Origin of the sequence: Burkholderia orbicola (genome assembly GCF_900100915.1) — a bacterium.
Classification (GTDB): Bacteria; Pseudomonadota; Gammaproteobacteria; order Burkholderiales; family Burkholderiaceae; genus Burkholderia; species Burkholderia orbicola.
The window spans coordinates 1-114,351 of record NZ_FNKW01000002.1 but is presented as its reverse complement, the minus strand read 5'-3'; the positions used below and the strand labels follow the sequence as shown (position 1 = coordinate 114,351).

At 67.1% G+C, this 114,351-nt stretch carries 107 protein-coding genes and 1 pseudogene (1 of these 108 only partly in view); 46 read left to right on the top strand and 62 right to left on the bottom strand.

What is annotated here, in order from left to right:
- Positions 1-184, top strand: partial view of an efflux RND transporter periplasmic adaptor subunit gene (locus tag BLS50_RS17410; RefSeq protein ID WP_074802966.1) — the 3' end only. The gene continues 1,022 nt to the left of window position 1, outside the view; the window shows 184 of its 1,206 coding nt (coding positions 1,023-1,206); its start codon lies beyond the left edge, outside the window; its stop codon occupies positions 182-184.
- Positions 177-1,643 (top strand): efflux transporter outer membrane subunit, encoded by a 1,467-nt coding sequence (locus BLS50_RS17405; protein WP_074802963.1) that lies wholly within the window; start codon positions 177-179, stop codon positions 1,641-1,643. Before BLS50_RS17410 ends, BLS50_RS17405 begins: the two co-directional genes overlap by 8 nt.
- 84 nt (positions 1,644-1,727) lie before the next feature.
- Here BLS50_RS17405 and BLS50_RS17400 read toward each other — a convergent pair whose 3' ends face one another.
- Positions 1,728-2,903 carry a porin gene (locus BLS50_RS17400; RefSeq protein WP_074802960.1) on the bottom strand — a complete coding sequence of 392 codons (1,176 nt, stop codon included), beginning with the start codon at positions 2,901-2,903 and terminating at the stop codon, positions 1,728-1,730.
- Positions 2,904-3,233: 330 nt separating this feature from the next.
- Here BLS50_RS17400 and BLS50_RS17395 point away from each other — a divergent pair, with 330 nt between their 5' ends.
- Entirely contained in the window at positions 3,234-3,506 is a 273-nt protein-coding gene (locus BLS50_RS17395; RefSeq protein ID WP_074802957.1) for a DUF4148 domain-containing protein, read from the top strand.
- Between the two features lie 81 nt (positions 3,507-3,587).
- Complete coding sequence (locus BLS50_RS35960; protein WP_012339833.1) at positions 3,588-3,743, top strand: hypothetical protein; 156 nt, start codon at positions 3,588-3,590, stop codon at positions 3,741-3,743.
- Between the two features lie 68 nt (positions 3,744-3,811).
- On the opposite strand, the gene BLS50_RS17390 is transcribed toward BLS50_RS35960, so the two are convergent.
- From BLS50_RS17390 to BLS50_RS17375, 4 genes are all read right to left on the bottom strand, one after another.
- Positions 3,812-4,495 (bottom strand): response regulator transcription factor, encoded by a 684-nt coding sequence (locus BLS50_RS17390; protein WP_074802955.1) that lies wholly within the window; start codon positions 4,493-4,495, stop codon positions 3,812-3,814.
- A gap of 58 nt (positions 4,496-4,553) precedes the next feature.
- Entirely contained in the window at positions 4,554-5,972 is a 1,419-nt protein-coding gene (locus BLS50_RS17385) for a sensor histidine kinase (RefSeq protein ID WP_074802952.1), read from the bottom strand.
- Positions 5,965-6,711 carry a response regulator transcription factor gene (locus tag BLS50_RS17380; protein ID WP_012339830.1) on the bottom strand — a complete coding sequence of 249 codons (747 nt, stop codon included), beginning with the start codon at positions 6,709-6,711 and terminating at the stop codon, positions 5,965-5,967. Before BLS50_RS17380 ends, BLS50_RS17385 begins: the two co-directional genes overlap by 8 nt.
- 292 nt (positions 6,712-7,003) lie before the next feature.
- Positions 7,004-7,213: a hypothetical protein gene (locus BLS50_RS17375; protein ID WP_074802949.1), complete on the bottom strand. Its 210-nt coding sequence runs from the start codon at positions 7,211-7,213 to the stop codon at positions 7,004-7,006.
- Positions 7,214-7,490: 277 nt separating this feature from the next.
- On the opposite strand from BLS50_RS17375, the gene BLS50_RS17370 reads away from it, so the two are divergent.
- The gene (locus BLS50_RS17370) at positions 7,491-7,796 is read left to right on the top strand and encodes a DUF4148 domain-containing protein (protein ID WP_074802946.1); all 306 of its coding nucleotides are present in this window, start codon (positions 7,491-7,493) and stop codon (positions 7,794-7,796) included.
- Between the two features lie 377 nt (positions 7,797-8,173).
- Positions 8,174-9,343, top strand: coding sequence for a porin (locus BLS50_RS17365; protein WP_074802943.1), 1,170 nt, complete (start codon positions 8,174-8,176; stop codon positions 9,341-9,343).
- 121 nt (positions 9,344-9,464) lie between these two features.
- Here the strand turns inward: BLS50_RS17365 and BLS50_RS17360 are convergent, their stop codons facing one another.
- The 8 genes from BLS50_RS17360 to urtA form a co-directional block, all read right to left on the bottom strand.
- Positions 9,465-10,490: an aliphatic amidase gene (locus tag BLS50_RS17360; protein ID WP_074802940.1), complete on the bottom strand. Its 1,026-nt coding sequence runs from the start codon at positions 10,488-10,490 to the stop codon at positions 9,465-9,467.
- Positions 10,491-10,574: 84 nt separating this feature from the next.
- A complete protein-coding gene (locus tag BLS50_RS17355; protein ID WP_069231277.1) occupies positions 10,575-10,910 on the bottom strand; it encodes an FmdB family zinc ribbon protein in 336 nt (111 codons plus the stop codon).
- Positions 10,911-10,947: 37 nt separating this feature from the next.
- Positions 10,948-12,186 (bottom strand): formamidase, encoded by a 1,239-nt coding sequence (gene fmdA / locus BLS50_RS17350; RefSeq protein ID WP_074802937.1) that lies wholly within the window; start codon positions 12,184-12,186, stop codon positions 10,948-10,950.
- Between the two features lie 61 nt (positions 12,187-12,247).
- The gene (gene urtE / locus BLS50_RS17345) at positions 12,248-12,937 is read right to left on the bottom strand and encodes an urea ABC transporter ATP-binding subunit UrtE (RefSeq protein ID WP_012339826.1); all 690 of its coding nucleotides are present in this window, start codon (positions 12,935-12,937) and stop codon (positions 12,248-12,250) included.
- Between the two features lie 34 nt (positions 12,938-12,971).
- A complete protein-coding gene (urtD, locus tag BLS50_RS17340; protein WP_069231279.1) occupies positions 12,972-13,715 on the bottom strand; it encodes an urea ABC transporter ATP-binding protein UrtD in 744 nt (247 codons plus the stop codon).
- A gap of 3 nt (positions 13,716-13,718) precedes the next feature.
- Positions 13,719-14,888 (bottom strand): urea ABC transporter permease subunit UrtC, encoded by a 1,170-nt coding sequence (urtC, locus tag BLS50_RS17335; RefSeq protein ID WP_069231280.1) that lies wholly within the window; start codon positions 14,886-14,888, stop codon positions 13,719-13,721.
- Positions 14,889-14,943: 55 nt separating this feature from the next.
- Positions 14,944-15,861 carry an urea ABC transporter permease subunit UrtB gene (gene urtB, locus BLS50_RS17330; protein ID WP_011875582.1) on the bottom strand — a complete coding sequence of 306 codons (918 nt, stop codon included), beginning with the start codon at positions 15,859-15,861 and terminating at the stop codon, positions 14,944-14,946.
- Between the two features lie 55 nt (positions 15,862-15,916).
- Entirely contained in the window at positions 15,917-17,191 is a 1,275-nt protein-coding gene (urtA, locus tag BLS50_RS17325) for an urea ABC transporter substrate-binding protein (RefSeq protein WP_011875581.1), read from the bottom strand.
- 224 nt (positions 17,192-17,415) lie between these two features.
- Here urtA and BLS50_RS17320 point away from each other — a divergent pair, with 224 nt between their 5' ends.
- From BLS50_RS17320 to BLS50_RS17300, 5 genes are all read left to right on the top strand, one after another.
- Entirely contained in the window at positions 17,416-20,838 is a 3,423-nt protein-coding gene (locus BLS50_RS17320; RefSeq protein ID WP_074802934.1) for a hybrid sensor histidine kinase/response regulator, read from the top strand.
- Between the two features lie 67 nt (positions 20,839-20,905).
- Positions 20,906-21,844, top strand: coding sequence for a response regulator transcription factor (locus BLS50_RS17315; RefSeq protein ID WP_074806466.1), 939 nt, complete (start codon positions 20,906-20,908; stop codon positions 21,842-21,844).
- A 461-nt stretch (positions 21,845-22,305) separates the two neighbouring features.
- Positions 22,306-23,916 carry a sugar porter family MFS transporter gene (locus tag BLS50_RS17310; protein WP_249191688.1) on the top strand — a complete coding sequence of 537 codons (1,611 nt, stop codon included), beginning with the start codon at positions 22,306-22,308 and terminating at the stop codon, positions 23,914-23,916.
- Between the two features lie 55 nt (positions 23,917-23,971).
- The gene (locus BLS50_RS17305) at positions 23,972-24,700 is read left to right on the top strand and encodes an HAD family hydrolase (protein WP_074802929.1); all 729 of its coding nucleotides are present in this window, start codon (positions 23,972-23,974) and stop codon (positions 24,698-24,700) included.
- A gap of 30 nt (positions 24,701-24,730) precedes the next feature.
- Positions 24,731-26,260, top strand: coding sequence for a mannitol dehydrogenase family protein (locus BLS50_RS17300; protein WP_074802926.1), 1,530 nt, complete (start codon positions 24,731-24,733; stop codon positions 26,258-26,260).
- Here the strand turns inward: BLS50_RS17300 and BLS50_RS17295 are convergent.
- Together BLS50_RS17295 and BLS50_RS17290 are read right to left on the bottom strand one after the other, a co-directional pair.
- Positions 26,249-28,201, bottom strand: coding sequence for an FUSC family protein (locus BLS50_RS17295; protein WP_256334222.1), 1,953 nt, complete (start codon positions 28,199-28,201; stop codon positions 26,249-26,251). The genes BLS50_RS17300 and BLS50_RS17295 overlap by 12 nt on opposite strands.
- Before the next feature lie 101 nt (positions 28,202-28,302).
- On the bottom strand, positions 28,303-29,400 hold the full coding sequence (locus tag BLS50_RS17290; protein WP_011547482.1) for a branched-chain amino acid aminotransferase: 1,098 nt from the start codon (positions 29,398-29,400) through the stop codon (positions 28,303-28,305).
- A 182-nt stretch (positions 29,401-29,582) separates the two neighbouring features.
- Here BLS50_RS17290 and BLS50_RS17285 point away from each other — a divergent pair, with 182 nt between their 5' ends.
- A complete protein-coding gene (locus BLS50_RS17285; RefSeq protein WP_027813017.1) occupies positions 29,583-30,041 on the top strand; it encodes an Lrp/AsnC family transcriptional regulator in 459 nt (152 codons plus the stop codon).
- A 129-nt stretch (positions 30,042-30,170) separates the two neighbouring features.
- Here BLS50_RS17285 and BLS50_RS17280 read toward each other — a convergent pair whose 3' ends face one another.
- Both BLS50_RS17280 and BLS50_RS17275 read right to left on the bottom strand, forming a co-directional pair.
- Positions 30,171-31,160 (bottom strand): quinone oxidoreductase family protein, encoded by a 990-nt coding sequence (locus tag BLS50_RS17280; protein ID WP_074806463.1) that lies wholly within the window; start codon positions 31,158-31,160, stop codon positions 30,171-30,173.
- 132 nt (positions 31,161-31,292) lie between these two features.
- A complete protein-coding gene (locus tag BLS50_RS17275) occupies positions 31,293-32,252 on the bottom strand; it encodes an aldo/keto reductase (RefSeq protein ID WP_074802921.1) in 960 nt (319 codons plus the stop codon).
- A 218-nt stretch (positions 32,253-32,470) separates the two neighbouring features.
- Here BLS50_RS17275 and BLS50_RS17270 point away from each other — a divergent pair, with 218 nt between their 5' ends.
- Entirely contained in the window at positions 32,471-33,322 is an 852-nt protein-coding gene (locus BLS50_RS17270; RefSeq protein ID WP_256334061.1) for an AraC family transcriptional regulator, read from the top strand.
- Between the two features lie 171 nt (positions 33,323-33,493).
- Complete coding sequence (locus BLS50_RS17265; protein WP_074806460.1) at positions 33,494-34,411, top strand: LysR family transcriptional regulator; 918 nt, start codon at positions 33,494-33,496, stop codon at positions 34,409-34,411.
- Here BLS50_RS17265 and BLS50_RS35955 read toward each other — a convergent pair.
- Positions 34,408-34,548 (bottom strand): hypothetical protein, encoded by a 141-nt coding sequence (locus BLS50_RS35955; RefSeq protein ID WP_176934239.1) that lies wholly within the window; start codon positions 34,546-34,548, stop codon positions 34,408-34,410. The two genes, BLS50_RS17265 and BLS50_RS35955, sit on opposite strands and share 4 nt — an antisense overlap.
- 77 nt (positions 34,549-34,625) lie before the next feature.
- Between BLS50_RS35955 and BLS50_RS17260 the strand changes: the two genes are divergently transcribed.
- The 3 genes from BLS50_RS17260 (at position 34,626) to BLS50_RS17250 (ending at position 37,871) form a co-directional block, all read left to right on the top strand.
- On the top strand, positions 34,626-35,675 hold the full coding sequence (locus BLS50_RS17260) for an Ldh family oxidoreductase (protein ID WP_074802914.1): 1,050 nt from the start codon (positions 34,626-34,628) through the stop codon (positions 35,673-35,675).
- A 140-nt stretch (positions 35,676-35,815) separates the two neighbouring features.
- Positions 35,816-37,096, top strand: coding sequence for an MFS transporter (locus BLS50_RS17255; protein WP_074802911.1), 1,281 nt, complete (start codon positions 35,816-35,818; stop codon positions 37,094-37,096).
- Between the two features lie 43 nt (positions 37,097-37,139).
- Positions 37,140-37,871, top strand: a complete 732-nt coding sequence (locus BLS50_RS17250) for an ABC transporter substrate-binding protein (protein ID WP_027813015.1) — start codon at positions 37,140-37,142, stop codon at positions 37,869-37,871.
- Between the two features lie 42 nt (positions 37,872-37,913).
- On the opposite strand, the gene BLS50_RS17245 is transcribed toward BLS50_RS17250, so the two are convergent.
- The 5 genes from BLS50_RS17245 to BLS50_RS17225 form a co-directional block, all read right to left on the bottom strand.
- On the bottom strand, positions 37,914-39,116 hold the full coding sequence (locus BLS50_RS17245; protein ID WP_074802907.1) for an MFS transporter: 1,203 nt from the start codon (positions 39,114-39,116) through the stop codon (positions 37,914-37,916).
- A gap of 59 nt (positions 39,117-39,175) precedes the next feature.
- Positions 39,176-40,366, bottom strand: coding sequence for a M20 aminoacylase family protein (locus BLS50_RS17240; protein WP_074802905.1), 1,191 nt, complete (start codon positions 40,364-40,366; stop codon positions 39,176-39,178).
- Between the two features lie 83 nt (positions 40,367-40,449).
- Entirely contained in the window at positions 40,450-41,784 is a 1,335-nt protein-coding gene (locus tag BLS50_RS17235) for a DUF3100 domain-containing protein (protein WP_011547471.1), read from the bottom strand.
- A 48-nt stretch (positions 41,785-41,832) separates the two neighbouring features.
- A complete protein-coding gene (locus BLS50_RS17230) occupies positions 41,833-43,350 on the bottom strand; it encodes an aldehyde dehydrogenase family protein (protein WP_074802903.1) in 1,518 nt (505 codons plus the stop codon).
- Positions 43,351-43,405: 55 nt separating this feature from the next.
- Complete coding sequence (locus tag BLS50_RS17225; RefSeq protein WP_256334220.1) at positions 43,406-44,293, bottom strand: NAD(P)-dependent oxidoreductase; 888 nt, start codon at positions 44,291-44,293, stop codon at positions 43,406-43,408.
- 128 nt (positions 44,294-44,421) lie between these two features.
- Here BLS50_RS17225 and BLS50_RS17220 point away from each other — a divergent pair, with 128 nt between their 5' ends.
- From BLS50_RS17220 to asnB, 3 genes are all read left to right on the top strand, one after another.
- On the top strand, positions 44,422-45,330 hold the full coding sequence (locus BLS50_RS17220) for a LysR family transcriptional regulator (protein WP_011547469.1): 909 nt from the start codon (positions 44,422-44,424) through the stop codon (positions 45,328-45,330).
- Positions 45,331-45,503: 173 nt separating this feature from the next.
- Positions 45,504-46,691 carry a GGDEF domain-containing protein gene (locus BLS50_RS17215; protein WP_074802898.1) on the top strand — a complete coding sequence of 396 codons (1,188 nt, stop codon included), beginning with the start codon at positions 45,504-45,506 and terminating at the stop codon, positions 46,689-46,691.
- A 420-nt stretch (positions 46,692-47,111) separates the two neighbouring features.
- Entirely contained in the window at positions 47,112-48,884 is a 1,773-nt protein-coding gene (gene asnB, locus BLS50_RS17210) for an asparagine synthase (glutamine-hydrolyzing) (RefSeq protein ID WP_074802895.1), read from the top strand.
- Between the two features lie 257 nt (positions 48,885-49,141).
- Here the strand turns inward: asnB and BLS50_RS35950 are convergent, their stop codons facing one another.
- Positions 49,142-49,318, bottom strand: coding sequence for a hypothetical protein (locus BLS50_RS35950; protein WP_164728252.1), 177 nt, complete (start codon positions 49,316-49,318; stop codon positions 49,142-49,144).
- A gap of 49 nt (positions 49,319-49,367) precedes the next feature.
- On the opposite strand from BLS50_RS35950, the gene BLS50_RS17205 reads away from it, so the two are divergent.
- The gene (locus tag BLS50_RS17205; protein WP_074802893.1) at positions 49,368-49,751 is read left to right on the top strand and encodes a helix-turn-helix domain-containing protein; all 384 of its coding nucleotides are present in this window, start codon (positions 49,368-49,370) and stop codon (positions 49,749-49,751) included.
- Between the two features lie 110 nt (positions 49,752-49,861).
- Here BLS50_RS17205 and BLS50_RS17200 read toward each other — a convergent pair whose 3' ends face one another.
- The 5 genes from BLS50_RS17200 to BLS50_RS17180 all read right to left on the bottom strand — a co-directional run bounded on the left by BLS50_RS17200 (position 49,862) and on the right by BLS50_RS17180 (position 53,296).
- Positions 49,862-50,956, bottom strand: coding sequence for a potassium channel family protein (locus tag BLS50_RS17200; protein WP_012339802.1), 1,095 nt, complete (start codon positions 50,954-50,956; stop codon positions 49,862-49,864).
- A gap of 60 nt (positions 50,957-51,016) precedes the next feature.
- On the bottom strand, positions 51,017-52,351 hold the full coding sequence (locus BLS50_RS17195; RefSeq protein ID WP_074802888.1) for an NAD(P)/FAD-dependent oxidoreductase: 1,335 nt from the start codon (positions 52,349-52,351) through the stop codon (positions 51,017-51,019).
- Positions 52,348-52,584, bottom strand: a complete 237-nt coding sequence (locus BLS50_RS17190) for a hypothetical protein (RefSeq protein ID WP_124620157.1) — start codon at positions 52,582-52,584, stop codon at positions 52,348-52,350. The genes BLS50_RS17195 and BLS50_RS17190 overlap by 4 nt, the downstream gene beginning before the upstream one ends.
- Positions 52,585-52,634: 50 nt before the next feature.
- Positions 52,635-52,910, bottom strand: coding sequence for a hypothetical protein (locus BLS50_RS17185; RefSeq protein ID WP_006478768.1), 276 nt, complete (start codon positions 52,908-52,910; stop codon positions 52,635-52,637).
- A gap of 176 nt (positions 52,911-53,086) precedes the next feature.
- Positions 53,087-53,296, bottom strand: a complete 210-nt coding sequence (locus BLS50_RS17180) for a hypothetical protein (RefSeq protein ID WP_074802882.1) — start codon at positions 53,294-53,296, stop codon at positions 53,087-53,089.
- 475 nt (positions 53,297-53,771) lie between these two features.
- Here BLS50_RS17180 and BLS50_RS17175 point away from each other — a divergent pair, with 475 nt between their 5' ends.
- Positions 53,772-54,626 carry a helix-turn-helix domain-containing protein gene (locus BLS50_RS17175; protein ID WP_011547464.1) on the top strand — a complete coding sequence of 285 codons (855 nt, stop codon included), beginning with the start codon at positions 53,772-53,774 and terminating at the stop codon, positions 54,624-54,626.
- Between the two features lie 127 nt (positions 54,627-54,753).
- Positions 54,754-56,427, top strand: coding sequence for an ATP-binding domain-containing protein (locus BLS50_RS17170; protein ID WP_027806099.1), 1,674 nt, complete (start codon positions 54,754-54,756; stop codon positions 56,425-56,427).
- A gap of 64 nt (positions 56,428-56,491) precedes the next feature.
- Here the strand turns inward: BLS50_RS17170 and BLS50_RS17165 are convergent, their stop codons facing one another.
- Positions 56,492-58,051 (bottom strand): methyl-accepting chemotaxis protein, encoded by a 1,560-nt coding sequence (locus BLS50_RS17165; RefSeq protein WP_012339798.1) that lies wholly within the window; start codon positions 58,049-58,051, stop codon positions 56,492-56,494.
- A gap of 230 nt (positions 58,052-58,281) precedes the next feature.
- Here BLS50_RS17165 and BLS50_RS17160 point away from each other — a divergent pair, with 230 nt between their 5' ends.
- The gene (locus BLS50_RS17160) at positions 58,282-59,796 is read left to right on the top strand and encodes an MDR family MFS transporter (protein WP_074806457.1); all 1,515 of its coding nucleotides are present in this window, start codon (positions 58,282-58,284) and stop codon (positions 59,794-59,796) included.
- A 66-nt stretch (positions 59,797-59,862) separates the two neighbouring features.
- On the opposite strand, the gene BLS50_RS17155 is transcribed toward BLS50_RS17160, so the two are convergent.
- Positions 59,863-60,861 carry a quinone oxidoreductase family protein gene (locus tag BLS50_RS17155; protein WP_074802879.1) on the bottom strand — a complete coding sequence of 333 codons (999 nt, stop codon included), beginning with the start codon at positions 60,859-60,861 and terminating at the stop codon, positions 59,863-59,865.
- A 131-nt stretch (positions 60,862-60,992) separates the two neighbouring features.
- On the opposite strand from BLS50_RS17155, the gene BLS50_RS17150 reads away from it, so the two are divergent.
- From BLS50_RS17150 to BLS50_RS17135, 4 genes are all read left to right on the top strand, one after another.
- Entirely contained in the window at positions 60,993-61,865 is an 873-nt protein-coding gene (locus tag BLS50_RS17150; protein ID WP_074806454.1) for a LysR family transcriptional regulator, read from the top strand.
- Between the two features lie 88 nt (positions 61,866-61,953).
- Positions 61,954-62,514, top strand: coding sequence for a GNAT family N-acetyltransferase (locus tag BLS50_RS17145; protein WP_012339794.1), 561 nt, complete (start codon positions 61,954-61,956; stop codon positions 62,512-62,514).
- Between the two features lie 9 nt (positions 62,515-62,523).
- Positions 62,524-63,372 (top strand): MerR family transcriptional regulator, encoded by an 849-nt coding sequence (locus BLS50_RS17140; RefSeq protein WP_006478759.1) that lies wholly within the window; start codon positions 62,524-62,526, stop codon positions 63,370-63,372.
- Between the two features lie 123 nt (positions 63,373-63,495).
- Entirely contained in the window at positions 63,496-64,476 is a 981-nt protein-coding gene (locus BLS50_RS17135; RefSeq protein ID WP_012339792.1) for a sulfonate ABC transporter substrate-binding protein, read from the top strand.
- A 79-nt stretch (positions 64,477-64,555) separates the two neighbouring features.
- Here BLS50_RS17135 and speB read toward each other — a convergent pair whose 3' ends face one another.
- Positions 64,556-65,524, bottom strand: coding sequence for an agmatinase (speB, locus tag BLS50_RS17130; RefSeq protein ID WP_074802876.1), 969 nt, complete (start codon positions 65,522-65,524; stop codon positions 64,556-64,558).
- 351 nt (positions 65,525-65,875) lie between these two features.
- Between speB and BLS50_RS17125 the strand changes: the two genes are divergently transcribed.
- From BLS50_RS17125 to BLS50_RS17105, 5 genes are all read left to right on the top strand, one after another.
- Positions 65,876-66,547 carry a lysoplasmalogenase gene (locus BLS50_RS17125; protein WP_074806451.1) on the top strand — a complete coding sequence of 224 codons (672 nt, stop codon included), beginning with the start codon at positions 65,876-65,878 and terminating at the stop codon, positions 66,545-66,547.
- A 246-nt stretch (positions 66,548-66,793) separates the two neighbouring features.
- Positions 66,794-68,377 carry a flavin-containing monooxygenase gene (locus BLS50_RS17120; protein WP_074802874.1) on the top strand — a complete coding sequence of 528 codons (1,584 nt, stop codon included), beginning with the start codon at positions 66,794-66,796 and terminating at the stop codon, positions 68,375-68,377.
- Positions 68,378-68,397: 20 nt separating this feature from the next.
- Positions 68,398-69,327: an SDR family NAD(P)-dependent oxidoreductase gene (locus tag BLS50_RS17115; protein ID WP_074802871.1), complete on the top strand. Its 930-nt coding sequence runs from the start codon at positions 68,398-68,400 to the stop codon at positions 69,325-69,327.
- Positions 69,324-70,229, top strand: coding sequence for a metal-dependent hydrolase (locus BLS50_RS17110; RefSeq protein ID WP_006478753.1), 906 nt, complete (start codon positions 69,324-69,326; stop codon positions 70,227-70,229). Before BLS50_RS17115 ends, BLS50_RS17110 begins: the two co-directional genes overlap by 4 nt.
- 4 nt (positions 70,230-70,233) lie before the next feature.
- Complete coding sequence (locus tag BLS50_RS17105; RefSeq protein ID WP_074802868.1) at positions 70,234-71,172, top strand: alpha/beta fold hydrolase; 939 nt, start codon at positions 70,234-70,236, stop codon at positions 71,170-71,172.
- On the opposite strand, the gene BLS50_RS17100 is transcribed toward BLS50_RS17105, so the two are convergent.
- Entirely contained in the window at positions 71,133-71,687 is a 555-nt protein-coding gene (locus BLS50_RS17100) for a putative glycolipid-binding domain-containing protein (RefSeq protein ID WP_074802865.1), read from the bottom strand. The genes BLS50_RS17105 and BLS50_RS17100 overlap by 40 nt on opposite strands.
- Before the next feature lie 362 nt (positions 71,688-72,049).
- Here BLS50_RS17100 and BLS50_RS17095 point away from each other — a divergent pair, with 362 nt between their 5' ends.
- The 4 genes from BLS50_RS17095 to BLS50_RS17080 all read left to right on the top strand — a co-directional run bounded on the left by BLS50_RS17095 (position 72,050) and on the right by BLS50_RS17080 (position 78,981).
- Complete coding sequence (locus tag BLS50_RS17095; protein WP_074802861.1) at positions 72,050-72,940, top strand: urea transporter; 891 nt, start codon at positions 72,050-72,052, stop codon at positions 72,938-72,940.
- Positions 72,918-73,691: a class II aldolase/adducin family protein gene (locus tag BLS50_RS17090; protein WP_074802858.1), complete on the top strand. Its 774-nt coding sequence runs from the start codon at positions 72,918-72,920 to the stop codon at positions 73,689-73,691. The genes BLS50_RS17095 and BLS50_RS17090 overlap by 23 nt, the downstream gene beginning before the upstream one ends.
- 70 nt (positions 73,692-73,761) lie before the next feature.
- Complete coding sequence (locus BLS50_RS17085) at positions 73,762-73,950, top strand: 4-oxalocrotonate tautomerase (protein ID WP_011547447.1); 189 nt, start codon at positions 73,762-73,764, stop codon at positions 73,948-73,950.
- A 189-nt stretch (positions 73,951-74,139) separates the two neighbouring features.
- Positions 74,140-78,981 (top strand): NAD-glutamate dehydrogenase, encoded by a 4,842-nt coding sequence (locus tag BLS50_RS17080; RefSeq protein ID WP_074802855.1) that lies wholly within the window; start codon positions 74,140-74,142, stop codon positions 78,979-78,981.
- Positions 78,982-79,003: 22 nt separating this feature from the next.
- On the opposite strand, the gene BLS50_RS17075 is transcribed toward BLS50_RS17080, so the two are convergent.
- From BLS50_RS17075 to BLS50_RS17050, 6 genes are all read right to left on the bottom strand, one after another.
- Positions 79,004-79,867, bottom strand: a complete 864-nt coding sequence (locus BLS50_RS17075; RefSeq protein ID WP_069231311.1) for a class I SAM-dependent methyltransferase — start codon at positions 79,865-79,867, stop codon at positions 79,004-79,006.
- Positions 79,857-80,225: a VOC family protein gene (locus BLS50_RS17070; RefSeq protein ID WP_069231312.1), complete on the bottom strand. Its 369-nt coding sequence runs from the start codon at positions 80,223-80,225 to the stop codon at positions 79,857-79,859. Before BLS50_RS17070 ends, BLS50_RS17075 begins: the two co-directional genes overlap by 11 nt.
- A 2-nt stretch (positions 80,226-80,227) precedes the next feature.
- A complete protein-coding gene (locus BLS50_RS17065) occupies positions 80,228-80,404 on the bottom strand; it encodes a ribbon-helix-helix domain-containing protein (RefSeq protein WP_006478745.1) in 177 nt (58 codons plus the stop codon).
- A 91-nt stretch (positions 80,405-80,495) separates the two neighbouring features.
- Positions 80,496-81,326 (bottom strand): arylamine N-acetyltransferase family protein, encoded by an 831-nt coding sequence (locus BLS50_RS17060; RefSeq protein ID WP_027805895.1) that lies wholly within the window; start codon positions 81,324-81,326, stop codon positions 80,496-80,498.
- Positions 81,327-81,481: 155 nt separating this feature from the next.
- On the bottom strand, positions 81,482-82,168 hold the full coding sequence (locus tag BLS50_RS17055; protein ID WP_074802852.1) for a hypothetical protein: 687 nt from the start codon (positions 82,166-82,168) through the stop codon (positions 81,482-81,484).
- 332 nt (positions 82,169-82,500) lie between these two features.
- A complete protein-coding gene (locus BLS50_RS17050) occupies positions 82,501-83,985 on the bottom strand; it encodes an amidase (RefSeq protein WP_074802850.1) in 1,485 nt (494 codons plus the stop codon).
- A gap of 364 nt (positions 83,986-84,349) precedes the next feature.
- Here BLS50_RS17050 and BLS50_RS17045 point away from each other — a divergent pair, with 364 nt between their 5' ends.
- Positions 84,350-84,784, top strand: coding sequence for a universal stress protein (locus tag BLS50_RS17045; protein ID WP_074802849.1), 435 nt, complete (start codon positions 84,350-84,352; stop codon positions 84,782-84,784).
- 318 nt (positions 84,785-85,102) lie between these two features.
- Here BLS50_RS17045 and BLS50_RS35945 read toward each other — a convergent pair whose 3' ends face one another.
- Positions 85,103-85,261: a hypothetical protein gene (locus tag BLS50_RS35945; RefSeq protein ID WP_176934237.1), complete on the bottom strand. Its 159-nt coding sequence runs from the start codon at positions 85,259-85,261 to the stop codon at positions 85,103-85,105.
- Here BLS50_RS35945 and BLS50_RS17040 point away from each other — a divergent pair.
- Positions 85,260-85,508, top strand: coding sequence for an adhesin (locus BLS50_RS17040; RefSeq protein WP_074802847.1), 249 nt, complete (start codon positions 85,260-85,262; stop codon positions 85,506-85,508). The two genes, BLS50_RS35945 and BLS50_RS17040, sit on opposite strands and share 2 nt — an antisense overlap.
- A 151-nt stretch (positions 85,509-85,659) precedes the next feature.
- On the top strand, positions 85,660-86,133 hold the full coding sequence (locus BLS50_RS17035) for a nuclear transport factor 2 family protein (protein ID WP_074802845.1): 474 nt from the start codon (positions 85,660-85,662) through the stop codon (positions 86,131-86,133).
- 22 nt (positions 86,134-86,155) lie between these two features.
- Here the strand turns inward: BLS50_RS17035 and BLS50_RS17030 are convergent, their stop codons facing one another.
- Positions 86,156-87,115, bottom strand: a complete 960-nt coding sequence (locus BLS50_RS17030; protein ID WP_256334060.1) for a BPL-N domain-containing protein — start codon at positions 87,113-87,115, stop codon at positions 86,156-86,158.
- Positions 87,116-87,326: 211 nt separating this feature from the next.
- Between BLS50_RS17030 and acnB the strand changes: the two genes are divergently transcribed.
- A complete protein-coding gene (acnB, locus tag BLS50_RS17025) occupies positions 87,327-89,912 on the top strand; it encodes a bifunctional aconitate hydratase 2/2-methylisocitrate dehydratase (protein WP_011547436.1) in 2,586 nt (861 codons plus the stop codon).
- Between the two features lie 148 nt (positions 89,913-90,060).
- Here the strand turns inward: acnB and BLS50_RS17020 are convergent, their stop codons facing one another.
- The 16 genes from BLS50_RS17020 to BLS50_RS16945 all read right to left on the bottom strand — a co-directional run bounded on the left by BLS50_RS17020 (position 90,061) and on the right by BLS50_RS16945 (position 104,628).
- Positions 90,061-90,462, bottom strand: a complete 402-nt coding sequence (locus tag BLS50_RS17020; RefSeq protein ID WP_074802843.1) for a PPC domain-containing DNA-binding protein — start codon at positions 90,460-90,462, stop codon at positions 90,061-90,063.
- Between the two features lie 74 nt (positions 90,463-90,536).
- Entirely contained in the window at positions 90,537-91,088 is a 552-nt protein-coding gene (locus tag BLS50_RS17015) for a GNAT family N-acetyltransferase (protein WP_074802842.1), read from the bottom strand.
- Positions 91,089-91,259: 171 nt separating this feature from the next.
- Positions 91,260-92,660, bottom strand: a complete 1,401-nt coding sequence (locus BLS50_RS17010; protein WP_074802841.1) for an MFS transporter — start codon at positions 92,658-92,660, stop codon at positions 91,260-91,262.
- A 38-nt stretch (positions 92,661-92,698) separates the two neighbouring features.
- The gene (locus BLS50_RS17005; protein ID WP_074802840.1) at positions 92,699-93,943 is read right to left on the bottom strand and encodes an NAD(P)/FAD-dependent oxidoreductase; all 1,245 of its coding nucleotides are present in this window, start codon (positions 93,941-93,943) and stop codon (positions 92,699-92,701) included.
- Positions 93,940-94,902 (bottom strand): VOC family protein, encoded by a 963-nt coding sequence (locus BLS50_RS17000; RefSeq protein WP_074802839.1) that lies wholly within the window; start codon positions 94,900-94,902, stop codon positions 93,940-93,942. The genes BLS50_RS17005 and BLS50_RS17000 overlap by 4 nt, the downstream gene beginning before the upstream one ends.
- Positions 94,903-94,920: 18 nt before the next feature.
- Positions 94,921-96,411 (bottom strand): aldehyde dehydrogenase, encoded by a 1,491-nt coding sequence (locus BLS50_RS16995; protein WP_027805903.1) that lies wholly within the window; start codon positions 96,409-96,411, stop codon positions 94,921-94,923.
- 72 nt (positions 96,412-96,483) lie between these two features.
- Positions 96,484-97,311: an aspartate dehydrogenase gene (locus BLS50_RS16990; RefSeq protein WP_011547429.1), complete on the bottom strand. Its 828-nt coding sequence runs from the start codon at positions 97,309-97,311 to the stop codon at positions 96,484-96,486.
- Positions 97,304-98,971, bottom strand: a complete 1,668-nt coding sequence (locus tag BLS50_RS16985; RefSeq protein WP_069231322.1) for a thiamine pyrophosphate-binding protein — start codon at positions 98,969-98,971, stop codon at positions 97,304-97,306. The genes BLS50_RS16990 and BLS50_RS16985 overlap by 8 nt, the downstream gene beginning before the upstream one ends.
- The gene (locus tag BLS50_RS16980) at positions 98,964-99,761 is read right to left on the bottom strand and encodes an SDR family oxidoreductase (RefSeq protein WP_074802838.1); all 798 of its coding nucleotides are present in this window, start codon (positions 99,759-99,761) and stop codon (positions 98,964-98,966) included. Before BLS50_RS16980 ends, BLS50_RS16985 begins: the two co-directional genes overlap by 8 nt.
- Positions 99,758-100,615 (bottom strand): IclR family transcriptional regulator, encoded by an 858-nt coding sequence (locus BLS50_RS16975; RefSeq protein ID WP_011547426.1) that lies wholly within the window; start codon positions 100,613-100,615, stop codon positions 99,758-99,760. The genes BLS50_RS16980 and BLS50_RS16975 overlap by 4 nt, the downstream gene beginning before the upstream one ends.
- On the bottom strand, positions 100,612-101,523 hold the full coding sequence (locus tag BLS50_RS16970; protein ID WP_074802837.1) for an alpha/beta fold hydrolase: 912 nt from the start codon (positions 101,521-101,523) through the stop codon (positions 100,612-100,614). Before BLS50_RS16970 ends, BLS50_RS16975 begins: the two co-directional genes overlap by 4 nt.
- A gap of 18 nt (positions 101,524-101,541) precedes the next feature.
- Positions 101,542-102,069, bottom strand: coding sequence for a cupin domain-containing protein (locus tag BLS50_RS16965; RefSeq protein ID WP_006489904.1), 528 nt, complete (start codon positions 102,067-102,069; stop codon positions 101,542-101,544).
- A 34-nt stretch (positions 102,070-102,103) separates the two neighbouring features.
- On the bottom strand, positions 102,104-102,874 hold the full coding sequence (locus BLS50_RS16960) for an SDR family oxidoreductase (RefSeq protein ID WP_074802836.1): 771 nt from the start codon (positions 102,872-102,874) through the stop codon (positions 102,104-102,106).
- Positions 102,867-103,937 (bottom strand): aromatic ring-hydroxylating dioxygenase subunit alpha, encoded by a 1,071-nt coding sequence (locus tag BLS50_RS16955; protein ID WP_074802835.1) that lies wholly within the window; start codon positions 103,935-103,937, stop codon positions 102,867-102,869. The genes BLS50_RS16960 and BLS50_RS16955 overlap by 8 nt, the downstream gene beginning before the upstream one ends.
- 60 nt (positions 103,938-103,997) lie before the next feature.
- A complete protein-coding gene (locus BLS50_RS16950; RefSeq protein ID WP_006478722.1) occupies positions 103,998-104,309 on the bottom strand; it encodes a recombinase-like helix-turn-helix domain-containing protein in 312 nt (103 codons plus the stop codon).
- Between the two features lies 1 nt (position 104,310).
- Positions 104,311-104,628, bottom strand: coding sequence for a non-heme iron oxygenase ferredoxin subunit (locus BLS50_RS16945; protein ID WP_006478721.1), 318 nt, complete (start codon positions 104,626-104,628; stop codon positions 104,311-104,313).
- Positions 104,629-105,072: 444 nt separating this feature from the next.
- Here BLS50_RS16945 and BLS50_RS16940 point away from each other — a divergent pair, with 444 nt between their 5' ends.
- Entirely contained in the window at positions 105,073-106,152 is a 1,080-nt protein-coding gene (locus tag BLS50_RS16940) for a porin (protein ID WP_027805911.1), read from the top strand.
- A gap of 107 nt (positions 106,153-106,259) precedes the next feature.
- Here the strand turns inward: BLS50_RS16940 and BLS50_RS16935 are convergent, their stop codons facing one another.
- The 5 genes from BLS50_RS16935 to BLS50_RS16915 form a co-directional block, all read right to left on the bottom strand.
- Complete coding sequence (locus tag BLS50_RS16935) at positions 106,260-107,156, bottom strand: IclR family transcriptional regulator (protein WP_074802834.1); 897 nt, start codon at positions 107,154-107,156, stop codon at positions 106,260-106,262.
- 289 nt (positions 107,157-107,445) lie between these two features.
- Positions 107,446-107,925 carry a type 6 secretion system effector deamidase TecA gene (gene tecA, locus BLS50_RS16930; RefSeq protein ID WP_011547418.1) on the bottom strand — a complete coding sequence of 160 codons (480 nt, stop codon included), beginning with the start codon at positions 107,923-107,925 and terminating at the stop codon, positions 107,446-107,448.
- Between the two features lie 323 nt (positions 107,926-108,248).
- Positions 108,249-108,455, bottom strand: a complete 207-nt coding sequence (locus BLS50_RS16925) for a hypothetical protein (protein WP_006478718.1) — start codon at positions 108,453-108,455, stop codon at positions 108,249-108,251.
- Between the two features lie 305 nt (positions 108,456-108,760).
- Positions 108,761-109,360, bottom strand: coding sequence for an alpha-ketoglutarate-dependent dioxygenase AlkB family protein (locus BLS50_RS16920; protein ID WP_175680734.1), 600 nt, complete (start codon positions 109,358-109,360; stop codon positions 108,761-108,763).
- 171 nt (positions 109,361-109,531) lie between these two features.
- A complete protein-coding gene (locus BLS50_RS16915; RefSeq protein WP_074806448.1) occupies positions 109,532-110,677 on the bottom strand; it encodes a metallophosphoesterase in 1,146 nt (381 codons plus the stop codon).
- A gap of 188 nt (positions 110,678-110,865) precedes the next feature.
- Here BLS50_RS16915 and BLS50_RS16910 point away from each other — a divergent pair, with 188 nt between their 5' ends.
- The 4 genes and pseudogenes from BLS50_RS16910 to BLS50_RS16895 all read left to right on the top strand — a co-directional run.
- On the top strand, positions 110,866-111,768 hold the full coding sequence (locus tag BLS50_RS16910) for a LysR substrate-binding domain-containing protein (protein WP_074802832.1): 903 nt from the start codon (positions 110,866-110,868) through the stop codon (positions 111,766-111,768).
- Between the two features lie 371 nt (positions 111,769-112,139).
- The gene (locus tag BLS50_RS16905; protein WP_011547413.1) at positions 112,140-112,433 is read left to right on the top strand and encodes a hypothetical protein; all 294 of its coding nucleotides are present in this window, start codon (positions 112,140-112,142) and stop codon (positions 112,431-112,433) included.
- Positions 112,430-113,479, top strand: a complete 1,050-nt coding sequence (gene mdtN, locus BLS50_RS16900) for a multidrug transporter subunit MdtN (protein ID WP_074802831.1) — start codon at positions 112,430-112,432, stop codon at positions 113,477-113,479. The genes BLS50_RS16905 and mdtN overlap by 4 nt, the downstream gene beginning before the upstream one ends.
- Positions 113,460-114,351, top strand: a pseudogene (locus tag BLS50_RS16895) (FUSC family protein); the annotation flags it as partial. The gene mdtN and the pseudogene BLS50_RS16895, both read left to right, overlap by 20 nt.

Here is a 114,351-nt window from a genome sequence, read left to right as displayed (position 1 = left end):
CAAGCCCGTGACGATCGCGACCGATCTCGGCACGCACGTGCAGATCGCGACCGGCCTCGCGCCGGACGACCGCGTGATCGACAATCCGCCCGACTCGCTCGCCGACGGCGACCCGGTCAGGCTCGCGGCGCCGGCCCGCACCGTCGCGTCGGTCGCGCGCGATACGGAGCGTGCGCATGGCTAACCGGCTTCGGCTCTGCGCGATGCTCGCCGGCGTCGCGTTCCTGTCCGCGTGCTCGTTCGCGCCCGCCTATCACGCGCCGCAAACGGCGCTACCCGCCAGCTTCAAGGAAGCCGGCGGCTGGCAGGCCGCGAAGCCGGCCGACCGCATCGCGCGCGACGGCTGGTGGAAGGCGTTCCGCGACCCCGTGCTCGACCGGCTCGAAGCACGGGTAGCCGCGGCCAACCCCGACGTGGCCGCGGCCGTCGCCCGCCACGACGAAGCGGCCGCGCTGTTCGACCAGGCGCGCTCGGGCCTCTTCCCGACCATCAGTCTCGGCGCGCAGATCTCGAGCAACCGCCAATCGGCCACGCGGCCGCTGCGCGGCTCGAACCAACCGAACGTCTATGGCGACAACACGCTCGACGCGGGCTTCGACTACGACCTCGATCTGTGGGGGAAAGTGCGGAACGAAGTCGCGGCCGGGCGCGCCGACGCGCAGGCCAGCGCCGACGATCTCGCGTCGGTGCGGCTGAGCCTGCAGGCCAGCCTCGCCAGCGCGTACTTCAGCCTGCGCGGGCTCGACCAGCAGCAACAGCTGTTGGCCGATACGATCGACACGTATCAGCGCGCGCTGCGCCTGACGATGAGCCGGCACGCGGGCGGCATCGCGTCCGATCTCGACGTGTCGCGCGCGCGGACGCAGCTCGATTCAGCCCGCGCATCGGCCGAGGACGTACGGGCGCGGCGCGCGCTCTACGAGCACTCGATCGCGACGCTCACGGGCGTACCGGCGTCGTCGTTCTCGCTGACGCCGGACCTGAACGCGGCGTATCTGCCGACGATCCCGGCCGGCATTCCCGCGACGCTGCTGCAGCGGCGCCCCGACGTCGCGGCCGCCGAGCGGCGCATGGCCGCCGCCAACGCAAAGATCGGCGTGGTGCGCGCGGCATTCTTCCCCGACGTCACGCTCGGGCTGGTCGGCGGCTACCAGAGCTCGGGCCTCGGCCACTGGCTCCGCGCGCCGAACGAGATCTGGTCGATCGGGCCCAGTCTCGCGCTGACGCTGTTCGACGGCGGCCGGCGCCAGGCGCTCACCGACCAGGCGCGCGCGCAGCTCGCCGAGAACGGCGCGAAATACCGCGCGGTGGTGCTCGACGCGTGCCAGCAGGTAGAAGACAACCTCGCGCTCACGCATCACCTCGGCGACGAAGCCGATCGCGAACAGGAAGCGCTCGACGCGGCCGAACGCACGTTGCAGTTGTCGATGTCGCGCTATCGGGACGGCGTCGTCAGCTATCTCGACGTCGTGACGGCGCAGACCACCGAGCTCGATACGAAGATCGCGATGCTGGAGCTGGACACGCGTCGACAACTCGCGGCGGTGGGCTTGATCGCCGCGCTGGGCGGCGGGTGGTCGACCGATGAAGCCCCACCCGGTACGCAGGCACCGGCCGCGACGATGGCTAGTTCAGCGAACTGAATCCCTTGCGACATGACGAGGCGTGTCGCATTTCAAGGCACCCGTCGCGATGACGGGTGCCGTTTTTTACATCAGCCCGGCCGCTCAGAACTTGTGACGGATACCGGCCGCGACGACGGCCTGATGATCGTTGCCTGACGCGGCCAGGTTGAAGATCCCCGCGTGGCCGAGCACCGCGACGCCGTCCGCGCCCGTCACGCGCTGATACACGCCTTCCAGATAGAGGTCGGTGCGACGCGACAGCGCATAGTCGGCCTGCAGCATGAACTGGTTCCACTTCGGCGCGATGCCGCGGCCCGCATCGTCGAAGCGCCCCTGCGTGAACGTATAGGCGCCGCCCAGCGAGAGGGCCGGCGTCAGGAAATAACGCGCATTCAGCTCGTAGTTGCTGAAGGTCAGCAGCTGGCCGTTCACGCGGCCGTATGCGCCGCCCTGCGACAGCTCGCGCGGGTCGTTCAGGATCGTTCTGGTGTAGACGAAGCCAATCGCGGCATGGTTGAACGCATAGTGCGCGCCGGCACCGAACGTGCGCCAGCGGCCGCCCGCGAGCATTGCATCGCCATCCGAACTGCTCAGCGACCCGCCGGTGTTCTGCGGCGCGTCGACACCGCCCGGCTGGTTCGACTGCAGGTACGCGACGGCGAGGTCGACCGGGCCGTTCACGTACTGCGCACCGACGCTGTACGCGTTGTCGTTGCTGAATCCGCCGCCTTGATTGCTGAAGCCGTACGCACCGCCGAACGTGAAGCCGCCGTAGTCGGCACTGCGGAACTTCACCGCGTTGTTCATCCGCGTGTCGTTGGCGAGGTTGTCGTTGTCGTACGGATGATCGGCGAGGTTGCCGCCGAATCCGGACCCCGTCGCCGACAGCGGCGCGACGAAGTCGACCAGGAAGTCGTACTGGCGGCCGAGCGTCACCGTGCCCCACTGGCGGCTCGCGAGGCCGACCCACGCCTGACGGCCGAACTCGTCGCCGCCGTTGCCGAGCTTGCCGTTCGCGACGTTGAAGCCGTTCTCGAGGGTGAACACGGCGGCCAGCCCGCCGCCGAGATCCTCGTTGCCGCGCAGCCCCCAGCGCGACGTGCTGACGTTGCCGCTCTGGACACCGTAGACGGGCCCCGCGCCCGCGGCCGATTTCTGGTTGCTGATGTAGTCCAGGCCCGCGTCGATCGTGCCGTACAGCGTCACGCTGCTCTGCGCATGCGCCGCGCTCGCCAGCAGGCAGGCGACCGCCGCCGGAATTGCCAGATATTTCTTCATGATGGTTTCGTTGGAGTGGATCGGTCTGCTCGCATCGCCAGCCCGGGTGACATGGCCGCTCGTGCGCGATGCGATGGCGCACAATTTAGGCAGCGGGCGTGACAGCGCCGTTATCGAAACGGCCCGAAACATGAAACCTGCTTCATCCTGGCGACATACCGGTTTCACGTCCGCCGCGAATGCGCGGCAGTGCATGAATTTCTTTTCACGTTGCGTATGCCGATCCGCTAACGCCCCTCCTCTATGCTTGTCCTCAACCCATGTGCGACGCCGATATCGACACGCCGCGCCCGGGGAAATGCCCATTCAATCATCATGAGGACTCCAGACATGAAAACCGCCCACATCGTCGCCGCCGCCATGCTTGCCGCAATCGGCACGCTGTCCGTTCCCGCGTTTGCGCTGACCGGCAGTCAGCCGATGCGGATGTCGCCGGCCGCCACCAAGGCCGGCGCGCCCGGCACCCAGGCCGCCGGCCAGTGGGTGCCGCCCTATGGCCAGCCGATCCACGAGAAGACGCGCGCCGAGGTCCACGCCGAACTCGTGCAAGCCGAACAGGACGGGCAGCTCAAGTACCTGAACTCCACGCTCTATTCGCATTGATGGAGGCGACCGTGCGGCCGGGCGCGATGCCCGGCTCGCGCCGCCAGCGGCGCCGCCTGTCCCCCGAATTGCTCGCCATCCATGAAGCTGCTTCCGTTGCTCGCCCGTTCCGCCCGTCTCGCGCTCGTCGCGATTGCCGCCGGCGTCATGTTGTCCGCCTGTGCCGCCGCGCAGCCCGATGGCCCCGGCGATTGTGTCGGCCCGCCCGACTTCTGCGTGCCGTTCTTCGGGTCGTAAACGCATGACGGGCGCGCTGCCATCGGCAGTGCGCCCGTCATGTTCGTTGCGCGGCCGAAACCGCGCGTTCATGCGTCCGGCAGCGTCACCTGGTAGCCATAGCGGCTCACCGTATCGATCCGGACGTCGGGCAGATGCCGCGCGAGCTTGCGGCGTAGCCGCGACACCACGAGATTGACGCTCGACGGATCGACATCCTCCTTGTCCTGCCAGACGTACCGGATCAATTGGTCGCGCGGCACCGGCGCGTTCGGATGGCGCATCAGGCATTCGAGCAACAGGAATTCCCGGCGCGTCACGGCGAGGCGCAGCTTGCCGTCCGCGAGTTCGCGCGCCAGGGTCTCGACCGCGGACACACCCGCGATCGAACGGCCCGCCTCGCGCGGCCCGGCCAGCCGCTGCAACGCCTGCAGGCGTTCGTGCAGCTCGATGAACGAATACGGCGCGCAGAAACACGCATCGGCGCCCGCGCGCAGCATATGGATGCGTTCGCGCGCCGACGCGTCGCCCATCAGCACCACGAGCGCGGCGCCGCCGCCGTCGGCCACGAAACGCGGCAGCATCGCCCTCAGCGCGACATCGCCGCCGGGCTCGAACGCGGTCGCGACGATCGCGTCGAAAGCCTCCTGTGACGCAAGGAACAAGCCGTCGCGCAGATCGTCGGCGCGCGGCACGCTGTGCCCGCTTTCCTGCAGCGCCTTGTGCAGCCACGACGCTTCCGGATGCGGCGAAGTCACGAGCAGGATGCGCATCGTCAACCGGCCTCGCGGCCGACATACGCCGACACGCGCCGCATCGTCCGGACGGCCATCATGCCAGCGACCTCGGCCAGCATTCGATCGTCACGCGCGTGCCGGGCTCGGCATGGCCGATCCGCAGCGTGAAATCGTGCACGTTGACGACCGTCGACACGATGCTCAGGCCGAGCCCGGCCCCAGCGAGATGCCCGGTACGGCGACTGCGGTACCGGGACCGCAGCACCGCCTCACGCTCGTCGGCTGCGATGCCCGGGCCGTTGTCGATCACGTCGATGCGCGGGCCGAACGGCGTGTCATGCAGTTCCAGGCGCACCGTATCGCCCGACGTCGTGTACTTGAGCGCATTGTCGAGCAGATTGCTCAGCGCCTCGAACAAGAGTGCGCGATCGCCGTGAATCCGCGCCACCGGCTCGACGGACTGCACGAAGTGAATCGCGCGGCTGTCCGCGAGCGGTTCGAACAACTGCCCGACGTCGATGACCAGATCCTCCAGCGACAGCTCCGCAAATCCGCCGCGCCGCTGCAAGGAACCGATTTCGGCGATACGCAGCATCGCCCGGAAACGATCGAGCAGCACGTCGGTCTCGTGGCGTGCCCGCGAGACGAGACGCTCCAGCACGGCATCGTCGAGCCGCTCCGCCCGCTGTGCCGCCTGCGCGAGCAGCGTGTGCACATGGGCGAGCGGTGTCCGCAAGTCATGCGCGATGCCGTCGCAGACACCCTTTACCTCGTTCATCAGCCGCTCGATCTCCTCGAGCATATGGTTGACGAGATGGGACAGCAGATCGATCTCGTCGTGTCCGCCGACCGGCAGCCGCTGGCCGAGGTCGCCCTGCGCAATACACTGCGTGATGCGCCGGACCTCCTTCAGACGCCGCATTTGCCGCACGCTGAGCATCAGGCCGCCCACGACGCCCGTGCCAAGACAGAGCAGCCCGCCGCCCACCAGCGCCTGGATGATCGCCGCGCGGATGCGCAGGATGTGCGTGAGGTCGCGCCCGAGCACCAGCACGTCGCCGTTCGCACGCCGCTCCGCCATCGTGCGGACGACCGGCGGCACCTGGTCTCCCGCGATCGGCATCGTGTGATCGAGCGTCACGCCGCTGCGGTTCGGCTGCAGACCGGCCGGCAACGCCAGCACATCGCCGGCGATATGCGTGCCGTCCGCGGTAAAGAGCCCGTAGTAGTTGGTATGCATCCGCTCGTGCTCGATCCGGTGCAGGATCGCGGCGGCAAGCTGGTCGTCCTGGATCGAATCGAAGTAGATCATCTGCCAATCGATCACCGTGTCGGTTTCCCGCTCCATGTCGTGCGTGATCACCGATGCGATGAAGCCGAGCAGCAGCATCACCGACACGGAGAACGTCACGGCATAGACCGACACCAGCCGAAACGTACTCGAGTACCAGCGTCGCGCGGGTGCCGGCGGGACGTGATGCGCGGCCGACGCCGCGGTAGCCGGCTCAGCCAAGGCGATACCCCGCGCCGCGTACGGTCTGGATCATCTGCTTCGCATCGGACGGATCGATCTTCCTGCGCAACCGGCCCATGTGCACTTCGATCAGGTTCGTGCCGGGATCGAAGTGATAGCCCCATACGGCCTCGAACAACATCGTCCGCGTAATGGTTTGCCCGGCATTGCGCATCATGTATTCGAGCACGCGGTACTCGGTCGGCAACAACACGATTTCCTCGCCGTCGCGAAACGCCTTGCGCGAGATCAGGTCGAGCTTGAGCGGGCCGACGACCAGCGTCGTGTCGAACGTGGCCGGCGCGGCCTGGCTCCGGCGCAGCAGCACCTCCAGGCGCGCGGCCATTTCCTCGGGATCGAACGGCTTGGTCAGGTAGTCGTCGCCCCCCGCACGCAGCCCGCGGACCCGTTCGTCGACATCACCGAGCGCGCTCAGCATCAGCACGGGAGTGCGCACGCCGACGCTGCGCATCGTGGTCAGGATCGTGAGGCCGTCGACCACCGGCAGCATCCGGTCGAGCGTGATCACGTCGAATTCGTTGCCGAGCGCGCGGGCCATGCCATCGCGCCCGTTCGCCACCCATTCGACCGTAAAGCCGCGCCCCTCCAGCTCCGTGACTATTTCGTTCGCGGTGATTTCGTCGTCTTCGATCGTGAGGACGTGCGCGACGGCCGTGCCGTCCACGGCCGGCTTGTCAGGCGGGGCCGGCTCGTTGACCGGGGAAGCGGATGATGCCATGTACGATTCTCGTCTTCGTCGAAGGGACGTATGCGCTTCGATACCCGACGGCCGAACGCGCTCGTGCAGAGCTTATGCGTGCACGCGTAAAAGACGCGCGTCGGCTTCGTGAAGAAAGTTTCATATCCGGCAACATAACGTCAAGATCGGCTTCGATCCTGACTTATTTGCCATTGCAACGGAGGCTGAAAACGACCCGGCATGCTCGCCTTTGCGACACGATGTCGTACCACGGCTCGCGACGCACGCGAGCCGCCGCGACCGGCTGCGAATGGTGCGCCGCAACGCGCGGTCAGCGTGGGTGCGATCGTGTGCCGGCCGCGCCCGCACGATGCGACGCGAGATCACGTGCGGCATCGATCGCACGATCCCGCTGTTCGGCTTTCGCGTTCGCGAGCGTCACATCGGCGATCGCGAGCCCGGTTCCCTGCACCTTCGCGAACGCCGGCAGCGACGCACCCATCAGCGCGACCAGCCCAGCCATGACGACCTTTGATTTCATTGCCTTACCCCCGTGTCCACCGCGCGGCGCGCGGCATCGATCGATCCATCGCTCGACGATACGCCGCGGCGCCTAACCATCCGGAAGCACGCGCATGAACGATTCTTTAACCTTCGATGCCTGCGGCAATCGGTGCATGCTCCGAGCCGGGCTTGCCTAAAACATGTTTCATCATCGCGCTGTCGTTTAGCTAGTCCGCCGTGCCTAATCTTCGCCTCGCGGCCGACGCAGGCATCCTGCCGTACGGCCTCTACTCAACGCTATCCAGGAGCCGAAGATGAATCATCCCGTCCGTTATCTCGTGTGCGCCGCCATGCTCGCATTGAGCGTCTCCGTGCATGCCGGGACGAAGCTCACGTCCGCGCAATGTCATGACTATCCGTTCGTGCATGCGAACGGCCCGGTCTCCCACCGGCAACTCGTCAACGAACTGAACGAACTGGAGTCCGTCGGCTACAACCCGTCGTCCGGGGACGAGAGCAGCTATCCCGACGATATCGATTCGGCACAGGCGCGCCTGATGCAGAAGTACCAGCACGATTGTGCCGGGGCGGCCAATACCGTCGCGTCGAGCGGCAACTGAACGCTCCCTGCAACCGTTCTCCGAGTTTGCGCGCGAGCCCTCGTGGCCGCGCGCTTTTTTTTGGGTTGCTCCGATGTTCCGTGCCGATATGTCGGCACTTCACGCGAATAAATCCTCATGTCAATCGGCGAAAGATAGAAAACAACACATCGCAAAGCGTTCGATCACCATGCGACTCCAGAGCATCCCACCTTTCCGCGTGAGATCCATCGGCGCATGACACTTTCGAATACTGAAAAATAGTCTTTCCGTGCACGTTGCGGCGACCGCTTTTCCTCTGCCTACACTGCCTCGTCCGCCGAGATCGCATTCCGGGACGACATCGAAGTCAGCGCGATCCAGCGCCGACTGCCCCACCACACCGTCAGAGGAACTAAATGAAACGTCGATCGAAGAAACTGCCCTGGTACGTATTCGCGCCGGCACTCCTGCTCGCAGGCACGGCGCACGCCCAGCAGAGCATCACGCTATACGGGCTGATAGACGAAGGCCTCAACTTCACGAGCAATGCAGGCGGTCATCGCGCCTGGCAGATGTCTAGCGGAGACACATTCGGCAGCCGCTGGGGCTTGAAAGGCAGTGAGGACCTTGGCGGCGGCGACAAGGCCATCTTCCAGCTCGAAAACGGCTTCAACGTGAACAGCGGCAAGCTCGGTCAGGATTCGAGCATGTTCGGCCGTCAAGCGTTCGTGGGCCTGTCGTCGTCACGGTATGGCACGCTCACGCTCGGACGCCAGTACGATACCAGCGTCGACGCACTCGGCTTCGGCGGTATCACGGCGGCCGGCAACTGGGCCGGCGACATCGCGACCCACCCGTTCGACAACGACAATACGGACTGGGATTTCCGCGTCAACAATGCCGTCAAGTATGTGACCCCGACATACCGCGGACTCACCGCGGAAGCGATGTACGGCTTCAGCAACCAGCCCGGCGGATTCTCGAACAATCGCGTCTGGGGCGCCACGCTGAACTACCAGAGCGGCAACCTGACTGCGGCGGCGTCTTACCTGAAGCTCAACAATCCCGGGCTCGCGGCGGGCGGCGCGGTCAACAGTGGCGATCTCTTCAACGGCTCGTCGCAGCAGGACATCGGCGTAGCGGCTTCCTACCAGTTCACCCACGTACTCGTCGGCGCCGCGTGGTCCCATGTCGATGTCTACAACCCCGCCGGCAATGCATGGATCGACAATACCGCCCTGCAAAACGGCGCGACGTGGAATGCGTGGAAATTCGACAACTTCGAACTCAATGCTCAGTACTACTTTACTCATGCCCTCTGGCTGGGAGCGTCCTACACGTTCACCATGGCGCATCTGTACACGTCCGACACGAAATATGTCCCCAAGTGGCACCAGATCGGCATGATGCTCGACTATGACCTGAGCAAGCGCACTTCGCTGTATCTGCAAGGCGCTTGGCAGCATGTCGTCAGCGCCCGTACCGGGACCAGCTTTGACGATGCCCAGATCGTGGACGCGTCGGCTGGCGCGTCGTCAGGGCCGAACCAGATGGTCTATCGCATGGGCATGGTGCATCGCTTCTAACCCGTCAGAGGCCCGCACCGGAACCCGCTCGGCGCGGCTTTGGTGCGGGCGCCGGCATGTCGATCGAAACCGCTGCGAATCGCCTTCATGAATTCGCCCGATTACACCCGGGCGCACGCACTCAGCCTTCGTGTGGAATACCTTCGATCGGACACTCCGGCGTACCAGGCGTTGCGCGCGTGAGCGCTTCGACACGGCGACGCGTGGCGTCCGGATCCGCAATCCAGTCGCGATAGAACCCGAACGGGCACTCCGCGACGCCATTCACGCCGTCGCCGGAGTTGATCGTGCCGGTGTACCCGCGATGGAGCAGCTTGTATAGATGATTCTGCGACTGCATGTTGCGCCGCGCGTCGCGAATCATGCCGAGCGACAGCTCCGCATACTGCACGCCCATTTCCTCCTCGCCGCATTCGCCGAGCGTGCGCCCGTCGAACCCGACGATCGCCGAATGGCCGAAATACGAATACACGCCGTCCCAGCCGGTCGCGTTGGCCACTGCGACGTAGGTGTTGTTCATCCACGCCATCGCCTTCGCGACCATCACCTGCTGCTCTTTCGCCGGGTACATATAGCCCTGGCAGCGCACGATCAACTCGGCGCCATTCATCGCGCAGTCGCGCCAGATCTCCGGATAATTGCCGTCGTCGCAGATGATCAGGCTGATCTTGAGGCCCTTCGGCCCGTCCGTCACATAGGTGCGGTCGCCCGGATACCAGCCTTCGATCGGTGTCCACGGCATGATCTTGCGATACTTCTGCACGATCTCGCCGCGATTGTCGATCAGCACGAGCGTGTTGTACGGGACCTTGTGCGGATGCGCTTCGTGGCGCTCGCCCGTGATCGAGAACACACCCCACACGTTGGCCTTGCGGCATGCCGCCGCGAAGATGTCCGTCTCTTCGCCGGGGATCGTCGACGCCGTATCGAACATCTCCTGGCGGTCGTACATGATGCCGTGGGTCGAATACTCGGGGAACACCACCAGATCCATGCCCGGCAAACCCTGCTTCATGCCGACCACCATGTCGGCGATACGGCGCGCGTTGTCGAGCACCTCCGCCTTCGTGTGCAGACGCGGCATCTTGTAGTTGACCACCGCGACACCCACACAATCGCGGCTGCTGGAAATATCACCATGTCGCATGACGCTTTCCTCCTCTAACACGTACACGTTGACGCCGCACGCGACGGCCGCTGCTTCCCCGCATCGGCTCGCGCGCGGCACACCTTAGTGGCTGATCATCCACGGCCGTCCCGCCGGCCGCTTGAGGCCGTCCGACGCCGTACCGGCGAGCTTCGCCGCACCGCCCGAGCAGCAACTGCAACCGGCGCGATGGCGCAGTGGCGGCCCGTCGCCGGACTGACGCGGCGCGTGCGCGGCACGCTCGTTGGTTGCGTGTGCCGCACGGCGTGCCCCGCCCATCAGCGCGAGCGAGGGTGCGCTGACGACACGGTCGCCTTGCGCGCCGCAATCGGGACAGCAGCACGGTTGTTCGCGATCCGCGATGCGGCGCATCACGGAGAACGGCCCGCAGCTTGCGCACTCGAAGTCGTAGATTGGCATGACGGCCTCCTGTTCCTGCGTGATTTCAGTGTGTCGCTCACGCCTTCGCGAGATCCGGCGAACACGGCAGATCCACCCCGCCCTGGATGTACTGGATAGGGCCGTCGGCATTCGGGCGAATGTCGAAATCGAAGATCTGCGTGGGCAGCCACAAGGTCGCGCATGCGTTCGGAATGTCCACCACGCCGCTGATATGCCCCTGCACCGGCGCGCAGCCCAGCAGCGAATACGCTTGCGCGCCCGAATAACCGAATTTCTTCAAATACTCGATGGCGTTCAGACACGCCTGGCGATACGCGGTGGTGACGTCGAGATAATGCTGGCCCCCCTGCTCGTCGACGGAAATGCCCTCGAAAATCAGGTAGTCGTTGTAGGTCGGCGTGATCGGGCTGGGCTGAAAGACGGGGTTGCGGATACCGTATTTCGCCATGCCGCTCTTGATGAGATTCACGCGCATATGCACCCAGCCGGCCATTTCGATCGCGCCGCAGAACGTGATCTCGCCGTCGCCCTGGCTGAAGTGCAGGTCGCCGACCGACAGGCCGGCGCCATCCACGTACACCGGGAAAAACACCTTCGAGCCGCGCGACAGATCCTTGATGTCGCAATTGCCGCCATGCTCGCGCGGCGGCACCGTGCGCGCGCCTTGCGCGGCGGCCTGGTCGCGCGCGTCGCCCGCGAGCTTGCCCATGTGCGCGGTAGCCGCGAACGGCGGATTCGCGAGCGGCGGCACGCGCTCCGGTGCGGTGGCGATCAGGCCGGTTTCGCGCGCGTTCCAGGTTTCCAGCAGAGTCGGATCGGGCAGGCAGCCGATCAGGCCGGGGTGAATCAGGCCCGCGAAATTCACGCCCGGAATATGGCGCGAGCTCGTGTAGACACCGTGAAAATCCCAGATCGATTTCTGCGCGCTGGGGAAATGATCGGTGAGAAAGCCGCCGCCGTTCGTCTTCGAAAAGAAGCCGTTGAAGCCCCATTGGCTGTCGGCCTTCGCGCCGATGTCGAGCAGGTCGACCACCAGCAGGTCGCCGGGCTCCGCGCCGTGCACGCCCACCGGGCCGGACAGGAAGTGCACGATCGACAGGTCGATGTCGCGCACGTCGTCGGCGCTGTCGTCGTTCTTGATGAAGCCGCCGGTCCAGTCGTAGGTTTCGAGGATGAAATCGTCGCCGGGCTTGACCCAGCAGGCCATCGGAATGTCGGGGTGCCAGCGGTTGTGCACCTGTTCGTTTTCGTAGGCCGACTGGTTCAGATCGACCTTGATGAGAGTCTCGGGCATGACGTTCGCTCCTGGGTTCGCGGATTGACAGACGGCACGGCGCGCGAACGCCGCGCCGCGCTCAGACGGAAAGGTATTCGCGGATGCGGTCGGTGTCGCCCGCATCGCGCGTGCTTTGGTGCACGAAGCGCCCGCCCTCGATCACGAACAGGCGGTCGGCCACGTCGAGCGCGAAGCTCAGCACCTGCTCCGATACGACGATGGCGATATTGCGGCTCGTGCGAATCTGGTTGAGCGCCTTGGCGATGTCCTTGATGACGGACGGCTGGATGCCTTCGGTCGGCTCGTCGAGCAGCAGCACCTTCGGGTCGGTCGCGAGCGCTCGGGCGATCGCGAGTTGCTGTTGCTGGCCGCCCGACAGATTGCCGCCCTTGCGCTTTCTCATGTCGAACAACACCGGAAACAACGCGTAGAGCTCGTCGGGCACACGCTGGCTCTGCGCGTTTTCGAGGCCTGTCTGGATGTTTTCCTCGACGGTCAGCGACGCGAAAATCTGCCGGCCTTGCGGCACGTAGCCGATGCCCTTCGACACGCGGCGGTAGCTCTCGTCCTTCGAGACGTCGGCGCCGGCCACGCGCACCGTGCCGCGATTGGCGGGCAGCATGCCGATCAGCGCCTTGAACAGCGTCGTCTTGCCCATGCCGTTGCGGCCCATCACGGCCACGCTTTCGCCTTGCGCGACGGCAAAGTCGATGCCGTGCAGCACCTCGCTCTGGCCGTAGCTGACGACGAGATCGTCGACTTCCAGCATGATGTGTTCTCCGTGTTGTCGTCCGGTGGCGGACTCAGTGGCCCAGGTAGACGTCGATCACGCGCGGGTCGGCCTGCACCTGCGCCATCGGGCCTTCCGCGAGAATCTTCCCCTGATGCATGACCGTGACCTTGTGCGCAATGCGCTCCACGAAAGCCATGTCGTGCTCGATCACGATCATCGAGCGATTGCGGCAGATGCGGTCGAGCAGCTCGGCCGTCAGTTCGCGCTCGCGCACGCTCATGCCCGCGATCGGTTCGTCGAGCATCAGCAATTCGGGGTCCTGCATGAGCAGCATGCCGATTTCGAGCCACTGTTTCTGGCCGTGCGAAAGCAGCCCCGCTTCCATATCGAGCGTGGCGGCGAGGCCGATTTCATCGGCCACGTCGCGCACGCGATCGGCCACTTCGGTATCCTCTCGATAGGCGAGCGCGCCGAACACGCTGCGGCCGCGCGGAAACGACACTTCGAGGTTCTGCGCGACGCTCAGGTTTTCGTAAATCGACGGCGTCTGGAACTTGCGGCCGATCCCTTGGCGCACGCGGCGAAATTCCGCGAGACGCGTGATTTCCTCGTTGCGGAACTTGATGCTGCCCGCCGTTTCCTTCGTCTTGCCGCAGATGAGATCGAGCAGCGTGGTCTTGCCCGCGCCGTTCGGGCCGATCACCACGCGCAGCTCGCCGCGTTCGAGATAGAGATTGAGCGAATCGATCGCCTTGAAGCCGTCGAACGACACGGTCAGGTCTTCGATCGCGAGCAGAAAGTCGGTATTGCTCATGCTTCACGCCCCCTTGTTCGCCACGCCGAGCAGCCGCCGCACGCGCGGGCGCACATGCTCGTCGTAGAGGCCCGCCAGCCCGTTCGGAAACACCATCACCACGCCGATGAACATCGCCGCCATCAGATAGAGCCAGAGGTTCGGAAAGCTCTCCGAGAACCAGCTCTTGCCGAGATTGACGAGGATCGCGCCGTACACCGCGCCGACCAGCGACATGCGCCCGCCGATGGCCGCGTAGATCACCATTTCGATCGACGGCACGATGCCGACGAACGACGGCGACATGAAGCCCACCTGCAGCGTGAACATCGCGCCGCCGATGGCCGCGAGCATCGCCGCGAGACAGAACGCGAACACCTTGAACATCGCGACGTCGTAGCCCGAGAAGCGCACGCGGTCTTCCTTGTCGCGCATCGCGAGCAGCAGCGTGCCGAGCTTGCTGCGCTGAACCCAGCGGCCGACGAGCAGCGCACCGATCAGCAGCGCGGCGTTCACGAAATACAGCACGAGCTTCGCGTGATCGGTGCGGATGTCCCAGCCGAGCAGCGTGCGCAGGTCGGTGATGCCGTTCACGCCGCCCGTATAGCCTTGCTGGCCGATGATCAGCACCGAGAGGATCAGCGCCACGGCCTGCGTGATGATCGCGAAGTACACGCCGCCCACGCGCCGCTTGAACATCGCGTAGCCGATCACGAAGGCGAGCGCCGTCGGCACGACGAGCACCGCGAGGATCGAGAACGGCAGGTAATGAAACGGCTTCCACCACGTGGGCAGCGCGGTGAGCTGGTTCCAGTCCATGAAGTCGGGAATGCCCGGCGTGGTCTGCGTATGGGTGGCGGCCGGATCAGACGCCTCGAGCTTGAGAAACATCGCCATCGCGTAACCACCGAGGCCGAAGAACACGCCCTGGCCGAGACTGAGCACCCCGCCGTAGCCCCACGCGATCACGAGGCCGATCGCCACGAACGCATAGGTCAGGTACTTGCCCATCAGGTTCAGGCGGAACGTGTCGAGCGCGAGCGGAAACACGACCACGATCAGCAGCGCGAGCAGCACGATGCCCGCATAGCCCGACGCGTCGAGCCGCGCGACGCGAGCGCGCCAGCCGGCCGGCGGCGCGCCCGGGCGGGATCGCGGGGATACGGCGCCCGCCGCGGGTTGGATGGGTTCCATGTCCATCTCTCCAGTCGAATGAAGCTGTGAATGACGCGCGTTCATCGACGCACGCTTAAACGCGCCGCACCTTCGACGCGAACAGGCCCTGCGGGCGCAGCATGAGAATCACCACGACGGTAAGCAGCGTGAGCACGCGCGCAATCGATCCCGACAGGAAGAACTCGCTGATCGACTGCATCTGCGCGATGCCGAACGCCGACGCCACGGTACCGAGCAAGCTCGCCGCGCCGCCGAACGTCACGACGAGAAACGAATCGACGATATAGAGCGAGCCGCTCGTCGGCCCCGTCGAGCCGATCGCCGTGAAGGCCGCGCCCGCCACACCCGCGATGCCGCAGCCGATCGCAAACGTCATGCGGTCGGTGCGCCGCGTATTGATGCCCGCCGCGTTCGCCATCGGCCGGTTCGCGACCGTGGCGCGAACGCGCAAGCCCCACCGCGAGCGATAGAGCGCGAGCAGCAGGCCGCCCGTCATCAGCAGCGCGAGGCCCATCACGAACATGCCGCTCACCGGAATGTCGAGGCCGGGCGTGGGTTCCCACGAACCCATCAGCCAGTCGGGCAGCGCCGGACTCACTTCCTTCGGCCCGAAGGTCGAGCGGAACACCTGCTGCATGCCGAGGCTCAGGCCCCAGGTGGCGAGCAGCGTGTCGAGCGGGCGCTTGTACAGATGGCGGATCAGCGCCCATTCGGCGAGCCAGCCCGCCGCGAAGGCCAGCGCGAACGCCGCGAGAATCGCGAAGAAGAAATACACGGGCGTGAGCGCGTGCCAGACGTTCTGCGAAAACCACGAAAACAGGTAGACCGTATAGGCGCCGATCGTCATGAATTCGCCGTGCGCCATGTTGATCACGCCCATCTGGCCGAAGATCACGGCGAGCCCGAGCCCCATCAGGAGCAGGACGCTGAAGAGGCTCAGACCGGCGAAGCCCTGCATCAGCGTGATGTTGAAAATATCGGTAGCGGACATCGAACGCTCCTCGCGCGGCGGCGTCATCGGCCGCCGCGCCGCTGCGGTTGACGGATTACATGTAGCCCTTGGGGAACGGATTCGGCTGGATCGGCTGCTCCGACTGCGCGACGACCTTGAATTGGCCGTCCGCCTGGCCCTGGCCGATCAGCGAGCGGCTCCACAGGTGGTGGTTCGCATCGACCTTCGCGTAGCCTTGCGGCGCGTTCGCCACTTCGATGCCGGCCGAATGCGCGACCACCTTGTCCACGTCGAAGCTGCCCGCGCGCTCGCACGCGGCCTTCCAGATCCACGGGCCGAGATAGGCGGCCTGGGTCACGTCGCCGATCACCGACTTCTGGCCGTAGCGCGCCTTGAACGCCGCGACGAACTTCTTGTTGTTGTCGTTATCGAGCGACTGGAAGTACTTCATCGACGAATAGAAGCCCGCGAAGTTGTCGCCGCCGATGCCGAGCACTTCGTCCTCGGTCACCGACAGCGTCAGCAGGAACTGCTTCTGCGGCGTGATGCCCGCGGCCTTGAGCTGCTTGTAGAACGCGACGTTCGAGCCGCCCACCACGGTCGCGAAGATGCAGTCCGGGCGCGCCAGCTTGATCTTGTTCATCAGCGACGCGAATTCGGTCGTGCCGAGCGGGTAATACTCCTCGCCCACCACCTTCGCGTGCAGATGCTGCTCGATATGGCGGCGCGCGATCTTGTTGGACGTGCGCGGCCAGATGTAGTCGGAGCCGATCAGGAAGAAGGTCTTGGCCTTCTTCGTGTTCGAGGCCCAGTCGAGCGCCCAGACAATCTGCTGGGTCGCTTCCTGGCCCGTGTAGAACACGTTCTTCGACTGTTCGAGGCCTTCGTAGAAGGTCGGGTAATACAGCAGGCCGTTGTCCTTCTCGAACACCGGCAGCACCGCCTTGCGCGAGGCCGAGGTCCAGCAGCCGAACACGGCCGCGACGTGGTCGTTCTCCAGCAGCTTCTTCGACTTTTCGGCGAAGGTCGGCCAGTCGGACGCGCCGTCTTCCTGAATGATCTGGATCTTGCGGCCCAGCACGCCGCCCATCGCGTTGATCTGTTCGATGGCGAGGCGCTCGGCCTGGATCGAACCGGTTTCGGAAATCGCCATCGTGCCCGTGGCCGAGTGCAGCTGGCCGACCGTCACCGTGGTGTCCGTGACCGCCAGACGCGTGGTGTTGACCTTCGCCGTGGGCGGCGTCTGCGCAAACGCGCCGCGCGGCAGGCCCAGCGCCATCAGCGGCGCGGCGGCGAGACCGCCGAGCATTTTCCGGCGCAACGGCGAAGGCATCCGGGCATCGTCATCGAATCGATCGTCTGCGGACATCACGTTCTCCTTATCGGGTGCCCGGCGCGGATCGCTGCGGGCTGGGTCGAGGTTGGACGCAATGTAGGAAGCCAATTTGAGGATCGAAATACGTCAATCGACGTATTCCCGGTGCGCGGGCTGGAATGTAATTTGCATTGCAGGGCGCTCCTGAGCGGCGTGGTCCGCCGTTGTGCCGTTCGCGCCCCGCTCGTGCCGCTTTCGCACCATTTCGGATCATCCTCATGTCCCAGAGTCACCCGTCAGTGGGCGCGCCCGGTACGCAACGCATCGTCAAGGTGCGCCGCGACTACAACGCCTGGGTCGGCGACGAAACCCTCGAGGACTATGCGCTGCGCTTCACGCCGCGCTCGTTCCGGCGCTGGTCGGAGCTGCGCGTGGCCAATACGGCGATCGGCGCGGTGTCGTTTCTGGTGCTGGAAGCGATCGGCGGCAGTCTCGTCGTCAACTACGGCTTCACGAACGCGGTCTGGGCCATTGCGGCCGTCTCCGTGCTGATCTGGCTCACCAGCTTGCCCATCAGCTATTACGCGGCGCGCTACGGCGTCGACATGGACCTGCTCACGCGCGGCGCGGGCTTCGGCTATATCGGCTCGACGGTCACTTCACTGCTGTATGCGGTGTTCACGTTCATTTTTTTCGCGCTCGAAGCGGCCATCATGTCGCTGGCGCTCCAGCTGTATTTCCATATTTCGCTGGCGATTGCGTACGTCGTGAGTTCGCTCGTGGTGATTCCGATCGTCATGTTCGGGATCACGCTGATCAACCGCCTGCAAAGCTGGACGCAGCCGCTGTGGCTCGTCCTGTTCGTGCTGCCCTACGCTGCCGTGCTGTGGCGCCATTCCGACCTGATCGCGCAATGGACCACCTTCGCGGGCTTCGCGCCGCAAGGCCGCGCTTTCAGCCTGATCGCCTTCGGTCAAGCGTCGACGGTCGTGTTCGCGCTGATCGTGCAGGTAGGTGAACAGGTGGACTATCTGCGCTTCCTGCCGCCGCTCACCGCGAAGAACCGCACGCGCTGGTGGTTCGCATTGCTCTCGACGGGGCCGGGCTGGATCGTCCCCGGCGCGCTCAAGATGCTGGGCGGCGCATTGCTCGCCTTCATCGCGCTGCAGTACGAAGTCGATGCCGTCCACGCCACCCGGCCCACGCAGATGTACCTCGTCGCCTATCATCTGCTGCTCGATCCGTTGGGCCTCGCGAGCTGGGCGCTGCCCGCGATGACGCTGTTCGTGATCGTCTCGCAGTTGAAGATCAACGTGACCAATGCCTATGCGGGCTCGCTCGCGTGGTCCAATTTTTTCGCGCGGCTCACGCACAGCCATCCGGGCCGCGTGGTATGGCTCGTGTTCAACGTCATGATCGCGTTGCTGCTCGTCGAAATGGGCGTGTTCGATGCGATCGCCAAGGTGCTGTCGCTCTACGCGAACATCGCGATCGCGTGGATCGGCGCGTTGTTCGCCGATCTCGTCATCAACAAGCCGCTCGGCTATAGCCCGCGACATATCGAGTTCAAGCGCGCGCATCTCTACGACGTGAACCCCGTGGGCGTCGGTGCGATGCTGATCGCGGCCGCCGTCGCGATGCTCGCGCACAGCGGCCTGTTCGGCGTGCTCGCCCAGGCGATGTCGTCGTTCATCGCGTTCGGTGCGGCGTTCGCCTGCGCGCCGCTGCTCGCGGTACTCACCCGCGGCCGCTATTACATTGCCCGCGCCGCGCAACCGACCGGCGACGCCACTTCGCTGCGCTGCGCGATTTGCGAAAACACCTTCGAGCCCGACGATACGGCGCACTGCCCGGCCTATGGCGGCACGATCTGCTCGCTGTGCTGCTCGCTCGACTCGCGCTGCCACGATCGCTGCAAGCCGCACGCGCGCTTCGCGTCGCAGGCCGACCGCGCGCTGCATCGCGTGCTGCCGGGCGCGCGGCTCGGCCCTGCCGCGCTGCGCCTCATTCACTATGCGAGCCTCGTGCTGGCGATGCTCGCGGTGCTGGGCAGCGTGCTCTATCTGATCTGGGCGCAGAGCGCGACGTCGATGCGCGCCGCCGGGCCATCGATCGCCCATGCGCTCTCCGGCAGTTTTCTGAATATCTTTCTCGCGCTCTCGCTGGTGGGCTGCATCGCGGCCTGGTGGTTCGTGCTGGAGCGCGAAAACCGCCGCGTCACGCAGGAAGAGTCGCAGCGGCAAAACGAATTGCTGATGCTCGAAATCGACGCGCATCAGAAAACCGACGCGGCGCTCAAGCGCGCGACCGCCGCCGCGGAATCGGCCAACCAGGCCAAGAGCCGTTACGTGTCCGGCTTGAGCCACGAGCTGCGCACGCCGCTGAACAGCATTCTCGGCTACGCACAATTACTGCTGCAGGCGAAGGAAGAACTCACGCCCATGCGCTACAACGCCGTGCGTACGATCCATCGCAGCGGCGAGCATCTGCTCGCGCTCGTCGACGGCCTGCTCGACATCGCGCGCATCGAGGCGGGCAAGCTTCAGTTGAACGTCGCCAAGGTATCCCTCGCCGATTTCGTCGCCCACCTGACGTCGATGCTGCGTCCGCAGGCGCTCGAAAAAGCGCTCGCCTTCGACGTGCAGACGGTCGGTCGGCTGCCCGCCACCGTGCGCACCGACCAGAAGTGCATGAGCCAGATCCTCACCAACCTGATCGGCAATGCGATCCGCTTCACGTCGAGCGGCACGATCACGCTGCGCGTGAGCCACGTGCTCGATACGCTCAAATTCGAGGTGGTCGATACCGGCCCCGGCATCCCGCCCGCCGAACTGGAGCGCCTGTTCCTGCCGTTCGAACGCGGCGAAGCGGCCCATGCGTACGATCACGGCGCCGGTCTCGGGCTCACGATCTGCCGCCTGCTCACGCAAGCGCTCGGCGGCAGCCTCGAAGTGGACAGCGAAGTCGGGCACGGCACGCGCTTCGTGGTGCGCCTGTTCGCCCCCGCCGTCGACGCGGCGGCCGAAACCCACGCCGAACTCGCGTCGATTCGCGGCTATACGGGTGCGCGCCGCACCATTCTCGTGGTGGACGACCTCGACGATCAGCGCGACATCGTCGTGCAATTGCTCACGCCGCTCGGCTTCGACGTCGCTGAAGCCGCCAGCGGCACCGATGCGCTGCGCTGGCTGGCGATGCACACGGCCGACGCGATCATCATGGATATTTCGATGCCGCTGATGGACGGCTACGAAACCAGCCGCCTGATCTCCGAGAATCAGTTGTCGAACGCGCCCATCGTGCTGCTCTCCGCCAACGCATTCGCCGACGACCGCGATCGGGCGAGCGCGACCGGATGCAAGGGTTATCTGGTGAAACCGCTGCAGGTGAATCTGCTGCTCGACAAGCTTGCACAGCTGCTGGCGCTCGACTGGATCGCATCGGACTCCGGCGCCAGCGCGCGACCGGTGGCGACACAGCCGCCCACGCCCGCCGTGTGGCCACGCGAGCTCATCGAACATCTGCATGCGCATCTCGAAGTCGGCTACGTACAGGGCGTGATCGAAGCGCTCGACGCTGCCCGCGAGGCCCGACCCGGGTTGCGGGATCAAATCGACGCGTTGCGCTCGTTGGCGGAACGTTTTCAGCTAAGGGAACTCGAGCATGAACTTGACCGACTCGCGCGCGGCGCGAACGCGTGACGCACACACCACGATTGCGACCTCTCCGATCGCCGGCGACCCGGCCGCGTGGCTGCGCGAAGGGCCCATGATCCTGATCGTCGACGATACGCCGGAGAACCTCGCCTTTCTTTCCGACACGCTGCAGGCGCACGGCTACGTGGTGATCGTCGCGCTGTCCGGCGAGGACGCGCTCAAACGCCTCGCGCGCGTGACGCCCGACGTGGTGTTGCTCGACGCGATGATGCCCGACATGGACGGCTTCGAAACATGCGTGCGCATCAAGCAGGATGGACGGCACGAGCATCTGCCCGTCATCTTCATGACTGCGTTGACGGAGAGCGAACATGTCGTACGCGGCTTTCGTGTAGGCGGCATCGATTACGTGACCAAGCCGGTGCAGCCCGAGGAATTGTGCGCGCGCATCGGTGCCCATGTGCGGCGTTCACGCGCGCAGTTGTACGCGGAGGCCGCCCTGTCGCTCGACACGCGCGCGGCGCTGATCGTCGGTGCGGACGGCACGATTCGGTGGCAGAGCCCGCAGGCTGCACGTCATATCGCTGCATACACGAGCGCGCATGACGCCCCCGCCGATGCCCGGCAACCCACGACCGCACGCGATACCGATGCGCCGACGCAGCTGCCCGCGCTACTGCGCACGTGGTTCGTCGATTGGCTCGCGCGCGGTGCGCCAAGCGACGCCGTGCACGAATTCAGTTCGGGCCCGATACGCCGCTCGGCCAGCGCGACGCGCGGCCCGGAACCGGGCGAATGGATCGTCATCCTCAAGGAAAGAGACGACACCGCGCATTGCAATGCACTCGCCGAACGCTTCGGCTTGACCATGCGGGAAGCCGAAGTGCTGCTCTGGGTGTCGCACGGCAAGACGAACCGCGATATCGGCGACATTCTGGGCATCGCCGCGCGCACGGTGAACAAGCATCTCGAACACCTGTTCCGCAAGCTGCATGTCGAGACCCGTGCGGGCGCGGCCGCCGCGGCGATCAAGATGCTCGAGCGCACGTGACAGGGCCGGATCGCCGGATCGTCAACTTGCCGCATCCTTATCGGGCCGCTCGCCGGGGTATAATTTTGTAAACTTGATCTTTTGCTCTGATTCTGGATAATTGTTCATGCCTCTGGCGACATGCTTCCTGTAGCGCGCGCCACGAGGCCATAGTCCGCCAGCCCCTCTCGGCTGGCATCCCCTGTTTCGGCGCCTGACCTGTTGGTCCGCCGAAATACCGTCACGATTCCACCGGGCAACGGCGGAATCGTTCGCCTGCCACGCAGGCCGTGAAGCGCCAGAGGAGACACTGGCGCCTTGCTCCAAAGTGCGGCTCCAGATCGTGCTCAACCAGAGGAATCGTCGCGCCTTCGACCCAAACCGGTTTGGATGGGCCGTGAGCGATTTCCCTACTCGGTGACCGACATGACGAAGCAATCACCCCACGTACAAACCGGAAGTCCCTCCTGTCGGCGCGTGCCATGTGCCCGACGCGGCGGCACGCCGCCCGGCCACGTCCACGCGCTCGCCTGAGCGCCCGTCCGCGACTTCCCGCTCCGCGACTACTGCGACGCGTTGCCGCACGTGCGGCGGCGCCGATTACCGGCGTGGGCACATGCCGTCACGTTACGCGTTCGTTCGCCCGTGCGACGCGCCGCACCACAAGGAAAACCGTCATGGCTTCTGATTCCGCCCTTCCCGACACACCCGCGGCCCGCCCCCGGCCCACCCCGTCCGCCTACATGCGCACCGTCGCATCGATCGCGGCGATCGCCGGCGGGCTCTACGGATACGACACCGGCATCATCTCGGGCGCCCTGCCCCTCATCGCACGAGACTTCGGCCTCGACTACCGCGCGCAGGAGCTCGTCGCCGCGGCGATCCTGCTCGGCGCGGTGATCGGTGCGCTGGCCGGCACTCGCATGTCGGCCGCATTCGGACGCCGCAAGACCATTACGATCGTCTCGGCGATCTATGCGGCCGGCGTGCTGGCTGCCGCCCTCTCGCCCGACGCGTGGTCCCTTGCCGCTTCCCGGCTCGTGCTCGGATTCGCGGTCGGCGGCTCGACGCAGATCGTGCCGACCTACATCGCGGAACTCGCGGAGCCGGACAAGCGCGGCCGCCTGGTGACCTACTTCAACGTCTCGATCGGCATCGGCATCCTGCTCGCGGCCCTGATCGGCGTCGCGGGTAACGACCTGTTTTCCTGGCGCGCGATGATCGGTATCGCGGTCATCCCGTCGGTCATCCTGATGGTTGGCATGACCCGACTGCCGCGCAGCCCGCGCTGGCTCGTCGAGCAGGATCGCATCGCCGACGCGCATGGCGAGTTGTCGAAGGTGCGGGAATCTCAAGCGGCCGTCCGACACGAGATTGCCGATATTCGGGACGTGGTCGAGCGGCAGCAGGACGGCGCGACATCGGGCTGGCGCACGATGCGCGAGCCGTGGGTACGCCCCGCTCTCGTTGCGGGCCTCGGCGTCGCCGCGTTCACCCAGCTCAGCGGCATCGAGATGATGATCTATTACACGCCGACGTTCCTTCGCGACGCGGGGTTCGGCGCGTCGGCATCGCTCTGGGCCGCACTCGGCGTCGCCGTCACCTATCTCGTGATGACCTTCATCGGCAAGCTGATCGTCGACCATGTCGGCCGTCGCACGCTCAGCCTCGCGACGCTGCCCGTCGCGGCAGCCAGCCTCGTGCTGCTTGGCTGCCTGCTGCGGGGCGACTTCGTTTTGCCCATGCAGCAACTGTGGATCGTCATCTGCCTGATCGCGTTCATGGTGTTCAACGCCGGCGGTATCCAGGTCATCGGCTGGCTGACGGGCGCGGAAATCTACCCCGTCGCGATTCGCAACCAGGCCACCGGCGCGCACGCCGCCATGCTATGGGGCTCGAACCTCTTGCTGACCGGCACTGCGCTGACCGTGACCAAATGGCTCGGTGTCGGCGGTGCGATGTGGGCGTATGCGTGTCTCAACGCACTCGCATGGGTGTTTATCTATTCGATGGTGCCGGAAACGCGCGGTCGCAGCCTCGAGGACATCGAACGCGCATTGAAGCGCGGAACGTTCGGGCCGCGCCATTCATGATCGGACACGGTCAAGCCAGTCACGCCCATCCCGCCTTCTCATCACGGAAACCGACATGAACGAACTCACTGCCACGCATCGACTTTCGGATCATGCGCTGATCAGCGATTGCGACGGCGTGCTCGTCGATAGCGAAGCCATCGCCGAACGCATCGTCGTGACTCGCCTCGAGCACCTCTGGGGGCTCGCCGGCCTTCGCGACGTCGTACGTCCCCTGCTCGGCATGCGAGCCGAGCAATTGCTGCGCACGGTCGCAACCATCGTCGACCGGCCGCTCGACGACGACATGGTCGAGGCGATTCGCGCGGACGTCCACGCAAACGCGGTGAATTCGCCAGCCATCGACGGCGTGCGCGACGCGTTCGCCGCCATCCCGCTCGTCAAGGCGTGCGCCAGCAACAGCGATCTTGCCTACGTGCGCAGCGTGGTCGACCGGATCGGCCTGGCCGACCTGTTCGGCGAACGCTTGTTCACGGCCGACCAGGTGCCCTCGCCGAAGCCCGCGCCCGACGTCTATCTGGCCGCCGCCCGTCGCATGCATGTCGCGCCCGAACGGTGCATCGTCGTCGAGGACAGCGCGACGGGTACGGCCGCCGCGATGGCCGCCGGCATGACCGTACTCGGCTTCGTGGGCGCCGCGCACGCGGCACGAACGCAGACGGACAAGCTGCACGCCGCAGGCGCGTCCGTCGTCTTCGACGACATGGCCGCACTGCCGTCGCTCGTCGAGCGCTGGCTGCGACACATGCAGGACACGACGCCCGCTTGGCGCGTACGCGCCTGACCTTCCCCGAACGAAAAACACCTCGCGATCATGAACGACAACGCATCCCCTCCGGCGCGCGAAGACGACACGCGCCATCCGCTCGCCAATGCAACCCTCGGACGCGCGGCACCGCACGTCGCCGTTCCTGCCTACGACCGCCATCGCCTGACGGCAGGCATCGCGCATATCGGCGTCGGCAACTTCCATCGCGCCCATCAGGCGCGCTACATCGATCATGTGCTGCATCTGCCCGGTCACGAAAAATGGGCAATATGCGGAATCGGACTGGGTAGCGGCCCGGCCTCGGTCGCCAAGGCCGACGCACTTCGCGCGCAGGATTGCCTCTATACGCTGACGGAGTTCTCGAGCGACGGCACGACGGCCGTGCGCGTCATCGGTGCAATGATCGAGTATCTGCACGCACCGGCCGACCCGGAAGCCGTACTGACCCGGCTTGCCGATCCGGCGATCCGGATCGTATCGCTGACCATCACGGAAGGCGGTTACAACCTCGACGAGACGACCGGCGCATTCCGGTTCGATACGCCCGACGTCGCACACGATCTGCTGGGCGGACCGCCCCGTACCGCGTTCGGGTTCATCGTCGAAGCGCTCAGACGGCGTCGAGCCGCCAACGTACTGCCCTTCACCGTGATGTCCTGCGACAATCTGCGCGGTAACGGCGATACCGCGCGACGCGCGGTGCTCGATTTCGCACGGGCGACCGACGTCGATCTCGCCGCCTGGATCGAGCGTTACGTCGCGTTCCCGAACAGCATGGTCGACCGGATCGCGCCCCAGGTGACGGACGCGATCCGCCTGCGCGCCAACCGGTTGTCAGGCTTCGACGACACGGCGCCCGTCGTTGCCGAAACGTTCTCGCAATGGGTGGTCGAGGACAGCTTCAGCGCCGGCCGCCCGTCATTCGACGCAGCGGGCGTCGAATTGCGTGACGACGTCCATGCGTACGAGGCCATGAAGGGGCGCATGCTGAACGCTTCCCACATGTTGCTCGCTTATCCTGCGATTCTGCTCGGACATCGCTTCGTCCACGACGCCATGGCCGATCCCGATCTCGCGGCGCTGCTCGACACCTTCCTTACCCGGGACGTCGGCTCGATCCTCACGCTACCGCACGGCGTGTCCGCACGCGCCTATGCCCGCGATACGCTCGCGCGCTTTCGCAACGCCGCACTGGGCGATCAGTTGCTGCGCGTCGCGCACGACGGCGCGTCGAAGATCCCGGTGTTTCATGAAAAGACCATCGGGGCATTGATCGCGCGTCACGGCGACATGCGCCGTGAAGCGCTGCTGCTGGCCTGTTTCCAGCATTACCTGAAGGGTGTCGACGATCTCGGCAACGCGTTCGCCGTCAGTGAGCCGCAATTCGAGGCAGCGGATCTCGAGCGCGTACGAAGCGGCGCGCCGCTCGCGATCCTCGATTCAAAGCCGTTCGCTCCGCTCGGGCTCGCTTCCAACCCTGAGTTCGTCGAGCTATTCCGCACGATGCAGGCAGCCGTGGCGACACGCAGGACGCGCGACGCCATCCGGCTGGCGCTCGATGCTTCAGATACCTGAATAACGTATCGCTTCCCGAACATCGGAGGCGAGAACGCTGCCATCGGCGCGATGCGAGCGTTCGTCGCCCGTATTTTTTCCGAACAGCGCGTCCTCGAATGCGCGGTTGAGTTCGGTCAACTTCGCGTCGAGCCGCGCCAGTTCCCGATGGGCCGGTAACGGAGGATCGCCGGCTACCGCAAGCGTTCCGTGCCCGACGCTCGCAGCCGCATCGAGTCGCATCGAGCGGCCGTGATCCAGATTGCTGATCAACGCATCGATTCGCGTGACGATGGCTGCGCGCGCAGGCCGCTCGAATGCGACATCCGGGCCACCGGCTTCGACCGGCAGGCGTGTCGCCACGATTCGGCCATACAGCCAGCAGAGCAGCAGCGTGTCCGACAACCGTCGGGCGTCGCCCGACGCACCGAGCATGCGCCACGCAGCCAACGGCCGGATCGCCATGCGCACGTCGTGAAAGCGGCGATCGGCCGCGCGCATCTGCGCCGCGCCCGGCCGCATGCCGTCGTCGCGCTCGTGCACGAGTTCGCGCAGCGCCGCCAACAGCCCGTGCGAGCGCGTCGCAATGTGGCGCGACGCCGCCAGCGGCATCACCAGCAGCGCCGCCGCGAGCGACACCGCGCAGCCGATCAACACCTCGCCGATCCGCAGTTCCGCAAGCGCGCCGATCTCGAACCCCAGTTGCGCATAGACGAGGCCGATCAGCACCGTGAGAAAGAATACGCCGCGCCCATAGGCGTGCAGGATGTGGTACGCCCAGCCAAACACGCACACGCCCATGACGATGACCACGAGTGCATTCGCATGATGAGCCGCGCCGACGACGAGTACGCTCGCGAGCGCGCCGGCGAGCGTCCCGGCGACGCGTTGCGCGCCGCGATAGATCGTGTCCGCGCACGAGTACGTGCCGAAGAACACGACGAACGTGCTGAGCACCGCCCACATCCACCGTTCCGACGACAGCGTCTCGCCGATCAACATTGCGGCGCACGCAGCAGCCGCCGCGCGGATCGCCGGCAACCATGCAAGCGTGCGCCAGCCGGCGGTCCACGGCACCGCGCGCGCGGGCCGCGGCGTCGCGGGCGGCGGTGCGGCGGTGATGCGCGCCGCCAGGCCGTCGGCGACGCTCTCGAAGCGGGCAATCGCGGCACGTAGCGCCGCGGCGGCGGCATCGGTTCGATCGCGGTTCAGCACGCGTCGAGCCGACGCGATCTCCAAGGCGACGAGCGCGGTGTGCAACGCATGCGCGCCGCCTTCATCGCGTGTCGACGCATGATGCTCGAGCGCGATGGCGGCTTCGTTCAGCGCCAGTAAATGGGCCATCGCATCGAGCGCGCCGGCGTCCGACACGTCGCTTCGTGCGATGCACGCCGCGTGCAGCGATACCGAGCGCGCGATGAGCCGTGGCGTGGGCGCCGCGTGCACCGGCAACAGCACGCGGCAGACGAGCACGACGCTTGCCGGGCCGGCGATCGACATCGCCAGCATGTGGCCGGCCTGTAGCGCGGCCGGATGCAGATAAAGACCGAGGTAGTACATGGCGATCGCCAGGAACGCACAGCCGATCGTGCGCGGCCCGCGGGTCTGGCACAGCATCGAACAGAACAGGACGATCACGAACCCCGCCTTGCCGACGGCCGGCCACGCACTCACGCAGGCAGCCGCGGCAAAGCTTGCGCATGCGATGCCGTACTGCCACGCAAGCGACTCATACCAGTCCAGCCGGCGAGCATCGCGCAGGAAGAGTGGCGCGATCATCGAGAACAGGATGCCCACCGCGCCGGTAGTGATCGCAAAACCGAGATGGAGCGCCGACGCAATGCCGAACGCACCGGCCAGCAAGCTCGCCAGCGCGGCGCGCGCACCGCCCAGCAGACGATGCAGACCAGGGTCGACAATGAACAGGCGGTCAATCGCCCGTGACAACGAAACAGCTGACATGATCGAGGAATTCCAGGAGACAGCGCGGCGGCTTCCGGCCGGCATGCCGGTCACGGTTTTCATGACGGCCGTCGCGCGTCGCGAGGGCCGCCGTGCCGAACTCAAAACACGCGGTCTACCCAACCGTGGCGATCGGCTTCGCGCCCGTTCTGGATATCGAGCAGCGCCGCCTTCAGGCGCTGCGTGACCGGCCCCGCGCCACCTTCGCCGATCGTGAAGTCGTACGCTCGGCCCTTCACCCGGCCGATCGCCGTCACGACCGCCGCCGTGCCGCATGCGAACGCCTCGACCAGTCGACCGCTGCGCGCATCCGCCTGCCATTGCTCGATCGTATAGCCCTCCTCCCGCACCGTGTAATTCAGCTCCCGGGCCAGCGTGATCAACGACGCGCGCGTGATGCCCGGCAGAATCGTCCCGTTCAGCGGCGGCGTCTGGATCGACCCGTCGTCGAACACGAAGAACACGTTCATCCCGCCCAGTTCCTCGATCCAGCGGCGTTCGACCGCATCAAGAAACACCACCTGCTCGCAGCCTTCGCGGATCGCCTCCGCCTGTGCAGCCAGGCTCGCCGCATAGTTGCCGCCGCATTTCGCGTCGCCCGTGCCGCCCGGCGCCGCGCGCGTGTAGTGCTCCGACACCCACAACGTGACCCCGGCCGCGCCGCTCTTGAAGTACGCGCCGACCGGCGTCGCGATCACGCAGTACAGGTACTCCGGCGACGGCTTCACGCCGAGCACCGCCTGCGTCGCGATCATGAACGGGCGCAAATACAGCGCCGCACCGTCGAACGCCGGAATCCAGTCGCGATCGGCCCGCACCAGCGCACGGACCGATTCGACGAACATCGCCTCCGGCAACGGCGCCATCGAGAGCCGCTCGGCGGAATGGCGAAAGCGCCGCGCATTCGCGTCGGGACGGAACAACGCCGCGCCGCCGCCCGGCAGCCGGTAGGCTTTCAAGCCCTCGAAAATCTCCTGCGCGTAATGCAGCACGAGCGTGGCCGGATCGAATCGGAACGCTTCGCGCGGCCCGATTTTCGCGTCATGCCACCCTTGTTCCGCCGAGTACCGAATCGTCACCATGTGATCCGTGAAGACCCGGCCGAAACCGGGATCGTCGAGCAGCGCGGCGCGCTCGGCCGCCGGGACGGGATGGGGATTTTGCTCGAATGCGAAGTGCTGGACGGAACCGGTGCTCATTTTTGCCCCTTGATCGGCAGCGGGACCGCCCCGGCTGCTACGGGCCAAAATTTATCGTAGAAAAAATAATTTCAGGTTGCGTGTTCGACCTAAGATGGAAGCGTTTTGGCAATTCAATGCTTCAAAAACCGAACATTCCGGCACTGCATGCCTCAACCGAATAGGTCGGATCAATGACCGCGATCGAACTGGACGAAATGGACCGTCGCATTCTGAGAGCGCTCCAGGAAGATGGGCGCATCCAGAACGTGGAACTGGCGCAGAAAGTGGGCTTGTCGCCGTCACCGTGCCTGCGTCGGGTCAGGCAGTTGGAACAGGCTGGAGTCATCGAGCGCTACACGGCACTGCTCGACGCCTCGAAGATCGGCGCGGGGTTGACCGTGTTCGTCCGTATCTGGCTGACGAGCCAGGACGCGAAAACCGTCGACCATTTCACCGAGGCGGTTCAACGGCTGCCACAGGTGCTCGAGTGCCACTTGATGGCGGGCGATTGCGATTGCCTGCTGCGGGTCGTGACCGCCGACATCGACGCCTATCGGAAACTCCAGATCGACCACTTGACCCGGATCGAAGGCGTGCAGAGCGTGAAGACCGAGATTCCGATGCAGAAGATCAAGCAGACTTCCGTGCTGCCGCTTTGAGCGTGCGCGGCGCTGCGGCAAGCCGTATGTGAAACGCCGTTCCCCTCGGACCGAGGAAGGAGTTGCGCCACCGGTGACGCTTGCGCATCGCCGGCCCGGAGGCTGCGTCGCATGAATGCCCGGTGGGGACTACCCGATGTCCATCACCGCCTTGCCCGACTGGCGGCGTTCCTCGAGGGCGGCGTGCGCGTCCTCGACGTTGTCCAGCGTGTAGCGTTCGTTGATTTCGACATGCAACGCACCCTGCGCGATGGCGGCGAACACGTCGTCGGCGCGGCGCTGCACGGTGATTGCGTCGGCGAGATGATCGGCGAGCCGCGGGCGTGTCAGGAACAACGAGCCGGCTTCGCCAAGTTCGTACGGGTCGAGATCGCTGATCGGGCCGGTCACCGAGCCGTAGTTGACCACCAGCCCGCGCACCCGGGTCGCGCGGAAGCTGTCGCGCAAAGTGGTCTTGCCGACGGCATCGAACACCACGTCCACGCCGCGACCATCGGTCAGTTCGCGGATGCGGTCCGCGAAGCCGCCGTGCTCGTAGAGCAGCACGTGATCCGCACCGCGCGCACGCGCGATCGCGGCCTTGTCGGCCGTGCTCGTGGTGGCGAACACTTCGACACCGCGCCGCTTCGCCAACTGCACCAGCAATTGGCCGATACCGCCCGATGCCGCATGGACGAGGCAGGTCATGCCGGCTTCGAGCTTGCCGACGTCGTCGAGCAGATAATGCGCGGTCGACCCCTGAAAGATCGCTGCTGCGGCGAGATCGTACGCAATGTCGTCCGGGATGCGTGCAAGCCGTGCGGCGGGCACGACGGCATACTGGGCGTATGCACCCCAGACGATGCACCACGCGACGCGATCGCCGGCGCGCACGGACGTGACGCCCGGCCCGACCTCGACGACCTCCCCCGCGCCCTCCATGCCGAGCGTGCACGGAATCCGCACGGGATAGGTGCGCGAATCGCGGTACTTCCCCTGTCGCGTATGAACGTCCATGAAGTTGATGCCGGCCGCGACCACACGCACCAGCACTTCGCCCGCGCCCGGCTTCGGCACGTCGATATCCACTCGACGCAACACGTCGGGGCCGCCGTATTCATGAATCTGAATGGCTCGCATGAGCATGTCTCCTTCGTTTGATCACGTTTGAACGAAATGCGCGTCTGGTCGCGGCGCATCGACGAAACGGTGCGTCGACGCGGGACGGCACGACGTCGGCATCGACGTCGACGACGATCGCGAGCACGGCATTCAGACTTGCATCTCGTGTTCCCACCAGCCGCGCGTGTTCACATCGGCAGCATCGGCGAGCGCTTCCAGCTCGGCGATTTCGTCGGCGGCAAGCGTGATGCGGCCGGCTCGAACCAGACCATCGACATGATCGGGCCGGGTCACGCCGATGATCGGCGTCGTTCCCTTGGCGACCGCCCAGGCCACCGCGACATCAGGCGCTGCCGCACCCCGCTTCCGACCGATCGCGGAGAGCGTGTCCGTCAGCGCTTTCAGCCGAGGCAGCATGCGATTGTAGGTCTGCGCCCGGTTGCTGCCTTCCGGCAAAGGATGCGCCGGACCGTACTTGCCGCTCAGCGCGCCCTGCTCGAGCACCATATAGGCGAAGAACGGGATGCCGCGATCGCGGCAATAGTCGAGGATGCCGGCGCGCTCGGAATCGCGGTAAAGCAGACTGTAGTGGTTCTGGATCGCTTCGACCCGAAACCCGGCTTCGCGGAGAATCCGGTCGGCCCGTTCGATTTCGCCCAGGTTGTGATTCGAGACGCCGACGTGCTTGATCTTCCCGCTCTCGAGCAATGGAACCAGGTGCGGTGTCCACCGTGCCACATCGGCCGGATTGTGAATCCAGTAGAGGTCGACGTAATCCGTACCGAGGCGGGCCAGACTCTGCTCCAGCATGTCCGCCACCGGATCGGCGCCGGTTCCCGCGGCCTGCGGGGTGAATTTCGTGGAAAGCCGGTAGTCGCTGCGCGCGAAGCGCTTCAGCACTTCGCCGAGTACGGTTTCTGAACGGCCCATGCCGTACACCATGGCGGTGTCCCAGAGGCAGAATCCGGCCGCATGTGCCTTGTCGGCGACCGCTTCCAGGCCAGCCCGCGTGAGGCTGCTGCCGAAGTAGCCATTGCCCGCCTCGCCGCTGTCGCCCCAGGCCCACGTGCCCAGTGCAATCGTGGGGGGCTTCGGATTGTCGATTGTCATATGCGTTCCCTATTCGTTTCGCGGCCGGGTTTGCCGTGCCCCGGCTGCCGCTCACACTGTGATGCGCGGCGTCGCCGAACCGTTAGCCTGATATCCCGAAATAGCTGCACGATCCTCCAGAAACAGGTTCGCATTGCCGCCCTTCCGCGCGGCATGCGATAGTCGGATGCATGGAAACCTTGACTGAAATCGCTTCCGTGATTGCCCGGCACGTGTCGATGGACGGCTTCCAGGCCACCCCGATCGAGCGGATGACGCTCGTTCGATCCTCCACGGTGACGATGCCGATGCCGAATGTTTACCGGCCGCAACTCTGTCTCGTCGCGCAGGGACACAAGGAGGTCACGCTGCACGACCGTGTCTTGAAATATGCGCCTGGGCGCTACGGAGTCGTGACCTACGATCTGCCGGCAACCGGCCGCGTGGTCGATGCGACGCCCGACAAACCCTACCTGTGCCTGTACCTCGATTTCGATCCGGTCATGCTGGCGGATCTGGCGCTGCGCGTGCCGCCATTACCGGAAGCGCCATCCCCGCCCGTCGGCAAGACGGTGTCCGACGCCGGCGCCGCGCTGCTCGATGCGGCGCTGCGCCTGCTGCGGCTGCTCGACAATCCGGCAGCGCTGCCCGTGCTCGGGCCGCTTGCCGAACAGGAAATCCTCTATCACCTGCTCGCCGGCCCCGACGGCGCCAGGATGCGCCACATTACCGCCAGCCAGGGCCGGGTGGCTCAGGTCGGTCGCGCCATCGCATGGCTCGGCAAGCATTTCCGGGAACGGTTCAGCATCGATCGGCTTGCCGCGGAAGCGGGCATGAGCCCGTCGAGTCTGCACGCGCATTTTCGCGCGGTGACGGCGATGACGCCGCTGCAGTTCCAGAAGCAACTCAGGCTGCAGCAAGCGCGCAGCCTGATGCTGGTCCACGACATCGACGTCACGACCGCCGCCATCCGCGTGGGTTACGAGAGCCCGTCGCAGTTCAGTCGCGAATATCGCCGCCACTTTGGAGAATCGCCGGCACGCGACATCACTCGCTTGCGCGCTTCGGCGGATTCGGCAAGGATCACTTGAGCCGGCCGCCCGGCCGACCTCGCTGCGTGCCGGGCACCGGGCAGCATGGGAATGGCGCGCCGCAAGACAGGCCGATCGCGCCGGCGAATTCGTGTGCCGCACGCACGAATTGACAGCCCCCCATCGGCACACCGAAACTGAGCATCCCTTTCCCTCGCTGTGGTCATCGGCATGAATTTCGAGATATCGGATTTGCGGGCCTTCGTGGCGACGGCCGACCTCGGCAGCTTTCGCGCGGCGGCCGACACGTTGCATCTGTCGGCGTCCGCGCTGTCGCGCCGGATAGAAAAACTCGAAGAGGTGCTGGGCGTCAGACTGTTCGAGCGAACCACGCGGAAGATGGACCTGACGATCGTCGGCCGCGGGTTTCTCGAGCGCGCTCACCGCATCCTCAACGAGGTCGACAACTCGATGCTCGAGTTCGACGATCTCGCACGCAAGATGACCGGCGAACTCACGGTCGCGTGCGTGCCATCGGCGGTGCGCTACTTCCTGCCGGAAACCATCGCAACCTATCATCAGCGCTACCCGGGCATTCGCCTGCGTCTCATCGACGAGCCGTCGTCGATGGTTTTTCTCGCCGTCGCGCGTGGGGAAGCCGATTTCGGCCTGACTTACGTCGGCACGGAAGAGCCGGACATCGAATTCACGCCGCTGCTCGACGACCCTTTCGTGCTCGCTTGCCCGCGCAGTCATCCGCTTGCCAAACGCAAATCCGTCGCGTGGGCGGAGCTCGCCAGCCTCGAGTATTTGGCCATCGCACAAGGCAGCGGCAATCGCGCGGTCATAGACGAGGCGCTGGCAGGCGTCGCCGAGCGGCCCAAATGGTTCTGCGAGGTACGCCACGTGCCCGCGCTCGTGAGTCTGATCGAAGCGGGCCTGGGTGTCGGTGTCGTGCCTCGACTCGCGATGCCCCGCCGCCCGCACAAGGTACTTGCGAGCGTCGCGCTCGTCGATCCGCCGATCCGGCGAACGCTGGGTGTCATCCAGCGGCGCGGCCGCGGGTTGTCCTCCGCGGGCCGCTTCTTCCTTCAGCTGTTGACGGAGATGCGTGCACCCGGTGTGCCTCCCGCAAGCGCGGCCGCTTAGGCGAAGCGCCGGCCCTCGGCTTCGGGCGGCACGGCAAAGCCTTCGCGGGCATCCGGTGGTTGGTTCGATTCGTGCGCATGACGCACCAATCGAACGAAAATATGCGTTTGTTGCGTGAACCGCTCCTGCTCGATCATGTGCGAAACGCAAGCGTCGTGCTATTCGCAGCCGCTTGAACCGCACGGTTTTCAAATCGAAGGAGACAACGCGTTCCATGACACATTCCACTCCCACCCACGGCATCGTCAGCAAGGCACATCTGACCGAGCTGACCATCGAAGCACTCTGCGCGCTCGGCCTGACGCGCACCGATGCGACCGACACCGCCACGATCCTCGTGCTTGCCGATTTGTTCGGTCTGCGTACGCACGGCACGAGCCGTATCGAATCGTACGGCTCGCGCCTGCGCATCGGCGGCATCAATCCCGCACCGTCGATCACCACCGAACAGGTGGCGCCGGCCCTTTACCGCCTCGACGGCGACAACGGCATCGGCCCGCTCGTCGGCCATCGCGCACTCGATCTGGCGATGACGGCCGCACGCGAACAAGGCATTGCCTGTGTGTTCGTGCGCGGCAGCAATCACTTCGGCCCCGTCTCCCCCTATTCGTACCTCGCGGCGATGCAGGGCTTCGCCAGCATCATCGGCAGTAACGCGACGACGACGATCGCGCCGTGGGGCGGCACCGACGCCCGCCTGGGCAACAGTCCCGTCGGCTTTGGCGTCCCGAACCCGAATGGTCGTCCGTTCATGCTCGACATGGCGATCAGCGTCGCGGCACGGGCGAAGATCCGCAACGCGCTCAAGCGCGGCGAACCGATTCCCGGCGACTGGGCCACCGACGCGCAAGGCAAACCGACCACCGATCCGAAAGCCGCGCTCGACGGCTTTCTGCTGCCGATCGGCGGCCACAAGGGCTACGGCCTCGCACTGGTGGTCGACCTGTTCGCGGGGCTGCTTTCCGGAGCGGCATATCTCACGCACGTCAAGTCGTGGGAGGACGACCCTGAACAACCGCAGAATCTCGGCCACTTCTTCATTCTCATCGATACGACCCGGCTCGGCAGCACCGGGTGGCTCGCCGCGCACATGGCCGATTACGCGGCGATCCTGCACGGCTCCAAACCCGCCGATCCGGAGGCGCCCGTGATCGTGCCCGGCGAGATCGAACTCGGTCGCCTGGAACGCCAGATGGCGGAAGGTATCGATATCGGCGCGGCACAGCTCGCGATGCTGGAAGCGACCGCCCGTCCGCGGCGCTGAACGCCGCGTTCGCGAGCGTGGCCCGCCACGCTCGCGCCGTTCCGAACGCACGGCGCGGCAGCGAACCGACAAGCGACGGACCGGATAGCGCATTCGAGCGCACGGCCGTCAAGCACATAACAAGCTCCAGGGAGCGACAGGTGACAAACATTCGATGGCGCATCGTCCTGCTGCTGTTCATCGCAGGCTTCATCAATTATCTCGACCGTGCGGCGCTGTCCGTCGCCGCCCCCGCCGTCATGCGGGAACTGCATATGTCGCCGAGCAGCCTCGGGCTGTTGTTCTCGACGTTCTTCATCGGCTACGCGGCATTCAATTTCATCGGGGGATGGGCGGCGGATCGCTGGGGCGGCAAGCGCGTCTTCTCCGGGGCAGTCCTGACGTGGTCGTTGCTATGCGGCGCAACCGGTCTTGCCAGCGGCTTCGGCTCGCTGCTGGCAGTCCGCACGCTGTTCGGCATGGCCGAAGGCCCGCTCGCGACGACGATCAACAAGATCGTGAACAACTGGTTTCCGCACAAGGAATCGGCGACCGCATTCGGCTTCGCGAATTGCGGCCTGCCGCTGGGCGGCGCGGTTGCAGGGCCGGTCGTCGGCCTGCTGACGGCCGCTTACGGCTGGCGCGTCGCGTTCGCCGGAATCGCGTGTTTCGGCTTGCTCTGGCTGGTGTTCTGGGTGTTCATGGCGACCGACAAGCCGCATCAGCATCCACGCGTATCCGATGACGAACGCCGGCTGATCGAATCCGACCGAAGCGTCCCGGAAAGCCCGTCGGACCTGCGGCCCCTCGGCTTCTACCTGAAGCAGCCCGCCATTCTCGCGGCGATGATTTCGTACTTCGGTTACAGCTACATCCTGTTTTTCTTTCTCACCTGGTTCCCGACCTTTCTGACGATGGACCGTCATCTGAGCCTGAAAAGCATGAGTCTCGCGACGGTGCTGCCCTGGCTGCTGGGGTTCATCGGCTACGGACTGAGCGGCGTGCTGTCCGATCTGATCTTTCGCCGCACGGGCAACGCACTGCTCGCGCGCAAGCGGGTATTGATCGCCTGTCTCGGCACGGCAGGCGTGTGCGTCACGCTGGCCGGCGCCGTGACCACGACGCTCGGTGCGCTGCTGTTGATGGCCGTTGCGGTGTTTGCCCTTTATCTGAGCGGCAGCGCCTATTGGGCGCTGATTCAGGACACGATCCCCGGCCCGAAACTCGGCAGTGTCGGCGGCTGCGTACACGCGATCGCCAACTGCGCGGGTATCGTCGGCCCGGCTGCCACCGGCTTTCTCGTGCAGGAAAGCCATACGTTCTTCAGCGCGTTCTTTCTCGCGGGCGGTATTGCGCTCGCCAGCGTGCTGGCCGTCGCGATACTGCTGAGGCCCCGAGCGCTCGCGCAACGCGAGTCGAGCGATGCACGGGTCTGCGGCTGAAGGTCCGTGCCCCCCATGAATTTCTTTTCTTCACGCTATCGACATGAAACCCGATCCATCCGTCATTCGCGCACTCACACCCACCGGCAAGCTGCGGGCATCGATCAACCTCGGGAATCCCATTCTCGCGGGCAAGGACGCATCGGGCGAACCGGCCGGTGTGTCGGTCGACCTGGCGCGCGCCTTTGCCGCAACGCTCGGCGTGGCACTTGAACTCGTGGTGCTCGACGCGGCCGGCAAGTCCGTCCAGGCGGTCAGCGACGAGCGGGCAGACGTCGGCTTCTTCGCCATCGATCCACGACGAGGAGAAACCATCGCGTTTACCGATCCGTACGTTTTGATCGAAGGCTATTACATGGTGCGCGATGAATCGTCGATTCGCGCCAACGACGATGTCGACCAGCCGTCGATCCGCGTGGCAGTTGGTGAGGGAAGCGCTTACGATTTGTTCCTGACGCGCGAGTTGAAGCATGCGCGGATCGTGCGGGCACCGACGTCTCCGACCGTCGTCCGGACGTTCCTCGACGAGGGCCTGGAAGTCGCCGCCGGCGTCAAGCAACAGCTCGAGGCAGACGCACGTCAAGCGCCTGGCCTGCGTTTGCTCGACGAGCGATTCATGGTGATCCGTCAGGCGATGGGTTTGCCGAAAAGCCGCGGTGCGGCGGCAGCCGACACGTTGCGGGCCTTCGTCGAGGAAGCGAAGGCATCCGGGTTCGTCGCCGAGGCACTCGCGCGGCACAAGATTACCGGCGCGTCGGTCGCGCCCGCTGCGTAGGCCGATGCGGCCCATGCGTCGTCGGCTTGGGCGTCAGTCGCGTCAGTCCGAAACACGCGCGGCCGATCGCGTCCGCGCCGCGCCGACGGCAACGATCGCGCCACCCAGTATCGCCATGCCGATCGACGTCAGCGTCACGACGAGCGCCACGCGCCCGCGGCCGGAGAAGAGCCCCACGAGCAGCCCGGCAAGCGGCTGCGTCGCGTTGTTCAGCAGGACGATGACGCCCGTCGTCTTGCCATAGTCCCGAGGGGGGATGATCGCCTGCCGTGCGCTGCGGATGTACACGTTGAACATCTTGTCGAAACCGACGACCATCAGGAAACCGGCAACGTACATCGCGATCGAACCCGACAGGCCCATCACGAGGCCGCCGGCCGCGATCGCGACGAATGCGACGATGCCGAGCCGCACGCGCGATACCTCGATACGCGCGACGAACAACAGGATCACGACCGTCGCGACGGCGCCCGCGACCTGCAGCCCCGCATAGAAACCGCCCGACTGCCGAAACGTACCGGTGACCATCGCAGCCGACGTCGCCAGTGTCGTCCCGATCACGAGGTTTTCCGCCGCCGCGAGCAGGACCAGCCGCGAGAGCCCCGGCAGCGTGAGGACATGCGTCAGCGCCACGCCGAACGGCGCATACCACGGCCCCACCGCGTGCTCGGGACGCGCAATGCGCGCCGTGCTGCTGCGTTGCCATACGAACGCCAACAGATCCGCCGCGACGAACAGTAGCGCCGCGCAAGCGACGCCCCACTCCCAGGTGCGCCATCCCAGCAGCGCCGCCGCGACGATCGGCCCGAGCACGACGCCCGACTGATCGGCGAGCTGCGTATGGGCCAGCACTTTCTCGAAGCGCTGCAGCGGAAAAATCTGCGGCAGCAGCACCTCCCGGGCGACGAGACCCTGGCTCGTGAGTACGCCGCATACGGCGGACAGCGCGATCAGCCAGCCGATTCCGCTCCAGGCGACATAGCCGACGATGCCGATCAGGCAGGCGACGGCCCGGCTGGCCTGGCTCATTCGCAGCACGCGAATCGGCGACACGCGGTCGCTCAGTGCACCGCAGATCGGGAAGGCAATGAATCGCGGGAGCGTTTCGATGAAAAAAGCGAGCCCGGACCACGTCGCTTGCCGAGTGACCTGAAAGACGACGAGCGGCACCAGAAAGAGCAGCATCTGGTCCGCAAGACGCGCCAGAAAGAGAGAACCCAGAAAGGCTGGCTGATCGACGCGCATCACGCGTATGCCCCTGCAAGATTGGTCGGAACGCGTCCGAGTATGCCAGCACCGCCTCCCTACCGCGCCAGAACCCGCTCCACCAGCCTCACGAAATAACTCGCTCCCACCGGCAACAATGCATCGTTGAAGTCGTAACTGGCGTTATGCAGCAGGCAAGGACCGCCGCCATGCCCGTGCACGCGATGATCGCCCACCCCATTCCCGAGGAACGCATAACAACCCGGCTTCTCGCGCAGCATGAACGAGAAATCCTCCGCTGCCATGGTCGGATCGACGGCCGCGTTCACATGCGCGTCGCCCACCAGCTCGCGCATCACCGCTACCGCCACTGCTGTCTGTTCGGCATCGTTCACGGTAGCCGGATACTGGCGCTGGAAATCCACCTCGCTCTCGCAATCGAAGGCCGCGGCCGTCGCGGCCACCACCGCGCGCATGCGCGTCTCGATCAGGTCGAGCGTCGCATCGGAGAAGGTCCGCACCGTGCCGCCGAGCCAGGCGTCTGTCGGCACCACGTTCATCGCCTCGCCCGCATGCACCTGCGTGACCGACAGCACCGCGCCGTCGATCGGATTGCGGTTACGCGTGACGATCCCCTGCAGGGCGCTCAGCACCTGCCCCGCCGCGAACACCGGATCGCGGCCCAGGTGCGGCATGGCCGCGTGGCAGCCGGCCCCGCGCAAGGTGATCCGGAACAGGCTGGTCGAGGCCATCAGCGGCCCGGGCCGCACCGCGAAATCGCCGGCCGCGATGCCGGGCCAGTTGTGCAGCCCGAACACGGCATCCACCGGGAAACGCTCGAACAGGCCGTCCTCGATCATCGCGCGCGCGCCGCCGCCCGCTTCCTCGGCCGGCTGGAAGAACAACTGCACGGTGCCGTCGAATTCGCCGTGCCGCGCCAGATGGCGCGCGGCCCCCAGCAGCATGGTGGTGTGTCCGTCGTGGCCGCACGCATGCATCGCGCCGGGCACCGTCGAACGATGCGCGAAGGTGTTGGCCTCCTGCACGGGCAGCGCATCCATGTCGGCGCGCAGGCCGATCGCACGCGCGCTGCCGCCGCGCTTCAAGGTGCCGACCACGCCGGTGCGGCCCACGCCGCGCGTGACGGCGTAACCCCATTGCTCGAGCCGCTCGGCGACAAGTTCGGCGGTGCGGTACACGTCGTAACCCACCTCGGGATGGGCATGGATATCGCGGCGGATCGCCGTCAGTTCGTCGGCGTGCGCGACGATGGAATCGATCAGTTTCATGCGGAGGGAAGCACTTTTGCGGTCGTCGCGGCGTGGCGTGGCGGCGGGCCGCTCCATGCCGCCCGCCGCCGCGCCGCGAGACGTCAGATATGGAACAGCTGCGCCACCAGGGTCGCGCCGATGAAGGTGCCGGCATTGGCCACGAAGGACACCAGCACGATGCGCCAGCCGAGCCGGCGGAAGGCCGGGATGTCCTTGGCGATCGACAACCCCGCGAACACCAGCATCGGCGTGGTTACGCCGAGGAAATCGTTGTGCGAGCTGAGCGCGGCGATCTGCGAAGCCCACGGGGACCACGGCGAGGTCAGGAACATCGCCACCACCGATACCCAGCAGACCGCCGGAATCCGCCGCCCCGTCACGCGCGCCAGCGCGTCGCCGACGATCGTCGCGCCCACCATGATCGCGATCCCCGGCAGTCCCGCCAGCGGCGTGGTGCCGTGGGCGATCCAGTCGCACACCAGCGCCATCGCGGCCGTCACGATCCACGCGAGCAGCTTGCCGCCGTAGCCGAGCGCGGGCGCCTCGGTCCGCACCTCGCCCAGCGACGGGCTGGCCGCCTCGGGCTGCGCCGATGCCTTGGTGGTGCGGCCGATCAGCGGCTCCAGCACGCGATAGCCCCAGACCGCGAGCGGCAGCGAGATGAACAGCGTGAAGTAGGTACCGATGGTGGTGGTGATCAGGTTGCTGGCCGCGGCGAACGCGAGCACCGATTTCGCCGTCTCCGGGTCCTGCTGCGCGGCGATCGCGCCCGAGGCGGCCGCCATCATGCTGCCCGAGCCGACGCCCGAACCCATCGCCAGCGCGAGCGGATCGAAGATGCCGAGGCTGCTCACGAAACCCGCGAACACGGCGATGAACACCGCGCCGAACACGGTGCCGGTCAGGTACTCGGCCAGCACGCCGCGCCCCTCGGCCGAATCCATCCCGTACTTCTCGCCGATGATCGCCAGGCTCGGCTCGCGGCCCACCGAGAAGGTCGCGCCGATCGCCTCGCGCTTGATGCCGAGCAGCAACGCGAGCGGCAGGCCGAGCAGGATGGTGCCGACGAAGTGACCGAATTCCTGGAAGGCCAGCGCCCAGCCCGCCGACGCCAGCTTGGGCAGCGCGCTGCCCACCATCAGCCCGAGCTTGGAGACGAACAGCAGCAGCGCCGGCTGCAGGATCGCGGCCGCGAAGAACTGGTCGGGCACGCTCAGGCGCGCGCTGCTGTTCCAGCGCGCGCTGGCCAGCCCCACCGCGGCGCCGAGCAGCAGCGCCCAGATCATCGGCAGCAGCACGACCTTGCCCGGTCCGAGCTTGAACGTGAACGAGCCGATCCATTCGGCGACCAGCAAAATGCCGGCCGCGTAAAGCAGGACCTTGGCGGTGGCCGCGCCGCCCAGCTCGCGGCGCTCGATACCCAGTGCGTGTTCCATGACGAATCTCCCCTTGAAGCCCGGCTGCCGTCGCATGCGGGCCGGTGATTACAGATAACCGAACGCGGTGGGCGGCGCTTCCGCCGTCTCGACCCACACGCTCTTGGTCTGCGTGTATTCGTACAACGCCTCGACCCCGCTCGAGCGGCCGTAGCCGCTCATGCCGTAGCCGCCGAACGGCGACGCCACGTTGATGGTCTTGTAGCCGTTGACCCAGAAAGTACCGGCATTCACCTGCGCGGCCACGCGATGCGCGCGCGCCACGTCGGTGGTCCACGCCGCGCCGGCCAGGCCGAAGTCGGTGTCGTTGGCGATCGCGATCGCCTCCTCCTCGGTGTCGAACGGGATGGCGGCCACCACCGGCCCGAAGATCTCGGTGCGCGCCACCTCCATCGCGTTCGACACGCCGGCCAGCACGGTGGGCGCGACGAAGTAGCCGCCGCGGCCCGCCTCGACGCGCTCGGCCGAGCCGCTGGCGAGCGTGGCGCCCGCCGCCACGCCGTTCGCGATCATCGACATCACGTGGTCGTACTGTTTGCGATTGTTGATCGGGCCCACCTCGGTCGCCTCGTCGAGCGGCGCGCCGACACGGATCTTCTTCGCGCCCGCAGCCACCATCGCGACGAATTCGTCGTAGACGGCGCGCTGTACCAGCAGACGCGAGCCAGCCACACAGCTCTGGCCCGCGCCGGCGAAGATCGCCGCCTGCGCGGTCAGCGCGGCGCGCTTGAGGTCGGCATCAGCGAACACGATATTGGCCGACTTGCCGCCCAGCTCCAGCACGCACGGCAGCACGCGGCGCGCGGCGGCCTCGGCGATGCGCGCGCCGGTGGCCGGCGAGCCGACGAACACCACCTTGCTCACCACGCGATGCGCGATCGCGGCCTGCCCGGCGGTGTGACCGAAGCCGGCCAGCACGTTGACCAGGCCGCGCGGCAGCCCGGCCCGCTCGCCGAGCCTGGCGACCGCCAGCGACGTGAAGGGCGTGAGCTCCGAGGGCTTGAGCAGCACGCCGTTGCCCATCGCCACCGCGGGCGCCACCTGCCAGCCGCAGGTGAACACCGGCGCGTTCCACGGCGTGATCTGCAGCACCACGCCGGCCGGCTCGCGGCGCGTGTAGTTGAGGTGCGAGGTCGGCACCGGGATCACGCTCCCGTAGAACTTGTCGGTCCAGCCCGCGTAGTACTCGAACATCTCGGCGACCTTCGCCACCTCGCCCCGGCAGTCGCGGATCGGCTTGCCCGAGCCCAGCGCCTCCAGCCGCGCGATCGCCTCGGCCTCGGCGCGGATCGCGCGCGCCACCTCCTGCATCACGCGGCCACGCGCGGCATGCGTGAGCGCCCACCATTCGCGCTGCGCGCGGCGTGCGCTTTCGGCGGCATGGTCGACAACGGCTGCGCCGGCGTCGCGATAGGCGAGCGTGGCCTCGCCCGTCGCCGCATCGTAAAGCTGGATCGTGTCGCCCTGGCCGGCGACGAGCTCGCCGTCGATATACGAGCCGATCGTGGCGGCACCGGGGAAGAAGTGCGCGAAAGCGGCGAGCAACTGGTCTGCGTGCTGGGTCATGTCAGATTTCCGTGTAGGTGAGTCGAGCGGGATCGTGGCGCGGGCTGCCCCCGCCTCAGGCCGGGTCGACGAAGTCGACGATGCGGTTGAAGTCCTCGCCGTCGGCGACGGAACCCTCGCTGGCCGCCCACACGCGCGCCGCCTCGCGCGCCACCGGCGCGACGCTGTCGAACTGGTCGAGCAGCCCGAGCGCGAGCCGCACGTCCTTGCGCATCAGCTTCATCGTGAAACCGGAATCGAACTTGCCGTTGAAGATCCAGGTCGGGTAGTTGGTCAGCGTCGCGCTATTGCGGCCGGAGCCGCCGTTGAGCGCCTCGACCAGCTTTTCCGGATCGACGCCGGCCGCGCGCGCGGTGCGCACCGCCTCGCTGGCGACCAGCAGGTGCACGCCGGTCAGCAGGTTGTTGAGCAGCTTGGTGACGTGGCCGGCGCCCACCGGCCCCACATGCACGCGCTTGGCGCTGATCGCCGCGAGGATCGGCTCGATGGCCGCGATATCGCTGTCCGAGCCGCCCAGCACCATGGTCATGGTGGCGGTGGCCGCGCCCTTCGGGCCACCGCTCACCGGGCCGTCGACGAAGCCGATGCCGCGTTCGGCCAAAGCCGCCGCCACGCGCCGCGTGCTGTCCGGATCGGCCGTGGTGGTGTCGATCACGACGGAGCCCGGTTTCGCGTTCTCGAGCACGCCGCCCGCGCCCAGCACCACCGCCTCGACTACCGCCGAGGTCGGCAGCGATAGCAGCAGCACGTCGGCGTCGCGCGCGATTTCGGCCACCGAATCGCGCGCCGACAGCACCGCCTGTTCGGCCAGCGCGAGCGCCACGCCCGGCGCCGCGTCGTAGCCGAGCACCGTGTAGTCGCCGCGCCGCAGCGAACCCGCCATGCCGCGCCCCATGTTGCCCAGACCGATCACGCCCACCGTTTTCATCCGACGACTCCTGATAGCTGTTGGTTCGAGGCCGGCTCGCCAGCTTGCGCCTGCCTTGCATGGCTACGATGTTCGGTCCGGCGATCCGTATAATCAATCAACGCCAATATTGATATTGTTCTCTTTTTTAGAACACTCGAATCATGAGCGATACCCTGACCGACAGCCGCATCGTCTATTTCTACGAGGCCGTGCGTTGCGGCACGATCCGCGCCGCGGCCGACTGGCTCGACGTGGCGCCCTCGGCCGTGAGCCGCCAGATCGGGCTGCTGGAGAAGGAGCTCGACGCCACCCTGGTGGAGCGCCACGCGCGCGGCGTGACGCCCACCGAGGCGGGACGGTGCGTGATCGAGTATTTCCGCGAGCAGCTCGCGCACCGCGACGACCTGATCTCGCGCCTGCAGGAGCTGCGCGGGCTCAAGACCGGCCAGGTCAGCCTGGTGCTCGGCGAGGGCTTCGTCTCGGATCTGCTGGCCGGGCCCATGCAGCAGTTCTGCCGGCAGTTCCCCGGAATCCGCGTCAACCTCGACGTGGGCAGCACCAACGACGTGATCCGCAAGATCTCGAACGACGAAGGCGAGATCGGCCTGGTGTACAACCCGCCCAGCGAACCCAAGCTGGTGTCGCGCGCGTCGAAGCGGCAGCCGATGATGGCGATCGTCGGCCCCGACTTCCCGCGCCGCAGCCACAAGGTGCTGACGGTGCAGCAGCTCGCCACCTACCCGCTGGCGGCCACTCACCCGTCCTACGGCACGCGGCAGATGATGGAAGCCGTGGAATACGCCGAGCGCGTACGGCTCGCGCCGATCATCACCACCAATTCCTTCGCGATCCTGAAGGAGTTCGTGAAATCCGGGCTCGGTATCTCGGTGATGCCGGCCTTCGCGGTGACGGCCGAGCTGCAGGCCAGGGAGCTGTTCGCGATCGACATCGCGCATCCGATCCTCGAGAACGCCGAAGCGCACATGGTCACGCGCGTGGGCCGCAAGCTGTCGGTGGCCGCCAACAAGATGCTGCAGATGATGACGGGGCAGATGCGGGCGTTTCGTTAGGGGGGCCTGCCCTGGCTCCTCCTCGCGACGCCTGGCCACCCCTGTCGGAAACACGGATTCTCGCCGCTGGCGATCTGGACCAGACTTTTTTCAAGAATTCGACGCTTCTGCCGTTATCTCGGTATTCCCTCAACTTTTCCTCCTCGTGGCGGGGACGCGCCTTGGCGTCGGCAATGACAGTCGATCTAGCTACCCTCTACCTCCTGGCGATCGGAACCTTGCTTGCCAGTTCCGCCATGACGTACTGGGAACATATTTCACATCCCAAGCGCGGCAACGAACTGCGAATGCTGGCGATTGGATATGCGGCACTCGGAGGCGGCTGCGCGCTGGCGGCATTTCGGCGCGAACTGCTGGGCGCCGCCGGCGCCGCCGTAAGCAACCTCGTGATTCTGGGTGGCTATCTGCTGGTTCTGCACGCCGTCGCCCTGTTCAATGGCCGACGGTATGTCAGAAGCTCAATGGGTTTGCTTCTCCTGATGGGGCTGACATGGACGGCCTCTACGGCGTCCTCTCAGACGGTCATCTGGCTCTATGTCAGCGCAGTCCCGATCGCGCTCGTCTCCGCCATGACGGCCCTCGAGCTCACGCGACGCGATGGCATTCCAGCGGTTCAATCCCGACGCGTCGCGGTGGCGGTGACGGGAATCCACGCCCTGTTCTATGCCACCAGAGCATTCGCGCTGCCATGGCTGATCTCGGTCTTTGGAGCCGGCGCACAATCGATTGCCAGCAAAATCACCATGTACGAAGGGGTCCTTTATTCCGTTATTTTGCCGATGACGTTGCTCCGCCTGACACGGGAAGAAATTCATGGCGAGCTCTTGCAGGAGTCCCGTACCGACTACCTGACTCGCCTGGGTAATCGCCGGCTGTTTTTCGAAGAGGGGGAGCGGGTTATCCACGAGCACGGGATACGTGGGCTACCGGTCACGCTCCTTGCATTCGATCTCGATCAATTCAAGAGAATCAATGATCGCTTCGGGCACAAAACCGGCGACGAGGTATTGAAGTCATTCGCGGATACGGTTCGATCCGTTGTCGACGCAGAGACGAGCGTGGTTCTCGCGCGCATCGGCGGCGAAGAATTCGCTGCGCTGCTGCCGGGTTACGACACCCGCCGCGCAAGCACGGTGGCAGAGACCGTCGCCAACCGGTTTGCGGCGATATCGCATGGCGCTGACGACAATCGCATTCGCGCTACCGTAAGCATTGGCCTGGCCGAGTCGGATCATGAGACGGCTTCGCTTACCCACTTGCTCTCCATTGCCGACCAGGCACTGTATCGAGCAAAATCGCTCGGCGGCAATCGGCTCGTCCACGCAACGGACGAACCCACGGAACATGCAGCGGTATTTTGAAAGAATAGCGAGTGCTCGCGCCAGGCTTCGATTTTTCTTCCAGTTTGATTGGGCGGCGTCGCCGACCCCGCCGTAGCAGTTGCTACGACAACGCTCCCCTCGAACCCTCTGGGAACGCTGAAGAATGAACCGGTTTATCATCAACGCTTCCTACGCATGATCCCGATCATGTCGCTGCCTAGCCCGTTGGCCTTCACGAATTCCGTCCGACCTCATGCACCTGCCTACGCAACGAGTACGTGGCCTTACGCGCAGCCGCTTGCCACCGGCGATGGCGTCGGGGCCGCGGGTGTATAAGACCCGTATCGAGACACTGGCGTCCGCGTTACAACTGCCGGCACCCGGCTTGAGCGACGATGTCGACCGCGTACTGTGGACCACGCCGTTGCTTGCCCCCGATCGGTTGGGCGTGACTGTCTGATGTGCGGCTTGGCAGGGCTGATTCGCTATGACGGCCACGCACCGGCACAGGTCGAGCGGGTGCTCGCCATGCGCGAACGACAACGGCATCGTGGGCCCGATGACCAGGACGTATGGCATGACCAACACGCCGTGCTTGCTCACAACCGCTTGGCTCTGCTTGACGCCGAGCACGGCGCGCAGCCGATGTGCAGTGCCGACCATCGTTACGTGCTGGTCTACAACGGCGAGATCTACAACCACGCGGAGCTACGCCGCGAACTGAGCGCGCACTGGTCGTTCCGCACGAATACCGACACCGAGGTGGTGCTAGCCGCGTATGCGGTATGGGGCGAAGCATGTCTTCGGCGCTTCAATGGCATGTTCGCGTTCCTGGTGTGGGACGCCCATCGTCGACGAGCCTTTGCCGCGCGCGACCGGCTGGGCGTCAAGCCGTTCGTTTACCTGCAACAGGGGGCGGAATTCCTGTTTGCGTCGGAGGCCAAAGGACTGCTGCCTGCGATGCAAGCGCCGCGTGCGAATATCGACGCCTTGCTGGAATACCTGGTGGCGCCGTTCTTCAGCGGCGTGGCGCAACCGATGTTCGAAGGCATGGCCTACCTGCCGCCCGGGCATCTGCTGCGCCTGGATCACGATGGCTTGCAGCTATCGCGCTGGGCGCCGGAGATTGCCGAAAACCCCGCTGCCAAGGCCGACGATATCGCCCACGCGCTGCGCGAGCGCCTCGCCGCGGCCGTCCAGCGTAGCTTGATCGCCGATACACCGGTCGGCCTGTTTTTCAGCGGTGGCCTCGACTCCACGCTGATAGGCGGCCTGGCGCGAGCGGCAGGCGCGACGCCGCCCTGCTTCACCATTCGCTTTGAAGATCACCATCGCTACGACTACGCGCGTTCGCTGATCGTGGCTTCCGATGATCAACCTTTCGCCGAACAGGCCGCAAACGAATTGGGCCTGCCACGCGAAGACGTCGCACCGACGCGCTCGGCACTGGCCCAGGATCTGCTGCAATTGGCCACGCAAAACGATGCACTGCCCGCGTGGGAACAGGAGCTGGCGCAACACTCCCTGGCGCGAGCCGCCAGCACGCGTCTCAAGGCGGTATTGGTGGGCGATGCCGCCGATGAAACGCACTACGGCTATCACTTCCTGCTCGACCCGCACGCCACGCGCGATCCGACCCATATCCTGCAACGCTTGACCGCCGATCCCTATCTACGGCCCGGCTTGCTGGCGCAACCGTTGCAACACTACGGCGAGGTTTATCGCCAACTGGCGATCGCCGCCGGACACGACTGGCATACGCCCGCCTCGCGTTTGCGCGCCACGCAATGGCTGGTGCGCCATCGTTGGTTGCAGAGGCTGTTGCATAACGGCGATATCCACGGCATGGCACATGGCCTGGAAGCGCGCGTACCCTTCAGCGATACCGATGTTCTTGACCTGGCTGCCACCGTTCCGGCCGAGCTGGCGCTACGTGATGGCGTGGAAAAAGCCATGTTGCGTGAAGCGTCGCGCGGTGCGTTGCCGGAAGCCGTGCGCTTGCGCAGGAAGTCGGCCTTACCCAAGGATCAAGGCAACGGCGAGGCCTTGCGCCAGCACACCCGCGAAATACTGGCGACGGACGCCGACCGCATCGCCGGCTTGCTCGACGTACCCCGGCTACAGCGCCGCTGCGCCGATTCGTCGCCGCTGAACGAGCACGAACGCGCCGTGATGTTTCGGGCTTGCTCGCTGGCCCACTGGTCGCGGGTTCACGGCATGAGCATGCCGTGAGGCGAGCCGTGTTTTGCGTGGTGCCCGACAAGGAGCGTCTCAATCCTTGAGTCGATCGAGCGCTTGCGAAGCGCTAGGCTTCGAGGTGGCGTTCTACGCTCCCGCCAATATCAATGGACAGTTGCAGCGCGGTGGAGACTTCACTTTCCCCGGATAAGGACGCACCGACACACGCCGGCATCCGCCGTGGCGCCGTTTTCGCCGCTCATGTGCGCGATACCGAATGGTTGGCGCACTGGTCGGCGACGACGCGAACGTCACCTAATACGGGAACCCGATGCGACCGTCCCCATCCGGATGTCGTAGACGTCGGTCAGCACGGCGTCGCGCATGAACTCGGCCGGCGTGCCATCGACGACGATGCGCCCCTGCCGCAACGCGACGAGCCGGTCGCAGTAGCGCGCGGCCAGATTCACGTCATGCAGCACCACCACGCATAGGCCTGGCTACGACTACCCACCCCACGGCCGCACCGCGCTGTCGGTGCCGCTGCTGCTGAAGCTGCTGGATGAAGCGCCGCCGCTGGGCGAAGGCGGTTTGCCGCTGCCGCGCGACCGGTGCCTGCTCGCGATCTGCGAGCATATGATGACCGACCCGGCGAACGACTACACGCTCGACCGCTGGGCCGACGAGATCGGCACGAGCAGCCGCACGCTCGCACGGCATTTCCGCGACGAAACGGGCATGAGCTTCGGCCACTGGCGGCAGCACATGCGCGCGGCCGAGGCGATGACGCGGCTCGCGCAAGGCGCGAGCGTCGCGTCCGTCGCGCTCGATCTCGGGTACAGCACGCCGAGCGCCTTTATCGTGATGTTCCGGCGGCTGTTCGGGCAAGCGCCGCAGCAATACCTGTCGACCGGAAACTGACGGGGGCTCGCCGCGCCGTTTCGGCGAATCCGTCCCGGCCAGCGTTTCATCGAGACTCACGAGCCGTTTAGCGCATGACGCCGTTCAAACTCAACGGGCGACAGGTCGTCTCACGCATCCGGATCCGGAATCCGCGCCGACTGAATCACCACCAGCGTATCGCCCGCCTCGATCCTGCACGGCGGATCTTCGTAAAACGAATGAATCTTCCCGCAGCGATCGAGCCCGACCACGATCGCGCCCGGCACGACGTTCGTCAGGCAGCCGATTTCATGCGGCAACGCCTCGCGCTCCAGCAGCGTCGCGCGCCCGCGCGTCGACAGCATGTCGTTCACGAACGGCACGATGTAGCGGCTATGGACCGCATCCGCCAGCAGCAGCGCACCGATCTTCGTCGACGATACGATCACGTCCGCGCCGGCCTGCCGCAGTTGCCGCTGGTACAGGTTCTCCTGAATCCGCACGACGATCTTCGTATCGGGCGCGATGCTGCGCACCGACAGCGTCAGCAGGATCGCGGTCGGATCGTCGGTCACCGAAATGATCACGGCCTTCGCCGCGCGCACCTGCGCCTGCTGCAGCAGATCCTCATGCGCCGGATCGCCGAGCAACCCCGTCACGCCGAGCGACGTCGCCGCCTCGAGGGCCTGCTGCTGCGAATCAATCACGATGATCGTCGCCGGATCGACGCCGCTCTCCAGCAACTCGCGCACCGCGATCGACCCCGACAGGCCATAACCGCACACGACGATGTGATCGGACAGTTGCTTCTGCAGGCGTTTCATGCGGAATTCCTCGATGACGCGCTGGATCACGAACTGATACGCCGTGCCCAGGAAAATGAACCAGATGCCGATGCGGATCGGCACGATGAAGAACGCATCGAGCAGGCGCGCCCGCGCCGTGACGGGCACGATATCGCCGTAGCCGACCGTCGCGACCGTGACCATCGTGAAGTACACGAGATCGGCCACGGTCATCGGCGTGCTCTTGGTCGAATCGCGCAGGCCGTCGCGATCGAGATACAGCACGAGGAACGCCAGCGTGCACAACAGCACGACCGCGCCGAGACGGAACAGCAGCGTGCGCAGCGGCGACGTCGCGGGGCGCGTGAACAGCGTGCGCGCACGCGGCGCCTGCCACGGATTGCGGGCGCGACGCAGACGCATGCGCAACGAACGGCGCTGATCGGATGGCGTGGCCAACGGGGAATCTCCTGAAGGATGCGGGCTTGATTCTACGACGGGAACGCGTGTGCCCGGCCGTCACAGCATGCTGCGCGGCCGCACCATCGTCCCGTCGACGAACCGCCGCGCGCGAAATGCCGACAGGTCGAGCGACGGCGCGCCCGTGTCGATCCATTCGGCGAGCAGCCGGCCGACGATCGGCCCCATCGCGAAGCCGTGCCCGCAGAACCCTGTCGCAATCGCGAGCCCCGACGGCGTACCCGGCGCATCGATCACCGGGATGCCGTCGGGCAGCACGTCGATCAGGCCGGCCCACGCTTCGACGATCTGCGCATCCTTCAGCGCGGGAAAGATTGCCTTGAGCTTCGCGAGCGCGCGCGGCGCATGCGCCCGATTCGGCTGCGGCTGCGGATCGCGCGGCTCAATCGGCCCGGTCGCACCGTTGATGCGGGCGAGCACGTCGCGCCAGGCGGACGCATTCAGGTGCAGCCGGAATTTGTCGCGCTGCGACCAGAATTCCGGCCAGAAGAGGCTCAATCCGCGCAGGTGGCCGAGCGTCAGATCGACGTCGACCTGCATGTCGTCGGCGAGATTGATCGCGCCGTTCTTGCGTTGCCGGATGCCGAGGCCGTGCCCCCAGATCGTCGACGCGGACACGTCGGGCAGCACGTTGGTGCGCATGCAGGTGCCGCGCACGGCCTGCTGCGGCAGCCGGATGCCGACGCCGTCGAGCAGCCGGAAACTGGTCGCGCCGGCCGCGCAGATCACGCGCCGCGTGCGGATCGTGCCGCGTTCGGTCACGACGCCGACGACCGCGCCGCCCGCCGTCTCGATCGCGGTCACGCCGCAGCCTTCGAAGAAACGCGCGCCGGCCTCGGTCGCGCGCGCCGCGAACGCGGCGGCCACGCGGCGCGGCTCGGCCTGGCCGTCGGTCGCCGTGTACAAGCCGCCGAGGGTACGCGCGTGCGTCGACAGGCCGTTCACGCGTTCGTCGATCTGTGCGCGCGTCAGCGTGCGCGTGTCGAGCCCATACTCGCGCGCCACGGTGAGCCACGCCTGGAACGACGCCCAGTCGTCTTCGTTGTCCGCCAGGTAGAGGCAGCCGCCCTGCCGCCATTCGAGATCGAAACCGAGCGCCTGCTCCAGGCCTTCCCAGATCCGCATGCCGGCCATCATCAGCGGCACTTCGGCGGATTCGCGCCCTTGCTGTCGCACGAAGCCCCACGCGCGCGTCGATTGCTGGCCGGCGATGCGCGACTTGTCGAGCACGACGGCTTTCAGGCCGCGCAGGCCGAGGTAGTACGCGGCCGCGCAGCCCATGATGCCGGCGCCGGCGATCACGACGTCGGCTTCGGGTGGAAATGCCGTATCGGCGTGGCTCAATGCGTCGTGCAGCGGATAGGTGGTGGTCATTGTTTTCTGTCGGATATCAGGGCACGGCAGGCGAAGCTTAGCGCGTCGATGCCGCGATCGCCGAAGCGGCCGCGGCTGGCAAGCAACTGTTCGCGCAGGATCAGCGCGAGCGGCTGCTGTCCGTCGAGCGGGAAAACGGCGAGCCGTTCCTGTATCTGCCGGCGTAGCGCACACGCGCAATCGATGCGCGTCGCGCTCGACCACGCCACGTCGAATGCTCGATCATCGCGCAACCATTCAGTCAGGACTTCGCGGTCTCCGCGGGTGACCGCTGCACAAGCGCTCAGTGCGAATAGCGCGTTTGCGTGCCTGCCGTACGATCGAACGGCTGCAGCCTCGCGAGCTGCTCGATCGACATCGTGACGACTTCGAGAACATGCCGCGCGATTTCGTCGTCGGCCATGCCGGCGTTGACGTACTGCTCGATGCTCATCGTGCGGGGCGGGTAGCTGCCGGTTTCGTCATCGACGATGTCGATCCTGGCTGTCCGCCTCTCGGGCGACAGCACGATCTGGACGGTCTTGCCGTGAACGACGGTCTGCATGCACAAGGTGGACATTCGCGGTCTCCAATTGCGTTGCCTTCGGACGATCGATACCCCACAACGGGAGTCGTCAATCTACAAATTTCCCGACACATTCGCAATATTGAGGCAGCAATGCCGGCCGTTCGGCGCACTACACCGCCGCTCGGCCCGAGGCCGGCATGGCACGGGCATCGACACACGCCGCCGCGCTACGCATAGCGGCTCAACCACTCTTCGGAGAATTGTCTGGCGTACGCGACCGCTTCGGCTTCGGTCTCGAATTCACCCAGCTTGCGGAACGCAGCCTCACGGCTGAAACCCACCTTCGTGACCTCGACCTGCGCGGCGTATTTGCCGGTCTCCGTCACGCGCGGCTCGCAGTTCATTTCGTATCCGCGCATCAAGAATGTCTTCTGCATCGGTTCAACACTTTTTTGAGACCGCGAAATCGTAGCATGCAGCTTTGCTGGCGTCGAAAATGTAACTTCGTTGGTTTCACTAGAGGAAACCATCCATCGATCGTCCTGCAAAAAAGATGGGAATACGTCGGTCCGGGCGAGTGCGCGCCCTGCGTTGGTGCATCGCGCGGCGATTACCTGCCGTCTCGTGCGCAATCGCATCCCGGTCCGCCGGCAATCCCATCCCGGCCCGTCGGAATGCGGACGTGAAGGCGTCGAACGCCCCGTCGCGCGCTCGCGCCGCGGCAGATCGGACGTAACGTCATGACACACCTTTCACACAAACGCACCTTTCACAACACTGAATGACGACCATTTTGCGGTAAAGTTATCTTTTCCGTGCGTGGCCGGTCGGCTCGCCATTGGACGTCATGAAGACTGTCCGCCGAGACTGCCGCAAGGCGTCGTTCTGAACGTCACGATCCGTCCCCGTAGCATGACCACTGAAGCAATCACCACGGATTCCCTCGCGGTTGCCGAGCGCGTGCGCGAGCTGATGACCCGCAACGGCATCGGCAAGCGCCAGCAGACCACCGAGCTGTGCCGCATCCTCGATCTGAGTTTCTCGCAAGGCCACCGCAAACTGCGCGGCAGCAGCCCCTGGACGCTCGCGCAGATCAAGAAAGTCGCCGAAGCGTACGGCGAACCCGCCGCCCAGTTGTTCGGCGCGCAAACGCTCGACCCCGGCATGGTCGGCGCCTATTCCCAGGAAGCCGTCCTGTATGCGGGCGTCGCCGAGATTCCGTGCACCGCCTGGATCGGCGCGCCGCTCGAAGCCGGCGCGCGCCCCGAGTTCGTCGCGTACGAACAGAACGGCCGCTGGCGCGTGCTGCGCCATACCGGCGTGCTGTACCAGAACGCGTACGACGTGCACAAGATCGAGATCTACCCGCGCCGCGCGGAGAGCGACAAGCTCGTCGTCGCGGTGATCGATCCCGATCGCGTCAGCGCAACCGAGCTGTGCCGCTATCTCGAACGGCAGGGTTTCGCGACGGCCGCGTTCGACGGCCTCGCGGCGTTCGTCGACGCGCTGCAGGGTCAGGCCTTCGACGCGGTCCTGACCGAATGGCTGTTCGACGACGGGACGGCCGCCACCGCGATCAAGGCCGTGCGCACGTCCGACAACCCGGGTGCGCCGATTTTCGTGCTGACGGGCGACCTGCTCACCGGCCGCGCGAGCGAGGCCGACATCAGCGAAGTGATCCGCGCGTTCGACGTGGTGTGCTACGAAAAACCCGCGCGCATGGCGATCCTCAGCGCCGATCTCGCGAAGCGGCTCACGCGCGGCTGACGTCCGCCGGGCCGGCCGCCCGAATCACGAACGGCCAACCTCCGCGCGGCGCCGCGGGCATGAACGGGTTACTCAGTACAATAGCCGCACCCGTTCACGCCCACGCCGGCATCCGCCGCCCGACGCCATGGCCCGCCTCATCCCCGACGACTGGAAAAGCCTCGCCGCGACCGGCGCGGCCGAACGCGAGCGCGAGACGCTCGCCGCGCTCGAACATGCGCTGCCCGACAGCTACACCGTGTATCACGGCGTCCACTGGACGCGCGCCGACCAGGCATTCTCGGTGTTCGGCGAAGCCGCGTTCGTCGTCGTGAGCCCGGCCGGGCGCGTGCTGCTGATCGAACAGAAGGCCGGCTTCCTGCGCGAGACCCCGAAAGGGCTCGTGAAGGTCTACCTGCAGAAGGAGCGCAATGTCCCGATCCAGCTCGCGCGCACGCAGGAAACGCTGCACCGGCGCCTGACGGCCGCACTCGGCGCGGGCGTCTACGGCGTCGAGGCGCTGCTGTACTGCCCCGACTACTCGATCCGCGACGCGTCGATCGCCGGCGTCGCGCCCGACCGCATCGTCGATGCGTCGCGCAAGGCGCAGCTCGCGCAGGTGATCCAGCAGATCCTGCCCGAGGACGACGAGCACTTTCCGAACGCGCCGAAGCTCCACCATTTCCTCGCGGACGAACTCGCGCTCACGCCCGACACGAGCGCGCTCGTCGGCCAGGCCGGCACGCTCGTCACGCGGCTGTCGGGCGGGCTCGCCGCATGGGCGCGCCAGCTCGACTTCACGCCGTTCCGGCTGCGCGTCACCGGCACCGCGGGGTCGGGCAAGACCCAGCTCGCGGTACAGGTGATGCGCGATGCGGTCGCGGCCGGCCAGCGCGTGCTCTACGTCTGCTTCAACCGGCCGCTCGCCGACTACATCGCGCGCATCGCGCCGCCCGGCGCGAAGATCGCGAATTACCACCAGCTGTGCGACTGGGTCGCGCGTGACGGCGGCTATACGCCCGATTTCCAGGTGCCCGGCGAATTCGAACGGCTCGAGGCGCGCTTCGCGCAAGCGCCGATTCCCGAACGCTGGCGCTTCGACGTGCTGGTCGTCGACGAAGGGCAGGATTTTCATGCGCCGTGGGCCGCCGCGCTGGAGCGGCTGCTGGCGCCGGACGGCGCATGGTGGTGGCTGGAAGATCCGCTGCAGAACCTGTACATGCGCGAACCCGTCGCGCTGCCGGGCTGGGTCACGTTGAAGGCGCTCACGAATTACCGCAGCCCGCGCGACCTGCTCGAATTCGTGCGCGACGTCGTCGGCCGGGTCGAGCCGCTCGCGGCCGAACTGCGCTCCGGCAGCCCGTTCGACGGGTCCGATCCGTCGGTGTCGGCCTACGGGGAAGAAGGCGCGTCGGGCGACGCACTGGCGCAAGCCTGCATCGACGCGACCAAGCGCGCGATCACGCAGGCGCTATCGCTCGGTTTCCGCAAGCAGGACATCGCGGTGCTGTCGTACCGCGGCCGCGAAGGCTCGGTGCTCGCGCCGCTCGATCAGCTCGGCCCGCACCGGATCAAGCGCTTCACCGGCAAGTACGACCTGTTCGGCAACCCCGAGTATCGCGAAGGCGACGTGCTGCTCGACTCGATCTACCGCTTCAAGGGCCAGTCGGCGCCGTGCGTGATCCTCACCGAGGTCGACTTCGACACGCTCGACGCGCGTGCCGCGCGCAAGCTGTTCGTCGGTGCGACGCGCGCGACGATGAAGCTGCTGATCGTCGCGTCGTCGCGCGCGGCCGCGCAACTGGCGGACGCAGCGGGTTGACGCAGCGGGTTGACGCAGCGGGCGGGCGAGCGCCTGCCCGTCACCGCGCCGCCGTCGTTTCGATTCAGGCGACGCGGAACGCGCCCACCGCGCGACGCAGCCCGTCGGCCTGCTCCTCGAGCGACGCGGCGGCCGCGGCCGCCTGCTCGACGAGCGCCGCGTTCTGCTGCGACACCTGATCCATCTGCGACACCGCGCGGTTCACCTGCTCGATCCCGTCGCGCTGCTCGCTCGACGCGGCCGCGATCTCCGTCATGATGCCCGTCACGCGGCCGATCGCCTGCTGGATGTCCTGCATCGTCGTGCCGGCCATGCCGACGAGCCGCGAGCCGGTCGCGACACGCTCGACCGATTCGCCGATCAGCGTGCGGATTTCCTTCGCCGCAGACGCCGAGCGTTGCGCCAGCGTGCGCACCTCGCCCGCGACCACCGCGAAGCCGCGGCCCTGCTCGCCCGCACGCGCGGCTTCGACCGCAGCATTCAGCGCGAGGATGTTGGTCTGGAACGCGATGCCTTCGATCGTGCCGATGATGTCGGCGACCTTCTGCGAGCTCTGGTCGATTTCGTTCATCGTGCCGATCACCTCGCCGACGACCGTCGCGCCGCGCGTCGCGATCTCGCTCGCGCTGTCCGCGCAGGCCTGCGCCTCGAGCGCGTGGTCCGCGTTCTGCTTCACGGTCGCCGTCAGTTGCTCCATGCTCGCGGCCGTCTCCTGCAGCGCCGACGCCTGTTCCTCGGTGCGCTGCGACAGGTCGGTGTTGCCGGCCGCGATCTGGTGCGTCGCCGTCGAAATCGCTTCGGAGCCCTGGCTCACCTGGCGCACCGTATCCGCGAGGCTGCGCTGCATGCCGGTCACACCCTTGACCAGTTCGGCCATCTCGTCGCGCGACGACCAGCGCACTTCCGACGTGAGGTCGCCGTCCGACAGCCGGCGGAAATGCGACAGCAGGCGATTCACCGGTTGCGTGATCGCGAAATGCAGGCCGATCGCGCAGCCGAGGCACGCGGCCAGCCCGAATGCGATGCCCGCAATCGCGCCCATGCGCATCCAGCCGTAATAGGTCTGCGCGGTGTCGTACACGTCCTTGCCGCGCGCGGCCTGGTACGCATCGAGCGCGTCGGTCGCCTGCGTGAGCGCGACCGACAGCGGCGGCGCGACGGTCATCAGCAAGCGGTCGGCTTCGTCGCGCCGCCCTTCGCGGATCGCATCGATCATCGGTTTCAGCGCCTGCCCGATCAACGCCTGGCGCGCGGCATCGAGGCGGCTCGCGAGCGGGCCCTCGTCGCCGTCGTGCGGCATCGCCGCGTAGTTGCGCCATGCCGTGTCGGCCTTCGCGAGATAGCCCTCGGCCTTCTTCACGAGCTCGGGCACCTCCGGCGCTTCCGGATGCAGCAGCGCACGGTCGAGCGTGGTGCGCACGATCGTCAGGTTCAGGCTCGCCGCGGACAGCGCGGTCTTCGCCGCCAGTTGCCGCGTATAGGCCTCGTCGAGGGCGCGGTTGGAGCTCTGCATGCCGGCAAGGCCGATCAGCCCCGACACGACGAGCAGCACGGCGACGAGGCCGAGCGTGGAGAAGATCCGCGTACGGATGGAGAAACGGGAAAACAGGGCGTTCAGGTTCATGACGGCACGTGAGCGGTGAAAAGAGCCGCGGCAATCGGTCCGCGGCCCTCTCTATTACGGTTTGCCTGCAAAAAACTTGAGTCCGGCCCTCCCTTGCGGCTGATCGTGGTCAATTTTCCCGGCGGCAATCTCCCGTTACGACTGCAACATATCGAGGCTGGGCAGAAATTGACTAGTCAATCATTCATGGCTATATTTCGACCCAATTCCCTGCCATGGCAGATATCTCGATGACCACCGACACCCTCCTCACTCCGCCGGCCGCCGACGCGGCCCGCCGCGACGCGCCGACCGGGCTGATCGTCGCCGCGCTGCTGCTCGTCATGCTGCTGTCCGCGCTCGACCAGACGATCGTGTCGACCGCGCTGCCGACGATCGTCGGCGAACTCGGCGGGCTCGACCAGTTGTCGTGGGTCGTCACCGCGTACCTGCTGTCGTCCACCGTCGTGCTGCCGCTGTACGGCAAGCTCGGCGACCTGTACGGCCGCAAGATCGTGCTGCAGGCGGCGATCGTGCTGTTCCTCGCCGGCTCCGCGCTGTGCGGCGTCGCGCAGGACATGACGCAACTGATCGGGCTGCGCGCGCTGCAGGGGCTCGGCGGCGGCGGCCTGATGGTCGTCACGATGGCCGCGATCGGCGATCTGGTGCCGCCCGATCGCCGGGCGCGCTACCAGGGGATGTTCGGCGGCGTCTACGGCCTCGCGACGATCGTCGGGCCGCTGCTCGGCGGCTTCCTGGTCGAACACCTGTCGTGGCGCTGGATCTTCACGATCAACCTGCCGCTCGGCCTGCTCGCGCTCGCGGTGATCGGCATGGCGTTCCGGCCGCACACCGCGCACGTGAAGCACCGGATCGACTACATGGGCGCCGCGTTCCTCGCGACCGCCCTCACCTGCGTGATCCTGTTCACGAGCGAAGGCGGCTCGCTGCTGCCGTGGACGTCGCCGCAGCTGTGGATGACGCTCGTGCTCGGCCTCGTCGCGATCGGCGGCTTCATTTACGAGGAGCGCCTCGCGGCCGAACCGATCATGCCGCTCGAGCTGTTCCGTCATCGCACCTTCGTGCTGGTCAGCCTGATCGGTTTCATGGTCGGCATCGCGCTGTTCGGCTCGGTCACGTTCATCCCGCTCTACCTGCAGGTCGTGAAGGGCTCGACGCCGTCGCAGGCCGGCATGCAGCTGCTGCCGATGATGGGCGGGATGCTCGTCACGTCGATCGCCAGCGGGCGGCTGATCTCGCGGCTCGGCTCGTACCGAATGTTCCCGATCGCGGGGACGCTGACCGGCGGCGTCGCGATGGCGCTGCTGTCGACGCTGACGCTCGACACGCCGCTGCACACGATGTACGCGTACATGGCGCTGCTCGGGATCGGCCTCGGCATGGTGATGCCCGTGCTGACGCTCGCCGTGCAGAACACGGTCGAATTCCGGCACATGGGGGTGGCGACGTCGGGCGCGACGCTGTTCCGCTCGATCGGCGGCTCGCTCGGCGTCGCCGCGTTCGGCGCGCTGTTCTCGCACGGGCTGCAGTCGCGGATGACGCATGCGCTGCCGGCCGGCACGGAATTGCCGCCCGCGCTCGGCCCGGCCGCCGTGCATCAGTTGCCGGATGCCGTGCGCGACGCGTATCTGCATGCGTTCGCCGGCTCGCTGCACGTCGTGTATCTGTCGGCCGCGACGGTCATCGCGATCGCGTTCGTGCTCGCGTGGTTCGTCGAGGATGCGCCGCTGCGCAAGCACCACTGACCAGCTGGCGGCTCGCGACGCGACCGTCGAGCCGCGTCGCGAGTCGCCCGCGCCCGCACCCTGCCGTCACGCCAGCAGCACGACACCGCCCGTCGTCGCGCGCGACTCCAGCAACCGGTGCGCGTCGGCCGCCTGTTCGAGCGGCAGCCGCGCGCCAATCTCGACGTGCATGCCGCCCGCCAGCCGGTCGAGCGTCGCACGCGCGGCGTCCCGATAGGCGCCGACGTCGCGCGCGATGAAACCGAGCACGCTCGGCCGCGCGAGCGCGATCGAACGGGCCGGGCCCAACTCGTCGAGATCGAACGTCTGCCGGGCGCCGATCGCCGCCACCTGCCCGATGCTCGCGACCATGCCGAACGGACGAACCGCCCCGAGCGTACGGGACAGCACGTCGCCGCCGATTCCGTCGATCGCGTAGTCGACGCCCGCCCCGCCGCCGAACGCCCGCGCGGCTGCAACGAAATCCTCCTCGCGATAATCGACCACCGCTTCGGCGCCGTGCGCGCGCACGAGCGCGGCTTTCGCGGCCGATCCGACCGTGCCGATCACCCGCGCGCCGAGCGCATGCGCCCACTGCGTCGCGAGCAGCCCGACGCCGCCGGCCGCCGCGTGCACGAGCACCGTATCGCCGGCGCCGACCTGGCGCACGCGATGCAGCAGCATGTAGACGGTGATCCCCTTCAGCAGCCCGGCGGCGGCGGCTTCGTCGCTCAGCCCGTCGGGAATCGGCAGCACGCGCTCGGCCGGCATCGTGCGCAGGCTCGCATAGCTGCCGGTCGGCATGCCGGCATACGCGACACGCTGACCGGGCACGAACTCCGTCACGCCCGGCCCGACCGCGTCGATCACGCCGGCCGCCTCGACGCCGAGCGCGTCCGGCAGCGCGGGCAACCCGTGCGCGCCCGTCCTGAAATAGATGTCGACGAAATTCACGCCGATCGCGGTCTGGCGAATCCGCACTTCGCCGGCCCCAGGTAACCCGACGGGCGCATCGACGCGGCGCAGCACGCCGGCGTCGCCGTACCGGTCGATGCCGATCCGGATGGCGTTGGCAGTTTGGGTCATGACGTTCCTCGCTATCGAATGAAGTGACACGATGATCCCATCGTGCATAATCGAACGGAATTCACGCTGAGCGCCCATCTACTGTGCAAAATTCGACCGATCACGATGCTGCCGGCGCACCCGCGCTGCCGATGAGCTGGGACGACATCCGCTACTTTCTGGCGGTGATGCGCGGCGGCAGCCTGTCGGCCGCCGCGCGAGCGCTGCAGGTCCAGCATTCGACGGTCGCGCGGCGCATCGACGCGCTGGAGTCGGCGCTCGGGATTCGGCTGTTCGACCGGCTGCCGCGCGGCTGGCCGCCGACCGACGAAGGGCTGCACCTGGCTGAACACGCCGCACGCCTCGAAGCCGACGCGCATGCGTTCGCGCGCGCCGCGCAAGGCGCGGCCGCGCTCGACGGCGTGGTGCGCGTATCGGCGTCGCCGGTGTTCGCCAGCCATTTCCTCGCGCCGCGCCTCGCCCGCGCGCAGCGCGCGTGGCCGGCGCTGCGGATCGACCTGATGGGCGAGATGCATGCGGCCAACCTGTATGCGCGCGAAGCCGATCTCGCGGTGCGGCTGTCGCGGCCGAGCGAACCGGGGCTCGCCGCGCGCCGGCTCGGCACGATGCGCTTCGCGCTGTGCGCGGCACCGGAATGGGCGGACGCGCCGCCCGACACCTGGCCGTTCGTCGCATACGACGACGCGCTCGCGCAAACGCCGCAGCAGCAATGGCTCGAACGCGTCGCGGCCGGGCGCCGTTTTGCGTTCATCGCCAACGACCTCGCCGCGCAGCATCGCGCGTGCGCAGCCGGGGCCGGCGTCGCGCTGCTGCCGCGGTTTCTCGTCGACGATCCGGCCACGCACGCCGGCGCACCGCTCATCGAGCTGACGGCCGCGCCGCGTTGCGACATCGAGCGCGAAATCTGGCTCGTCGTTCATCCGGACGTGCGCCGCTCGCCGCGCGTGCAGCGCGTCGCCGACGCGATCGCCGATGCCGTTCATGCGGCGGACGGCCGGCTGTAAGCCGCCGCAACCGTCGAAATCGCAAACGGCTTTGCCACGCGCGTCGGCGGCCGGCATAGTAGCGTTTTGACTTCACCGCCCTGCCGCCATGTCTACCGCTCCCACCTGCGTCGTGCGCGACGCGACCGACGCCGACCTCGACGCGATCCACGCGATCTATGCACACCACGTTCACCACAGCGTCGCGTCGTTCGAGGAAACGCCGCCCGACGTCGCCGAACTGCGCGCACGCCGCGACGCGGTGTTGAACCACGGGCTGCCGTATCTCGTCGCCGAATGCGACGGCCGCGTGGCCGGCTACGCGTACGCGACGCCCTACCGCACGCGCAGCGCGTACCGCTTCGCGATCGAGGATTCGATCTACATCGACGACGCGCAGCGCGGCCGCGGAATCGGCCGCGCGCTGCTCGACGCGCTGATCGCGCGCTGCGAAGGCGGCCCGTGGCGGCAGATGATCGCGGTGATCGCCGACGGCGGCACCGGCGGCTCGACGTCGCTGCATCGTGCGTTCGGCTTCGAACCAGCCGGCCTGCTGAAAGCGGTCGGCTTCAAGCACGGCCGCTGGATCGACACGGCGCTGCTGCAGCGCCCGCTCGGCGACGGCGCGAACACGCGCCCCGCCTCGCCCGAGCCTGCCGCCGCGCGCTAGAATGGCCGCATGTCAAAACAGACTCATTCCACGCCCGACGAGGCCACGCCGGATTCCCGCAACGAGTACACGGTCGACGAACTCGCGCGCGTGTCCGACACCACCGTGCGCAACGTCCGCGCGTACCAGGATCGCGGGCTGCTGGCGCCGCCGGAGAAACGCGGGCGCGTCGGCATCTACGACGACACGCACGTCGCGCGCCTGAAGCTGATCAATCATCTGCTCGCGCGCGGCTACACGCTGTCGAACATCCAGGACCTGATCAAGGCGATCGACGAAGGCCACGACCTGCGCTCGATCCTTGGTCTCGAAAACGCGATCGGCGGCCGCTGGTCGCACGAGCTGCCGAAAACCTATTCGCTCGCGCAACTCGCGCAGATGTTCGGCCCGCAAGCGACCACGCAACTGTCGCGCGTGACCGAGCTCGGGCTGCTCGAACGGCGCGGCCTGTCGTTCGTCGCGAAAAGCCCCGCGCTGCTCGAGGCGGCGGCTGCGATGACGAAGGAAGGGATTCCGCCGCGCGAGCTGCTCGACGTGATCAGCCTCGCGCGGCCGCATTTCGACGCGATCGCGCGGCTGCTCGTCGATCTCGTCGTGAAGCGGCTCGACCGCTACGACGCGGGCACGCTGCCGCCGGCCACCGACGTGCCCGAACTGGTCGACGCGATCTGGCGGCTGCGTCCGCTCGCTGCCGTGTTCGTCGAAGGCGAGACGAACCGCGCGCTCGAAACCGCGGCCGGCGCGTATCTCGGCGGCCGGGTCGCGACGATCCTCGACAAGAAGCTCAGCGACGAAGCGGCGCGGCAGTCCGGCGCGCCGGATACGTCCGATCCGGCAGGCCACGACGACAAAGCATAGGGCCGACGCCGTCATATCCATATCGGCAATGCTTCGTTTGCGGGCACGATCGCCCATGCGACGATTCTTCCAACCGAGCGGCACCGGCCGCTCTCCGAAGATGCCTCGCATGGAGTTCATTCGATGATTCGTTTCACCCGCTGGATCACCCGCGCCGCCGCCGTCTCGCTGGTCGCCTTGTCCGCCGCGTCGGCGTTCGCGCAAGGCGGCGCCGACAAGATCGTGCGCATCGGTTATCAAAAGGCCGGCCTGCTGTCGATCGTCAAGGCGCAGGGCGCGCTCGAAGCGCGGCTCAAGCCGCTCGGCTATGGCGTCCAATGGTTCGAATTCCCGGCCGGCCCGCAGCTGCTCGAAGCACTGAACGCGAACAGCATCGACTTCGGCTATACGGGCGCGCCGCCGCCCGTGTTCGCGCAGGCGGCCGGCGTGCAGTTCGTCTATGTCGGCGCGGAACCGCCGGCGCCGCACAACGAAGCCGTATTCGTGAAGGCCGATTCGCCGATCCGCACGGTGGCCGCCCTGCGCGGCAAGAAGGTCGCGCTGCAGAAAGGCTCGAGCGCGAACTACCTGCTGCTCGAGGCGCTGAAGAAGGCCGGCGTGCGCTATGACGAAATCCAGCCGGTGTATCTCCCGCCGGCCGACGCGCGCGCCGCGTTCGAAAGCGGCAACGTCGATGCGTGGGCGGTTTGGGACCCGTACTACGCGGCCGCGCAGAGCGCGCTGAAGGTGCGCACGCTGTCCGACTACACGGGGCTCGCGGCGACCAACAATTTCTACGAGGCGACGCGGAGTTTCGCGCAACAGCATCCCGACGTGGTCGGCGCGATCCTGAAACAGGCGCGCGAAACGGGCCAGTGGGTGAACGGGCATCCGGCCGACACGGCCGCGCTGCTGGCGCCGAAGGTCGGGTTGCCGCAGGCGCTCGTCGAGACGTGGATCAAGCGCGTGCCGTTCGGTGCGGTGCCGCTCGACGAGCGCATCGTCGCCGCGCAGCAAGGTGTGGCCGATGCGTTCTACGCGGCGAAGCTGATTCCGCAGAAGCTGAGCGTGGCCGACAACGCCTGGGTCGACAAGAACGTCGCGAGCGCGCTGGCGGCGAAGTAATACGCGCGGCACCCTCCCTCAGCAGGCCGGCCGGGCGCGATGCCCCGCCGGCCGTTTTCATGTCCCGCGCGGCACACGCTCAACGCAACGCGTTCGCCACCTTCTTCTGCCGCCACAAACAAAGCAGATCGCAAGCGACATGCGCGGCCGCGATCGCCGTGATGTCCGCATGATCGTACGCGGGCGCCACCTCCACCACATCCGCTCCGACCAGATTCACCGCCCCGAGCGAGCGCACGATCGACAGCGCCTGCGCTGACGACAAGCCGCCCGCCACCGGCGTCCCCGTTCCCGGCGCGAACGCCGGATCGAGGCAATCGATGTCGAAGGTCAGATACGCAGGCCGCGCGCCGACGATCTCGACGATCCGCTCGACCGCCGCCCGCGCACCATGGTCATGCACCCACGCGGCATCGAGCCGTTCGATCCCGAGAAAGTCGTCGTTCCACGTGCGGATGCCGACCTGCACCGACGTCGCGGGATCGATCAGCCCTTCCTTCACGGCCTTGTAGAACATCGTCCCGTGATTGAGGCTGTCCGGATCGTCGTCGGCCCACGTATCGCAATGCGCGTCGAAGTGAATCAGCGACAGCGGCTTGCCGTAGCGCTCCGCGTGCGCGACCAGCAGCGGATACGTGATGTAGTGATCGCCGCCGAGCGTCAGCATCTTCGCGCCCGAGCGCAGGATCGTGCGCGCATGCTCGACGATCGCCGGCTTGATCGACAGCGGATTGTGCGCGTCGAACCAGCAGTCGCCGTAGTCGACGGCCGCGAGATCGTCGAACGGATCGAAGCCCCACGGATACGGATGGAGTTCCGCGAGTTGCACGCTCGCCGCGCGGATCGCGGCCGGCCCGAGCCGCGCGCCGGAACGATAGGTCGTCGCGAGATCGAGCGGTACGCCGGAGATCGCGACGTCGACGCCGTCGAGCGCACGCGAGTAATTGCGGCGCATGAACGACAGCACGCCCGCATAGGTGTTTTCGATCGAGGAACCGTACGGCGTCGTGCGACGGATCGCGCCGTCGCCGTGGAGAAGTTCGGTCATGGTCGGACCTGTTTTCGTGGGGAGCCGGCGCCGCCCTTCGCATCAGCGCGCGGGTCGGGCACGGCATGGATTCATCGGCACGCCCCGGCTCGCGCATCCGGTCGCGCGGCTAGGCGGGACATCGACAACGGCAATACCGCGGCGATCATAGCAAGCCGAATCGCAGCCGTTGCCCCGGTTCAACCGGGGCAACGCGCGGAAAATCCGGCGGCGACATCGCGGCTCGTCGCCGTCGTTTCCTAGAAGGATTCGCCGGTTTTCGCGCATCCGTTCTTCCGGATAATGGCCGGCAGCCGCGCCCTCGACGGCGCGCCGTCCGCTGCAGACGAAGACAAACCGGAGACACCCGCCTTGATCGCCACGCTTCCCGCCACCTATCGCCGGCTCTGGCCGCTCGCCATCGCCGCGGCGTTGCTGTACGGACTGTCGCTCGCCGCCGCACCCTATCCGGGCCAGGCCGCCGCGAAAGCCGCGATGGGCGTCCTGCTGCTCGCGGCGGGCAGCACCTGCGGCGCGCCGCGCGAACGCGCGTGGCTGTGCGCGGCGCTCGCGACCGCCGTGCTCGGCGACGTACTGCTCGCGCTGCCCGACTGGCGGCTGTCGTTCGTCCTCGGCCTCGGCGCGTTCCTGCTCACGCACCTGTGTTATTGCACGATCTTCTTCCGGTGGCGCGCGCGGCCGCACGGCTGGCGCATCGTTGCGCTCGTCGGGCTGTGGATCGCCGCGCCGGCGTTCTACGCGGCGTTCTTCCCGCACCTCGGCGAGCTGCTGGCGCCGGTCGCCGTCTACATGCTCGTGCTGTGCGTGATGGCGAGTTTCGCGCTCGCCGCCCGCACGCGCGGCCCGCTGGTCGCCGTCGGCAGCCTGATCTTCGTCGGCTCCGACACGCTGATCGGCGTCGGCCGCTTCCTTGGCGGCTTTCCGGGCATCGACTATCTGATCTGGGGCCTCTATGCGCTCGCGCAGGTCACGATCGTGGCCGGGGTTTTCCATGAGACGGCCGCCCGATCGATCCGTCCCTGATACCGTTTCAAACGGACCGTCGCGCGCCGGCGGTCCCGTTTCTTCCCCGTCTCGCCCTGCCGACGGCCTTTTCCGGCCATCCCGCACTGCGGAAACTGCTCCGTTCCAAACCCCGCTCAGCCTTTTCCCGTCTGGCTTCCGGCCCTTAGAGCGCCGCTTCTAGCCTCTTGCGGTTTCCGGGTTCACCCACTATCGTTACATCAAACAATGTAACATTCAAAAATGAGCCAAATCGGAGACACCCGGATGAATGCTCGCACGTTGCCTTTCGGTCCACCCGGCCATGACGGCCTGGACGAAACCATCGACATCGCCATCATCGGCACCGGCTTCGCCGGCCTCGGGATGGCGATCCGCCTGAAACAGACAGGCGTGACCGACTTCGTCGTCCTCGAGAAGGCCGCGTCGGTCGGCGGTACGTGGCGCGACAATCATTACCCCGGGTGTGCATGCGACGTGCAATCGCACGTCTATTCGTTCTCGTTCGCGCCGAACCCGCGCTGGACGCGCATGTTCGCGCCGCAGCCGGAGATCCGCGCGTATCTCGAAGACTGCGTGCAGCGCTTCAGCGTCGGCCCGCACCTGCGGCTGAATCACGAACTGCAGCGCGCCGAGTACGACGAAGCCGCGCAACGCTGGCGCCTCACGTTCGCGAACGGCAAGCGGCTATCCGCGCGCGTGCTGGTGTCGGGGATGGGCGGCCTGTCGCGCGCCGCGCTGCCGGCGATTCCCGGTGTCGAAAACTTCCAGGGCCGTGCGTTCCATTCGCAGCAGTGGGATCACGACTACCCGCTCGAAGGCAAGCGCGTCGCGGTGATCGGCACCGGCGCGAGTGCGATCCAGTTCGTCCCGCAGATCGCGCCGCGCGTGAAGGAACTCGCACTGTTCCAGCGCACGCCGCCGTGGATCATGCCGAAGCCCGACCGTAACCTGAGCGGCTTCGAGAAATGGCTGTTCCGCACGCTGCCGTTCACGCAGAAGGTCGTGCGCAGCGGCATCTACTGGATGCTCGAATCGCGCGTGCTCGGCTTCGCGATCCATCCGTCGCTGATGAAGAACGTGCAGAAGCTCGCGCTGCGCCACATCCGCAAGCAGATTCCCGACCCGGAGCTGCGCAAGACGGTCACGCCGAACTACACGCTCGGCTGCAAGCGCGTGCTGATCTCGAACGACTACTACCCGGCGCTGTCGCGCAAGAACGTCGACGTGATCACGACCGGCATCGACCATATCGAAGCCGACGCGGTCGTGACGACCGACGGCAAGCGCCATGAAGTCGACTGCCTGATCTACGGCACCGGCTTCCAGGTGGCCGACCCGTATCCGCGCGGCGCGATCATCGGCCGCGGCGGCCTCGACATCGTCGACGCGTGGCGCGACGGCGCGCACGCGTATCTCGGCACGACGCTGCCCGGCTACCCGAACTTCTTCATGATCGTCGGCCCGAACACGGGCCTCGGCCACAACTCGATGGTGTTCATGATCGAGTCGCAGATTGAATACATCCTCGGCGCGCTGCAGGCGATGCGCCGCGAGCGCGCGGAGGCGATCGAGGTGCGCCCGCTCGTCGAGGCGCAGTTCAACAGCGACCTGCAGGGCAAGCTCAAGAAGGCGATCTGGTCGACGGGCGGCTGCAAGAGCTGGTACCTCGACCCGCGCACCGGCAAGAACACGACGCTGTGGCCGGGCTTCACCTGGCGCTTCCGCCAGGCCACCGCGCACTTCTCGATCGCCGATTACCACGCGTATCGAGCGCCCCAGCACGACACGACCGCGCGGCCCGCCGCCGCGCCGGCCGCTTCCGCTTCCACGTCCGCCGAAGCGGCCTGAGCCAGACAAGGAGCCACGACATGAGAGATTTCTCCAACAAGGTCGCCGCGATCACGGGTGCCGGCTCGGGCATGGGCCGCGCGCTCGCGATCCAGCTCGCGCAGGCCGGCTGCCACGTGTCGCTCGCCGACAAGAACGGCGTCGGCCTCGCCGAAACCGAACGGATCGTCCGCGCGATCGCGCCGAACGTGCGCGTGTCGACGCGCGTCCTCGACGTCGGCGATCGCGACGCGATGTTCGCGTGGGCCGACGACACCGCGAAAGAGCATGGCAAGGTCAACCTGATCTTCAACAATGCGGGCGTCGCGCTGTCGAGCACGATCGAAGGCATGGAATACAGCGATCTCGAGTGGATCGTGAACATCAACTTCTGGGGCGTCGTGCACGGCACGAAGGCGTTCCTGCCGCACCTGAAGGCATCGGGCGACGGCCACGTGATCAACACGTCGAGCATCTTCGGAATCTTCGCGCAGCCGGGCATGAGCGGCTACAACGCGACCAAGTTCGCGGTGCGCGGCTTCACCGAATCGCTGCGCCAGGAACTCGACATGATGAAGTGCGGCGTGTCGGCCACCTGCGTGCATCCGGGCGGCATCCGCACGAACATCGCGCAGTCGAGCCGCGTCGCGAAGAACATGGTCGGCTTCATCGTCGAGAGCGAACAGCAAGGCAAGGACAGCTTCGAGAAGTTCTTCATCACGACCGCCGACGACGCCGCGCGCACGATCCTCGCCGGCGTGCGCAAGAACAAGCGCCGCGTGCTGATCGGCCGCGACGCGAAGGGCGCGGACTGGATGGCGCGCATCCTGCCGGCCGCCTACCAGGCGCTCGTCGTGCTCGCGACCCGCCGCGAGGCCGCGAAGGCCCGGCGTGCCGCACGCGGCACGGCGGCGCCGGCCCCGGTGCACGCCACCTACAACAATGCAGGCAATCAGGGAGAACAATCATGACGACACCGAACATGATGCCCGTGCGGCGCGACATCCGTTTCGCGCTGCCCCCCGAACGCGCGAAGGACTGGCACGTGCAGGGCGTGCCGGTCACGCACTTCATGAATGCGCTGTCGCTGCTGTTCCCGGCCGGCGAACGCTTCTTCATGGATTCGGTGCGCAACTATCGCGACCGGATCGAGGACCCCGAGCTGAAGAAGCAGGTGATCGGCTTCATCGGGCAGGAAGCGATGCACACGCGCGAGCACATCGAGTACAACGACCTGCTGCAGGCGTCCGGTCTGCCCGCGCACAAGCTCGACAAGCGCCTGTGGACGATCCTCGGCTGGTTCAAGAAGGTGCTGCCGCACTCGATGCAGCTGGCGATCACAATCGCGCTCGAGCACTACACGGCGATCCTCGCGAACCAGTTGCTGTCGGGCCACGAACACCGGATCGACGGCTCGGTCGAGGGCTACCAGCAGATGTGGATGTGGCACGCGATGGAGGAAACCGAGCACAAGGCGGTGTCCTACGACGTGTGGCGCACCGTGATGAAGCCGGGCCTCGGCAGCTACCTGCTGCGCACCGGCACGATGCTGACGACGACCGTGTTCTTCTGGGCCATCGTGTTCGACTTCCACGTGCGGCTGATGCGCGCGCACCGTCGCGAACACGGCAAGTTCGGCGGTATGTGGCGCCTCGTGAAGTATCTGTACAGCCCGAAGAACGGGGTGTTCCCGAGCATCGCGCGCGAATGGCTCGACTACTTCCGTCCGGGCTTCCACCCGTGGGATCACGACAACCATCAATACCTGCAGGAGCTCGACACGCTGCTCGAGAACATCGACGCGACCAACGCGCGCTATGCGGCGCAAGCCGCCCCGCGCCGCGTGCCGCTGCATTCGGTCGCGCAGGCATGACGCCATGGCGCGCGCTCACGAGATGCTGACCGTCCAGTCCGGCGACGTGAAACTCGCCGTCTACGTAAGCGGGTCGCGCCGCGCGCCGCCGCTGATCCTCGTGCACGGCTATCCCGACTCGGCGGCCGTGTGGGCGCCGATCCGCGCGCGGCTCGCGAAGCGCTACCGCGTGATCGCGTACGACGTGCGCGGCGCCGGCGCATCCGATGCGCCGCGCCGCCGCGCCGACTACACGCTCGAGCGGCTCGCCGGCGACCTGAAGGCAGTGGCCGACGCGACCTGCGGCGGCCGGTCGTTCCACCTCGTCGGCCACGACTGGGGCTCGATCCAGTGCTGGGAGGCCGTGACCGACCCGGCGTTACGCGGCCGCATCGCGTCGTACACGTCGATCTCGGGCCCGTGCCTCGATCACGTGTTCCGCGCGAAGCTGCGGCTCAAGCAGAGCCTGAAGTCGTGGTACATCGGGTTCTTCCATCTGCCGGTCGTGCCGTCGCTGGTATGGCGGCTCGGCGGGGCCGCGCTGTGGCCGCGCTGGCTCCAGCTCACCGAACGCGTGCGGGCCGAGCGCGATCCCGTGCAACTGAAGAATGCGTTGAACGGGATGCAGATGTATCGTGCGAACTTTCTCGCGCGGGCCCGCAAGCCGCGTGAACGGTACGCGCAGGCGCCGGTGCAGATTCTGGTGCCCGTGCGCGACCGCTACGTGACCCCCGAGATGTCGGTCGACCTCGACCGCTGGCTCGGCGACCACGTGCGCGAGGAAATCGATGGCACGCACTGGATCGTGCTGCGCCATCCCGACCTGATCGCGTCGCGGATCGACCGGTTCGCGTCCGCGCATGAACGGCCCGCGGTCGTGGCAGTACCGGCGGCGGCGCCGGCCGCGCAAACGGGCGCCGCAGTTCAGCGCAGCGGCGGCAGGCGCTTGAACAGCGTTTCGTAGTCGACGACAAGCCCGTCGTCGTCGATGTCCATCTCCGCGGTGAAATTCCGGAAGATCCCTTCGTAGCGGTAGCGGCGGCCCGGTTCGATGCACGCATAAGCCTGCTTGACCGGCGTGACCGTCAGGTCCGGCGTCGAGATGTACGCGACGTCGATCGGCCGCCGCTCGCCGCGCGCGAGCCCGAGGCGGCCGATCGGCAGCGAATTCGTAAACGGCGTCGCGGCGATATCGATGTCGATGCAGCCGTCCAGCTCGTCCAGCGCCCGGCCTGAACCGTCGCGCCAGTGCCCGGCCCCGTCGCCGTGCAGCTCGAGCGTGCCGCCGCCCATCACCTTCAGCACCGCGTACTTCACCCGCCACTGCGGATCGCACTCGACGCGATACGCAAGCCCGTACGCGCGGCCGTACCGCTGGCCGACCACCGCGCTTTCGACGACGATCGCACCGCCACTCCGGTCGAACGTCAGATGTTCGACCCCGTCGCCTTCGAGCGACGCCCACCGCACCTCACGCATCGTTCCACCTCCTTGGTATCCCGTGTCGGGGCATCGTCACATAAATCATCGCTATCCGGAATATCACCGTCGATCGAGTCCAGCTCGGCGGCCCGGTCGCTAGAGCGTTGAAACTGACGCGCATGGATCACCCCTTGGCGGCAGCCCAGCGGGCACGCGAAAACAATAGCGATGGCGCAAATTTGATATCGAATCGCCGGAATCTCGCGAAAACGCCAACAAAACACCGCCAAGTACGCGCCCCGCGCCTCTCGATGCCCCGTTTCAGGGCATCTACCACAAATCCTGACTATCCAGAATTCCCTATTCCGGTGCATCGCGGAGTGTCCTATGCTCGCGGCTCATCCTGTTCCGCCGCCATCATGCCTACCGCCCGCCCCGCCTCGCCGTCGATCGACCTGCGCATCCTGCTGCGCGGCATCGGGCAGGTCGTGCTGCAGGCGAATGCGCTCACCGGCGCGCTGCTGCTCGTCGCGCTGGCGCTGACCGACCTGCGGCTCGCGTGCGCAGCGCTGGTCGGCTCGGCCGCCGCCAGCATGACGGCCGTGCTGATGGGCGCCGAACGCCGCGACGTCGAACAGGGGCTGCACGGCTTCAACGGCGCGCTGGCCGCGCTGATCGCCGTGCTGTTCGCGCCCCATCCACTCGCCGCCGTCGCGCTGGTGCCACTGCTCGCGATCAGCGCGGCGCTCGTGCAACGCGCGATGCGCAAGCCGCTCGCCCGCTGGCGTCAGTGCCCGTATTCGAGCCCGTGCCTGGCCGTCACCGCGCTGTGGCTGCCGTTTGTCGCATTGCAACATGCGGACGGCGTGAGCGCCGACGCGCTGCTGACGTTCGATTCCGCGGCCGCCGCGCTGTTGTCGGGCGTCGCTCAAACCACCTTCGCGCACGGCGCGTGGGCCGGCACGCTGGTCGTTGCCGGCCTTGCCGTCGCGTCGCGCCGCGCGGCCGCGTTCGCGCTTGGCGGCGCGCTTGTGTCGACCGTGCTGCTGGTCGCGCTCGGCGCGAGTGGCGCATCGTTCGCCGACGGCCTGCTCGGTTTCAACGGCGCACTCGCCGCGCTCGCGCTGATGCCGCGCGGCCCGCGTGCGGCGCTCGCGGCCGCCGCCCTCGCCGCGCTGCTCCAGTGGCTCGCGATGGGTGCGGGCATCCCCGTGTTCACGGCCCCGTTCGCGCTCGCGTCGTGGGCGACCGTAGCCGTCACGCGCCGCCTCACCCTTGGAGAACCCGATGTCATTCGCACACCGTCCTGATGCCGTGAAGCCCGGCGGCCCGATCTCGGACGCCGAACGCAAGCTGCGGGTCGACCTCGCGGCCGCGTACCGGCTCGTCGCGCTGAACGGCTGGGACGACCTGATCTACACGCATTTGTCCGCGACCGTGCCGGGCGAACCCGGCCACTTCCTGATCAACCCGTTCGGCCTCACGTTCGACGAGGTTCGCGCGTCGAACCTCGTGAAGATCGACCTGGCCGGCAACCGAATCGGCGCCGGCGAGCACGCGGTCAACGTGACCGGCTTCGCACTGCATGCGGCCGTGCACGCCGCACGCGCCGACGCGGTCTGCGTGATGCACCTGCACAATACGGCCGGTATCGCCGTGTCGATCCAGCGCGACGGGCTGCTGCCGGCGTCGCAGCATGCGCTGCGCTTTCATGGCGACCTCGCGTACCACGACTACGAAGCACTCGCGTTCTCGCCGGCCGAGGGCGCGCGGCTGACCGCGAGCCTCGGCGCGAAATCCGCGATGCTGCTGCGCAACCACGGCACGCTGACGGTCGGCCGGACCGTCGCGGAGGCGTATGTGCTGATGGATACGCTGATCAAGGCGTGCGACATCCAGGTGCGCGCGCAGGCCGGCGGCGGACCGCTCGTGCTGCCGGCGCCGGCCATCGCCGAGCGCACCGCGGAACAACTGCGCGACGGCGGCGCGATCGAAGGCGAACTGGAATGGCCGGCGCTGCTGCGGCGGCTCGACCGGATCGATCCGTCGTATCGCGACTGACGTTGCCTTCGCACCCAACCGAATCGTTCACCGTCAATCGTTCAATCCATTCCAACCGGAGCCTTATGCCATGCCGACTTTCAATATCCAGCTGTTCGAAGGCCGCACCGTCGAGCAGAAGCGCGCATTCGTCGAAGCAATCACACGCGTCACGTGCGAAACGCTCGGCTGCGCGCCGGGCTCGGTCGACATCATCCTCACCGACGTGAAGAAGGAAAACTGGGCGACCGCCGGCAAGCTGTGGAGCGACGAGGGCTGAGCACCGCGGGTCGCCCCGCTTCCGCGTCGTCCGCCCTGCGCTGAACCCCGCACCGCGGCGCCCGCGAGAGGCGCTGCCTGCGGGTTTCTCCGCCCACCGCCCTTGTGCACCCGCACATCGCTTTGTCACGCAATCGGCGCATAATGCCGGACAGACGCAGCAGCCAATGGCCACCCGACGGAGACCGCCATGGAAGCGAAGAACGAGGAAGTCGTCGCACACCTGCTCTCCGATGTCGTCGAATTCGCGCGCGCCCGCCTGCCCGAAGCCACGTTCCGGATCGTCGAACCCTTCCTGCGTCACTACTACGATTTCGTCGACGCCGACGATCTGCAGAATCGCAGCATCGCCGACCTGTACGGCGCCGCGATGGCGCACTGGCAGACCGCCCAGAAATTCGTGCCCGGCAGCGAACGCCTGCGCGTGTACAACCCGATCCTCGAACAGCACGGCTGGCATTCCGACCACACGGTGATCGAGATCGTCAACGACGACATGCCGTTCCTGGTCGACTCGGTGACGATGGCCGTCAACCGTCTCGGGCTCGCGCTGCATTCGGCGCTGCATCCGGTGTTCCGCATCTGGCGCGGCGCCGGCGGCGGCATCGAGCGGGTCGACGCCGGCGGCGCAACCTCGAGCGACGGCCAGTCGCAACTCGCGTCGTTCATCCATTTCGAAGTCGACCGCTGCGGCGACGCCGCGCTGCTCGACACGCTGCGCGAGGACATCGCGCGCGTGCTCGGCGACGTGCGCGCGTCGGTGGAGGACTGGCCGAAGATCGTCGACATCGCCCGCGCGACGATCAAGGAGATGAAGGCGCGCGAAGCGACCGCGGAGGACATCGAGGCGCGCGCATTCCTCGAATGGATGGCCGCCGATCACTTCACGTTCCTGGGCCAGCGCGACTACGCGCTCGTGTCGGACGGCACGGGCTTCGGCCTGCGCGGCATCGAGGGCTCGGGCTTCGGCATCCTGCGCGAATCGCTGCGCACGTCCGACGCGCCCGACGTGACGCCGCTGCCGCAGGCCGCCGCCGACATCATCACCGGCGCGTGGCCGATCTTCCTGACCAAGGCGAATTCGCGCGCGACGGTGCACCGGCCCGGCTATCTCGACTACGTCGGCGTGAAACTCGTCGGCGCCGACGGCAAGGTCACCGGCGAGCGCCGCTTCATCGGGCTCTACACGTCGACCGCGTACATGGTGTCGAGCGCCGAGATCCCGATCGTGCGCCGCAAGTGCGCGAACATCGTGCGGCGCGCGGGCTTTTTGCCGAAGGGGCATCTCGGCAAGTCGCTCGTGACGGTGCTCGAAACCTATCCGCGCGACGAACTGTTCCAGGCCGACGAAGACCAGCTCTACGACATCGCGCTCGGCATCCTGCGCCTGCAGGAGCACCAGCGCACGCGCCTGTTCGTACGGCGCGACCGGTTCGACCGCTTCGTGTCGTGTCTCGTGTTCGTGCCGCGCGACAAGTACAACACCGACCTGCGCCGCCGCATCGCGAAGCTGCTGGTCGACGCGTACAACGGCGTAAACGTCGAATTCACGCCGCTGCTGTCGGAATCGGCGATCGCGCGGATTCATTTCGTCGTGCATGCGGAACCGGGCACGATGCCCGACGTCGACACGCGCGAGCTCGAAACGCGGCTCGTGCAGGTCACGCGCCGCTGGCAGGACGATCTCGCCGACGCGCTGCTCGACGCATTCGGCGAAGAACAAGGCAACCGCCTGCTGCAACGCTATGCCGAGTCGTTCCCGGCCGGCTATCGCGACGACTACCCGGCGCGCACGGCCGTGCGCGACATCGAGCTGATCGAGCGCGTGAAGGACTCGGGCCAGCTCGCGATGAACCTGTACCGGCCGATCGAGGCCGGGCCGCGCGCGTTCCGCTTCAAGGTCTATCGCGCGGGCGACCCGATCGCGCTGTCGCGCAGCCTGCCGATGCTCGAACATCTCGGCGTGCGCGTCGACGAGGAGCGGCCATACCGGATTCAGACGCAGGATGGCGCGCATGCGTGGATACACGATTTCGGCCTCGAGCTCGCGGACGATACCGAGTTCGACATCGAGCGCGTGAAAGGCCTGTTCGAGGATGCGTTCGACCGGATCTGGAGCGGCCGGATCGAGAACGACGACTTCAACCGCCTCGTGTTGCGTGCGCACCTGAGCGCACGCGAAGTGACGATCCTGCGCGCGTATGCGAAATACCTGCGGCAGGTCGGCTCGACCTTCAGCGACGCATATATCGAACGCGCGCTGACCGGCAATCCGGCGATCGCGCGGCAACTCGTCGAGCTGTTCCTGCTGCGCTTCGACCCGCGCATCGGCGACACGCGCGACGTGCAGGCCGAACGCCTGCTGAAGGCGATCGAAGGCGCGCTCGACCAGGTGCCGAACCTCGACGAGGACCGCATCCTGCGCCAGTTCCTCGGCGTGATCAACGCGACCGAGCGCACGAACTACTTCCTCGCCGACGCGAACGGCGAGCCGAAGCCGTACCTGTCGTTCAAGTTCAACCCGGCGAAGGTGCCCGGCCTGCCCGAACCGAAGCCGATGTTCGAGATCTGGGTGTACTCGCCGCGGGTCGAGGGCGTGCACCTGCGCGGCGGGCGCGTCGCGCGCGGTGGCCTGCGCTGGTCGGATCGCCGCGAGGATTTCCGCACCGAGGTGCTCGGGCTGATGAAGGCGCAGATGGTGAAGAACGTCGTGATCGTGCCGGTCGGCTCGAAAGGCGGCTTCGTCGTGAAGAACCCGCCGCCGCAGAGCGATCGCGAAGCGTGGATGCGCGAAGGCATCGCGTGCTACCAGACGTTCCTGCGCGGGCTGCTCGACCTCACCGACAACCTCGCCGGCAACGCGATCGTGCCGCCGCCCGACGTGGTGCGCCACGACCCCGACGATCCGTATCTCGTCGTCGCCGCCGACAAGGGCACGGCCACCTTCTCCGACTACGCGAACGCGATCTCGCACGAATACGGCTTCTGGCTCGACGACGCGTTCGCGTCCGGCGGCTCGGTCGGCTACGACCACAAGAAGATGGCGATCACCGCGCGCGGTGCATGGGAATCGGTGAAGCGGCACTTCCGCGAAATGGGCGTCGACACGCAGGCCACCGACTTCACCGTGGTCGGCGTCGGCGACATGTCGGGCGACGTGTTCGGCAACGGAATGCTGCTGTCGCCGCATATCCGGCTCGTCGCCGCGTTCGATCACCGGCACGTGTTCCTCGACCCGAACCCCGACCCGGCGACGAGCTTCGCGGAGCGCCAGCGCATGTTCGCGCTCGAGCGCTCGAGCTGGGCCGACTACGATACGTCGGTGATCTCGGCGGGCGGCGGCGTGTATCCGCGCACCGCGAAGACGATCCCGCTGTCGCCGGCGGTGCAGGCCGCGCTCGGCATCGACGCGCACGCGCTGCCGCCGACCGAGCTGATCCGCGCGATCCTGCAGGCGCCGGTCGACCTGCTGTACAACGGCGGCATCGGCACCTACGTGAAGGCGGCGCGCGAAACCCACGCGCAGGTCGGCGACCGCGCGAACGACGCGGTCCGCGTGAATGGCGCGGACCTGCGCTGCAAGGTCGTCGGCGAAGGCGGCAATCTCGGCTGCACGCAGTTCGGCCGCATCGAGTTCGCGCAGCGCGGCGGCCGCATCAATACCGATGCGATCGACAACTCGGCCGGCGTCGATTGTTCGGATCACGAAGTCAACATCAAGATTCTGCTCGGGCTCGTCGTCTCCGACGGCGAAATGACCGAGAAGCAGCGCAACGCGCTGCTCGCGGAAATGACCGACGAAGTCGGCCTGCTCGTGCTGCGCGACAACTACTACCAGACGCAGGCGCTGTCGATCGCGGGCCGCTACGCGGTCGAGCTGCTCGACGCCGAGGCGCGGCTGATGCGCTGGCTCGAACGCGCGGGCCGCCTGAACCGCGTGATCGAATTCCTGCCGACTGACGACGAAGTCGCCGAGCGGCAGGCCGCGAAGCTCGGCCTCACGTCGCCGGAGCGTGCGGTGCTGCTCGCGTACAGCAAGATGTGGCTCTACGATGCGCTGCTCGAATCCGACGTGCCCGAGGACCCGCTCGTGGCCGCGATGCTCGTCGACTACTTCCCGAAGCCGCTGCAACAGCGCTTCAGCGAGCCGATGCGCCGCCATCCGCTGCGCCGCGAGATTCTCGCGACGCACCTGACCAACGCGCTCGTGAACCGCGTCGGCTGCGCATTCGTGCACCGGCTGATGGAGGAAACCGACGCGAAGCCGGGCGACATCGTGCGTGCCTGCATCATGGCGCGCGACGTATTCGACCTCGATGCGGTGTGGCGCGATATCGATGCGCTCGACAACCGCGTCGCCGACGACGTGCAGGCGCGCATGTTCGTCGATGTCGCGCGGCTGCTGGAGCGCGCGGCGCTGTGGTTCCTGCGGCATCTGCAGTCGGGCGCGGTGGCCGACGGCGGCGTCGCCGGATTGATCGCGCGTTGCCGCGACGCGGTGCAGCGGATCGCGCCGCAACTGCCGTCGCTGCTGCCGGCCGACGATCTGGAAGCGCTGTCCGAGCGGCAGCGCGTGCTGGTCGACGCCGGCGTCGACAGCGCGCTCGCGGTACGCGTCGCGAGCGGCGACATCTCGGCCGCGCTGCTCGACATCGCCGAAGTGGCGGCGACCTGCAACCGCAGCCTCGAACTCGTCGCCGGCGTGTATTTCTCGCTCGGCACGCTGCTCAATTACGGCTGGATCGGCGAACGCGCGGCGAACCTGCCGACGCCGACGCACTGGGACATGCTCGCGCGCGCCGCCGCACTCGCGGAAGTCGCGCGGCTCAAGCGCACGCTCGCGACCAGCGCGCTCGCGGAATCGCCGGATTCGACCACGCCGGACACGATCGTCGGCGCATGGCGCGCGCGCCGCGAGGCCGCGCTCGCGCGCTACGAGCATCTGCTCGCGGATCTGCGCGCATCCGGCGGCGCGAGCCTCGCGGTGCTGCTCGTGGTCGTGCGGGAAATGGCCGTGCTCGAACGGGCGTGACGAGCGTGACGGTAGCGACGGCTCAGACCGTCGCGACCAGCAGCTCTTCCGCGTGGTTCGGCGGCCGCAGGCCGTCCGTGCGATCGGCGAAATAACGGCGCGTCAGCTCGGCGGCCGACACGTGTTCGGCCTTCGCAAAACCGGCCTCCAGGGCAAGCGCCCGGATCTGGTCCGGCATGAAGAAGCTGATGAACGGCGTGCCGCTCGCCCGCGCGCCCTTCGCGGCCATTTCCAGCCCCGGGCGCACGTCCGGATCCGCGTTCTCCAGCGGCAACAGGAACGTCATCGCGAACGTCGAACCCGGCGCGAGCGACGCCACTTCGCGCAGCGCGGCCGCATTCGCTTCGCGCGTCAGGTACATGCTGACGCCGGTGGACACCACGACCGCCGGCTGGCCGGCATCGAAGCCCGTGCCGACGAGCGCGTCGCGCCACGACTGCTTCGCCTCGAAATCGACCGGCACGAAGCGCAGCCAGTCGGGCACGCCGTAGCCGAGTTCGACCAGACGCCGCTGCTTCCAGCGCTGCGGCGCCGGCTGGTCGACTTCGAACACGGTCACGCACGATGCCATCTCCGGCCGGCGCTGCACGAAGCTGTCGAGCCCCGCGCCCAGGATCACGTACTGGCGCACGCCACGCGCGGCCTGCTCGGTCACGAGATCCTCGATGAAGCGCGCCCGCGCGACGATCGACGCGCGAAACGGCCGCGTGAACTGCGGGTCCATGTCGCCGCGCTGCTGCCAGCCGGGTTCGGGCGCGAGCAATTGCAGCCCGATTTCGTCCGTGAGCACATGCGGCGGCGCGTCGAGCTCGACGTGCAGCGCGCGCCACAGCGCGACGCGCGCAGCCGTGCTGTCGGGCGCATCGTCTTCGCGGTTATCCGTCATGTCGACCTCGCGCGCCCTGCTTGCCCGGCGCCTGCAGGCGCCACACCCGGCCGTCCGGATCGCGCACGGTCATGTCGCGCGTGCCCCAGTGCGTGTCCTCGAACGGCGTGACGACGTCGACGATCGGCTGGGGCTGCACCGCCTGCTCGTCGGCTACCTTGAGCACGACCTGCATGTCGGGCGGTTCGCTCGGCGGCACTTCGGCGATGAACAAGAACGGACCGTCGCCGCTGCGCAACTGACCCGAATGGTGATCGGTTTCGAATTCCAGCTTGAAGCCCAGCGCCTGAAAGAATTTCGCCGACTTGCCCCAGTTGTGCGTGGTCAGATACACGGCTTCGATTCGTTCGGATGACATGCTCACTCCTCCTGGTTGGACGGTCCCGCGCCGGGCGGCGGCGCGGCCAGATACGCGCGCAACGCGTCGGCCACCAGCGCGGACAGCGATTGCTCCGTCTCGATGGCGCGATGCTTGACCTGCCGGATCAGGCCGAGCGGCAGGTACACGTTGAATTGCTTCACTTCTTCGTCGGTCATGGATACTAGTATGCTAGCAATCTAGCAAAAGTCAATCGAGAACGATGGCGGCATGGGTGCAGGGGCCGCCGTCGGAGGTCGTGCGTCCGCGTTACTTTGCGGCGCGCGCCGCGAGCCGCTCGAACAGCGCGTCGAGATCGAATCCCGCCGTATTGATGCCGATCGTGTCGCGCAGGCACGCGGCCCAGTCGGCTGCGTTGTCGAACGTGACCGTGCGCCCGGCACCGGCCGCGTCGCGCAGCGTCAGCACGGTGTTGAGCAACGCCGCGCGGCCGTCCGGCAGCACGCGGCACGCGATCAGGTCGTTCACGAAGATCGATTCGGGATACGTCGACGTGAACCAGTTCGCGGCGTCGTAATCGATCCATTCCGCCGGCTTCAGCGAGAAGCGGTAGGTCGTCTGCCAGCCGTCGGGAATCTCGAACTGCATGTCGAATTCGCCGTCGACCGGCGCGTCGATCACGCGAAACGCGCCGTGCGGCGTCAGTTGCCGCTCGCCCGGCACGAAGCGCAGCGGCGCGGTCAGCGTCGCGCTGCCGAAGCCGATGTCCGCGAGCCATGCCGCGCCGTCGAGGTCGATGCGCAGCAGCATGTGCGTCTGCGCGGTGACGATCTCGGGCGGCCGCATCCAGCGCACGCGCGCGATCAGCGGCGTCACGCGAAAACCGATCGTCGTGAGCGCGGTGTAGAACAGCTTGTTGAGTTCGAAGCAATAGCCGCCGCGGCGGCGTTCGATCACCTTGTCGACGAGCGCGGGCAGGTCGAGCGCGACGCGCGCGCCGGTCAGCGGATTGAGGTTTTCGAACGGAATCGCCTGCGGGTGCAGCAGATGCAGCCGGCGCAGCACGTCGAGCGTCGGCTCGGCCGGGCCGTCGTAGCCGATGCGGGAGAAATAGCGCGAGAGGTCGAACGAGTCAGTCATGAACCGGCACCGATAAGGGAACACGCCACGATAGCATCGCGCGAAATCCCCATGGTGTGCGGGACTATTGTGCGTAGCCGGCGCGCGCGATGCCGGCCGCGCATCGCGCTCGCACCGGCACCGGCACCGGCACCGGCACCGGCACCCGCGCTACGTTACGGCAGCAGCTTCAGCGCGGACGACGCCACCGACGGCACCGAAATGCCCTGGCTCGTCGCGAACTGCACGGCCTGGCCGAGCGTCGCGGCAAGCGACTGCAACTGGCCCGGCGCGCTTTGCGCGATATACGTCGCGGCCTGCATGTTCTGCGGATTCAGGCCCGACTGCAGCAGCGACGCGGCGCTCGTCGAGCCGAGACTACCGAGCCCGGACTGCAGCTGCGAATACTGCGTGAGCCCCTGCCCGAGCGACGCGAGGCCGTTGCTGAACGCCTGCTTGTCGATCGGGCCGTGCGTGGCGCCGCCGCTCGCGAACGCCTGGCCGAGCGCCTGCGACACCGATTGCTGCGCGCCGCCCATCTGCGACAGCGTGGCCGGCGACAGCGCATCGCCGCCGGACAACTGGCTCGCGGCCTGTTGCGCCTGCCCGGCCGCCCCCGTCAGCCCCATCGCCGATGCGAGCGACGACTGGCCGTTCAGCACCTGCTGGTTCGCACCGACATAGGCCTGCAGCAACTGCGCGACACCGCCCTGCGCAGGCGCCGCCTGCTGCTGCCCGCCGCCGAGCAGCGACGCGCCGATCGACTGCAGGTCGAGCTGCGCATGCGCGGCACCGCTCACCAGGAGGCCGAACGCGATGCCTGCCGAGGCCAGATGCCGGCCCGTCGCGCGAATGTGCTTCATGTGTTTCCCTCGTGCCCGAATTGTCGAGGCGATATTGTCGAAGCGCGTCGCGCGCCGCCGCAACGACTGAAACACATCGAAACGAAATCAGGGCGCGCCGCTGCTTGCAATTCGGCGACCGACGCACCCCGTCGCGCAGATTCGCGCACGTTTGCCGCACGATGTCGGGCACGCATCGCGATTCTTTCTCGGGTTGCATCAATGGATGCCGGTTCGGGCTTGGTCCGGCGCGCTTCGCGTCGAGCGATGCAAAGCGAAACGGGCAGCTCGCCGCCGCCCGTTTCGTCACCCGTCACCCGGCTACCGGCTACAACCGCCTGCCGGCCGCGCCATCACGCCGCCATCCACGCCGGCACGCGCCGCGCCACCCAGTCGGCCGCCTGCTCGTAACCGTGCGCGAGCTGCAGCACGGCGAGATCGGCGCGCGGGCGCCCGATCAGTTGCATCCCCATCGGCAACCCCGCGTCGTTGAAGCCGACCGGCACGTTGATCACCGGGCAGCCGGCCAGCGTCCACGGCACGACCGTTTCCATCCAGCGGTGGTACGTGTCCATCGCGCGGCCCGCGATCTCCTTCGGCCAGCGCTGCTCGACGTCGAACGGGAACACCTGCGCGGTCGGCGCCGCGATGAAGTCGTAGCGGTCGAAGAAGCTCAGCACCGCCTGATGCCATGCGGTCCGTTCGACGCTCGCATCGAACACCGCCGCGCCCTGCAGCGCGAGCAGCCCTTCGACCTCGTAGATCGCCTCGGGCTTCAGCAGCGCGCGGCGCGCCGGGTCGCGATAGTGCGCGAGCAGCCCGCCGCCCGACAGCAGGTGCCGGTGCGTGAGCCACAAACGCCAGATCCGGTCGGGCGCGAACGCCGGCAGCGCGGCATCGACGTCGCAGCCGATCTCGCGCAGCGTCGCCAGACCGTGCTCGCACTGCGCGAGCACGCCGGCCTCGGTCGCGAGATAGCCGTTCCAGTCGCCGACCCACGCGATGCGCTTGCCACGCAGCTCCGCGTTGAGCGGCTGCGCGAACACCGCCGGATCTTCCGCGAGCGACAGCGGATCGTTGCAGTCGTAGCCGGCCTGGATCGCGAGCAGTTGCGCGACGTCGCCGACGGTGCGGCCCATCGGCCCTTCGATGCCGAGCTGCTGCACGAACACGTCGATGCCTGGCCAGCGCGGCACGCGGCCCTGCGACGGACGGAAGCCGACGATGTTGCAGAACGCGGCCGGGTTGCGCAGCGACCCGCCGAAATCGCTGCCGTCCGCCACCGGCAGCATCCGCGACGCGAGCGCCGCCGCCGTGCCGCCGCTGCTGCCGCCCGCGCTCTTCGTCAGGTCGTACGGGTTGCGCGTCGCGCCGTAGACCTCGTTGAACGTGTGCGAACCGAGCCCGAACTCGGGTGTATTGGTCTTGCCGATGAAGATCGCGCCGGCCGCGCGCATCCGCGCGACGCCGACGGAATCGGCCTGCGGCACGTTCTCGCGGAAGATCGGCGAGCCGTAGGTCGTGCGCAGCCCCTTCGTCATCGCCAGATCCTTCGGCGCCTGCGGCATCCCGTGCAGCCACCCGCGGTATTCGCCACGCGCCAGCTCCGCGTCCTTTTCCGCGGCTTCCGCCAGCAGCGCATCGCGGTCGCGCAGCGCGACGATCGCGTTGACCGCGCCGTTCACGCGCTCGATGTGATCGAGATACGCACGCATCGTCTCGACGCACGAAACCGCCTTGGTGCGGATCGCCGACGAGAGTTCGCCGGCCGACAGGCGCACGATCGGATCGACGGAAATGGAAGCGGGAGCGAGAAACTGCGGGGCGCCGTGCGGCATGCGGGGTCTCCTGGAGTCGGAATGGCGGGCCGCTTGACGGCGCTCGCTCCCCTGCCCGCCGGGAGGCCGCCGCGCCGCGGCCGATGCTCTACTCTACGTGACGCCGAATCCTCGACCTCCGATATTTTCCGCCGCGATTCATTGAAGATCCGACTAAATCCGGGCGCCCCGTGCCGAACTGCCCAGACCGTCACGCTGGATGAAATCGTTTATGCGCATAAACTTAAATTTCTTATATTTTTAATCGGCGCACCACGGGACCGCGCGTGTTGACGACATTTTTATGCGGCCAGCCGATCTCTTTAGATCGTTTCGCGCGACCGCCCGCTACGCTGGAAGCACTTCGTTTCCGGGTTCATCGTCCATGCTCAAGCTGCTGGTTCCGGTCGGTCATTCACCGCGCTCGCTTCAGGCGGTTCGCCATGCGACGTTTCTGTATCGCGAGCGCTGCGCGTCGGAGGTCGTGCTGATCAACGTACAGGCGCCGCTCGAATCGACGCGGCTCGAGGCCTGGCACCCGCTGTCGCGGTTGCGTGCGATCGAAGAAAAATTCGCGGCCGGTGATCTGGGGATGGCGGAGCGGATTCTGAAAGAGGCCGGCGTCCAATACACCGTCGTGGTGAAGGTCGGCCCGGTGGCCGACACGATCGCGGCCGTGGCAACCGAAACCGGCTGCGACGAGATCGTGGTGGTCGCGCCGCGGCATGATCCGCTGCATACGTTGATGGCGGTGTTCCGGCGCAGCGTGATGGCCCGGCTGGTGCGGATTTCGAACGTACCGGTGACGGCGGTGCAATAACGGGAGCGGCGGGTCGTGCGTGCGCATGGTGCGCACGCTGTCGCGCGGCCCTCAGTCGATGGCCTTGCGCCAGAACACGAAATAGGCGGCCGCCGAAGACGCCAGCAGCAGGATGGCCCACATCGGGGCAAGACTGATCAGCACGGAAGAGACGTTCAACATTTGGATTCCTCACTATTTCGACAGCGATATTCAACACCTGCGTGCTTGCCGGACCTGACGCATCGACCTCGCCTCGCGTTCCGTCAAATCATGCATTCATGCTATCGCCTTGAACGGTCGCGTGACCGCCGCCGCCCGCCCGCACCCTGACATTCGTCAAACTCCCCGCATTGCCTGCCCGTCGAACGGCGAAGTAAAAAACAGGACGGGATCGCCCTGCTCCTCCACCGCTTTCAGCAGACGTTTACCGGGGGAAGCCCCAAGTGCTTCGCCGAACGTGTCCGCGTACGCTTGAGCGACGAGGAGACGAACCATGAGACGAGCCGTCCATATCGCTGTTTTTGCCCTGCTGGCGTATCTCATCGGCGATCGCGCGATCCTGCACGCGCAGGGCCGCGACGCCAGCCCGCTCGCGTGCGAGCAAGGCGCCGCGCAGGTAAAGGCCGACGCGCTCGGTCGCGGCTTCGGCGAAGCCGCCGCCGGCAGCCAGAGCGAGGCCTTCATGTCGGGCTGCCTGGTGACGGGCCGCGGCAATCCGGACGTCGCGATGGCGGCGCGCTGACGCGTATCATCATCCGGCGGCGAGCCAGCCACGCCCGAAGTCGCGGGCGCGGGCGCGGGCGCGGGCACCGGTTCGCGCTGCCCGCCGCCACTGCCCCGATCGACATTTCGACGGACGTCACCGTCCGCCCTCCCTGCCCGTTACGCTCAACATGCCCCATTCGAACACCGAGTTGATCCAGCGCTTCTACACGGCCTTCCAGCAGCGCGACATCGACGCGATGCTCGCGTGCTACGCCGACGACATCGTGTTCAGCGATCCCGCGTTCGGCGAACTGCGCGGCGAACTCGCGCGCGACATGTGGCGAATGCTGGTCGCGCGGGCACAGGAGTTCTCGCTGACGTTCGGCGAAGTCGCCGCGGACGACCAGGCCGGGCGCGCGAAGTGGAGCGCGCAATACCGGTTCGCCACGACCGGACGAAGGGTGGTCAACCGGATCGATGCGCAATTCCGGTTTCGTGACGGACGCATCGTCGAGCATCGCGACCATTTCGACCTGTGGCGCTGGGCGCGTCAGGCGCTCGGGATGAAGGGCGCGCTGCTCGGCTGGACGCCCTTCATGCAGCGCGCGATCCGCGCGCAGGCACGGAAAAACCTCGACACATACCGAGCCAAACGAAAATAAGCCGCGCGCCGCGGCCGCTTCGCTACGGCTTCATCGTCGCGTTGATCAGGTCGTAGGCCATGTCCGGCGCCACGCCGTCCGGGTTCTTGAGGCCATTCTCGCGATACCAGCTTTCATCGGCTTCGGGATGCGGGCCGGCAAGGCCGACGCGCCCTTTGCCGTAGCGGTACGTGGCGGCCGCGATGTCCTTGTTCGGGTAGATCGCCAGCACGATCCCGCCGGAGCCGAGCGGCGCGACCGGCAGCCTCGCGCCGTCCTGGTAGTAGATCCAGCGCTTTTTCCCGCGCCAGACGACCGGCGTCACCGTGTCGGCGATGCCGTGCAGCGTCGAACCCGGCCGGTCGACCTCGGAGTCGATATCGCCGGCAACCAGCCCGAAACCCTGCGCGCCGGCCAGGTACGCGCCCATGCAGAGCCCCAGGTATCGGCCGCCGTTCGCGACGTACTGGCGCACGGCCCTGATTGCATGTCGGCCGATGCTGGCTGCCGCGCCTGGAATGTCCTGCCCGCCGCCCGGCTGCACATAGAGCGCCGCACCGGCCAGCGCCGCGGGCGTGATCTTGAGCGGTTCCGCCGGGCCCACGTAGATCACCCGGAACCGGTAGTCCGACTCCCGCAGGCGGGTGGCGATGGTTTCGGGGCATCCGTCGCACGCGGCCGGACCGCGATAGACCAGCGCGACCGGCCGGCTGGCCGCGTCGCGCGCTGCGTCGCCGGTCGTGGCCGCGTGAACGGCCACTGACGCGACGAGCGCCATCATCAGGAAAATCGCGTCTCTGGAGCGCATGTCGTGAATCGCCGAAGTCAAGGGAATCGCCGCCACTCGGGCCGGATCGGCAGGCGCGCGCGTGCCGCCGCCTCCCCGTTCCGAAACCCGATTCAAGCTGCGTGCAGGCAGCGTAGCCATCCGAATGCGCGCCGTGTGTACCGTTTCCTGCTGGCTTGTGCAGATATGTGCGACACCGACGCCCTGAACCGACACCCTGCATCCGCCCGCCGGACCCCGCCCGGCAAGGCCCGCTCCGCCATGCAGCCGCGCCTCCCGTCTTTCGCGCCGCCAAGTCTTATATAAGACATAAGACATTTGACGTTCCACCTCATTGAGATTAGAATCCCGCTCAAAGCAGTGCCTGGAATAGCCCCGGAGTGCCGGCAAGGCCTTCCCCTCCAACGCAATATCAGCAGGTCTCCCCATGCTTGAAAACTTTCGTGCTCACGTGGCCGCCCGCGCCGCGCTCGGTATTCCTCCCCTGCCGCTGACGGCTCAGCAAACCGCCGAACTGGTCGAATTGCTGACGAACCCGCCGGCCGGCGAAGAGCAGACGCTGCTCGACCTGATCACCCATCGCGTGCCCGCCGGCGTCGACGAAGCCGCCCGCGTGAAGGCCGGCTTCCTGGCCGCCGTCGCGAAAGGCGAGACCGCCTGCCCGCTGATCTCGCGCGAACGCGCGACCGAACTCCTCGGCACGATGCTCGGCGGCTACAACATCCAGCCGCTGATCGAGCTGCTGTCCGACGAAGCCGTCGCGGCCGTCGCCGCCGACGCGCTGAAGAAAACCCTGCTGATGTTCGACCAGTTCCATGACGTGAAGGAACTCGCCGACAAGGGCAACGCGCACGCAAAGGCCGTGCTGCAGAGCTGGGCCGATGCCGAATGGTTCACGAGCCGTCCGGAAGTGCCGGAAAGCCTGACCATCACCGTGTTCAAGGTCACGGGCGAAACCAACACCGACGACCTGTCGCCGGCACCGGACGCCACCACCCGCCCCGACATCCCGATGCACGCGCTGGCGATGCTGAAGAACGCGCGCCCGGGCATCACGCCGGAAGAAGACGGCAAGCGCGGCCCGGTCAAGTTCATCGAATCGCTGAAGGAAAAGGGTCACCTGGTCGCCTACGTCGGCGACGTGGTCGGCACCGGCTCCTCGCGCAAGTCGGCCACCAACTCGGTGCTGTGGTTCACCGGCGAAGACATCCCGTTCGTCCCGAACAAGCGCTTCGGCGGCGTGTGCCTCGGCGGCAAGATCGCCCCGATCTTCTACAACACGATGGAAGACGCCGGCGCGCTGCCGATCGAACTCGACGTGTCGCAGATGAACATGGGCGACGTGGTCGAACTGCGCCCGTACGAAGGCAAGGCGCTGAAGGACGGCAAGGTCATCGCCGAATTCCAGGTGAAGTCCGACGTGCTGTTCGACGAAGTGCGCGCCGGCGGCCGCATTCCGCTGATCATCGGCCGCGGCCTGACCGCGAAGGCGCGTGAAGCGCTCGGCCTCGCGCCGTCGACGCTGTTCCGCCTGCCGCACCAGCCGGCCGACAGCGGCAAGGGTTTCTCGCTCGCGCAGAAGATGGTCGGCCGCGCGTGCGGTCTGCCGGAAGGCCAGGGCGTGCGCCCGGGCACGTACTGCGAACCGAAGATGACCTCGGTCGGCTCGCAGGACACCACGGGCCCGATGACCCGCGACGAACTGAAGGATCTGGCCTGCCTCGGTTTCTCGGCCGACCTCGTGATGCAGTCGTTCTGCCACACCGCCGCATATCCGAAGCCGGTCGACGTGAAGACGCACCAGACGCTGCCGAACTTCATCAGCACGCGCGGCGGTATCGCGCTGCGCCCGGGCGACGGCGTAATCCACTCGTGGCTGAACCGCATGCTGCTGCCCGACACCGTCGGCACCGGCGGCGATTCGCACACGCGCTTCCCGATCGGCATCAGCTTCCCGGCAGGCTCGGGCCTGGTCGCATTCGCGGCCGCCACCGGCACGATGCCGCTGGACATGCCGGAGTCGGTGCTGGTCCGCTTCAAGGGCAAGATGCAGCCGGGCGTCACGCTGCGTGACCTCGTCAACGCGATTCCGCTGTACGCGATCAAGCAAGGCATGCTGACGGTCGCCAAGCAAGGCAAGAAGAACATCTTCTCGGGCCGCATTCTCGAAATCGAAGGCCTGCCCGACCTGAAGGTCGAGCAAGCGTTCGAGCTGTCGGATGCGTCCGCCGAGCGTTCGGCTGCCGGTTGCACGGTGCACCTGAACAAGGAACCGATCATCGAGTACCTGAACAGCAACGTCACGCTGCTCAAGTGGATGATCGCGCAGGGCTACCAGGACCCGCGCAGCCTGCAGCGCCGCATCGCGGCGATGGAACAGTGGCTGGCCGACCCGCAACTGCTGTCGCCGGATGCCGACGCCGAATACGCGGCCGTCATCGAGATCGACCTCGCCGACATCCACGAGCCGATCGTCGCCTGCCCGAACGACCCGGACGACGTGAAGACGCTGTCCGACGTCGCCGGCGCGAAGATCGACGAAGTATTCATCGGCTCGTGCATGACCAACATCGGTCACTTCCGTGCCGCGTCGAAGCTGCTCGAAGGCAAGCGCGACATTCCGGTCAAGCTGTGGGTCGCGCCGCCGACCAAGATGGACCAGAAGCAACTGACGGAAGAAGGCCACTACGGCGTGTTCGGCACGGCCGGCGCACGGACCGAAATGCCGGGCTGCTCGCTGTGCATGGGCAACCAGGCACAGGTGCGCGAAGGCGCGACGGTCATGTCGACGTCGACCCGCAACTTCCCGAACCGTCTCGGCAAGAACACGAACGTGTACCTCGGCTCCGCTGAACTGGCGGCGATCTGCTCGCGTCTGGGCAAGATCCCGACCAAGGAAGAGTACATGGCCGACATGGGCGTGCTCACCGCGAACGGCGACAAGATCTACCAGTACATGAACTTCGACCAGATCGAGGACTTCAAGGAAGTGGCCGACACCGTGCAGGTGTAAGCACGCAGTCGGGCTGCGGCGGGTGGTCGACGTCGCAGCGCACCGAAAGGCGCCGCGGGCCGAATGGCCGCGGCGCTTTTTTTTATGCGGGATGGAAACGACGGCGCGACCGCCGCTGCACGACACGCATGCGGCACCGCCGCCCGGCTCACGATGGATCGTGCCGGATCACCAGTTCGTTGAAGCCGGTGCCCGCATCGGGCTCGCGCGAGAAACGATGCGCGGGCAGCAGCGCAAGCAGAATCTCGGCCGTCGTGCGCACCACGCAGCCGCGCGCGACATGGCCGCCCGTCACGCGGCCGTCCGCATCCGAGACCGACATATGCAGATGCGCGCCGTCCGGCGACACCGAGCCGGCCAGCGTCAGGATTTCGAGGTCGCCGCGCAGTTCGGTCGGCTGGTCGACGCCGGCGAAGCGCAACTGCGCGACGCTCAGGCTGCCGATCCCCTGGATCACGAAGGCCGCGTGCGCTTCGTGCCGATGTAGCGCTGCCTCGATAGCGCCGCGCAGATCGTCGCCGGGGGAAAGACGCAGAGGATGAGCTTGCATGGTCGAGAACCTGTGGGTCGATCGGGGTATCGACCAAGCGTACGTTCGCCCGGCGAATCCGGCAAGTCGGCCATTTACGCGCCGCGATCGCTCGCCAGCAACCCGTACAGCGCGCTGTCCGACACTTCGTCGCCGACGATCCAGCGTTCGCGCAGCAGCCCTTCCCGCACGAAGCCGAGCCGCTCGAGCAGCCCCGCCGACGCGGCGTTGCGCGGATCGATATCGGCCTCGAGCCGGTTCAGCCGCAGCGTGCCGAAGGCATGGTCGATCAACGCCGACGCCGCTTCGCGCATGTATCCGCCGCGCCAAAACGCGCGCCGCAGGCTAAAGCCGATCTCGGCGCGCCGGCACTGCTCGTTCGCATGGAACAGCGCGCATTCGCCAAGCGCTTCGCCGGTTTCCCTCAGCGCCAGCACGCAGGTCAGGCTCTCCCCGCTCGCGGACGTCTGCACGTTGCGCGCGACGCGCGCCTCGGCCTGCTCGATCTGCGTCATCGGCGAGAACGAGAAATAGCGCATCGCTTCCGCATCGGACCAGATCTCGAAGAAGGCCGGCGCGTCGGCATCGCGAAGCGGCCGCAGGACAAGGCGGGAAGTAGTCAGCGTGACGGGTTCGAACAGGGGCATGGCATTCGTCTGACGAAATCGGGACCGTGAATTAGAACACGTCAGCCGTGCGCCAACAATCGCGCGTACGCTCGGCGCCGCACACCACTGCGGGAGCGCCGCGAAACAAAAAGGCCCGGGGAACATCGCCCGAGCCTTTCGGTTCCCGCCATCCGCCGCTGCGGCATACGCTTACGCTTCGAGCGCTTCCAGCACCTTCCCCTTCGTCTCGATCCCGACGAAATGCACGGTCACCGCCGCGATCAGCGGCACGACGCCGATCAGGTAGAACGCCGGCGCGAGGTTCCCGCCGATGATCGCGTGCGGCACGATCATCGGCGCGGCGAACGACGCGATCTTCAGCCACGCGCTGCCGAGCCCGCAGCCCGACGCGCGGATGCTCGTCGGATACTGTTCCGGCGTATAGACGTACGCGGTAATGAAGCCCGACGCCATCAGCCCGAGCGACAGCGAGCAGAACACCGCGACCACATACACCGACGCCGCGTGATAGATGCCCGCGAGCGCCAGCGACAGCGCGCACAGCACGAACGACCATACGATCACCGGCTTGCGGCCGAGCTTGTCGACCAGCAGCGCGGAGGCCAACGACCCGAGCACGCCCATCACCGAACCGATCACCGCGAGGTTCAGCGCGAGTTGCAGCGGCGCGTGATAGAAGTTCTTGTAGATCGTCGGCAGCCACGTCGACAGCCCGTACTGGATGAACCCGCAGGTCGCCCACAACGTCGCCACCGCGAGCGTACGCTTGCGATACGCGGCGCTGAACAGGTCGCTCATCCTGCGCTTCGGATGCTGGCGCACCATCTCGTCGAACGCGGCCACCTGCGTGACCGGCGGCAGCTCGCCGCGCACCGATCCTTCGAACACGCCGACCGCACGCCCGGCTTCCGCGAGCCGCCCGCGCGACGCGAGCCAGCGCGGCGATTCCGGCACGAGGTGGGTGAGCACGAGCGACAGGATCAGCGGCAGCCCGCCGACGAAGTACATGATCTCCCAGCCGAAACGCGGCACGAGCCACGCGCCGAGCGCCATCGACACGAGCAGGCCGATCGGGAACACGATCTCGTACAGCAGCACGAAGCGGCCGCGGCCATGTGCGCGCGTGATCTCGTTGATGTACGTCGCGGCGACCGGCAACTCGCCGCCCAGCCCGAGCCCCTGCAGGATTCGCAGCAGCACGAAGATCTCGAAGGTCGGCGCGAAGCCGCACGCGATGCTCGTGATGCCGATCACGGCCGAGCTCCACGCGATCGCTTTCACGCGGCCGTGCTTTTCGGCGAGCGCGGGAAACAGGAATGCGCCGATCAGCTGGCCGATCGCGCCGGACGCGATCAGCATGCCGATCTGCGTCGGCGACAGCCCCCATTTGTGAATCAGCAGCGGCAGCGTCGCCGCGATCGTGATCACGTCGAAGCCGTCGAAGAACGTCGCGGTGCCGATCAGCACGCGTGCGCGGATCTGCATCGCGTTGGCCGGAAGCCGCTCGAGCCGCGCGATGATCGCGCCGGGCGTGGAGGCGGCAGCTTCCGTCGCGGCCCTGCCGGCCACGACATTGTCGAAAGTGCTCATGCGGGGGATCTCCTGGATCTCTTTCCGGGTTGGGCCGGTCAGGCAAGCGCTTGGGTCGTGTCTGCCAGGGCTTCCGTATTCACCGCCCGGCCCTGGTTCATCCACTTGCGCGCGAGCTTCAACTCACGCGCGTTGTTCACGGCGATGACACCTCTCACATGCCCGTCGCCGACAAAAAACAGCGTCGCACGACGCGCGGCGAGATCGCCGCGCACGACGAGCTGCGCATCGGCCGGCAGATCACCGAGGATCTGCAGGTTCACGTCGTACTGATCGGACCAGAACCACGGAATCTCCGCGTACGGTGCACGCACGCCGAGCACGGCCTTCGCCGCCGCGATCGCCTGGTTCTGCGCGTTGGCCCACGATTCGAGCCGCACGCGCCGCTTCAGCCAGCCGTTGTGATGGTTCGCGACGTCGCCGCACGCGAAGATCGCCGGGTCGCTCGTTGCGCCGTATTCGTCGACGACGATGCCGTCGTCGACCGCGAGCCCCGCGTCGCTCGCGAGCGATGCATTGAGCGCGAGGCCGATGCCGGCCACCGCGAAATCGGCGTCGATCGTCGTGCCGTCGGCGAGCGTCGCCCGTACCTTCGACGCGTCGTCCGGTTGCGCATCGAGCGATTCGAGTGCCGCGCCAAGTCGCACGTCGACACCGTTCGAACGATGCAAGTCGAGCAGGAAGTCGGACACGATCTGCGGCACCGAGCGGCCGCACAGGCGCGGCGCGCCTTCGACGACCACCGCTTCGACGCCGAGCTTGCGCGCGGTCGCCGCGACTTCGAGGCCGATCCAGCCGCCGCCGATCACGAGCACGCGCCGGCTCGCGCGCAGCTTCTCGCCAAGCGCGGCCGCTTCGTCGAGCGTGCGCAGGTAATGCAGGTGCGGCGTCTTGACGAGCGCATCGGGCAAGCGGCGCGACGTGCCGCCGGTCGCAATCACGAGCCGGTCGTATTCGATCTCGCGGCCGCTTTCGGTTTTCACCACGCGGCGCGAGCGATCGATCGACGCCGCGCGTTCCGGCTGCCACGCTTCGACGTTCAGAGCGTCGAATTCGTCGGGACGCACGACCCGCACCGTTTCGATATCCGCTTCGCCGGACAGCACGGCCTTCGACAGCGGCGGGCGCTCGTACGGCAGATGCGGCTCGTCGGCGATCATCACGAGGCGGCCCGCGAAGCCTTCGGCGCGCAGCGTCTTCAGCACCCAGCCGGCCGCCTGGCCGCCGCCGATCACGACGACCGTGCTCGGCGCGGACTGCTCCTGTGTGTTTGCTTCGCTCACGATTTGCGCTCCGTCATGAACTTGCCTTCCGGCGCCTTCGCGTTCTTCTGCCGCCGCGTGTTGCCGTCGAGGCCGCCGTCGACCGCCCATTCGGCGAACACGGTCGGGCCCGGCTCGAATTCGCGTGGCTGCCATTCGGGCGTCAGCATGTCTTCGTCCGCGTAGTACTCGATCAGCGCGCCGGCCGGATTCTGGAAGTACCAGAAGTACGCGGACGACACCGGATGACGCCCCGGGCCGAGTTGCGTTTCCCAGCCGCAGCGGTCGATGTGCATGCCGCCGCCGAACACTTCGTGGATGTCGCGCACGGTGAACGCGACGTGGTTCAGGCCGCGCTTGCCATTCGGCAGCGCGAGCAGGAACAGGTCGTGGTGGCCACCGTGCGGCGCGCAGCGCAAGAATGCGCCGCGGCCCGGATAACGGTCCGACGTCTCGAAGCCGAGCAGCTCGTGATAGAACGTTTCCTGCGCGTCGAGGCAGTTCGTGAAGAACACCACGTGCCCGACTTCGACCGGCTCGGCGCGCGCATAGATCGGGCTCGGCTGGTCAACGCGCAGCGTCTGGCCCCACACGTTCGACGGCGAGCCGGTGATGTCGAGTGCGCGCTTGCGCGTCACTTCGATTCGGATCGCCATCCCGTTCGGATCGAGGCAGCCGACCGCATCGTCCTGCGCGTAATAGCCGGGCTGGCCGGCCAGCTTCGTGCGCAGTGCGTCGAGTTCGCGCGGCGTCGCGACGCCCCACGTGACTTCACGCAGCGTCGGGCCGGCCTCGAACGCGGGCGGCAACGACGGATCGTCGGCTTTCACGACCAGCACGGTACAGCCGTTCAGCGTCTCGAAACGCGCACGCGTGTCGTCGTGCGCGATTTCCTTCAAGCCCCAGTCGGCGAAAAAGCGTCGGCACGTCGCGAGGTCGTCGACACCGTACGTGATCTGCTCGATTCCCAAGATGCTCATTGCGTCATTCCCCTTCGCTCAGTTCGCCCACGGCAGCGGCGCGTCGTTCAAGCCCCAGTAGAGGCTCTTCTGCTGCATGTATTCGCGGATGCCGAGACGCCCCTTCTCGCGCCCCATCCCGCTCTCCTTCCAGCCCGAGAACGGCGTGGAGATCGAGAACAGCTTGTACGTGTTGATCCAGACGGTGCCCGTCTCCAACGCACGCGCGATGCGCCATGCGCGCTTGTAGTCGCGCGTCCAGATGCCGGCCGCGAGGCCGAACACGCTGTCGTTCGCCTGCGCGATCAGCGACGCCTCGTCGTCGAACGGCATCGCGACCAGCACCGGCCCGAAGATTTCCTCCTGGCAGATGCGCGCGCTGTTCGGCAAGCCTTCGAGAATCGTCGGCTGATAGAAGAAGCCGTGCTCGCGCCCGTCGCCCGACGGCCGCTCGCCGCCGCACAGCAGCCGGCCGCCCTCTTCCAGCCCGAGCGCGACGTAGCGTTCCACCGATTCGCGATGCTTCGCGGTGATCAGCGGGCCCATCTGCGTGTCGGGCCGCGTCGGGTCGCCCACGCGCAGCTTGCGTGCGCCGGCCACCAGCCGCTGCATGAATGCGTCGTACACCGCGCGCTGCACGAACAGCCGCGAACCGGCGATGCAGGCTTCGCCAGACGAGCTGAAGATGCCGTACAGCACGCCGTTGACCGCGTGATCGAGATCGGCGTCGTCGCAGACGATCGTCGGCGACTTGCCGCCGAGTTCGAGCGACACGGGCATCAGCTTCTCGGCCGCGATGCGCGCGATGCCGCGGCCCACTTCGGTGCCGCCGGTGAACGACACCTTCTTCACGAGCGGATGACGCACGAGCACGTCACCGATCACCGAGCCCTTGCCCGGCAGCACGCTCAGCACGCCCTTCGGCACGCCCGCTTCCTCGCAGATGCGCGCCAGCGCGAGCGACACGAGCGGCGTGACTTCGGCCGGCTTGAGCACCACCGCGTTGCCGCCGGCCAGCGCTGGCGCGAGTTTCTGCGCATCGGATGCGATCGGCGAATTCCACGGCGTGATCGCCGCGATCACGCCGATCGGCTCGTACACGCTCATCGTCAGGTAGTCGCCGCGCGACGGCGTCAGCTCTTCGTCGAGCGTTTCGAGGCAGGCCGCGAAGTAGCGGAACGTGTTCGCGGCGCTGGCCACCAGCACGCGCGTCTCGCCGATCGGCTTGCCGTTGTCGCGGCGCTGCAGGTTCGCGAGCGCTTCGTGGCGCTGCATGATCAGGTCGGCGATGCGGTATAGCACCTGCGCACGCTGGTGCGGCTTCAGGCCGGCCCAGTCTGCGCGACGCCATGCGGCGTCGGCCGCCACGACGGCGTCGGCCGCGTCTTCCGCGTTCGCCGTCGACACTTCCATGTTCACCGACTGGTCGGCCGGATAGATGCTCGTGTAAGGCGCGCCACGGCCGCGCCGCCACTCGCCGCCGATCAGGATGTTGCCGTCGGGTACGAGGCTCGTATCGAAAGGAGTCATGTCACAAGTCCCACAAATCTGTCTCTGCACATCCGCCCTCGCCGTGGCGCGGACGGATGCTCGATGGTCCGGTCAGATCACGCAGCAGGCCGCGCGGTTGCGCAGCGCGCGAATCGCGCTGTACGCCGTCAGCGCGGACGTCTTCGGGTTGTCGGGCAACGGCTTGCCGCTCATTTCCAGCGACATCTCGCCGAATGCGCCGCGCGCGGTGATGCGGTGCACGTTGCGCTCGACGGCCGGATCGGCGATCAGCCGCACGTGCGTCGCGTCGAGGCCGAGACCCGCGAGCGCCACCGTCGCCGCGACGTTCGCGTTCTTCGGATACAGCCGCGCGGCATCGCGCGCGCTGCCTTCGAAGATCACCTTTTCCTCGGTCATCGCGCGCAGGTCGCACAATTCCTCGGCCGGCGTGCCGAGCCAGCCGAGCGGCGGCTTGCGGCCGACGTACCGCACTTCGTCGAGGCCGCCCTCCTTCGCGGACGCCAGCGCGTCGATGCCGCCGATCGCGCCGGACAGCAGCGTCACCGTCGTGCCGCCTTCGTCGGCGGCCCGCGACAGCACGTCGAGCAGCGCGAGATCGGACAGCGCGCCGATCGACGCGACCGCGCAGTCGGTACCGGCCTTCAGCAGCGGCACGACGTGATCGACGAGCGCGCCGTGGCCCGCGCATTCGAGCGCGAACTCCGGGCGGCGAGCCAGCGCGTCGACCGACGACACGACCTCCACCGCGCCGCCGAGCTCGCGCTGCACCGCCGCGCGCTGGTGTTCCGGCACGATCACGTGCGCGACGCGCAACGACGCATCGTGCTCGACCGCGCGGTACACGGCTGCGCCGATCGCGCCGAAGCCGATCATCGCGACGTCGACGGGGGCGCGCGCCCGCTTTTGCCCGTTATGCATACTGGCGCTCCGTCGGCGCTTCCTTCTTCACCGGCGGCCCCGCGAAGTTCGACGCGAACGAGCCGACCGACAGCATGTCGACCTCGACCATCACCGGCCCTTCCTTCGCGATCCCTTCGCGCACGATCGCTTCGGCCTGGTCGAGCGACGTGATCCGGTAGTGCGTGAGGCCGAAGCTCGCGCAGAACTGCGCGAAATCGGGCTGGTGCAATTGCACGAAGCAGCGGCGGCCGCCGTAATGCGCGTCCTGGATGTTGCGGATCACGCCGTAGCACTGGTCGTTCATCAGCACGATCATCACGTTCGCGTTTTCCTGCACGGCCGTGACGAGCTCGCCGACGTTGACCATCAGGCCGCCGTCGCCGACCAGGCAGACCGTCTTCGCCGCCGCGCCCGCGAGCGCCGCGCCGATGCCCATCTGGATGCCCTGGCCGATGCCGCCGCCGAGCGCATGCACGCCCGAGCGCGGCTCGAAGATCTTCAGCAGACGGTTGCCCCATGTGCTGTTCGAGATCGTCACGTCGCGCACCCAGTTGTAGTCGCGACCCACAGCGCCCTGCAGCGTGTCGACGAGCTTCTTGTACGGCCCGAGGCCCTTCGCCACGTCGGCCACGGCCTCCTCGCGGGCTGCCGCCAGATCGGCCGCGAATTGCGGATCGACCGACAGGCGGCCTTCGAGGCGGTCGGCCAGCTCGGCCAGCACGCGCTTCGAATCGCCATGCACGAACAGCTCGTTGCGATAGCCGCGATTGTCGGCAAGCGCATCGGCATCGACGCGGAACAGCGGTTGCGGCAGCGCGAGCTTGTACTTCAGCGTTTCGTTGCCGCGCAGCCGCGAGCCGACCACGACGAGCGCGTCGCAGGTCTTGTAGAACGCCTCGACGGACGCATGCACGTTGAATGCGCCGAGCGTCGCCGGATGATCTTCCGGCAGCACCCCGCGGCCCTGCACGCTCGTCACGACGCCGAAGCCGAGCTTCACAAGGCGTTCGACTTCCTCGCGTGCATGGCGCGCGCCGCCGCCGAGCCACAGCAGCGGGCGGCGCTTGGCCGCGAGCGCGTCGGCGAGCTTCGCGACGCGGGCGCTGTCGTGCTCGCGCACCGCGACGTGCGCCGGCGCGAGGTCTTCCGGCCATTCGATTTCGGCCGCCTGGATGTCGATCGGAATCTCGACGGACACGGGGCCCGTCGGCGCCGTCTGCGCGATGCGCACGGCTTCGCGGATCGTCGGCAGCACGGTTTCGACGGTGCGCACGCGGAACGCGGCCTTCGAGATCGAGTCGAGCATCGACAACTGGTCGGGCGCTTCGTGGATGTATGCAAGATCCCGGTCGAGATACGGCGTCTCGATCTGCCCGGTGACGTGCAGCAGCGCGGTACCGGCCGTCAGTGCCTCGACCATCGCGCCGGCCGCATTGCCGGCCGCCGTGCCCGTGCTCGTGAATGCGACGCCCAGGCCGCCCGACACGCGGGCCAGCCCGTCGGCCATGTTCAGCGCACCCGCTTCCCCGCGCGCACCGACATACCGGATGTTGCCGCGCGAGTTGATCGCGTCGAGGATCGGCATGTTGTGGATCGAGATGACACCGAATGCGGTCTTCACGCCGCACTGCTCGAGAAAGGCGGCAATCAGCTCGCCAACCGTGGTTTTTTCAGACATGGCGTGCAAAGCCTCCAGAAACGTCGATATGGCTGCCCGTCGTGTAGGACGACAGATGCGTTGCGAGATAAAAAAGTGCCCAGGCGGCCTCGTCAGGCTTGCCGAAGCGATTCAGCGGAATGTGCTTCTTGCGGGCGAGCGCGCCCGTCCAGTCTTCCCAGCTTTCGCCGGGCTGCGTCTGCGTGTCGTAGCGACGACGCCACTGCCCCGACTCGACGATGCCGATCAGGATCGAGTTCACGCGGATGCGCTGCGACGCGAGTTCGGTCGCGAGCGACTTCACGAGGCTCAGCACGCCCGCGCGCGCCGACGAGGTCGCGACCATGTGCGGCTCCGGCTGCAGCGCGAGCAACGAGTTCACGCAGGTGATCGTCGGCGCGGCCGCGTCGCGCAGCAGCGGCAGGAATGCGCGCGTCGGGCGGATGATGCTGAAGTACTTCAGTTCGAGTTCTTCGCGCCAGGCGTCGTCGGTCGTATCGGCAAAGGTCGACACGCGGCCCTGGCCGGCGTTGTTGACCAGCATGTCGGCGCGGCCGAAACGCGTGGACACCGCTTGCGCGAAGGCGGTCACGTCGGCTTCGTCGAGCACGTTGCAGCGCACGGCCAGCAGTTGTGCGCCTGCGTACTTGTCGCGCAGCATCGCTTCGGCGCGTGCGAGGCGTTCGTCGTCTCGGCCGCAGATGGCGACCGATGCGCCGGCCTGCAGGAACCGCTCGGCCGTCGCGAGGCCGATGCCGGACGAGCCGCCCGTCACCACCGCCACCTGCCCGGTCAGATCGATCTGGATCATCGGAGTCCTAAAGCTTTGAGAAACGTGTGCTCGTCATCCGAGCGGTAATTGAGCCGCCGCGACAATTCCGCCGCCGCGCGCTGCACCTTGTCGATCAGCCCGTCCGCGATCAGCGCCGCGTCGATCTCCGGACGCGGCACCGTCACCGTGATGCACGCGACGATCTTCTGCGTCTCGTTGCGCACCGGCGCCGTGACGACCGAGATCCCGCGCTCGAACGACGAATTGCTGACGCCGTAGCCGCGCAGCGCATCCTCGCGGATCACGTCGTACAGCGCGTCGACCGTTTCCGGCGTTGCGCTCGTCATCCGGTTCAGCGCGCCTTCCGGATACAGCGCGTGCAGTTCCTTCAGCGACAGGTCGCCCATCAGCACGTGGCCGTGCGTCGTCGCGTGCGCGGGCAGCCGGGTGCCGACGTTCACGCGGATCGAGCTGAACACCGGCGACTGGCTCTGCGCCTTCGCGACGAACACCACGTCGCGGCCGTCGCGAATCACGATGTGCGTCGTGAAGCCGGTCGCGTCGCGCAGGCTCTCGATCACCGGCAGGCCGAGATCGGTCAGCTCCAGCGAGCTCAAGTATTCGAAACCGAGCCGCAGCACGGCGATGCCGAGCTTGTAGTTGCGATCCTTGTCCGCGCGTTCGAGAAAACCGAGCGATTCGAGCGTCTGCAGCAGACGGAACACCGTCGTGCGCGGAATGCCGAGCCGTTTCGACAGTTCGGGCGCGCCGAGCACGGGCTCGCGCGGCGAGAATTCGGCGAGAATCCGCAGCCCGCGTTCGAGGCCCGGCACGACGTAGCTGGCTTCGGCCTTCGCGTTGTCGGATTCGTTTTGTTGCAGCGGTTCGCTCATGCCAGCCCCCGCTGTGGGTCGCACTGACGACAGAACGTGTCGATCAGCGCGGAATAAACGGCCGGCGCTTCCACGTAGCCGGCATGCCCCGCCTGCGGAATCACCTGCAGCCCGACGTGCGCGGCCGCGGCGATCCGCTCGCACGCGGCGGGCGGCGTGATCGCGTCGTTCGCGCCGACGGCCACGGCCGTGCGGCCGCGAAAGCCGGCGAGATCAGCCGCGAGATCGGCGCTCGCGAGCAGATGCGTGGCCTGCGCGTAACCGGCCGGCACGATGCGCGCCATGTTCCAGCGCACCCATGCCTTTGCCTCCTCGTTCGCGAAGCCGGACAGCATGTTGCCGCTGCGCTGCTCGGCAAGCCCGGCCGGGCCGAGTTCCGCGAGCATCGCGAGCCGCGCGTCGCGGCGCGATTCGCGGGTCTCGGCCGGTGCGCTGCCGTAGCCGCCCGCGGGCGAAATCAGCAGCAGGCCGGCGATCCGCGCGGGCATCATGCGGACGAGACCGCCCGCGATGATCGCGCCGAGCGAATGACCGACCAGCACGCAGCGTTCGATGCCGAGTGCCTCGAGCCACGCGTTCAGCGATGCCGCGTAATCGGCGGCGGCCGGCGACGCGCCGTGCACGGGCGTCGACACGCCGTAACCGGGCGCATCCCACGCAAGCACGCGCCGCGATGCGCCCAGCGTGTCGAGCTGGCGGACCCACGATGCGGCGCCCGAGCCGATGCCGTGCAGCAGCACGACGGGCAGCGCGCGGCCCGGATGCTGCGCGCCGGCCTTGCCTGCGCCCGCCTCACGGTAGCCGATCGTGCCCGCCGCGCCGGCCGCGCAACGCTGCTCGGGAAACTGCCCGAGCAGCGCGGCGAACGCCGCGGTGCGGTCGCGTTCACGTTTGTCGATGACACTCATTGCTTCATCCGCCCCGTCTCAGCGCTTGATCTTCGCGAGCGGCGAATCGGGCGGATACGTCGGCGTGATCGGCTTCGACGAACCGAGCATCACGCACATCAGCGCATCTTCCTCGCCGATGTTGATTTCCGTGCGATACACGCCCGGCGGCACCGAGATCAGGTCGCGCTCGCCGAGGATCGCTTCCCAGGTCTCGCCGTCGCGCTCGCAGATCACCTTCATCTTGCCGCGCAGCACGAAGAAGATTTCCTCGACGTCGATATGGATGTGGCTCGGGCCGATGTTGCCGGCCGGGATGACCATCGTCGAGAACGTGAAGTTGCCGGCCGGCACCGTGTTGACGTCCTTCGCGACGCCCGTGCCGCCCGTGCCGACATAGCGCATCTGCGCACGGCGGTACTTCGGGTCGTAATCGGCCTGGAACTTCAGCGCGTCCCAGTCGTAGCGCCGCGTCGCATAGCGCGCGACGCGCCCTTCCATCCAGTCGTTGAAGCTTGCGCCTTCCGGCTGGTCCCACGACTTGCGTTCGAGATCGGCGTCCGCCATCGTCCTCTCCTTCATTCCGAGTGAAAACTTCAAATCAGTTCATTACGAAGCCGCCGTTCACCGGCAGCAGCTGGCCCGTCACGAAGCGCGCGCCGTCCGACAGCAGGAACAGCACCGGGCCCGTCACGTCCTCAGGCAATTGCGTGCGCGTCAATGCGCGGCCCTGCAGGTAGAACGCATGGCGTTCGGCCGGTACGTACGCGGTCGCCTCGACTTCGGTCAGCCCCGGCGCGATCGCGTTGACCGTCACGCCGTGCGCACCGAACTCGCGTGCCTGCGCGTGCGTCATCGCGATCACCGCCCCCTTGCTGGCGACGTACGCGAGCAGCTTCGGCGCGCCCCACAACGCGGTGTCCGACGCGAGGTTCACGATCGCGCCGCGCCCCGACCGCGCGAGGTGCGGCAGCGCCGCATTGCTGACGAGCCACACGCCGCGTACGTTCACGTTCATCACGGCGTCCCACGTCGACACGTCGAGCTCCGTCGACAGCTTGCCGCCCGAATTCGTGATCGCCGCGTTGTTGATCAGCGCGTCGATACCGCCGAGCGCCGCCGCACCCTGCGCGACGAAGGCGTCGATGCTCGCCGGATCGGCGAGATCGAGTGCGAAGAAATGCGCGGTGTGACCGGCTTGCGTGAGCTGCGCGGCCAGCGCGCGGCCCTCTTCCGCGAGCACGTCGCCGAACGCGACCTGCGCGCCCGCTTCGACCAGCGCCTTCACGAACGCGGCGCCGAGGCCGCGCGCACCGCCCGTGACGAGCACGCGGCGGCCGGGCAGCGCGACGACCGGAGCGAACTCAGCCATTCGCGGGCTCCGCGGCGGCGTGCGCCGCACGATGCGCGTCGAGCGCGGACAGATGTTCCTGCGCACGCTGGCGCAGCATCCGGCGCACGCGCGTGATGCCGACGTCGTGCTGGTACAGGTATTCGTGATCGCGCGCATGCGGCGCGAGGCTTTCGAGGACGTAGCGGTCCTGCTCGAGCACGTCCCAGTGCAGCCCTTCGAGGCGGTTGCGGTACATGAAACGCCACACGTCGCGCTGCCAGCCGCCGACCTTGCGGGTACGCCAGAAATAGACCTGGCAGTGGTCGCCGTCGACCGGCGTCGCGAAGCCGATGATCCCGAAGTTGCCGCCCGGGCCGAACTTCTGCTTGTACGGAATCGCGAGACGCATCCACAGGCAGCCGGTTTCGCCAAGCTCGACCCAGTCGAAGTTCACGTCGCGCTGGCCGATCTTTTCGAACATCAGGCCCGTGTCCGTCTTGCGCACGCGCATGTCGGCCTGCTTGTCGCCTTCGGCCATCGAGTGCGACGTCGCGTGCAAATAGGCGCCGTGCATCGGGTCCATCACGTTGTCGATCGCGTACTGGTAATTGCACTTCCAGTTCGATACGCACAGGAAGTGCGCGTACTCGTCGGCGACCAGTTCTTCCGGCAGGTTCAGCGGCGCCGGCTCGCCGTGCGCTTCGTCGCCGAACCACAGGAAGATCGCGCCGGCCTTCTCTTCGACCGGATACGACTTCACGCACTTCATGCCTTCGAGCGGGCAGTTCGACACGGCCGGCACGCGGTTGACCGTACCGCCGCCGTCGACTTCGATGCCGTGATACCAGCACGCGATGTTGCCGCCGAGGTTCCAGCCGAGCGACAGGCGCGCGCCGCGGTGCGGGCAACGGTCTTCCAGCGCGTGGACTTTGCCGTCGTGATCGCGCCACAGCACGATCTGCTCGGACAGGCGCGTGAGGCCGACCGGCGCGTTCGACACCTGCCAGCTCGGCGCGACGGGATACCAGTAGTTCTTGATGCCGCGGTCGAGATAGTCACGGACCGGGTCGTGTTGGGCTTCGTGTTGGTCGGGGGACGTCATCAGTGTGCTCCGGATGCGGTTGTCGGGTCGGCGCTCAGGCGCGCGGCGCGGTCGGTGCGTTCATTCCGCCAGCGAGGCCATTTCGGCGCGGAAACGCTCGGGTGTCCAAACCGTGCCGTCCGGCGCGCGGAAGCCGATGCGGTTCAGGCCCGCGACGACATCGTCCAGCTCGGTCGCGCCGCTCTCGAACACGCGTTCGAGCGCATCGCCGAGGTCGTTCTCGTACTGGGTCGGTGCGGCCTTGCGGTTCTGCCAGATCTGGTTCTCGACCTGGCCGGGGATTTCGATCTGCCCCTTGCCCGCGACGTTGTTCGGCTGCGGCGCCACCCACGGCTTCAGGAAGGGATTGAAGTTGACGGTCGCTTCTTTCATGTCATTCCACCTTGATCTGGATTTCTTCACCGGCGAGGCGCACCGCGTACTGCTTCAGCGCGCGTCCGCCCGGACCCTTCAGGCATGCGCCCGTCTTGATGTCGAACACGGCCTCGTGCAGCGGACATTCGACCGTGCCTTCGTCGACGAACCCCTGCGTCAGCAGCGCGTACGCATGCGGGCATACGTTCTCGAGCGCATACACGTCGTCGCCGACGCGGTAGATCCCGATTTCCACGCCGTCGGTCCGCTTGAACTCGATCGGCGTGTCTTCCGACAGCGCGCCGGCATGACCGGCGCAAATCCATTGTTCAGACATCTCACACCCTTCCTTCTGATCGACTCTCGGTTGGTTCCGATTTGTTCCATATCCGGAACATCAGTTTATGGATGGTGATTATAGGAGCGACTTTCCGCGAGCAAAATAAAAAGCTGCATGTCCTAGGGAAAACACCGACACCTCGCTCGATCGCTCCCTTCCTCTACTCTATTGAATGTAATTTTTTGTTATGCGACGGGGATTTATCGGCTTTTTCAAGACATCACGCGGGATTGCCGGGCGCCTGCCCGGCGCTCATCCGTCCCGAAAAATTTATTTTTGATCGGGCGCGCACCGCCTCTATACTCCATTCCATTAAAGGCACGCTGTTCCTTATATGGAACATAAAAATGCCCGTTCGGCGATGAACATGCGCGACGGCCGGCCGTCCCCGCGCAGGCCGTCACAACACGTATTCATCAGGTTGGAGAGTCAGGAGATCAAATGGTCAAGCATGCGGTAGCAGCAGCAGTCATCGGGATGGGCGCCGCGTCGGGCGCGTGGGCGCAGAGCAGCGTGGTGCTGTACGGCAGCATGGATGCGGGCGTCGCATACGTGAATAACGTCGGCGGCCACGCGAAGTGGGCGATGATCCAGGGCAATACGCAGCCCGACCGGTGGGGCCTGAAGGGCAAGGAAGATCTCGGCGACGGACTGTCGGCGATCTTCCAGCTGGAAAACGGCTTCTATACGAACAACGGCCAGTTCGCGACGGCGAACACGATCTGGAACCGCGCGGCGTTCGTCGGCCTCAGCGCCGAGCGCTACGGCACGCTGACGCTCGGCCGCCAGACGCCGCTGTCGTTCGACTATCTCGATCCGCTCAGCACCGCGTATCTCGCGCTGAGCTGGTACGCGTTCCATCCCGGCAACATCGACGGGCTCGCCGCGACCGGCAACGTGCCGTACAACAATTCGATCAAGTACCGTTCGCCGACCTTCGCGGGTTTCTCCGCCGCGGCGACACTCGCGCTCGGCAACACGACGAACTTCTCGACCGGCAAATCGGTCGGCGTCGCGCTGAACTATGCGAACGGGCCGTTCAAGGCGTCGGCCGTCTACTCGAACGAGCACGACCGCTCGATCCTGATCAGCCAGACGGGCATCACGTCGTTCCAGGGGCAAAACACCGCGAACGGTTATCTCGCCAGCAAGGTCGAGAACATCGGCGCGGGCGCGTCGTACCAGATCGGCGACTTCCTCGTGCATGGCCTCTACACGCGCGTGAAGATGCAGTCGAACGGGTTTTCCGACACGTTCCAGAGCTACGACGCGGGCGTGAACTACCGCAGCAGCGCGTTCAACACGATCGCGGGCGGCGCGGCGACCACGACGCTGGCTGGCCGACGCTGGACGCAGGTCGAACTCGGCGACATCTACGCGTTGTCGAAGCGTACGCAGCTGTATGCGAACGTGCTTTATGAACACGGCTCGGGCGGCGCGAAGGCCGCGTTCTTCACGGCCGGCGTGTCGAGCACCGCGAACCAGGTGATCGTGCTGACCGGCATTCATCACTCGTTCTGAGCGAACTCGGGCACCGCGCCTGCGGTACCCGAAAACGACAAGAGCGGCCCGCGGGCCGCTCTCTTCGTTGCGATGCCGCGCACCGCGGCCGGCTCGATGCGCGAGCGTCAGAACATCGCGACCTTGTGGCGCGCATGCGCGAACGTCGGGTCGCTTTCGAGCGGACGATAGTTCAGCCGTTGCGACAGGTCGACCGCCGCGCCGCACACCGCTTCGACGAGCCGCTCCTTCTCGCCGGCCTCGCCGATCTCCGAGCGCGGCACCGTCGCGGTGATCGCCGCGACGATCGAGCCCGAATGATCGCGCACGGGCGCCGTCACCGCGGAAATGCCGCTCTCGAACGCCGCCTCGCTGACCGCATAGCCGAGCCGCGCGTAATGACGCACGCGCTCGTACAGCTCGTCGACGGTGCCGGGCGTGCGCTCGGTGAACTGTTCGAGTTTCTTCTCCGGATAGAGCTGTCGCAGCGCATCGCGCGTCAGGTCGCCCATCAGCACGTGGCCGTGCACGGTCGCATGCGCGGGCAGGCGCGTGCCGACGTGCACCTTCACCGAACCGAACATCGACGCATTGCTTTGCGCCTTCGCGACGAACACCACGTCGCGCTGGTCGCGGATCAGCAAGTGCGTCGACAGGCCGGTCGCATCGCGCAGCCGTTCGAGCACGGGCGTGCCGAGATCGGTCAGTTCGAGCGAATTCAGGTATTCGAAGCCGAGCCGCAACACGCCGACGCCGAGCCGGAAATAGCGGTCGCCGTTCACGCGTTCGAGAAAGCCGAGCGCCTCGAGCGTCTGCAGCAGGCGGAACGTGGTCGTGCGCGGAATGCCGATGCGCTTGGACAGCTCGGGTGCGCCGAGCACGGGCTCGCGCGCGGAGAATTCGGCGAGGATCCGCAGCCCGCGTTCGAGCCCCGGCACCAGATAGGACGAAGCGCCGCCGCCCGACGACTCGTCGTCGCCAGGCACCGCCGACTCGGGTGCATCGCTCATCGTTGTCTTGACCATGTGGACATGGACGGAAGGAAATCAGTCACGAAACAGGTCATGGATCGCCGTGGAGATTCAGTCATGCTACCTCAGTGCGCGCGTGGGCTCGCGCCCATGCGCGGCGCTGCGATGCGGCACGCGCATCCACGCACCATGACGCGTCATTCAAGGTCGAGAGGATAGCAGCGTTGGACGGCGCGACGCCATGCGGAAATCGCCGGACGGCGGAAAGGGGGCCGCGCGGCGCCGGCGGGCGGCACGCGGTCGGGCGACGATGGCCGAAGCGTGAGCGTCGACGCCAGGCAGCCTACAGACGCGACAGATAGACGCGAATGGTCGTGCGGTCGTACGCAAAGCCGCCGGCCGGGTCCGGCTGCAGCACGCGTGCCAGATCGACCGGATGCAGCCATCCGGCGCCCAGCAGGCCGCCGTTGATCCCGCGAATCCGCGTGCCGCCGACGGCGATCGCGGCGTGAAAGACATTGGTGCCCCGCGCGAAGCCGACCGCGGTGCCCGCCGGAATGCTCGCGCGCCCGTCCCACTGATTGCCGGTCTCGAAGTTGAAGCGCGTCTTCCACAGCTGGCCGATCGTGTCGAGCAGCGTACCGGGCGCGATCATCGCGTCGGCGCGCAGCAGATAGCGGACATAAGCAGCGGCGTCGTAGCAGACGCCGCCGGACACGTACTCGTCGATGTTCGCCATCCCGAACATCAGCGCCTGCGCGTGTTTTTGCCGTTCGGCGATGCCGGATTGGGCGACATGCCCGCCTAACTGGGTCAGTTGCACGGATAGCTCTCCTTTCAGGAATGCGGGACGTCATCGTCCCGCCGAGGCGATAACGTCATATCTTATTACGATATGGCTCGGCATTTTCCAGGCGTGCTTCCGCCAGACGGGTTCGCACTTGCTCGGGAGGTCGCAAATCCGCGCACAGGCTTGCGGCACGCGTGCCGGAGTCACCGCGATGCTCCAACATCGAACGGCAAGGACCGATTGGCGCGGCAAAACCGCCAGCGAACAACCAGAAATGAGAAACAGTCGGGAAAGCACCGTCCGGCAACGGACGGTACGGAGGAAGACGATCCTCGGGCGGAATCGCCGCGCCGGCGTCAGGCCGTCACGGCGTGGTCATATTCGGCGCGGGCAAGCTGGCCGGCGGCGTATGCCTCGGCTTCGCCGCGAAAGCCTTCGCGGCTGAACGCCACGACTTTCACGCCGACGCCGGTCGCCCGCTTCACCGTCAGCGCCCATTGCCATCCGCCGTCTTGCTCGAAGACGTGTAGCGAGGGTTCGAAGGAAGGGTCGAGTACGGTCACGCGTTGTGCTCCTGCCCCGTCGCGCGCTACGTCGGCAACGCATGGAGGCATGTCGAAAGGATCGCGCCGGCATGCCGACGCGTTTGTGCCATTCCTCAGTGTAGTCAATAATTGTTGCGACGCACCATCAGAGGTTTCACTCACCTATCGGAACCGGGCGGTCGATCGAATCTACCTGAAAGCCTTGCGGGACGGGCCTGAGCGCCCCGCCGGACAACGCTGCATTGAATTCGTGCGGCAACGTGCCGCACGCCCCATCGATTGCTTGCATCGGCCTTTCGTGAATCACCGAAACGGGGCGCGATCTATCCGGCCGCCATCGATACGCGTCGGAAGGTGAGGTTGACGCGTTCGCCCTGCACGCCCGGCGCCTTCGGCACGCGGTGCTGCCATTCGGCCTGCGTGCGCCCGCGCATCACGAGCAGGCTGCCATGCACGAGGCGGTACGCATGCGTGACGCCGGTCTCGCGATGGCGAAGATCGAACACGCGCATCGCGCCGAGACTCACCGACGCGATCACCGGCGCGTCGCCGAGTTCGGGTTCGTTGTCCGCGTGCCAGCCGAGGCTGTCCAGCCCGTTGCGGTAGCGATTGAGCAGCACGCTGTTGAAACCCACGCCGCACGTCGCCTCGACCGCGTGCTTCAGCCCGAGCACGGCCGGCGTCCAGGGTTCGGGCACGTTGCGGATGCCCGAGTACACGTACACGGCATCGGGCTCGCCCTGCCACGCGGTGAGCCGCGGCAACGGAATGCGTCCGCGCGGCGTGCGGATCGTGTCCTGTCGCCACGCGACCTCGTCGATCAGCGCGGCCAGCGCGTGGTCCGCGGCGGGTGGCGCAAGCCAGTCCGGGTACCAGTCCACGTCGGGCGCGGGCGTATCAGCGAAGAGATCGGGCGTCGACATGTCGGCAGGAACGGGCAAGGAACGGAGCAAACGGCGCATGTCTGCATACTAGCCAACGGCGCCGCGCACCGCCATGCGCTGTCATTCCCCGCTGAAAGAAAGCCGCCGAGAAATCTGCCGTGCACTGCAATACGCGTTTGTATTGCGTGACGGCGGCCTCCCTGCCACTCGTCAGCCGCGCGTCAGCCGGATCAGCGTGATCTCGGACGGCACGCCGAAGCGGTTCGGCGGCCCCCAGTAGCCGGTACCGCGGCTCGTATACAGCCACATGTCGCCGAAGCGGTTCAGCCCGCCGACCACCGGCTGCTGCAACCGCACGAACGGCGGCCACGGCAGGAACTGGCCGCCATGCGTGTGCCCCGACAACTGCACGGTAAAGCCCGCGCGGCTCGCCGCTTCCGCGCTGCGCGGCTGGTGCGCGAGCAGGATCTTCGTGCCGACGTCGCGCGGCGCACCGGCCAGCGCCTGCGCGGGGTCGCTGCGATGCGCGGGATCGAAGCCGCCCGCCGTGAAGTCGGTCACGCCCGCGAGCACCGCGCGTGCGCCGCCGCGCTCGATCAACACGTGCTCGTTCAGCAGCACCGTCAGCCCGATACGACGAAACTCGTCGATCCATGCATGCGCACCCGCGTAGTACTCGTGGTTGCCCGTCACGAGGAAGGTGCCGTGCCGCGAGCGCATCTGACCGAGCGGCGCGGTGTGTTCGCGCAGGCGCTTGACCGAACCGTCCACCACATCGCCCGTCACGACCACCAGGTCGGCGTCGAGCGCATTGACCGCGCGCACGATCCGTTCGATGTAGGGCCGCTTGATCGTCGGCCCGACGTGGATATCGGACAGTTGCACGATCGTCAGCCCGTCGAGTGCGGCCGGCAGCCCGGCGACCGGAATCGACACGCGCTTGACCGCCGCCGTACGGCGCGCGCCGACGAACCCGATCGCGGTCACGAGCACCGCGGCCGCCAGCACGCCGAGCGCCGTGTCGGGCGCGGCGCCGGGCCATGCGCCGTCATGGCCGAGATGCCGCCACACGAGCACGCCGAGCAGCACGAAGTCGCGCAGGAGCGTCAGCACCAGCAGCGACGAGAAGAAGCCCATCACGAGCGCGCCGGCCCAGCCGACCAGCGTCGCCGCCCAGCCTTCGTCGAAGCGGCGCGAGAACATGCCGACCGGAATCAAGACGACGAAACTCGCCAGCACGAGCGCCGCGATCGTACGCGCGAGCGGCGACGCGAACGCACCGGGAATGATCCGCATCCCGACGTACAGATGGAACAGCACGCCGATTGCAATGAACCGGACAAAGAAACTTCGCATGAAACGTTCACCTTCGTTGCACGACCGCATCCGCGGCACGCGGCGCACGGGCCGTGATGCCCAGGTGCCGCGCGTCGCGCCCTACGCACGATGGTACACAGATCCCGGCCGCGACGACGGGTCGCCGCCGACGGTGCAGCGCCGTGCGGCTTCGCGCGATAATCGGCCATCCTCCCGCCGCCACGTCCATGCGCTTCGATATCGTCGACCTCAAACTTTTCACGCACATCGCGGAAGCGAACAGCCTGACACGCGGCGCCGAACGCGCGCATCTGTCGGTGCCGGCCGCCAGCACCCGCATCAAGCACCTCGAGGAGCAGGTCGGCGTGAAGCTGCTGAGCCGCACGAGCCAGGGCGTCACGCTGACCGCGCCGGGCGACACGCTGCTCGCGCATGCACGCCGCGTGCTGCGCCAGCTCGAACAACTGACCGGCGACCTGCAGGAATATGCGTCGGGCGTGAAAGGCCACGTGCGCGTGTTCGCGAACACCACGGCGATGAGCGAGTTCCTGCCGGGCGTACTGCGTCACTATCTCGTCAACCATCCGGACGTGACGATCGACATGCAGGAGCGGCTGAGCCCCGACATCGTGCGCGCGGTGCAGGACGGCATGATCGACATCGGCATCGTCGCCGGCGACGTGTGCACCGACGGGCTGCAGGCGATGCCGTACCGGCGCGATCGTCTCGTGCTCGCGACCGCGCTCGGGCACCCGCTCGCCAGCCTGGCATCGACGCCGTTCGTCGCGACGCTCGACCACGACTTCATCGGCCTGCCCGAGGCGAGCGCGATCCATACCTTCCTGAAGCGCGCGGCCGCCGACGTGCAGCGCACGCTGCGCTGGCGCATCCAGGTCAGCAACTTCGAAACCGCATGCCGGATGATCGAGGCGAACGTCGGCGTCGGCGTGCTGCCCGAAGGCACCGCGCGCCGCCATGCGAGAACGATGGCGCTGCGCCTCGTCGCGCTCGAGGACGACTGGGCCGAACGCCGGTTGCAGATCTGCGTCGCCGATCTCGATGCGTTGCCGCGCTTCGCACGCGATCTCGTCGACCTGCTCGTCGAGGATGCACGCGGTCGACCGGACTGACCGGATTCGCATGCGCTCGAGCGGCAATCGGCGGTTTGCGCGCCGATTCCGCTGCGTCGGCATGGCAAATTCCACTGCGCGCGTTTCGTCTGACGATCCTTTACAGTCCGTTAGCAACCCTACGCGAGCGGGTGCTGGCAGAATCGCGGCGGCCCGATCGTCGCTGCCGACACGCACGGCCGGACCGTCCAGCATGAGCGACGACGCGGCCCCGGCCGGCCACGACCCGTGCCGTAATCGTATGCCGGATCGCTGGCGATCCGCATCGCGCTGATTTATGATCGGCTCCGTATCCTGGAATCGTCGTCGCGGCGACGATTCGCATTGCGCCGCGCCCGGCATCCACCCCCAAACGTCGAGCTCGTCACACCATGAGAAAAACAACGCCGCGCGCGCCGCTGCGCGTCGCCGCCGTGCTGGCGCCCGCCCTGCCGCTCGCGGGCTGCGCATCGCGCGGCGCACCGTCCTACGTGCTGTTCGGCGCGTACTTCCCGCTGTGGCTCGTCAGCGCGATCGTCGGCGTCGTCGGCGCGATCGTCGCGCATCGCGTGTTTGTCGCGACCGGCTGGGCCGCGACGGTGCCCTACCAGCTCGCCGTCTGCACCGCGATCGGGCTCGTGGTCGCCGTGATCGTGTGGCTCACCGGCACGGGGCCGTTCGCATGAAGGCCGCCGGCATCACCCGCCCCTCCGTCAAAGGCCGCGTGATCGCGCTCGCGATCGTCGCGCTCGGCATCGCGGCGCTCGCGTACGCGTACCACCGCACGACCGCCTACCCGTCCACCGACGACGCGTCGATCGACGCGGACGTCGTGCACGTCGCGTCGCCGGTCGGCGGTCGCATCGTGCAGCTCGCCGTGCATGAAAACCAGCGCGTCGCGAAAGGCGACCTGCTGTACGTGATCGATCCCGTGCCGTACCGGCTGACCGTCGCGCAGGCGCAGGCCGACCTCGAACTCGCGCGCGCGTCGCTCGATACGCGCCGCCGTTCGCTGATCGGCGAGCGCTCGAATGCGTCCGTCGCCGCCGAGCAGGTCAAGCGCGCGACGCAGAACTACGATCTCGCGACGCGCGACGTGAACCGGCTCGCGCCGCTCGCCGCGCAGGGCTACGTCAGCGCACAGCAGTTCGACCAGGCGAAGGTGCGCCAGCGCGACGCGTCCGTGTCGCTCGCGCAGGCACAGGAGCAGCAGCGCGCGTCCGCGCAAACGATCGGCGACGACGCCGACGCGATCGCGACGCTGCATGCGCGCGAAGCCGCGCTGGCCCGCGCGCAGCATGCGCTCGACGATACGGTCGTGCGCGCGCCGCACGACGGGCTCGTGACCGGCCTCAGCGTGCTGCCCGGCGAAACCCTCGCGCCGAACCAGTCGATCTTCACGCTGATCGACGCGAGCGAATGGTTCGCGGTCGGCAATTTCCGCGAAACGTCGCTCAATCGCATCGCGGTCGGCGACTGCGCGACCGTCTACTCGATGATCGACCGCAGCCGCCCGCTGACGGGCAAGGTCGTCGGCATCGGCGCCGGCATCGCGGACAGCGCGCGCATCAACCTGCCGCGCTCGCTGCCGATCGTGCAGAACTCGGTGAACTGGGTGCACGTCGCGCAGCGCTTCCCCGTGCGCGTGAAGCTCGACGAACCCGACGGCAAGCTCGTGCGTGTCGGCGCGAGCGCGATCGTCGAGGTCCGGCATGGCTCAGCCTGCCGCTGAGGTTCGCGCGCCGGGCCCGCGCGAAGTCCTGCGGCTGCTCGCGCCGTTTCCGGGGCGCGCGGCGATCGCCGTGCGCGTCGCGCTGATCTGCGCGCTGACCGCGTTCGTGACGGCCGCGTACGGCACGCCCGAAGCCGCATTGTCCGCGTACGTCGTGTTCTTCATGATCCGCGCGGACCGCGTGACGAGCGTCGTGCTCGCGGCCGCGCTGCTGCTGATCGTCACGATCGTGATCGGGCTCGTGCTCGGCATCGCGATCTTCAGCATCGACTATTCGATCCTGCGGGTCGCGTGCATGGCCGTGCTGTCGGTCGCCCTCCTGTATCTGACTTCCGCGAGCAAGCTGCGCCCGGTGGGCGCGATCCTCGCGATGATCGTCGGCTTCGGGCTCGACCAGCTCGGCCTCGCGCCGTTCGGCGAAGCCGCCACCCGCGCGCTGCTGTACATCTGGTTGACGATCGCGATCCCCGTCGGCGTGGCGATCGTCGTCAACCTGCTGATCGCGCCGTCGCCGCGCAAGCTGGCGCACGCGCAGCTCGCGAAGCGGCTGCGGCTCGCCGCACGGCGCCTGCGCGGCGACGACGACGCACGTGCCGCGTTCGACGCGAGCCTGCGCGAAGGCGACAAGCAGTTGCTCACGTGGCTCAAGCTGTCGAAGCTCGAAGGCTCGTCGAGCGCCGCCGACTTCGCGGCGCTGCGGCAGGCCATCGCGTCGAGCACCGCGCTGATGGTCGGCGTCGCGCTGGCCGATCGCGAGCCGGACGCGCGGCTGCCCGATGCGTTCGCCACGCCGATCGCCGCGACGCTCGACGACATGGCCGCCATTCTCGAACGCGGCGGCTACCCGGTCGACGTGACGCTCGCGCTGCCGC

Bases quoted from the DNA above. Each gene is read 5' to 3' on its own strand.
- BLS50_RS17405 (WP_074802963.1), top strand. From the start codon at position 177: ATGGCTAACCGGCTTCGGCTCTGCGCGATGCTCGCCGGCGTCGCGTTC.
- BLS50_RS17400 (WP_074802960.1), bottom strand. From the start codon at position 2,903: ATGAAGAAATATCTGGCAATTCCGGCGGCGGTCGCCTGCCTGCTGGCG.
- BLS50_RS17395 (WP_074802957.1), top strand. From the start codon at position 3,234: ATGAAAACCGCCCACATCGTCGCCGCCGCCATGCTTGCCGCAATCGGC.
- BLS50_RS35960 (WP_012339833.1), top strand. From the start codon at position 3,588: ATGAAGCTGCTTCCGTTGCTCGCCCGTTCCGCCCGTCTCGCGCTCGTC.
- BLS50_RS17390 (WP_074802955.1), bottom strand. From the start codon at position 4,495: ATGCGCATCCTGCTCGTGACTTCGCCGCATCCGGAAGCGTCGTGGCTG.
- BLS50_RS17380 (WP_012339830.1), bottom strand. From the start codon at position 6,711: ATGGCATCATCCGCTTCCCCGGTCAACGAGCCGGCCCCGCCTGACAAG.
- BLS50_RS17375 (WP_074802949.1), bottom strand. From the start codon at position 7,213: ATGAAATCAAAGGTCGTCATGGCTGGGCTGGTCGCGCTGATGGGTGCG.
- BLS50_RS17370 (WP_074802946.1), top strand. From the start codon at position 7,491: ATGAATCATCCCGTCCGTTATCTCGTGTGCGCCGCCATGCTCGCATTG.
- BLS50_RS17365 (WP_074802943.1), top strand. From the start codon at position 8,174: ATGAAACGTCGATCGAAGAAACTGCCCTGGTACGTATTCGCGCCGGCA.
- BLS50_RS17360 (WP_074802940.1), bottom strand. From the start codon at position 10,490: ATGCGACATGGTGATATTTCCAGCAGCCGCGATTGTGTGGGTGTCGCG.
- BLS50_RS17355 (WP_069231277.1), bottom strand. From the start codon at position 10,910: ATGCCAATCTACGACTTCGAGTGCGCAAGCTGCGGGCCGTTCTCCGTG.
- fmdA (WP_074802937.1), bottom strand. From the start codon at position 12,186: ATGCCCGAGACTCTCATCAAGGTCGATCTGAACCAGTCGGCCTACGAA.
- urtE (WP_012339826.1), bottom strand. From the start codon at position 12,937: ATGCTGGAAGTCGACGATCTCGTCGTCAGCTACGGCCAGAGCGAGGTG.
- urtD (WP_069231279.1), bottom strand. From the start codon at position 13,715: ATGAGCAATACCGACTTTCTGCTCGCGATCGAAGACCTGACCGTGTCG.
- urtC (WP_069231280.1), bottom strand. From the start codon at position 14,888: ATGGAACCCATCCAACCCGCGGCGGGCGCCGTATCCCCGCGATCCCGC.
- urtB (WP_011875582.1), bottom strand. From the start codon at position 15,861: ATGTCCGCTACCGATATTTTCAACATCACGCTGATGCAGGGCTTCGCC.
- urtA (WP_011875581.1), bottom strand. From the start codon at position 17,191: ATGTCCGCAGACGATCGATTCGATGACGATGCCCGGATGCCTTCGCCG.
- BLS50_RS17320 (WP_074802934.1), top strand. From the start codon at position 17,416: ATGTCCCAGAGTCACCCGTCAGTGGGCGCGCCCGGTACGCAACGCATC.
- BLS50_RS17315 (WP_074806466.1), top strand. From the start codon at position 20,906: ATGATCCTGATCGTCGACGATACGCCGGAGAACCTCGCCTTTCTTTCC.
- BLS50_RS17310 (WP_249191688.1), top strand. From the start codon at position 22,306: ATGTGCCCGACGCGGCGGCACGCCGCCCGGCCACGTCCACGCGCTCGC.
- BLS50_RS17305 (WP_074802929.1), top strand. From the start codon at position 23,972: ATGAACGAACTCACTGCCACGCATCGACTTTCGGATCATGCGCTGATC.
- BLS50_RS17300 (WP_074802926.1), top strand. From the start codon at position 24,731: ATGAACGACAACGCATCCCCTCCGGCGCGCGAAGACGACACGCGCCAT.
- BLS50_RS17295 (WP_256334222.1), bottom strand. From the start codon at position 28,201: ATGTCAGCTGTTTCGTTGTCACGGGCGATTGACCGCCTGTTCATTGTC.
- BLS50_RS17290 (WP_011547482.1), bottom strand. From the start codon at position 29,400: ATGAGCACCGGTTCCGTCCAGCACTTCGCATTCGAGCAAAATCCCCAT.
- BLS50_RS17280 (WP_074806463.1), bottom strand. From the start codon at position 31,160: ATGCGAGCCATTCAGATTCATGAATACGGCGGCCCCGACGTGTTGCGT.
- BLS50_RS17275 (WP_074802921.1), bottom strand. From the start codon at position 32,252: ATGACAATCGACAATCCGAAGCCCCCCACGATTGCACTGGGCACGTGG.
- BLS50_RS17270 (WP_256334061.1), top strand. From the start codon at position 32,471: ATGGACGGCTTCCAGGCCACCCCGATCGAGCGGATGACGCTCGTTCGA.
- BLS50_RS17265 (WP_074806460.1), top strand. From the start codon at position 33,494: ATGAATTTCGAGATATCGGATTTGCGGGCCTTCGTGGCGACGGCCGAC.
- BLS50_RS35955 (WP_176934239.1), bottom strand. From the start codon at position 34,548: ATGATCGAGCAGGAGCGGTTCACGCAACAAACGCATATTTTCGTTCGA.
- BLS50_RS17260 (WP_074802914.1), top strand. From the start codon at position 34,626: ATGACACATTCCACTCCCACCCACGGCATCGTCAGCAAGGCACATCTG.
- BLS50_RS17250 (WP_027813015.1), top strand. From the start codon at position 37,140: ATGAAACCCGATCCATCCGTCATTCGCGCACTCACACCCACCGGCAAG.
- BLS50_RS17245 (WP_074802907.1), bottom strand. From the start codon at position 39,116: ATGCGCGTCGATCAGCCAGCCTTTCTGGGTTCTCTCTTTCTGGCGCGT.
- BLS50_RS17240 (WP_074802905.1), bottom strand. From the start codon at position 40,366: ATGAAACTGATCGATTCCATCGTCGCGCACGCCGACGAACTGACGGCG.
- BLS50_RS17235 (WP_011547471.1), bottom strand. From the start codon at position 41,784: ATGGAACACGCACTGGGTATCGAGCGCCGCGAGCTGGGCGGCGCGGCC.
- BLS50_RS17230 (WP_074802903.1), bottom strand. From the start codon at position 43,350: ATGACCCAGCACGCAGACCAGTTGCTCGCCGCTTTCGCGCACTTCTTC.
- BLS50_RS17220 (WP_011547469.1), top strand. From the start codon at position 44,422: ATGAGCGATACCCTGACCGACAGCCGCATCGTCTATTTCTACGAGGCC.
- BLS50_RS17215 (WP_074802898.1), top strand. From the start codon at position 45,504: ATGACAGTCGATCTAGCTACCCTCTACCTCCTGGCGATCGGAACCTTG.
- asnB (WP_074802895.1), top strand. From the start codon at position 47,112: ATGTGCGGCTTGGCAGGGCTGATTCGCTATGACGGCCACGCACCGGCA.
- BLS50_RS17195 (WP_074802888.1), bottom strand. From the start codon at position 52,351: ATGACCACCACCTATCCGCTGCACGACGCATTGAGCCACGCCGATACG.
- BLS50_RS17185 (WP_006478768.1), bottom strand. From the start codon at position 52,910: ATGTCCACCTTGTGCATGCAGACCGTCGTTCACGGCAAGACCGTCCAG.
- BLS50_RS17180 (WP_074802882.1), bottom strand. From the start codon at position 53,296: ATGCAGAAGACATTCTTGATGCGCGGATACGAAATGAACTGCGAGCCG.
- BLS50_RS17175 (WP_011547464.1), top strand. From the start codon at position 53,772: ATGACCACTGAAGCAATCACCACGGATTCCCTCGCGGTTGCCGAGCGC.
- BLS50_RS17170 (WP_027806099.1), top strand. From the start codon at position 54,754: ATGGCCCGCCTCATCCCCGACGACTGGAAAAGCCTCGCCGCGACCGGC.
- BLS50_RS17165 (WP_012339798.1), bottom strand. From the start codon at position 58,051: ATGAACCTGAACGCCCTGTTTTCCCGTTTCTCCATCCGTACGCGGATC.
- BLS50_RS17160 (WP_074806457.1), top strand. From the start codon at position 58,282: ATGACCACCGACACCCTCCTCACTCCGCCGGCCGCCGACGCGGCCCGC.
- BLS50_RS17155 (WP_074802879.1), bottom strand. From the start codon at position 60,861: ATGACCCAAACTGCCAACGCCATCCGGATCGGCATCGACCGGTACGGC.
- BLS50_RS17150 (WP_074806454.1), top strand. From the start codon at position 60,993: ATGAGCTGGGACGACATCCGCTACTTTCTGGCGGTGATGCGCGGCGGC.
- BLS50_RS17145 (WP_012339794.1), top strand. From the start codon at position 61,954: ATGTCTACCGCTCCCACCTGCGTCGTGCGCGACGCGACCGACGCCGAC.
- BLS50_RS17140 (WP_006478759.1), top strand. From the start codon at position 62,524: ATGTCAAAACAGACTCATTCCACGCCCGACGAGGCCACGCCGGATTCC.
- BLS50_RS17135 (WP_012339792.1), top strand. From the start codon at position 63,496: ATGATTCGTTTCACCCGCTGGATCACCCGCGCCGCCGCCGTCTCGCTG.
- speB (WP_074802876.1), bottom strand. From the start codon at position 65,524: ATGACCGAACTTCTCCACGGCGACGGCGCGATCCGTCGCACGACGCCG.
- BLS50_RS17120 (WP_074802874.1), top strand. From the start codon at position 66,794: ATGAATGCTCGCACGTTGCCTTTCGGTCCACCCGGCCATGACGGCCTG.
- BLS50_RS17115 (WP_074802871.1), top strand. From the start codon at position 68,398: ATGAGAGATTTCTCCAACAAGGTCGCCGCGATCACGGGTGCCGGCTCG.
- BLS50_RS17110 (WP_006478753.1), top strand. From the start codon at position 69,324: ATGACGACACCGAACATGATGCCCGTGCGGCGCGACATCCGTTTCGCG.
- BLS50_RS17105 (WP_074802868.1), top strand. From the start codon at position 70,234: ATGGCGCGCGCTCACGAGATGCTGACCGTCCAGTCCGGCGACGTGAAA.
- BLS50_RS17100 (WP_074802865.1), bottom strand. From the start codon at position 71,687: ATGCGTGAGGTGCGGTGGGCGTCGCTCGAAGGCGACGGGGTCGAACAT.
- BLS50_RS17095 (WP_074802861.1), top strand. From the start codon at position 72,050: ATGCCTACCGCCCGCCCCGCCTCGCCGTCGATCGACCTGCGCATCCTG.
- BLS50_RS17090 (WP_074802858.1), top strand. From the start codon at position 72,918: ATGTCATTCGCACACCGTCCTGATGCCGTGAAGCCCGGCGGCCCGATC.
- BLS50_RS17085 (WP_011547447.1), top strand. From the start codon at position 73,762: ATGCCGACTTTCAATATCCAGCTGTTCGAAGGCCGCACCGTCGAGCAG.
- BLS50_RS17080 (WP_074802855.1), top strand. From the start codon at position 74,140: ATGGAAGCGAAGAACGAGGAAGTCGTCGCACACCTGCTCTCCGATGTC.
- BLS50_RS17075 (WP_069231311.1), bottom strand. From the start codon at position 79,867: ATGACGGATAACCGCGAAGACGATGCGCCCGACAGCACGGCTGCGCGC.
- BLS50_RS17070 (WP_069231312.1), bottom strand. From the start codon at position 80,225: ATGTCATCCGAACGAATCGAAGCCGTGTATCTGACCACGCACAACTGG.
- BLS50_RS17065 (WP_006478745.1), bottom strand. From the start codon at position 80,404: ATGACCGACGAAGAAGTGAAGCAATTCAACGTGTACCTGCCGCTCGGC.
- BLS50_RS17060 (WP_027805895.1), bottom strand. From the start codon at position 81,326: ATGACTGACTCGTTCGACCTCTCGCGCTATTTCTCCCGCATCGGCTAC.
- BLS50_RS17055 (WP_074802852.1), bottom strand. From the start codon at position 82,168: ATGAAGCACATTCGCGCGACGGGCCGGCATCTGGCCTCGGCAGGCATC.
- BLS50_RS17050 (WP_074802850.1), bottom strand. From the start codon at position 83,985: ATGCCGCACGGCGCCCCGCAGTTTCTCGCTCCCGCTTCCATTTCCGTC.
- BLS50_RS17045 (WP_074802849.1), top strand. From the start codon at position 84,350: ATGCTCAAGCTGCTGGTTCCGGTCGGTCATTCACCGCGCTCGCTTCAG.
- BLS50_RS17040 (WP_074802847.1), top strand. From the start codon at position 85,260: ATGAGACGAGCCGTCCATATCGCTGTTTTTGCCCTGCTGGCGTATCTC.
- BLS50_RS35945 (WP_176934237.1), bottom strand. From the start codon at position 85,261: ATGGTTCGTCTCCTCGTCGCTCAAGCGTACGCGGACACGTTCGGCGAA.
- BLS50_RS17035 (WP_074802845.1), top strand. From the start codon at position 85,660: ATGCCCCATTCGAACACCGAGTTGATCCAGCGCTTCTACACGGCCTTC.
- acnB (WP_011547436.1), top strand. From the start codon at position 87,327: ATGCTTGAAAACTTTCGTGCTCACGTGGCCGCCCGCGCCGCGCTCGGT.
- BLS50_RS17020 (WP_074802843.1), bottom strand. From the start codon at position 90,462: ATGCAAGCTCATCCTCTGCGTCTTTCCCCCGGCGACGATCTGCGCGGC.
- BLS50_RS17015 (WP_074802842.1), bottom strand. From the start codon at position 91,088: ATGCCCCTGTTCGAACCCGTCACGCTGACTACTTCCCGCCTTGTCCTG.
- BLS50_RS17010 (WP_074802841.1), bottom strand. From the start codon at position 92,660: ATGAGCACTTTCGACAATGTCGTGGCCGGCAGGGCCGCGACGGAAGCT.
- BLS50_RS17000 (WP_074802839.1), bottom strand. From the start codon at position 94,902: ATGAGCATCTTGGGAATCGAGCAGATCACGTACGGTGTCGACGACCTC.
- BLS50_RS16995 (WP_027805903.1), bottom strand. From the start codon at position 96,411: ATGACTCCTTTCGATACGAGCCTCGTACCCGACGGCAACATCCTGATC.
- BLS50_RS16990 (WP_011547429.1), bottom strand. From the start codon at position 97,311: ATGCATAACGGGCAAAAGCGGGCGCGCGCCCCCGTCGACGTCGCGATG.
- BLS50_RS16985 (WP_069231322.1), bottom strand. From the start codon at position 98,971: ATGTCTGAAAAAACCACGGTTGGCGAGCTGATTGCCGCCTTTCTCGAG.
- BLS50_RS16980 (WP_074802838.1), bottom strand. From the start codon at position 99,761: ATGATCCAGATCGATCTGACCGGGCAGGTGGCGGTGGTGACGGGCGGC.
- BLS50_RS16975 (WP_011547426.1), bottom strand. From the start codon at position 100,615: ATGAGCGAACCGCTGCAACAAAACGAATCCGACAACGCGAAGGCCGAA.
- BLS50_RS16970 (WP_074802837.1), bottom strand. From the start codon at position 101,523: ATGAGTGTCATCGACAAACGTGAACGCGACCGCACCGCGGCGTTCGCC.
- BLS50_RS16965 (WP_006489904.1), bottom strand. From the start codon at position 102,069: ATGGCGGACGCCGATCTCGAACGCAAGTCGTGGGACCAGCCGGAAGGC.
- BLS50_RS16960 (WP_074802836.1), bottom strand. From the start codon at position 102,874: ATGGCTGAGTTCGCTCCGGTCGTCGCGCTGCCCGGCCGCCGCGTGCTC.
- BLS50_RS16955 (WP_074802835.1), bottom strand. From the start codon at position 103,937: ATGACGTCCCCCGACCAACACGAAGCCCAACACGACCCGGTCCGTGAC.
- BLS50_RS16950 (WP_006478722.1), bottom strand. From the start codon at position 104,309: ATGAAAGAAGCGACCGTCAACTTCAATCCCTTCCTGAAGCCGTGGGTG.
- BLS50_RS16945 (WP_006478721.1), bottom strand. From the start codon at position 104,628: ATGTCTGAACAATGGATTTGCGCCGGTCATGCCGGCGCGCTGTCGGAA.
- BLS50_RS16940 (WP_027805911.1), top strand. From the start codon at position 105,073: ATGGTCAAGCATGCGGTAGCAGCAGCAGTCATCGGGATGGGCGCCGCG.
- BLS50_RS16935 (WP_074802834.1), bottom strand. From the start codon at position 107,156: ATGGTCAAGACAACGATGAGCGATGCACCCGAGTCGGCGGTGCCTGGC.
- BLS50_RS16920 (WP_175680734.1), bottom strand. From the start codon at position 109,360: ATGTCGACGCCCGATCTCTTCGCTGATACGCCCGCGCCCGACGTGGAC.
- BLS50_RS16915 (WP_074806448.1), bottom strand. From the start codon at position 110,677: ATGCGAAGTTTCTTTGTCCGGTTCATTGCAATCGGCGTGCTGTTCCAT.
- BLS50_RS16910 (WP_074802832.1), top strand. From the start codon at position 110,866: ATGCGCTTCGATATCGTCGACCTCAAACTTTTCACGCACATCGCGGAA.
- BLS50_RS16905 (WP_011547413.1), top strand. From the start codon at position 112,140: ATGAGAAAAACAACGCCGCGCGCGCCGCTGCGCGTCGCCGCCGTGCTG.
- mdtN (WP_074802831.1), top strand. From the start codon at position 112,430: ATGAAGGCCGCCGGCATCACCCGCCCCTCCGTCAAAGGCCGCGTGATC.